Source organism: Paraburkholderia sp. CHISQ3, from assembly GCF_030464945.1.
GTDB classification, from domain to species: domain Bacteria; phylum Pseudomonadota; class Gammaproteobacteria; order Burkholderiales; family Burkholderiaceae; genus Paraburkholderia; species Paraburkholderia megapolitana.
Map to the genome: position 1 here is coordinate 1 of NZ_JALPRG010000009.1, position 115343 is coordinate 115343.

Sequence of the window (115343 nt, forward strand, 5' to 3'; positions counted from 1 at the left end):
GGGGTGGGTCAGATTTAGATGAAATCGGTGGGTTAAGACTCGGTGGAAATCAACATGTGCGCCCCATTGAGCAAGCGACTCCTTCCCGCCCGGGCCTATCGGTGCCGACTGATAGTGCAGCACGCCGCGCTGGGCAGGCCATTTCGGGTTCGAGGTATCGGACTTGAGCCAGACCGTCACTACCGACTCTGAATCGAAGCTGCGGAAGTCCATGCTCAGCGTGTATCGCGGGACGATAAGCAGCAGTGCCTGGCCCGGCTGCAAGTCGTTGCGCAACTGAGCAAGCTTGTCGTTCGAGAAGGCGCGCGGCGTCGTAGTGAATTTACCCACCTTGATCGGATAGGTCGCCAGTCCACGCTCGATTGAATCGTCGAACTCCTTTCGATAGTCTACGTCCTCGATCGCGGCGTAGAAGGGCGCGAGCGCCTGCTGCGATTCGTTCACGCGGTGGTTCGTCACCTTGCTGTCGATGACGGCGCCGATAAGGCCACCACCGAGTGCGGCGCTCACATTGGACGGTTGCACGGCGGCGATCACTTCGTCCTGTACCACGACCACGTAAGCCGTGAGTTCCGTAATCTTGCCGCGCTGTTCTGGTGTGAGACTAGAACGCATCGGGGCGGCACAAGCGCCTAGCAACAGCGCAATGGAAAGTATTGCGCCGAGTCGCAGTTGGTACATAACAGGTTTTCCCCTCGCTGATGTATAAAAGTTCTTTGCTGCACGGTCTGTCGGACCATGTGATTAACATTGCCACCCGGTCCAGACAACCTACTGGTGTTCGTCGCGCGGTCTGACGCACTTCATTCGCAACGTCCCCAGCAATCGCATTGGCGGCAACTCCGTGCCAGTCGAAAGGCGTCACAGGTAGCCGACGGCCATGACCCGGGCGCGATATAGAGGGAACAGACTTTGATTGGAACAATCGCAGTCAGAACACGGAAGGAATGTCAGACCACGATCGGGTTGAATACTGCATAAGCTCACGCGAGATACTGACTAACCGGCCTATTGGCATCGTCAATCCCAAAACCGGCGTGCAGACAATAAAACCCGTCCAGAGCAGGTTGCTCATTATTCTTGACGCCAGATCGAGATGCATGGAATTCCCCGGGATCACGCAGTGTTTCTTTGATTGATTTCTTTTTATGACGAGCTCAGACGTGTGAATCGCTACACTCGTGCTCTCACTCACTATTGCGGCGGAGTCTAGCAGTAATATTTAATCCCAATCAAGAAGACATTATCAAAATGTGCTAAAGATGAAATAGAGAGCCAGCAAGCGGAGGCGCTTGAGATGAGTAGTGTGAAGGATGTGTTCGTGCAGGCTGGTGCGTGGGTGAACAACCGCGCGGAAAGCTGGTATCGGTGGAGCCCGGCGAAAATACAGTCCGCAGGCAAATCTCGTCTTTGCCGCTCTCACCTGTCGATAACCGGGCCGACACATTCGGACTGGTCATTCGTATCTGGCCATCGACGCTGATGCACGCCGGGCTGGGGGATGAGTCGCATCATCCCATCCAGCCATGACTCGTCAACCTAACCCGCTGTAGCGGCCACATTGGCCCGCGCCTTATGCAGTTTCCTGTAACTGTCGATCAGGCGGTGGTGCCTGTCGAGACCTTCCAGTTTCATACTCGTTGGCGTGAGCCCATAGAAACGCACGCTGCCGTCCACTGATCCCATTACCGCGTCCATCCGGGCATTGCCAAACATGCGACGGAAGTTGACCGCGTAGTCGTCCAGTTCCAGGTCGTCATCGAGCAGCACCTCTAGCACCACATTCAAGGCCTGGTAAAACAATCCGCGTTCGACCGAGTTGTCGTTGTACTGCAGGAAGGCACCCACCAGCTCTTGCGCCGCCTCGAATTGCTGCAAGGCGAGATGAATCAGTAGCTTCAACTCGAGAACGGTTAGCTGCCCCCAGTTGGTATTCTCGTCAAATTCGATGCCGATCAAAGTGGCGATATCGGAGTGCTCATCGAGGTCGCTGTTATCCAGTCGCTCAAGCAATGCTGCCAGACCTGCATCGTCGAGGCGATGCAGGTTCAAGATATCGGCGCGGAATAACAGCGCCTTGTTGGTGTTATCCCAGATCAAATCCTCTACCGGGTAAACTTCCGAATACCCGGGCACCAGAATCCGGCAGGCCGCGGTACCCAGTTGGTCATACACCGCCATGTACACTTCTTTACCCATGTCTTCGAGAATTCCGAACAACGTTGCGGCTTCCTCGGCATTGGAGTTTTCACCCTGGCCAGAAAAATCCCACTCGACAAACTCGTAATTCGCTTTGGCGCTGAAAAAACGCCACGACACCACACCGCTGGAATCAATGAAGTGCTCAACAAAGTTATTGGGTTCAGTCACGGCGTTACTGACAAAGGTCGGCTGAGGCAAATCGTTCAGGCCTTCAAAACTGCGCCCCTGTAGCAATTCCGTCAGGCTTCGTTCCAGCGCCACCTCGAAGCTTGGGTGAGCACCAAACGAGGCAAAGACACCGCCTGTCCGCGGGTTCATCAAGGTCACACACATCAGCGGATAAATCCCACCCAGCGACGCATCCTTCACCAGCACCGGAAAGCCCTGCTCTTCCAACCCGCGAATCCCGGCCAGAATGCCAGGGTATTTCGCCAGCACTTCGTGCGGCACATCAGGCAATGCGATTTCACCTTCCAGAATTTCACGCTTGACCGCCCGCTCAAAAATTTCGGACAGGCATTGCACCTGCGCTTCGGCCAGCGTATTACCCGCACTCATGCCATTGCTGACGAACAGATTCTCGATCAGGTTGGACGGGAAATACACGACTTCGCCGTCCGACTGCCGCACAAACGGTAGCGAACAGATACCACGCTGCGTATTGCCGGAGTTGGTGTCGTACAGATGCGAGCCACGCAACTCGCCATCGGGGTTATAAATTTCCAGGCTGTACGCATCCAGAATTTCGGCCGGCAGCGCATCCTTGCGGCCAGGCTTGAACCAGCGCTCGTCTGGGTAATGTACGAACGCCGCATTGGCAATGTCTTCGCCCCAGAACGCACCGCCATAGAAGTGATTGCAATTCAGGCGCTCGATAAACTCTCCCAGTGCCGAAGCCAACGCGCTTTCTTTGGTTGCCCCCTTGCCATTGGTAAAACACATCGGCGAATGCGCATCGCGGATATGCAGCGACCACACATTGGGTACGATATTGCGCCACGAAGCGATTTCAATCTTCATGCCGAGGTCGGCCAACTTGCCCGACATGTTGGCGATGGTTTGCTCCAACGGCAGATCCTTGCCCGCAATATAGGTGCTGACGTCGGAAGCCGGCTTCAACGTCAGCAAGGACTGAGCATCGGCATCGAGGCTCTCTACCTCTTCGATGACAAACTCGGGTCCGGCCTGCACCACTTTCTTCACCGTACAACGCTCGATGGAGCGCAAGATACCCCGGCGGTCTGCTTCCAGGATATCCGGCGGCAACTCAACCTGAATCTTGAAGATCTGTTGGTAGCGATTTTCCGGATCGACAATATTGTTCTGCGACAGGCGGATATTTTCGGTTGGAATATTGCGAGTTACGCAGTACAGCTTCACAAAGTAAGCTGCACACAAGGCCGATGAGGCCAGAAAATAATCGAAGGGCCCCGGCGCCGAGCCATCGCCCTTGTAGCGGATAGGCTGGTCGGCCACCACCGTGAAGTCATCGAACTTGGCTTCAAGACGTAGCTTGTCGAGAAAGTTGACTTTAATTTCCATGGTGGAGCCCTAAAAATGGTGCAGCCGCTATTATCCGTCGCCAGGTGCAGTTCCATCGGTTGTGTTGCGATAGAGCGGCCGGGGCGAGCAAGTCAATCTTGAGTGTGAGGAATTGTCCAACAGAAACCTGGGAGATTCAGACAGAACGTCTGGAATCGTGCTGGAACTGTGTGTGGTGGGCCGGGTGGGATTCGAACCCACGGTGTCATTTCTGAGGCGGATTATGAGTCCGCTGCCTGCAACCAGCACGGCGTCCGGCCCGAAACGAAAAGACCCGGTTGAGTCCGGGTCTGTGTTCATAGACTGCGCGACATCTTACATGAAAAAGGGACCTCCGTGGATCGCTCTGCTTGCGCAAAACGACCGGGAGGTCCCTGGTGCGTGGCGTTATCGCTGATAGACGCCGCGTACGATCAATTGCCTTCGAGGAACGACTTCAGCTTGTCCGAACGGCTCGGGTGACGCAGCTTGCGCAGCGCCTTCGCCTCGATCTGGCGAATCCGCTCACGTGTCACGTCGAACTGCTTGCCGACTTCTTCAAGCGTATGGTCGGTGCTCATTTCGATACCGAAACGCATCCGCAGAACCTTCGCTTCACGCGGCGTCAACGAATCGAGCACATCCTTCACGACATCGCGCATGCTTGCATGCAGCGCGGCATCGGCCGGTGCGACCGTGTTCGTATCCTCGATGAAATCGCCCAGATGCGAATCGTCGTCGTCACCGATCGGCGTTTCCATCGAGATCGGTTCCTTCGCGATCTTCATGATCTTGCGGATCTTGTCTTCCGGCATCTCCATCTTTTCAGCCAGCGTTGCCGGATCCGGCTCAAGACCGGTTTCCTGCAGGATCTGCCGCGAAATACGGTTCATCTTGTTGATCGTTTCGATCATGTGAACCGGAATCCGGATCGTGCGCGCCTGGTCCGCAATCGAACGCGTAATGGCCTGACGGATCCACCATGTCGCGTACGTCGAGAACTTGTAGCCGCGGCGATATTCGAACTTGTCCACCGCCTTCATCAGGCCGATATTGCCTTCCTGGATCAGGTCGAGGAACTGCAAGCCGCGGTTCGTGTACTTCTTCGCAATCGAGATCACGAGACGCAGGTTGGCCTCGGTCATCTCGCGCTTCGCCTGACGCGCCTTCAGTTCGCCGGCCGCCATCTGACGGTTGGTTTCCTTCAGGTCCTTCAGCGGCAGCACGACACGCGCCTGCAGATCCAGCAAACGTTGCTGCTGTTCGCGGATCGCGGGAATGTTCCGCGTGAGGATCGCGCTGTACGCATGTCCTTCGGCAACAATCTTTTCGGACCATTCGAGATCCGTTTCGCTACCGGGGAAACGCGCGATGAACTCGGCACGCGGCATGCCGCACTTATCGACGACCGTATGCAGGATCTGACGCTCGACCTGACGCACTTCGTCCACCTGTGCACGCAACGTGTCGCACAGACGCTCGACGGTACGCGCGGTGAAGCGGATGGTCATCAGTTCGTTCTGGATCGTTTCCTGCGCCTTCAGATACGCCTTCGACTTGTAGCCTTCTTTCTCGAACGCGCGACGCATCTTGTCGAACCATTCGCTGATCGACGCGAATTTTTCGAGCGAGGCACGCTTCAACGCTTCGAGCTGGGCCGCGTTGGCCGTAGCCTGCGCGGTGCCGTCGTCGTCTTCCTCTTCCTCTTCGCTGGCTTCCTCTTCTTCGACCTCGTTCTCGATTTCTTCCGCTTCCTGCGCGGAGAAACCATCCGCGTCTGCAGCGTTGTCATCGATGAGGCCGTCGACGAGTTCGTCGATGCGGATCTCTTCGTTCGCGACGCGCTCGGCATTCGCGAGGATTTCCGCGATTGTCGTCGGGCATGCGGAGATCGCCATGACCATGTGCTTCAGGCCATCTTCGATACGCTTCGCGATCTCGATTTCGCCTTCGCGCGTCAGCAGCTCGACCGTGCCCATTTCGCGCATGTACATGCGGACCGGGTCGGTCGTGCGGCCGAATTCGGAGTCGACGGTGGAGAGCGCGACTTCTGCTTCTTCCTCGACTTCGTCGTCGGACGATGCCGCCGGCGCGTTGTCGTTCAGCAGCAGTGTTTCGGCATCGGGCGCCTGTTCATAAACGGCCACGCCCATGTCGTTAAACGTACTGATGATGCCTTCGATCGCCTCGGTCTCGGCAAAATTATCCGGGAGGTGATCGTTGATTTCGGCGTACGTCAGGAAGCCGCGTTCCTTGCCGAGCTTGATCAGCGCGCGCAGTTTCGCGCGACGCTCTTCGAGTTCTTCGGCGGTGCCGGGTTGGGTGGACGCGAACGCATCCTTCAGCAGCGCTTTTTCCTTCGCGCGGCGGTCGCGTGCCTTGGCCTTTTCGACCTTGCCTGGAACCGCGGCGGGTTCCTCGGTTTGGGGTGCGTCATCGACGGATACTTCGTTCAGCTTTTTCGTCATGGAGTTCGCCGTACTGGCTATAGTCTCGACTCGCGGCTGCTGGACAACAGCCGGTTGAACCGTGGATACTGGAGTCTCGCGCGCTGCCGCATCGTCCTGCGCGGCAGCCGCTTCCCTTGCGCTTCTGGAACTCGGCCGCTTCGTAGCCGGTTGCGCGGCTTTCGCCGACGCTTTGGCCACCGGTTTCACAACGCTTTCCGGTGCCGCTCGCGCGGCAGAAGTGGTCGAGGGTTTCTTCCCCGCAGCAGGCGTAACGCTTGTGGCCGACGCTTTTTTCGCGGGAGTAGCGGGTCTGGCCGATGTGACCTTTCTGGTCGGCTCCTCAGAGCCTTTGCCTGTACCTGTCGCTGTCTTTCCGCCTGTAGTCTTTGCCATTGCAATTCGCCTTTTGCCTTGGAAAACAAACCGCTGAAAACCTTTTATTATAGCACCTCGGTTTCAGCCCCTCTCTGCTTACAGCCCGAGCTGACGTTTCATGTCAGCCCGTTTCTGATTCAATTCCGTCAGTTCCACGAATTCTTCGGGGGTATGTTTCGACTGCCGCGACAGCTGTTCGAGCCGGTCGCAGTACGCGTCGTAACGCATCTTCAGGATCGCCGCCTTCAGTTCCTCGCCCGCCAGCCGCTCGTGCTCGCGGCGCTCTTCAGCAACGTTGGTATCCTCCGGATCCTTTAGCAACAGATCCCGGACGTTTTCATCATAGTCCAGAATTTCGCGAAAGATTTCCTCGAAGGTGGGGGCGTTTTCCCCATTCCGCAACAGGTCCGAAAGCAACTGGAACTCAGCCGCTTCGCCCAGTGCGCGAGCATGTGTAGCCACTTCCTCGAACAACTCGCCGTGCCGGGTAATGGTCACCAGTGCGTGCTCAGTATCGTCATCGAGTGTCGCAACGATGCGCGGATGCATGACCAGATTGCGCAACGCCCGCTGCTCGATCCCGGTCACGCTGCGGCGGTCCTTACGGGCCGGCGCGCTGCGCGCTGCGGCGGCAATCCGCGCATCGACCTCGCACAGCGCCGCCACTTCGTCGAACGGCACATCGAGCCGGTCCGCGAACATATGCATGATCTGCGCCCGCAATGCGTTGGCCGGCAACGCCTGCAGCAACGGCTTAGCGTCGAAGAGCGCGCGTGCGCGGCCTTCCGGCTGGTCCAGCTCCTTGCCCGCCAGCACTTCGTTCAACATGAACTGCGACAGCGGCATCGCCCGTTCGACCTGCTCGGCAAAGCCCTCTGTGCCAAACTCGCGCACATAGCTGTCCGGATCGTGCTCGGATGGCAGGAACAGAAAGCGGATCGTACGGTTGTCCGCCGCGTGCGGCAAACACGCATCGAGCGCACGCCTTGCAGCGCGCCGCCCCGCCGAATCGCCGTCGAAGCTGAAAATCACCGTCTCGGTCTGGCGCATCAGTTTCTGCACATGAATCGGCGTGCAGGCCGTGCCGAGCGTCGCCACGGCGTTCTGGAAACCGAGCTGCGCAAGCGCCACCACATCCATGTAGCCTTCGACCACCAGCACATAATGCTGTTCGCGAATCGCAAGCCGCGCCTCGAACAGGCCGTACAGCTCGCTACCCTTGTTAAATAGCGGCGTTTCCGGCGAATTCAAATACTTGGGCTCACCGCCGTCCAGCACCCGGCCGCCGAAGCCGATCACCTGGCCCTTCACATTGCGGATCGGGAACATGATCCGCTCGCGGAACCGGTCGTAGCGGCGCGCCTCGCCTTGCGTATCAGCCTTTTCACTGACGATAACGAGCCCCGCTTCGACCAGCGCATCGTCCCGATAGTTGGGGAATGTCGCTTCGAGGCTCTGCCAGCCGTCGGGCGCATAGCCGAGCCCGAAACGGGCCGCGATTTCGCCGGTCAGGCCGCGCTTCTTGAGGTACTCGATTGCATTCGGCGCCCCGCGCAACTGCTTGCGGTAAAAGTCGCAGGCGACCTGCATTACGTCTGACAACGCCGTCGTCACCGCCTTCGATGCCGCCGGCGCATAGCCACCGTTACCGCGTGCCAGCGACTCCTCACGCGGCACCGTCAACCCGACCGACTGCGCGAGATCGTTGACCGCTTCGGGGAACGTCAGACCCGCATGCTCCATCAGAAAACCGATGGCCGTGCCATGCGCGCCGCACCCGAAGCAGTGATAGAACTGCTTAGTCGGACTAACGGTGAACGAAGGGCTCTTCTCGTTATGAAACGGGCACAGCCCCATGAAATTCGCCCCACCCTTTTTCAGCTGGACGTACTTGCCCACCACGTCGACGATATCGACGCGGTTGAGCAGGTCCTGCAGAAACGAGTGCGGAATCACGTTATACGACGATGCCCTGAAAACAGACAGGCCACGCGGCTCGCCTGAGTCGCATGGCCTGAAACCGGAAGTTACTTGCTGAGCGCGGCTTTAACCTGCGCGGAGACTGCCGTCATGTCAGTACGGCCCGCCAGCTTCGGCTTCAGCACACCCATTACCTTGCCCATGTCCTGCGGGCCGGCGGCACCGGTCTGCGCGACAGCAGCCTGCACCTCGGCAGCGACTTCGTCAGCGGACAGTTGCGCGGGCATATACGCCGACAGCACGACCAGTTCAGCGTTTTCCTTGGCGACGAGATCGTCGCGGCTGGCCGCTTCGAACTGGCTGATCGAATCTTTCCGCTGCTTGATCATCTTGTCGATCACAGCGGTCACGGCTGCGTCGTCGAGCGTGATGCGCTCGTCGACTTCACGCTGCTTGATCGCGGCCAGCAGCAGGCGGATCGTGCCGAGACGCTCGGTCTCGCGCGCCCGCATGGCCGCTTTCATGTCCTCAGTGATCTGTTCCTTGAGACTCATTGCTCACCTGATGCGTTGGAAGTTGCAAAAAACACGGAAAAGCACCGACAGACACGGAAAGCTTCATGCATCAACACAAAAACCCGCTTGGGAGTGTCCTCAAGCGGGTCGGCGCAATTGCGCGTAGTGGATGCGGCCTTACCATGACGGCCTCGCAGGCCTGGCTGTTCCGCTTGCGGCGCCGTGGGGTGCCGCCGGTTGCCGGTTGGTGGATCCGCCGCCGGAAGCCCGTGGGCTGCGGCAACGCCAGAATCAGTAAAACTTCTTTGGCAGCATCTGGCTGCGCAACCGCTTGAAATGACGCTTCACCGCTGCCGCCTTCTTGCGCTTACGTTCGGCCGTTGGCTTCTCGTAAAACTCGCGCGCCCGAAGTTCGGTCAACAAACCGTTCTTCTCGATCGTGCGCTTGAAACGACGCATCGCGACTTCGAAGGGTTCGTTCTCTTTTAAGCGGACAGTCGTCATTTTTCAATAACGGAGCTTGGCAAAGATTGACGATTATAGCAGACGTTCTGCACAAAGACACGGTCTCGTCAAGCCCCGCGAACCTGCTCCGCGGCGGCCTGGCCCGCTGCTACGCCGGAAGCCCACGCCCACTGGAAGTTGTAGCCGCCGAGCCAGCCCGTGACGTCGACGGCCTCGCCGATAAAGTACAGCCCGGGCACCCGGGCGCTCATCATCGTCGAGGACGACAGCTCCCGCGTATCGACGCCGCCTCGTGTGACTTCGGCCTTGCGGTAGCCTTCGGTGCCGTTCGGCGTGAGCGTCCAGCGCGACAGCGCCTCACCGATACCGCGCAAGGTGCGATCCGGTAGATCGGCCACTCGGGCGTCGGCGGCAACCCGATGGGTCTCCAGCCAGACATGGGCAAGCCGCGCCGGCACCCAGTCGGCCAGCAGGTTGGCGATCTGGCGCTTCGAGCCGGCCTTCGCCTCCAGCAGAGCAGTCTCGGCGTCATGCTCGGGCAGCAAATCCACGTGGATCGGCTCGCCCGGTTGCCAGAAGCTCGAAATCTGCAGCACGCCAGGGCCCGATAGCCCGCGGTGGGTGAGCAGCAGGTCCTCGACGAACTCACCGCCCGTCTTCTTCCCGCCGGTGCTGACCCGGACCTCAAGCGACACGCCCGACAACGCCGCAAACGGCGCCCAGTCGGTGGCCGAAAAGGTCAGCGGGACGAGCGCCGGGCGCGTATCGATCAGCTTGTGGCCAAACTGTTTTGCCAGACGATAGGCAAAGTCGGTGGCGCCGATCTTTGGGATCGAGAGACCACCGGTGGCGATTACCAGTGCGCGGGCGCCAATCTGGCCTGCACCAGTATCGAGCGTGAAGCCGTTGTCCGCGTTGCGCGTGACCTGTTCGACCGCAAGTGGCCGGCGCCATGTGATCCCACCCGCGTCGCACTCGTTTTTCAGCACGTCGATAACGGCGTCGCTCGACTGGTCGCAGAACAGCTGCCCTTTGTGCTTTTCATGCCATGTGACGCGATGGCGCTTGAGCAGCGCCATGAAATCGCGAGGCGTATAGCGGGCCAGCGCCGAGCGGCAAAAATGCGGGTTCGCGGACAGATAATTGGCCGGCCCCGCGTGCAGATTCGTGAAGTTGCAGCGACCGCCGCCTGAAATGCGGATTTTCTCCGCGAGGCGAGGCGCATGGTCGATCAACACGACGCGCCGCCCGAGCTGGCCGGCGACTGCCGCACACATCATGCCCGCCGCGCCTGCGCCGATGACCGCGATATCGAAAGATTCCATGGCGCGCATTGTACCTGCGGCCCTTTTCCCCCACTGCTATACTTTCAGGCTTCTTTCTGACCTTGTGGACGCCCGCTCCGGCGCCCTGCTCCACCCACCGACCATGCTCGTTCTCGGCATCGAAAGCTCCTGCGACGAAACCGGCCTTGCGCTCTACGACACCGAGCGCGGTCTGCTTGCGCACGCGTTGCATTCGCAGATAGCCATGCATCGGGAGTACGGCGGTGTAGTGCCGGAGCTTGCGTCGCGCGATCACATCCGGCGCGCACTGCCGCTGCTTGAAGAAGTGCTCGCGCAATCGGGCCGGGCGCGCAGCGACATCGATGCCATTGCCTATACGCAAGGACCGGGTCTTGCAGGCGCGCTGCTAGTAGGCGCCAGTATCGCCAACGCGCTCGCGATGGCATGGGACAAACCGACCGTCGGCATCCATCATCTCGAAGGGCACCTGCTGTCGCCGCTGCTCGTGGACGAACCGCCGCCGTTTCCGTTCGTGGCACTGCTGGTTTCCGGCGGACACACGCAGTTGATGCGCGTCACAGATGTCGGCGTTTACGAAACACTCGGCGAAACCCTCGACGACGCCGCCGGCGAAGCCTTCGACAAAACCGCCAAGCTACTCGGCCTCGGCTACCCAGGCGGCCCGGAAGTCTCGCGAATGGCGGAATTCGGCACGCCAGGCGCCGTCGTGCTGCCAAGGCCGATGCTGCATTCCGGCGATCTCGACTTCAGCTTCAGCGGCCTCAAGACCGCGGTACTCACTCACGTGAAGAAGCTCGGCACCAACGTCTGCGAACAGGACAAGGCCGATCTCGCGCGCGGTTTCGTCGACGCGGCCGTCGATGTGCTCGTAGCGAAATCGCTTGCAGCGCTCAAGCGCACGCAGCTCAAGCGGCTCGTCGTGGCGGGCGGTGTGGGTGCGAACCGGCAACTGCGCGATGCGTTGTCGGCGGCGGCGAAAAAGCGCGGCTTCGATGTCCACTACCCGGACCTGTCGCTGTGCACCGACAACGGCGCGATGATCGCGCTGGCAGGCGCGCTGCGGCTGCAGCGCTGGCCATCGCAGGCGGGCAAGGACTACGCGTTCACCGTGAAGCCGCGCTGGGATCTGGCGTCGCTCGCGCGATAAACGCCGCGCCGTAAACGAAAAAGCGGCCGCTATAACGGCCGCTCTTCCACTAAAACGAACGCTACGGTTAACGCACGCGCTTGTCGTGTTCGATCAGTGCATACGCGCTGTGGTTGTGGATCGACTCGAAATTCTCGGCTTCAAGTACATACGCAACGATGCGCGCATCCGCGTTCAACCGTTGCGCAACGTCACGCACCAGGTCTTCAACAAACTTCGGATTCTCATAGGCACGCTCGGTCACGAACTTCTCGTCCGGCCGCTTGAGCAGGCCCCACAGTTCGCACGACGCTTCCTCTTCGGCGATACGGATCAGTTCTTCCACTGCTACGTCGCCGGCAAGTTCCGCATCGATCGTCACGTGCGAGCGCTGGTTGTGCGCACCGTACTGCGAGATCTTCTTCGAGCACGGGCACAGGCTCGTCACGGGCACGAGGACCTTCAGGAACACGCGCGTCACGCCGTGGCGCGTTTCGCCGGTCAGCGTCACTTCGTAATCGAGCAGGCTCCGCACGCCCGACACGGGCGCCACCTTGCTGACGAAATACGGGAACGAAACTTCGATACGCCCCGCCTCAGCCTCGAGCTTTTCGAGCATCGAGGCGAGCATCGTGCGAAACGCCGTTGTATCGAGCGGCACGCGATTCTCTTCGAGCAGCGCGACGAAGCGCGACATATGCGTACCCTTCTGGTCGGCGGGCAGATGGACATCGAGGTTCCATGTACCGACAGTAGGCTGCGCTTCGCCCGTTTGCGTGCGGACGGTGACCGGATGTCGCACCGCCTTCACACCGACCCGTTGAATCGGAATCTGGCGCGTATCGAGCGTGCTCTGCACGTCGGGCATCACAAAGGCGGGATTCATCTGGTTCATCTTCATGTCCTCACGAGTCGCGCGGCTATGAACATATAACGGCGCGAACGCCGCTCTATTCCATTGCTCATGCAACGGCAAACGCCGGCACATGCCGGCGCTGCATGATGGGCTGCGCAGCCCATCGATTCAAGTTGGAGTTTGCTATGACCGGGATAGCGAGCGCGTCACGCGACGCGTTTCACCGACTGGCCTGCAACGGCCCCGGCCGCATGATCCTGAAAACGCTCACGGATCGATTTCGCGATACCTGCGCCGTCGAGGCCGCATTCGGCGAGCAACTTCGCAGGATCGCCGTGATCGATGAAGCGATCGGGGAGGCCCAATTGTAGTACGGGGCGGATAACCCCACTCGTCAGCAGGGCTTCCACGCAAGCCGAACCGGCACCGCCCATCACGCAGCCTTCTTCGACTGTGACGATGGCGTCGTGTGTTTCGGCGAGACGGCGAACCAGATCGGCATCGAGCGGCTTCACGAAGCGCATGTTCGCCACCGTCGCATCGAGCTGCTCTGCCGCTGCGAGCGCCGGCGCCACCATCGTGCCGAACGCGAGGATCGCGATGCGCTTGCCAACCGCCTGCGAGCTCTCGCGACGCACTTCACCCTTGCCGAGCGGAATCGCCGCCATCTGCTTGACGGTCGCCACTCCCGTACCAGCGCCACGCGGATAACGCACGGCACTCGGGTTCGGTTGCTGCAACGCCGTGTACAGCATCTGCCGGCATTCGTTCTCGTCCGATGCAGCCATCACCGTCATGTTCGGAATGCAGCGCAGGAACGCGAGATCGTACGCACCCGCGTGCGTCGCGCCATCCGCACCGACGAGACCCGCGCGATCGATCGCGAAGACCACCGGCAGGTTCTGCAATGCGACGTCGTGAATCAACTGGTCGTAGGCGCGCTGCAGGAACGTCGAATAGATTGCAACGACAGGCTTCATGCCGTCGGCGGCCAGACCGCCTGCAAACGTCACTGCGTGCTGCTCGGCAATGCCGACGTCGAAATAGCGATCCGGGAAACGCTTTTCGAATTCGACCATGCCCGAACCTTCGCGCATCGCGGGCGTAATGCCGACCACGCGTGCATCGAGTTCGGCGGCATCGCACAGCCATTCACCGAACACAGTTGTATAGGTCTTCTTGCTAGGCGCTGTCGAAGGCTTGATGCCTTCGGCCGGATTGAACTTGCCGGGACCGTGATACAGCACCGGATCGGCTTCGGCGAGCTTGTAGCCCTGGCCCTTCTTCGTCACGACGTGCAGGAACTGCGGACCGCGCAGTTCCTTGATGTTTTGCAGCGTCGGGATCAGCGAATCGAGATCGTGACCGTCAATCGGGCCGATGTAGTTGAAGCCGAACTCTTCAAACAGCGTAGCCGGCATCACCATGCCCTTCGCGTGTTCTTCGAGTTTGCGCGCGAGGTCGAGCATCGGCGGAGCGACGCGCAGCACACGTTCGACGCCGGCGCGCGCAGCCGCATAGAAGCGACCGGACATCAGACGCGCGAGATGGCGATTCAATGCGCCGACCGGCGGCGAGATCGACATGTCGTTGTCGTTGAGGATTACGAGCAGCGGTACATCGTCGGCGACGCCTGCGTTGTTCATGGCCTCGAAGGCCATGCCCGCGGTCATCGCGCCGTCGCCGATCACGGCAATCGCGTAGCGCTCGTCGTTTTGCAGCTTCGAGGCGATCGCCATACCGAGTGCGGCCGAGATCGACGTGCTCGAATGGGCGGTACCGAACGTGTCGTATTCCGACTCGGTACGACGCGGAAAGCCCGAAATGCCGCCTTGCTGGCGCAGCGAATGCATCTGCTCGCGACGGCCCGTCAGGATCTTGTGCGGATAGGTTTGATGGCCGACATCCCAGACGATCCGGTCGCGCGGCGTGTCGAACACGTAGTGCAACGCGATCGTCAGCTCGACCGTGCCGAGGTTGGACGACAGATGGCCGCCCGTCTGCGATACGCTGTCGAGCACGAAGGCGCGCAACTCGTCTGCAAGCGGTTGCAACTGGCGGCGATCGAGGCGGCGCAAGGCTGCCGGGTCGTCTATGGTTTTCAGCAAGTCGTACATCGTCGTTCCATTGTAGGAAAACTTGCGTGCCCGCACTTCATTCACGCACACCGTAGCGTGATGTGCGCGGCGGCGAGCTTTCGCGTTGATACTGCTTCAGCTCACCCGGTTTACAACCAGATCGGCAAGCTCGGCCAGACGCTGTGCGCGGGCGCCGAACGGCGCGAGCGCTGCATGGGCATCCGCGCGCAACTGCGCGGCCAGCGCACGCGACGCGTCGAGCCCAATGATCGATACGTAGGTCGGCTTGCCGTCCTTCGCATCCTTTCCTGCGGTCTTGCCGAGCGTCGCGGAATCGGTCGTGACGTCGAGAATGTCGTCGACCACCTGAAACGCGAGGCCGACTGCGGCCGCGTATGCATCGAGGGCGCTCATTGCCGCGGCGTCGGGCGCCGTGCCCGCGAGAGCGCCCATGCGGACTGCCGCGCGCAGCAGCGCGCCGGTTTTCTTGCGGTGCATCGTTTCCAGTTGCGGCCGCGTCAGCGTATGGCCGACGCTCGCCAGATCGATGGCCTGACCGCCCGCCATGCCGACCGAGCCGCTCGCGAGCGCCAGTTCGCGTACGAGCGCCGCCTGCTGCGCTGCCGTCAGCACGTCGGCCGTCAGCGCAACGAAAGCCTGCGACTGCAGTGCATCGCCGACCAGCAGTGCCGTCGCTTCGTCATATTTGACGTGTACCGTGGGCTTGCCGCGGCGCAGTGCGTCGTCGTCCATGCATGGCATGTCATCGTGCACGAGCGAGTACACATGGATCATTTCCAGTGCCGCCGATGCCGCTTCGACAGAGGCCGCCTGGGCACCGGTCAACTCGCCCGCTGCGTGGCACAGCAACGGACGCACGCGTTTGCCGCCGCCCATCACGGCGTAGCGCATCGCTTCGTGCAGTTGCGCCGGCTCGATACCCTGTGCCGGCAAATAGTGATCGAGCGCCGTCTCGACACGGTCGAGTACGGCACGCATCCATTCTTCAAAGGTCATAAATCGTCTCCGCTCTCGGCGGCGGTTGTTCCTGCGGGGTTCGTGGACAGCGGCTTCAGCGTCTCGCCATCGAGTACGCGCACTTGCTGTTCCACCTTCTCCAGTTGTTGCTGGCAAAACGCGACAAGCGTCGCGCCTCGCCGGTACGCGCTCAGCGACTCTTCGAGGCTCAGACTGCCGCCTTCCATACGCGCGACCAGTCCTTCCAGTTCCGCGAGCGCTGCCTCGTAATGCTCGGGCAGCGGTGTGCCGTCGACGCCCTGGACAGGCGGAGCAGCGGGGTCTTTCGTTGCGGTCTTCGCCATGAATCGTCGCAAATTTAAAACAAGTCGGACATTCTACGGCAAAAGCGACAATTCCGAGCCGCTCGGGGGCTCACGCCCATTCCACGGGGCTTGTGGAGCGGCGACATAACATCGGAAGAAAATTCTCCATAAGGGCCGGAAGACCGCGAACTTCCTCGATAATTTTGACCCAAATCAGGGACTTAAGTATCCCCAGGAGGGGGAAACAGGTATAATCGCGGGCTCCCTAAATCAATCGAATCTTCGATGGTTGGGTTGTTCACTGCTTTCACGTCTTCACGGGAGTGGGAATGTCCAATCTGAGCAATGCATTGCAGCTGAGATCTGTTCATAGTCAGTTGCCAGTCACGGCTTACTTTGACGAAGCGCTTCTCAAGCGCGAAATCGACACCCTTTTCAAAAAAGGTCCTCGCTACGTCGGGCACGAACTCATGGTGCCGGACGCGGGGAATTATTTTGCCTTGCCCAGCGAGAAAGAGGGCCGGGTGCTCGTACGCAACCAGCAGTCGCAGGTCGAACTGCTGTCGAACGTGTGCCGCCATCGCCAGGCCATCATGCTCAACGGCCGCGGCCAGACGGAGAATATCGTCTGTCCCCTGCATCGCTGGACGTACGATCTGAACGGCCAGCTCCTCGGCGCACCGCATTTCGCGGACAACCCTTGCCTGAATCTCGGCGCCACGCCGCTGCAGAACTGGCAGGGCCTGCTATTCGAGGCGCAGGGCCGCGATGTCGCCAAAGATCTGTCGCGTCTCGGCACGAAGCAGCATTTCGACTTCTCGAACTTCATGTTCGATCACGTCGAAGTCCACGAATGCAACTACAACTGGAAGACCTTCATCGAGGTCTATCTGGAGGATTACCACGTCGTCCCGTTCCATCCGGGTCTCGGCAGCTTCGTGTCGTGCGACGACCTGACCTGGGAATTCGGCGACTGGTATAGCGTGCAGACCGTTGGCGTGCATAACGAGCTCGCGCGTCCGGGTAGCCCGACGTATCGCAAGTGGCACGACGAAGTGTTGCGTTTCCGCGGCGGCGAGCCGCCCGAGTTCGGTGCGATCTGGATGGTGTACTACCCGGGCATCATGATCGAGTGGTATCCGCACGTGCTGGTCGTATCGTGGCTGATTCCGCGCGGGCCGCAACACACCACCAATGTGGTCGAGTTCTATTACCCCGAGGAAATCGCGCTGTTCGAACGCGAATTCGTCGAAGCCGAGCGCGCCGCCTATATGGAAACGGCCCGCGAAGACGACGAGATCGCCGAGCGGATGGACGCCGGCCGACGGGCGTTGATGGAGCGTGGCGAATCGCAGGTTGGTCCGTATCAGAGCCCGATGGAAGACGGTATGCAGCACTTCCACGAGTTTTTGCGGCGCGAACTCGGTGCGATCGCCTGAACCACGCGGCACGCAGACTGCATAGAACGACGGAAAGACGGGCTTCGGCCCGTCTTTTTTGTTTAGACTTGGAACAGGGTTCGGCTACGACCGAAACCGCCGTCTCCAGGAGCCGTCATGCCGCACACCCACTACACCACCCTGATCTCCGCAACGAATCTCGCCGAGCGGCTCGCCGCCGCGCCCGGCAGCGTCTTCGTTGCCGATTGCCGCTTCGATCTCGCCGCGCCGGATGCGGGCCAAGCCGCCTACGCCGCCGGTCATCTGCCCGGCGCGCATTATCTGCATCTCGATCGCGATCTTTCCGGGTCGAAAACCGGCGCGAACGGGCGCCATCCTTTGCCCGAGCGCGCGAAGCTCGTCGAAACGCTGGTTGCACAGGGACTGAAGCAGGGCCAGCAGGTTGTCGCTTACGACGCGCAAGGCGGGATGTACGCGGCGCGCCTGTGGTGGTTGCTGCGCTGGCTCGGGCATGACGCGGTCGCGCTGCTCGACGGCGGACTGCAAGCCTGGCAGGCCTCCAGCGAGCCGCTGATGCAGGACGCGCCGACTCTGGTCCGCGGCGACTTCAAGGCTGGCGCGCCGCTGGCGGTGACGATCGATGCGCAGGCGGTCGAGCGCAATCTCGGCACACGCGAGCGCATCCTCGTCGACGCGCGGGCCGCCGATCGTTACCGCGGAGAAAACGAAACAATCGATCCAGTGGGCGGCCATATTCCTGGCGCGCTGAACCGCTTCTTCAAGGACAACCTCACCGCGGACGGCCGCTTCAAGTCCGCACACACGCTACGCGAAGAATTCGGCGCGCTGCTGCCCGGCACCGCACCGGAGAAGGTCGTTCTGCAATGCGGCTCGGGCGTCACCGCCTGTCATAACGCGCTCGCCATGGAGATCGCCGGGCTGCACGGGGCCGCGCTTTATTCTGGATCGTGGAGCGAATGGGTCGCCGATACATCGCGGCCAGTTGCGACGGGCGCGGCGCCCTGAGACTACGAGGCCCGCAGATAGCCTTCGAGCTAGCCGAGCAAGCAATAGCGGCAGACGCGACCATCGCGTCATGCCGCTACACTCAACTCACAGCGCGCGTGCTCGCTCAAGCCACGCCGTGCTGTTTAAACCACGCTAGCGCGCGCCGCCAGCCGTCTTCGGCATCCGCCTTCTTGTAGCTCGGCCGATAGTCGGCGAAAAACGCGTGGCCCGCGTCGTCGTACACGACGAACTGCGAGCCGCGTCCTTCCCGCGGTCCTTCGGTGATGGCCTGCTTCATCTGCTCGAGTGTGTCCTGCGGAATGCTCGTATCCTGCCGGCCATAAAGGCCCAGCACCGGCGCGTGCAGATCGGCGACACGATCGATTGGATTGGCCGGCGTCATCGCAGTGTGATCTCCGGCCACGCGCCCGTACCATGCGACTGCCGCGCGCACGTTCGGATTGTGTTCCGCATACAGCCACGTAATTCTCCCGCCCCAGCAGAAACCGTTGACACCCACGCGCCGCAGATCGCCGCCGTGCTCACCGGCCCATGCAACGGTGGCGTCGAGATCGGCCAGCACCTGCGCATCGGGTACCTTGCTGACGAGTTGCTCGTTGAGCTGCTGAATGGTTGGATAGATCGACGCATCGCCTTCCCGCGTATACAGGTTCGGTGCAATCGCCAGATAACCCGCTTTCGCGAACCGGCGGCAGACGTCGGCGATGTGCTCATGCACGCCGAAAATCTCGTGGACCACGATGATCACGGGCAGATGCGTCTTGCCCTTCGGCTGCGCGCGATAGGCCGGCACGATGATGCCGCCCGAGGTCACGGCGACCTCGCCGGCTTCGAGTCCGTCGCTATCGGTGTGAATGGTCTGTGCCGACACCGGCAGCACGGCGGCGGCAAAACCGCTGCCGAGTGCGGCCTTGATGAAGGTGCGGCGATCGAATGGAACGTGTGGGACGAGGCTATCGACTTCGGGTTTCAGCATGTAGCGCTCCTTGGGTGGAAGGCAACGACGCAACAGCATACCCCTGGCGGCGAACGCGCGCCGTACAGACCACAGGCAGCGGGCAGCAGCGGCGCTGAACCCGCCACACGCCACGCTCAGTGCAGTTTGACCCGCGGCAACGTCGTGCGCCGCAACCAGTGCGCGACCGTATCGAGCACCATCCGCGCGTAGCCGTGCAGTGCGGCGATATGCAGCCGGTACAGCGACATGTACATGAAACGCGCGAACAGCCCCTCGATCAGCATGCTGCCGCCGATCACCCCGCCCATCAGATTGCCGACCGCGCTGAAGTGCCCAAGCGATACGAGCGAACCGAAATCGCGGTAAGCAAACTGCGGCAAGGCACCACCGTCGACACGAGCCGCGAGCACTTTCAATAGAAAACTCGCCTGCTGATGCGCGGCCTGTGCGCGCGGCGGCACGTTGCCGTCGGTACCCGCCCACGCGCACGCGGCGCAATCGCCGAGCGCGAAGATGTTGTCGTCGGTTTCGGTCTGCAGCGTATTGCGCACGATGAGCTGGCCCTGCCGGTTCACGGCCAGGCCGTCGAGCTGGCTTAGCACCGCTGGCGCCTTGATGCCCGCGGCCCAGACCGTCAGGTCGGCGCGCACGGTCTTGCCGCTCGCCGTACGCACGAGGCCCGGCGCGACTTCGGACACGGTCTCGCCGGTCATCAGCTTGACGCCGAGTTTGACGAGCAGTTCCGTCGTGGCAGTCGATACGCGTTCGGGCAGTGCCGGCAAAATCCGCGCGCCGGCTTCGATCAGCACGATGCCGATGTCGTGACGTGGATCGAGTTTATGCAAGCCGTACGCCGACAGCACCTGCGCGGTGTTGCGCAACTCGGCAGACAGTTCGACACCCGTCGCACCGCCACCGACAATCGCCACCTGAATGCGCGGCTCGCTCGAAGCCGATGCGTCCAGCCCCGACTCGACGGGTTCGTGCGCCTGGTATTCGGCGCGGATGCACGCGGCGATCAGGCGTTTGCGAAAGCGCTCAGCCTGGTGGACGGTATCGAGTGCAATCGAATACTCGGACGCACCCTGTACGCCGAAGAAATGCGTCGTGCTGCCGATCGCAACAACGAGCGTGTCGTATTCGAGTTCGCGTTGCGGCAACAATTCCGCGCCGTCTTCATCCGCGACCGACGAGAGCGTGATACGCCGCGCCGCGCGATCGAGCGCAGTCAGTTCGCCCTGCTGAAACTCGAAACCATGCCAGCGCGCCTGGGCCGCATATTCGAGTTCCTGCGTGAACGGATCCATGCTGCCCGCCGCGACCTCATGCAGCAGCGGCTTCCAGATATGCGTCGGATAGCGGTCGACCAGTGTGACCTGCGCACGTGCGTCGCCCTTGTTCTTCTTTGGAGCGTAGCGATCGCCTAAACGCGTCGCCAGTTCCAGTCCCCCCGCGCCCCCGCCAACGACGATAAAACGATGCATGCGATTCTCCGTATGTCGATCGGTTGTGGGTCGAGACGGCGTGATGCGTGGCTTATGCCGTCGTTATCGATTGTCGGCGACGCCTGCGGCTTCTTGCAAGCCGCAGGTCGGCATGTGTGACATACGCATGACTATATGCGTGCACAGGCGTCAATGTGCTTCTTCCCAGTTGTCGCCGGCGCCGACTTCTGCAACGAGCGGCACCTTCAGCGCAGCAACGCCGCACATCAGTTCGGGCAGCTTCTTGCGAACCTCGGCGAGTTCGCTGTCCGGCACTTCGAGTATCAGCTCATCGTGGACCTGCATGATCATCCGCGTACCAACCGGCGATGCGTCGAGCCAGCGCTGCACCGCGATCATCGACAGCTTGATCAGATCGGCGGCCGTGCCTTGCATCGGCGCGTTGATCGCCGCGCGCTCCGCGGCCTGGCGCCGCGGACCATTGCCACCGTTGATCTCGGGCAACCACAGCCGCCGGCCGAACACGGTCTCGACATAACCCTTCTCTTTCGCACTCGCGCGCGTGTCGTCCATGTATTTCGCCACGCCCGGATAGCGCGCGAAATACCGGTCGATATAGAGCTTTGCCGCATCGCGCGTAATGCCGAGATTCGATGCGAGGCCAAACGAACTCATCCCGTAGATCAAACCGAAGTTGATCACCTTCGCGATGCGTCGCTGGTCCGAATTCACTTCGAGCGGCGTCACGCCGAACACTTCGGCGGCTGTCGCGCGGTGGATGTCCTCGCCTTGGGCAAACGCACGCAGCAGCGATTCGTCGCCGGAGATGTGCGCCATGATGCGTAGTTCGATCTGCGAGTAGTCGGCGGAAACGAGCTTGTGGCCCGGCGTAGCGATAAAGGCTTCGCGAATGCGCCGGCCTTCTGCCGTGCGCACCGGAATGTTCTGCAGATTCGGATCGTTCGACGCGAGCCGCCCCGTTACCGCCACGGCCTGCGCGTAGTTCGTGTGCACGCGCCCCGTCTGCGCGTTCACCATGCGCGGCAGCTTGTCGGTGTAGGTCGATTTCAGCTTCGACAGGCCACGATGTTCGAGCAGCAGCTTCGGCAACGGATAGTCTTCGGCGAGTTTCTGCAGCACTTCTTCATCGGTGGAAGGTGCACCGCTTGGTGTCTTCTTCACGACCGGCAACTGCAGCTTCTCGAAGAAAATCTGGCCGATCTGCTTCGGCGAACCGAGATTGAATTCGCCGCCCGCCAGTTCGTACGCTTCGCCTTCGAGCTGCACGAGCCGTGTCGCGATCTCGTTGCTTTGCCGGCGCAGTTTCTCGGCATCGATCAGCACGCCGGCGCGTTCCATCTTGCGCAGCACACGCGACGTCGGGAGCTCGATCTCCCGGTACACGTATTCGAGACCTTTCTCTGCGGTGACCTGCGGGTACAGCGCGAGATGCAGACGCAGCGTGATGTCGGCGTCTTCCGCGGCGTATTCGGCGGCCTGATCGAGTGCGACTTCATCGAAGCCGATCTGCTGCGCGCCCTTGCCCGCTACTTCCTCATACTTGATCGTCTTGATGCCGAGATGACGCAGCGCCAGGCTGTCCATGTCGTGCGTGCGATGCGATTCGACCACGTACGACTCGAGCAGCGTGTCATGCTCGATGCCATCCATCTCGATGCCGTAGTTGGCAAGCACCTGTTCGTCGTACTTCAGATGCTGGCCGACTTTTTTCTTCACCGGACTCTCGAGCCATGGCTTCAGCTTCGCGAGCACTTCATCGCGCGGCAGTTGCACCGGTGCATCGGGTCCGCGATGTGCAACCGGAATATAGGCTGCATAACCTGGTTCCACGGACAACGACAGACCGACGAGTTGCGCGGTCATTGGATCGAGCGAAGTGGTTTCGGTATCGAATGCGGTGAGTTGCGCGGCGTCGATCTTCGCGAGCCACGCGTCGAACTGCTCCCACGTCTGTACGGTGTCGTAGTGACGTTCGACATCGACGGTTTGCGCAGGTGCCACGTCGATTTGCGGCCCTTCGACGACCTCGGCCGTCTCGACTTCACGCAACCATGTCTTGAAGCCGTGCCGCGCGAACACGTCGCGCAACTCGGTGCGCGCCTCGGGCCGCGAGGCGAGCGACGCTTCAATCGATGCGATGTGCTGCGTCAGATCGCAGGCGGTTTCGACAGTGACGAGCTTTCTCGCCATCGGCAGGAAATCGAGTGCGCGGCGCAGGTTGTCGCCGACTGCCCCCTTGATTTCATCCGCATGCGCGATGACGCCGTCGAGCGAGTCGTACTGCGCAAGCCACTTGAGTGCGGTTTTCGGTCCGCACTTGTCGACGCCCGGTACGTTGTCGACGGTGTCGCCGATCAGCGACAAGTAATCGACGATCCGCTCCGGTGGCACGCCGAACTTCGCGAGCACGCCCGCGCGATCAAGCGTTTCGTTCGTCATCGTGTTGATCAACGTGACGCTATCGGTAACGAGTTGCGCGAGGTCTTTGTCGCCGGTGGAGACGATCACCTTCATGCCGAGCTTTTCGGCCTGTGTGCTGAGCGTACCGATCACATCGTCGGCCTCAACGCGATCGATCATCAGCAGCGGCCAGCCCAGCGCGCGCACGGCGACATGGATCGGCTCGATCTGGCGCACCAGATCTTCGGGCATCGACGCGCGGTTGGCTTTGTAATCCGGGTACCAGTCGTCGCGAAACGTCTTGCCCTTCGCATCGAACACGCACGCGCTATACTCTGCAGTGACTTCCTTGCGCATGCGCCGCAGCATGTTGATGATGCCGTACAGCGCGCCGGTCGGTTCGCCGTCCGGTCCACGCAGATCGGGCAATGCGTGGTAGGCCCGGTAGAGATAGCTCGAACCGTCTACCAATAGCAGGGTCTTACCTTCCAGCTTCGCTTCCAGGTACTGTTCTTCAGGCATTATGACTAAGAGAAAAGTGATTCCGAGTCTGCGATCGCTCGCAGATCAAGAGCGCGCGACAGCCAAAAAGGCCCGCGCATCGTGGCAGATGTTCACGATTATGGCAGAGTTTATCGAGGCGACCGAGTACCTCTCGGAGATCCGCCCGGCTGTCAGCATCTACGGTTCAGCGCGACTGAAACCGGACTCGCCCTACTACAAACTCGCCACGCAGATCGCGCGCAAACTGTCCGACGCGGGCTTCGCGGTGATCTCCGGCGGCGGTCCCGGCATCATGGAAGCGGCGAACAAGGGCGCACATGCGGGCAAGGCCCCTTCGGTCGGTCTGAACATCGAGCTGCCACACGAGCAATCGGGCAACCAGTGGCAGGACATCTCGCTGCGCTTTCGCCATTTCTTCACGCGCAAGGTGACGTTCGTGAAGAACTCGGATGCCGTGATCGTGATGCCCGGCGGCTTCGGCACGCTCGACGAACTCGCGGAAGTGCTCACGCTGATCCAGACGAAGAAGTCGCGGCACGTACCGATCATTCTGGTCGGCGGCGAGTTCTGGCATGGCCTGCTCGGGTGGTTCAAGGATCAGCTGGTGCCGATGGGCCTGATCAATGCCAACGACATGGACCTGATGCAGGTCATCGACGATCCGGACCAGGTGCTCGAAGCGGTGCTCGCGTTCTACGAAGACCGCGAAGAGCATGAAGACGGCGATGTCCACCCGGGCAAGTCGGACGAAGACCGGATGTTCTACCTGTAACGCGTCTGGCTGGCAGGTCGGCGCTTACGCGGAATCGGCCTGCGCCTCGAGCCAGCGGCAGAACTGCACGACGAGTGGCGAATCGGCTACTTCGTGCCGCGCCACCCACCAGTAGCCACGCGCATCGAGTCGCGGTCCGGGTAGCGGCACGACGAGCCGTCCGGACGCGAGTTCGTCGGCCAGCATCGGCAGCGGTCCGAGTGCGACACCGAGTCCATCTATCGCTGCCTGCAATGCCAGATAGAAGTGGTCGAACGACTGCTTCTTGCGGCACTTCGCCTTCACCCCTGCTGCTGCCAGCCAGTTGCGCCACGCATCCGGCCGGGTATCCGAATGCAGCAACACGTGGCGCGCGAGGTCATCGGCCACGACGATCGGCGCGCGCTGCAACAGCGCGGGGCTGCATACCGGAATCTCGTGTTCCTCGAGAAAATGGCCGCTCGCGCAGTTCGGCCAGTGCGCGGGACCGCGCCTGACCGCCACATCGAAACCATCGATCGTCTCCACCGGTGCATCCGACGTCGACAGCCGTAGCTCGACATTGGGCGCCATCCGCTGAAACTGGCTCAAGCGCGGTAGCAGCCACTTCATTGCGAAAGTCGACAGGGCATTGACGCGCAGCACATGCACGACACCGGTATCGCGCAGTTGATCCGTCGCGAGCGCAATGCTGTCGAAAGCAGCCTGCACGCTCGCGAGATAGCGGCGCCCGTCGTCGGTGAGCCGGACCCGCTTGCCGCGACGATGAAACACCTGCACGCCGACCCATGCTTCGAAGGCAGCAACCTGCCGGCTGATTGCACCGTGGGTCACATGCAACTCGTCTGCGGCGGCCGTGAAGCTATCGCACCGGGCCGCGGCCTCGAAGGCACGGAGCGCAGAGAACGGAGGAAGATTGCGAGCCATGCTTGTGATTGTAGATCACAAGCGGATGCCCGAAAAATCGTTTTGCCCGACAACGCTTCGGCGCTACTCTCGACGGTCTGTACCGGACGAATATCACAATGAATCAGCAGCCCACTTCCCCTGACACATCGCTTACACATCGGCCTACGTTGCGCGAAATATTCGGCGGCTTTCTTGGCCTCGGCCTCATCTCGTTTGGTGGTGCGTTGCCGCTTGCGCGACGTGCGGTCGTCGAGCGGCGCCACTGGCTAACCGCCGCCGAATTCACCGATCTGCTCGGGTTGTGCCAGTTTCTGCCGGGCGGCAATGTCATCAACCTTTCGGTTGCGATCGGCATGCGTTTTCGTGGACTGCCTGGCGCGCTTGCGGGGTTGCTCGGGTTGATCGCGGGGCCGTCGCTCGTCGTGATCGGTCTCGGTGTGCTGTATGAGCACACGCAAAACGACCCGCATGTGAAGCACCTGTTCGCCGGGCTCGCGGCAGCCGCGGCCGGTCTGCTCGTCGCGATGGCGGTCAAGATACTGCTGCCGTTGCGGCACGATCCGGCAGCGGCGATCATCGCCGCGCTCGGGTTCGTCGCCATCGCAATCGTGCGTGCGCCGCTCCTGCCGACCATGCTCGTGCTCACACCGCTCAGCATGCTTGTCGCGGCACGCGCGCGGAAAATCGCCGAAGCCGGGAAGACAGCACCATGAACGACACACTCGTTTCGCTTGCAATTATCTTTAGCCAGTTGTCACTGCTCGCATTCGGCGGCGGCAATACGATCCTTCCGGAGATGCAGCGGCAGGTGGTGGACGTGCATCACTGGATGCCCGCCAGCGAATTCAGCGCGCTCTTCGCGCTTGCGCAGGCCGCGCCTGGACCGAACCTGATGATCGTGACGCTGGTCGGCTGGCACGTGGCTGGATGGGCCGGCATGCTGGTGACGTCGGTGGCGAAGTTCGGGCCATCGTCGATCGTGACGATTCTCGCGCTGCACGCGTGGGAACGCTTCAAGGACCGGCCGTGGAGAAGCATCGTGCAGAAGGCGCTCGTGCCGGTCACGGCGGGCCTCGTCGGCGCGAGCGCGGCGCTGATCGCGCAGGCTTCCGATACGACGGCGATCGCGTGGGCGATCACCGCCGTGTGCGCGGCACTTGCGCTGAAGACGCGGATTCATCCGCTGTGGTTGCTGGCTGCCGGGAGTTTGATTGGGTTGACGGGGTTTGGGCAGTTTTGAGGGGCGCTTACTGAAACGCCACTTCCGCAAAACTCCGCAACTTCCGGCTATGCAACCGATGCAACCCGTTCGTGCGCAAAATCTCCATCGCCTTCACCCCGATCTGCAGATGCTGATCGACCTGCGCGCGATAAAACTGATCGGCCATGCCAGGCAACTTCAGTTCACCGTGTAGCGGTTTGTCCGACACGCACAGCAACGTACCGTACGGCACACGGAAGCGGAACCCATTCGCCGCAATCGTCGCGCTTTCCATATCGAGCGCAACCGCGCGGCTTTGCGACAACCGCTGCACCGGCTCACGATGGTCGCGCAGTTCCCAGTTGCGGTTATCAACGCTCGCCACTGTCCCGGTGCGCATCACGCGCTTCAGTTCGACGCCTTCGAGCTGCGTCACCTGCGCGACCGCACCTTCCAGCGCGACCTGCACTTCGGCGAGCGCCGGAATCGGCACCCATAGCGGCAGATCATCGTCGAGTACGTGATCCTCGCGCACATAGCCGTGCGCAAGCACGTAATCGCCAAGACGCTGCGTATTGCGCAGCCCCGCGCAGTGACCCAGCATGATCCACGCATGCGGACGCAGCACGGCGATGTGATCGGTAATCGTCTTCGCGTTGGACGGCCCGACGCCGATGTTGACCATCGTGATGCCGCTGCCGTCCGCGCGCTTCAGGTGATAGGCAGGCATCTGCGGCAGACGCGGCGGCGGCGTGCCTTCGTCGTCCTGCTCGCCGAGATTCGCGTTGTACGTGATCACGTCGCCGGGTTCGACGAACGATGTGTATTCGCTGCGATAGGCACGCAGCTCCGCGTCGTCGGTATGGGCCATCATCTTGCGGCCGAGCGCGACGAACTCGTCGATATAGAACTGGTAGTTCGTGTACAGCACGTAGTTCTGGCAATGCGTCGGCGACGTCGCCGTGTAGTGCTTCAGTCGATGCAGCGAGAAATCCACGCGCGCGGCCGTGAACAGCGCAAGCGGATGCGGCTCGCCGGGCGGCGGTTCATAGGTACCGTTGACGATGCGATCGTCGAGCAGCGCAAGGTCGGGCGTATCGAAGATATCGCGCATCGCGAACAGCCGCTCGCGATCGAGATCGCCTTCCAGATGAATGCCCTCCGCAAACGCGAAATGAATCGGAATAGGCTGGTCTGACACACCGACTTCGATCGACACGTGATGATTCTTCGCCAGCAGTCGCAACTGTTCGCGATAGTAGTTGCCGAACAGATCGGGCCGCGTCACGGTGGTCTCGAACACGCCGGGGCCGGCGACAAAACCATATGAGCGGCGCGAATCGATGTGTGTGTTGACCTCGGTGCGCACCCGCACGAACGGGTAACACGCGCGCACGCGGCGCTCGAATGCCTCGTTGCGCCGGTAGCGGGCAAACGCGTCGCGCAGGTACGACGTATTCGCTTCGTAGATCGCGGAAAGCCGGGTGACGGCGTCGGCGGCGTCGGCGAACGCCTCAGTCGGGAAGGTGTCGGCGGGTGTCTGCACCGCGCGTGATTTGAGTGGATCGTTCATCTTCATTGGCCTCGGTTGATGCGACGACATTACCATGGAACACGCGCCGCGGATGCCCGCGGCAGACCGGACGGGGCACGGGCTGGTTCCGCGCAACCTGCGCGAAAGCGGCGCAAAATAACCCTTGGTAATCCGTGCCCGGAGCATGGATTTGCTAGAATCTGGGCACCCAATCGGAGAATCGCCATGAAGTCGTTCCTTACCGTCGCCGCGGCAGCCGTTGCAGCGACGCTCGCCTTCGGCGGCGTCGCACTGGCCGCCCAGCCCACCGACGACGCCACGGCTGCCACGAACGCTCAAGCTGCCGCTGCCGACGAAGCGCAATCCGCCAACGAACGCGCCGGCCTGCCGGACCTGAAGGCGATCAACCGTCCGGCAGCCGAAGTCAGCTCGAAGGTCGACATCGACGTGCCGCGCACGCCGAGCTTCTACGAACGCAGTGGCAGCGGCACCGAGATCACCGAATACCGCGATAAAGGCAAACCAGTCGAAATCGACGTGCGTTCGAACTTCGGCACGCGCTACCAGATGAGCGCACCGACCGACACATCGCCTACAGTGCGCGACAACGGCCGCGCAAGCACACGCCTGCCGTCGATCAACCTGCATTATTGATCCCGCATGATGTAACACGATGTCCGCGCGGGACGGCAACGTCGCGCCACAGCATCGCCGCAGTACTGCGATACCAGGACCTACCCAAACCGCACGATTTCGCCCGTGGCTCCCTACCCGGGCGGTCTCACCCGCCTGCCGCACTGGCCGCCTCGAGCCAGTCCGACCAACCCGATCCGACGCTTCCCGCATGGCTGTCTTCACTGCTGTCACTGAACTGCAACTCGCACAATGGATGCGCCACTACGATCTCGGCGATGTCGTCGGGTTTCGCGGCATTCCGTCGGGCATCGAGAACAGCAACTTCTTTCTGACCACGACGCGCGGCGAATACGTCCTCACGATCTTCGAGAAGCTGACGGCCGGGCAGTTGCCGTTCTATCTCGATCTGATGCGGCATCTGGCCGCACATCGCGTGCCGGTCCCCGATCCGGTTCCGCTCGACGACGGCAAGCTGTTCGGCATACTGCACGGCAAGCCGGCCGCGATCGTCAGCAAGCTCGAAGGTAGCCCTGAGCTGGCGCCGGGCGTCGAGCATTGCGTCGAGGTTGGCCAGATGCTTGCGCGCATGCATCTCGCGGGTCGCGATTTTGCGCAGCATCAGCCGAACCTGCGCAGCCTGCCGTGGTGGCAGGAAACCGTGCCCGCCGTGCTGCCGTTTCTGGCCGGCGCACAACGCGATCTGCTAACCGCCGAACTCGCGCATCAACAGGCATTCTTCGCCTCCGACGATTACGCCGCGCTGCCCGCAGGGCCGTGCCATTGCGATCTGTTCCGCGACAACGTGTTGTTCGCGCATGCGGCGCCTGACACCGGCCATGAAGTCCGGCTTGGCGGCTTCTTCGATTTTTATTTCGCCGGCACCGACAAGTGGCTGTTCGACGTCGCGGTTACGGTCAACGACTGGTGCGTCGATCTGGCTACGGGCCGGTTCGACGCGGCCCGCACCGACGCGCTGCTGCGCGCCTATCAAACCGTGCGCCCGTTCACCGCGGCGGAAATCCGGCACTGGGGCGATATGCTACGGGCCGGCGCGTACCGCTTCTGGGTTTCGCGCCTGTATGATTTCCATCTGCCGCGTGCGGCCGAACTGCTGAAACCGCACGACCCAGGCCATTTCGAACGCATTCTGCGCGAGCGCCTGTCCGGCGCTGTACTTCCTGGCATTCATACCTCATGCAACTGATCGAAGTCCCGGCGAAAACCGGCTATGTGTGGTTCCGCCAGGGCATCTGGCTGTTTCGCAAGAATCCGCTCGCTTTTCTCACGCTATGTTTTGCCTACACGCTGGTGATGACGTTGATTGCGCGCGTCCCGTATGTTGGCGGCCTGGTGTTTCTGATCCTCATTCCGGGTGTCTCGGTGGGTTTCATGGCAGGCTGCCGCGATACGATCGCTGGCAAACCAGTGTTTCCGACTATTCTCGTCGACGGCTTTCGTTCGTATGGCAATGCGGCCGCGAAACGCCTGCTCTTACTCGGTGCGCTATTCATTGCTGCGATGACGGCGGTGGCGACCGTTGCAACGTTCGTCGACAGCGGCATGCTGGCCCAACAGATCGCGAGCGCCGAAGACGTGCCCGTGAAAGGCATGCTGACATTCTTCGCGTTCTCCATACCGGTCGCGATGCTGTTCTGGTTCGCGCCGATTCTTTGCGCATGGCACGACATGCCTGTCGCGAAGGCATTTTTCGCCAGCTTCGTCAGTTGCTGGCGCAATCGCAGCGCATTCATCGTGTATGGCGTGCTGTGGATCGTGCTGTTGCTCGCAGTCGTGACTATCCTGGCAATCCTGGTTCAGCAGCTCGGCACAGACGAATCTCTAACGTTCGCGGTCGTGACGACGGTGTCGACGATCTTCACGGCGATGATCTATTGCTCGGTCTACGCGACGTATCGTGGTTGCTTCAGCGTCCCGGCTCCGGACGCGCCCGACCTCCCTTCGGCACCATCGGCCTGATCCACTACGTGCCGGCGCCCGGCACGCTCGTCGCCCTCGCGAAGTTACGGCACAATGGTTAGCGTGCAATTCATTTGCACGCTTTCCACCGACGAGACCCATCATGACCCAGCGCCCCACCCTGCCATTCACGCTCGACGAGCAACTCTGCTTCGCGCTTTATTCGACGTCGCTTGCGATGACGAAGGTGTATAAGCCGCTACTCGACAAGCTCGGGCTCACCTATCCGCAATATCTGGCGATGCTGGTGCTGTGGGAAAGCGATGACCTGACGGTGAAAGACATCGCTGGCCGGTTGAATCTCGATTCGGCCACGGTAACGCCGCTATTGAAGCGCCTCGAGGCCCAAGGCTATATCGAACGCGTGCGCGGCACCGAGGACGAACGCCTCGTCTATATCCGGCTCACCCGTTCCGGCACGACGCTCAAGCGCTCGGCACGCGAGGTGCCCGCAGAACTATTCTGCGCGGCCCAGCGCACACCCGACTTCCTGATGCGCCTGCGCGACGACCTGACCGCGCTGCGCGGCACATTGCACGAGTATCTCGACAAGTAACCCCGCGCGGATTCCACATTGCGGACGTGCCACAGAATTTAGTTTGCACACTAACAATTAGTGTACTATTCACTCGTTGCACACATTTTCGATGCCCGACGCGACAGTGGCAACCGCCGGTTATCGCAGCACTCATCCACGCCACGAAACAGGAGCAGCAACCATGAGCGTACTCTACAAGGCAACCGCCACCAGCACCGGCGGCCGCGACGGCCGGGCCGTTTCTTCCGACAAGGCACTCGACGTACAACTGGCCGCCCCGCGCGAACTCGGCGGTAACGGCGCAGCGGGCACGAACCCCGAGCAACTGTTCGCCGCCGGCTATTCGGCATGCTTCCTGAGCGCGATGAAGTTCGTCGCGGGTCAGCATAAGCAGGCGCTGCCGGCCGACACGACTGTCACTGCGGATGTCGGCGTCGGTCCGAACGATAAGGGCGGTTTTGCGCTGGATGTCGAACTGCGGGTATCGCTGCCGGGTCTCGACGAAGCTGCCGCGCGCGAACTAGTCGATACCGCGCACACGGTGTGCCCGTACTCGAACGCCACGCGCAACAACGTCGACGTACGCGTGCGGATCGTCTGAAGCGGCGACCGGCGGCGGGCGGTGTTATCTTCGGCGGCATCGACTGCCGCCTGCCGCGACCGGATGGGCGTGTCTTCTACGTCCATCCGCACACATGACTCGCACCCAACATCTACAGACTGACTTTGATACCGGCCTCGTCTGGTTTCGCCGCGATTTGCGCAGCAGCGATCACGCCGCGCTTTACTACGCGCTCAAGCATTGTCGTCGGGTCTGGTGCGTGTTCGTGTTCGATACGACGATCCTGCAGCCGCTCATCGAGGCATCGCGCAACACGTCCGAGGACCGTCGTGTCGAATTCATCCTGGCATCGCTTGCGGAACTGGACAGCTCACTGCGAGGATACGGTGGCGGTCTGATCGTTCTGCACGGCGATCCGCGAGCAGTCGTGCCGGCGCTAGCGGAGCAACTCGCCGTCAATGCGGTGTTCGCCAATCACGACTACGAGCCTGCCGCGATCGAACGCGATGAAGCCGTACGCGAGTCGCTTGCCGACGCACAGCGCGAACTGGTCACGTTCAAGGATCAGGTTATTTTCGAGCGCGACGAGATTCTGACAGGCCAGCAGAAGCCCTTTTCGGTCTTCACGCCTTACAAGAATGCGTGGCTCAAGAACCTCAGCGCATTCGACCTGAAACCCTATCCAGTCGACGCATACGCCGATCGTCTCGGCACGCCGCCGCCACGTCTCGATCACGGTCTACCGACGCTTGCACAACTAGGTTTCACACCCGGCAACTTCGCCGATCTGAAGTTGCCCGCCGGCATGAGCGGTGCCCAACAGCTCCTCGACGATTTCGTCACGCGTATCGACAGTTACGCGGAGTGGCGCGATTTTCCGGCAGCGAAAGGCCCGAGCTATCTGTCCGTCCATCTGCGCTTCGGCACAGTGTCGATCCGCACCCTGGCGCGGCTTGCGTACGAGCGGTCGCTACAACCAGACGGTGCGGGTGCCGCAACGTGGCTGTCGGAGCTTATCTGGCGGGAGTTTTACTTCATGGTGCTCGCGTACCATCCGCGCCTCGCGGCTGGTGCGTCGTTCAAGGAGGAGTACGCCGCGCTCCGCTGGGAACACGGGCCTGCAGCAGACGCGGCCTTTGCAGCATGGTGCGAGGGCCGCACGGGATATCCGTTGATCGACGCGGCGATGCTGCAACTCAATCAGACGGGCTATATGCATAACCGTCTGCGGATGGTGACGGCGAGTTTTCTGGTGAAGGATCTGGGTATCGACTGGCGGCGCGGAGAGCGCTATTTCGCCGAACGGCTCAACGATTTCGACTTCGCGGCAAACAACGGCGGCTGGCAATGGGCGGCATCGACAGGTTGCGACGCGCAGCCATGGTTCCGGATTTTCAATCCGGTCACACAGTCGGAGAAATTCGATCCGCAGGGCCGCTTCATCAAGCGCTACCTGCCGCAACTCAAGCACGTACCGCCAAAGCGGATACACGCGCCGTGGCAGGCCGATGCGGGACAGCTAGCGGAGTGGCATGTGGTGCTCGGAAAGCACTATCCACAACCGATTATCGATCACGCCGATGCGCGACAACGCACGCTCGAGCGTTTCGGCAAGTGATCGCTTTGCAACCAGTAGATTAGAACTGGTTCATCCACGACGGATGACGGCTCGACGCTTCACGGTCGAGCTTGCGCATACGGAATTCGAGATCGTAGAGATCGGTGGCTTCGGACAGGTAAGCATCCTGGCGCTCTTTAGCGGCCACATCGGACGACTTCGTCAGGAATAGAAACAGGCGGCTCAGCAGGTACATGATCAAACCTCAGGGAGTGACTAGGGTTATTACCTAGTTGATAACCCTGATTATAGGGAAAACCCTAGTCTTTGGCTAGCCCCTGCTTGGAGTGCGACCTCTATCTGCGCTTTTAGCGTCCCGCCGGCACGCTGGCCGCCGCGGCGTCGAGCTCGGCCGGCACGCCCGAGCGCCGCTGGTGCTTGAAGAATTCCCACAGCAGCGCGCTCGCATCGGGTCCTTTCGATGAATGGAACGGTACCGCGTCGTCGCCGCCGCTCCACGCGTGGGACAGCCCGGCCACGTGGCACAGGCGGATCACGCGGCGGCCGCCGCGCACGTAATCGCGTGTCACGACGCTGGCTTTGCGATCCTCGCGAATCTCGCCGGTTTTCCACGCGCCGTCCGCACCCACGAAGCCGTTCAACCGCGCAAACTGCAGCGCCATCTGATCCGCATTGACCGGCGCAACCACCTGGTCGGCGTCGCCATGCACGATGATTGCGGGCATGCCCGGATAGGCCGCGACGTCGACTGCCTGGTCGATCAGTTCGACCGGGTCCTGGCGTGTGCCGCGCCGCATGACATCCATACCGGCGATGCCGGAATGCGCCTCGCCGAGCGCCGGACCGGAATGCAGCGCCACGGCTGCGAAACGCCACGGGTAATGGATTGCGAGCAACGACGCGAGCCCCGCGCCCGCGGAGATGCCGGCCACATAAACCCGCTCGCCGTCGAATCCATGTTCGGCAACGAGTTCGTCCACCAGCGAAGCGACCGCGCGGATTTCCGCGCCGCCTGCGTGATCGCTGGTGTCGTACCAGTGCCAGCAGCGGTGCGCATGCACGTGTTTCGACTGTTCGGGATAGACGACGGCAAAGCCGAACCGGTCGGCCAGCAGGTTCATCCGCGTGCCTTCGGCGAATTCATCGATTGATTGCTGGCAGCCGTGCAGCATCACGACGAGCGGCATCGGCGCAAGCGCCCGGCCGGCCGGAATGTACAGGCCGTAGTGAAGGTGGTTGACGAGGCGCCCGGCAGCGGCCGGCGCCGAATGGAACGAGCGCGTCCATGCGCCGCCTGCCCACGCGGCTGCCCGCGGACGAACCCGCGACTCGCGCGCCGTGGCCGCCGGTTTCTCGCGCGTTTCCGCGGCTCGTGCCTTCACCGCCGGCCGGGCGACTGGTTTGGGCCGGGCTTGCCGCAGTGGCTTGCGCTTCTTCGAGGCGGACTCGACATACTCGGTCTGCACCGCCAGTAGCCGCTTCAGCCCGCCCAGCCAGAGTTTCGTCAGATTCTTTGCCATCGGGGGCCTCGCAAAAAAGGGCCGATACCCATAGGTTCGCGCCGGGTAATCGACGCCATTGTGCAATGCACAATAACATCAATTTCGCCGCGATGCTGGCATCCTGAAAATGGCGGTTTATGCTCTGTTTCGCGTGGCGGCACACAGTTGGCCGCCCCGCCGAACCAGCAGCCCCGTTTATACTGGCAGGCAGAAAAGATGTTCGACGTGTTGTCTGCCTGACTATGCGGCTCGCGCGTTAATCCTGTATCCGGATCCTTCGACCCGATTCTACGCGGCCTGTGTCGCATCGCTCCCATGCCTGATTTGCCCACCCATCTGTGGTATTCGATCACCAGTCTCGGCGGTGCCGGTCTGACTCTGCCGCTCGCGATCGCCATCGCGCTCTGGCTCGCCGTCGGCTATACGTGGCGGATGGCAGCCGGCTGGCTGCTGCTGCTTGGCGTCGCCGTCGTCCTCGTGACGGGCACGAAGCTGGCGTTCCTCGGCTGGGGTGTGGGCGTACGCGTCTGGGACTTCACCGGCCTGAGCGGCCACGCGATGCTGTCGACAGCCGTCTATCCGGTCGCGCTATTCCTGATGCTGTTGCCTACGCGGCCAGCCGTACGGGTGATCGGCGTGGTGATCGGTCTCGCTGCGGGCGTCGCGGTCGCGCTGTCGCGCGTGGTACTCGATGCGCACTCGCCTTCTGAAGCGATTACCGGTTGCCTCGTTGGGGCGCTGACCGCGCTGGTATTCATCCGCTGGTCCTGGCATGCGGCGCCAGGCAGGCTGTCGGCGGCAGCGGTGGCGCTGAGCCTCGCCATTCTCACGTTCGCGCTGCACGACGTCCGCCTGCCGACCCACCGCTGGGTCACGCATCTCGCACTGAAAGTGTCCGGCCACGACCGGCCGTTCGTGCGCGCCCGCTGGAAGGCCGGCCATGACAGCCTGCCGGCCGGCACACCAATCTCGCAGACCCGCAACGGCCTGTCGCCGCTCGCTCCCACGAAAGCCTGAACACCCGCCCCATGCGGGTGCCGCTATGCCGATCATCGATGGATCGGAGCGACCGTTGTATCGCCCGCTATATTACGATGGCGCTTTCCACCCACCGACCGGTCCGCCCGGCCTCCGCATCATGTCCCTGTCCCGCCGTCGTCTTCTGCAGCATGCGCTCCTCGCCGTCAGCGCCGTATCGCTCCTTATCAGCGCCAATGCGCGTGCCGACGATCTCGTCGTGTCCGCAGCGGCCAGCCTCACCAATGCGTTCAAGGCGGTGAGCGATGCGTTCGAGCAACAGCATCCCGGCACGAAGGTACTGCTGAATTTCGGCGCATCCGACGTACTGATGCAGCAGATCGCCAAAGGCGCACCCGCCGATGTCTTCGCCTCCGCTGATCAAAAGGCGATGGACAAGGCCGCCGCCGAAAAAGTCATCGTGCCCGCCACGCGCAAGGATTTCGCGGCCAATTCACTGGTCCTGATCGTGCCGTCGGATAGCCATTTCGCGCCCGCTTCGCTTAACGAACTGACCGCGGCAAGCGTGAAACGCGTCGCCTATGGCGATCCAGCGTCGGTACCGGTCGGCCGGTATACGGAAGGCGCGCTGAAAGCGGCGGGCGCGTGGGATGCAGTCAGTGCGAAGGGTGTGCTCGCGGCCAATGTGCGGCAGAGCCTCGACTACGTGTCGCGCGGCGAAGTCGATGCAGGCTTCGTGTTCGGTACCGATGCGGCCGTCATGCCGGATCGCGTGAAAGTCGCGTTGACGGTGCCGACGCAGACGCCGATCACTTACCCGATCGCGCAAGTTGAAGGCAGCAAGCACGCGGCGGACGCGCAGGCGTTCATTGCGTTCGTGCTGTCGCCGGAGGGCCAGGCGGTGCTCGGCAAGTACGGCTTCAAGCCGGCTCACTAGACCCCGCCCGTCGCGCTCTGCCATGCAACAGGCCTGGGTTCCGCTGCTGCTGTCGCTGAAGGTTGCCGGCTGGGCGACCGCGCTCAATCTCGTGTTCGGTGTCGCCGCGGGCTTCGGGCTCGCGCGCTGGCGCTCGGGCGCGCGCGATCTCGTCGATTCGCTGCTGACGCTGCCGCTCGTGATGCCGCCTACCGTACTCGGCTATTACCTGCTCGTGCTGCTCGGCCGGCGCGGCGTGTTTGGTGCGTGGCTCGACCGGCTCGGTATCCAGTTGGTGTTCACGTGGCAGGGGGCGGTGATCGCGTCGATGGTGGTCGCGTTTCCGCTCGTGCTGAAATCTGCGCGCGCCGCCTTCGAAGCGGTCGATCCGCAACTCGAGCGCGCCGCGCGCACGCTTGGCATTACGGAAGCCGGCATCTTCTTTCGCGTGACGCTGCCGCTCGCGGCGCGCGGCATTCTCGCCGGCACGCTGCTCGCATTTGCGCGCGCGCTCGGCGAGTTCGGCGCGACGCTGATGATTGCCGGCAATCTGCCGGGGCGTACGCAGACGCTGTCGGTTGCGGTCTATGCAGCGGTTCAGGCCGGCGACGATGCCACCGCCAATTTCCTCGTGCTCGTCACCTCGGTCACGTGCGTGGTGATTCTCGTGCTGGCGGGTCGGCTCGTGCCGCAACACTCGCTGCTCACGTCCCGCTGATATGCCGCTCGCCGTCGACATCCGCAAAACCCTCGCAAGTGCCGGGCATCGCTTCACGCTCGACATCTCGTTCGCCGCGACCGAACAGCGCGTCGTGCTGTTCGGTCCGTCGGGCGCGGGCAAGAGCCTGACGCTGCAGGCGATCGCCGGTCTGCTGCGACCCGATGAAGGATCGATTGTGTTGAACGACGCAGCGCTCTTCGACAGTGCACGCGGCATCGATCTGAAACCTCAGCAGCGCAAGGTCGCGTATCTGTTTCAGGACTACGCGCTGTTTCCGCATTTGAACGTGCGGCAGAACATCGGTTTTGGTCTGCAGCCGGGTTGGCTGAACCCGCGCGCGCGGTTCGATCATCCGGATGTCGATTACTGGGTGAATGCGCTCGATCTGCGGAGCGTTGCGCGCAATCATCCGGCGCAGTTGTCGGGTGGGCAGAAACAGCGTGTTGCGCTGGCGCGGGCGCTCGTCGCGCGGCCGCAACTGCTGCTGCTCGACGAACCCTTCTCCGCACTCGATTACGCGCTGCGCGAACGCATGCGACGCGAACTGTCGGATCTGCAGGCGCGCCTCGATATTCCGATGCTGCTGATCACGCACGATCCCGACGATGTCGCCGCGTTCGGCGATCAGGTCGTGCAGGTGGGCGACGGACGGGTGCGGCCGAATCGACCGTTCGCGGGGTATGCGCGTAGTAGCGCGTGATGTAAGCCTCGTGCGGGGCCATACGTGGTCAGTTGCACCGGGTCGATCGCATCGGGAATCGCGCTCGCAGTCCTGAACGCGGCACATGCTGCGCAACTGACTACGCACCGACAAGCTGGATCATCGGCCGTCGCGAAGCTTCGGCTTGCCTAGGGTGCGCAACAAACGCTCGCCTTCCTTCGCCGTATAGCGCTTCACCGCTTCGCACCAGCCGCGCGCAAAACCCAGTTGATACGCGTCGACTTCAAGCTGTTCCAGGTAACCTAGCGCAACGACAGCATCGTTGCCGTCGCCCAGCACGCCCTGCATGCGCGATAGCGTTTTTACTACCTCGCCGCGCGTCTGTTTCGTCGTGAGCGATTCGATGAATTCAAGCATGTAGCGCAGGCGCTTCGCGCGAATGCGTTCTTGATGGCGCGACGCGTCGTCGAGCGTGGTGAGCTTCGGGGTCGCCATCAGTTGCTTGAATGCCTTGCGCACACGCTTGCCGGCGTGCGTGTTCAGCGAATCTGCAGCGACATCGCCTGCGGCCGCGCGACGATCGTCGTGTAGCAGTTCGCCCTGCCATTCGAGCCACGCAAGTGTGAGTTGCGCGTAGCGCGACGAATGCATCGCATGCTGGATACGTTCGCGCATCGCGAGCCGCTGCACATTGGCTGCGTCGAACGTAGCGCTCCAGCGTGCGGCGTCGGTATCGGCGGCGACTAGCGCGGGCAACGTCGAATCGATGAACACGTCCCAGTCGCGCGCATCGCCGAGCAGCTCGCCGAGCCACTTGAGCCCGGGCGCGATCTGCGTCGTCCACGCATCGTCCTGCCAGTGCCTGAAAAGGCGCATCGCAGTTTTCAGGCGGCGCTGCGCGACGCGCATCTGATGGACCGATTCGACGTTCGCCGCATCGCGCACGCTGGCTTCGTTGCCGAACCAGTGTCGCGCAAGATTGCCGCCAATCGCGATCAGTGCATCGCGTTGGGTTGCGGTGCCGGCCAGATCGATCGGTTGGGCGTAAACCGGTTCGAGTTGAGTTTGAAAATTGTCGCGGTATGCGCGGTCGACCGCGCTGTCGAGAACCGCAAATGCGGGCAGCGCGGCAACGATTTCACGAGCGATGGCGAAGAGTGCGCGACGCGCGGCGTGAGGGGCTTCCGCTGCGTCGTGTACGTCATGTACATCGGATACGCCGGGTATGTTCGCTATATCGGCGACAGGAACCGTCAAATGGATTTCGCGAACCGGCGGCGCGCCATCGAAACCCGACGAGTCCAGCACATCGATACGCTCGAACACGACATCGACCGGCAAGCCAGCCTCTGTCGACAAGGGCCGCCACCGCGTCCGGCTGCATTCGAAAGAAACGGTCGGCTCGATCCGGTTGGGATCGGGCAACGCCTTTCTGAACGCTTCAGGCGCGCCATCGAACGATACCTCGTGCAACTCCTGTGCATCGAGTGGTGCCTGAAATGCGGCGTTGCGAATCGTGATACCGGGCGAATGTGCTTCGCCATGAACCGCGATCACGCGCCGCCCGGCGCCGGACGCCTCGACTGCGAGCCGCCATCCCGCATCGCCGAGGGCTCTCTTCGCATCGAAGTCGCGCACTGCGATGTGTGCAACGCTGCGCCGCCTGCCCGCGATGCCAGGCAGCGCGGCCAGCGCTTTGACAAGAAGCGCGTCGGTTTGTGCAGCGGCTATATCACCATCCGCGTCACCATCCGCACCATCCGCCGACGCGCGCCCAGCGCACCATTCGCGCGCCGCAGCGCCGGGAATCTCGAGCACGAGTTCGAAAACGCGAGTCATGAACGCTCCGTGTACGACCGTCAAGCGAGCACGCAAACCGCGCACCCGCTATCCGCAAGACAGCCTGTTTATCGTACACGAACCGCCATACACGGCTCTTTCGTTCCTGCAAACCTGCGTAAGGTAGAAAAACCGTTCGCCCTCACGCGCGCGCCGCCGCGCAACCACCGCTTACGTCGCGTACTGCGCGATGCCGTTACCGAACGACCAGTTCTCCGTCTGCACTTCGACCAGGTTGATGAACACGTCCTCTTTTCGCACGCCCGGGCTCTCCGCGAGTTCGTCGGCGATACGGCGGTACAGCGCCTTTTTCTGTTCGACGGTGCGGGTATTGCTCACAGTCAACTGGATCAGCACGAGGTTGTCGCTGTGCTCGATACCGAGGTAGCTCGGCTTGAAGAAGAAGCTGTTTTCGTCGTGTTCGCTGACGACCATGAAGATGTCGTCCTCGGGCACGTTGAAGGTGGCGACCAGCGCGCGCTGAATGCCTTCCGACAAAGCCGCCTTGTAGGCAGCGGATTGGCCAGCGCGTATTGCGATACGAGTGAACGGCATGATGACCTCCTTGGGTCAGAACGATTTCTGGTACCCAGAATAAGCCGTATCATCCATAATTAAAAGATATGACTACCTATTTCAATTATTTTCATTGGAAATGATCATGCTCGATCTCGATGCAGTGCGCGCGTTCGTTCTGGTCGCCGATCTGCACAGCTTCACACGCGCGGCGGATGCGCTCGACACTACGCAATCGGCGGTCAGTCTGAAGCTCAAGCGGCTGGAGACACACCTCGGCAAGCAACTGGTCGAGCGCACGCCGCGCCTCGTCCGGCTGACCGGCGACGGCGATACGTTCCTCGTTGCCGCGCGCGATTTGCTGAGTGCCCACGAACGTGCGCTCGGTGCACTCGCCGTCGAACGACGCCGGCTGTCGCTCGGGCTCAGCGAGCACGTCACCGGAGCGGGTCTACCGGCGCTGCTCGCGAAGCTCAACGCATACGATCCCGGTCTGTTGATCGAGCTTCATATGGGTCCTTCGGCTGCGCTGCGGACGCAGTTCGACGAGCGGCGGCTCGATGCGGCGATCGTGCGCCATGAGCCCGACGATGTGCTGCGTGACGACGCGCAACTGCTGTTCGGCGAAGCGCTCGGCTGGCTTGCCAGTCCGGACTGGTCGCCGCGCCCCGGCGAACCGCTTCCGCTCGCGCTGCTGGCACCGCCCTGCAACGTGCGCGCGGTGGCGCTAAAGACACTGGACGACGCCGGGATCGGATGGCGTGAAGTGTTCATCGGCGGTGGCATGGTCGCGGTTGGCGCAGCGGTCGCAGCCGGTCTCGCGATCTCGCCGCTCGCACGACGTGTGGCGCCGCGCGGCCTGATCGATGTCGGTGCGCGTCTCGGCTTGCCGACGCTGCCGGAATCGCGCGTGACGCTCTACACGCGGATCCGCGACCCGCGCTCGATCGAAACGCTGAGGCTGGTGGCGAACAGTCTCGCCGTGCAATGAACTGCGCGTACGGCCCGCTGATTCGAGGTGCGCACAGAGAAAGCGTGCGCCCCAGACCGCGACAGTGTGCGGTTAGCTCAATCGTTCGTTTCGAGCGGAATGACTAGAGGCTAGAGAATCGGCGGCTCGGTGCCCGCACGTCCCGCGGCATTCGTTGCCGGTTGCCGGCTCGCAGTCTGCGATGTGTTGCGCTTCATTGGCGCCGCAGCGATTTTTTTCGCTCGCCCCGTGGCGCGCGACGTTGCGCTCGTCGAGGCAACGGACTGTTTTGTCTTGTGGCTCGCGTGCACCGTTGCCGGCGGCACCGGCGCTTTAGCGGTTCGAACAGCTGGCTTCGGACGCGGCGCTGCGTGTGACGCTACATGTACCGCCCCACGACGTTTCGTCGTGCCTGTCGCCGTTGTCTTGGGTTTGGCGATCTTGCGCGCCGCACCGCTGGTCCGCTTTGCTGTCTTCGCCGTTTTGGTTGTTTTCACCGCCTCCGGCGGATTCCATACCTCGGCGTACTGCTGCGCCGCCATCGTCACACAGGAAAAACATCCCACCATGACGGCTACCACTACTGCGCGTACCTGCATCTCCTGCCACTCCTGCGTTCGATTTGTTTTGCGGGTCGCGATTATACCCAGCGCCACAAATCCAAACGTCAAGAAATGTCTCGCCGTGGCCAGCGTTCGCCGCGTACGACCGAGTTGAACACGAGCGCGATCAGCAGCAGCGACAGCACGCCGGCCAGCACCGGAAACAACAGGAAGGTGCCCGACGCGCCGCCGCCCAGCATGATGACGAGCGGATCGGCGCCCGCGGGCGGATGAACCGTACGCGTGAGTTGCATCAACGCGATGGCCGCGCCCACGGCGAACGCCATCTGCCACAGGCCCACACCGACGAGCCAGAACACCGCCAGACCAACCGTCGATGCAATCAGATGCCCCCACACCAGATTGCGCGGCTGGGCGAACGCGCTGTCGGGCGCGGCAAACAATAGAACGCTCGATGCGCCGAAAGGCGCGATCAGCAGCGGCGCATCGACCAGTCTGCCGAGCAGGCCGGTCAGGCTGATAGCAAGCGCACCGCCGACAAATCCACAGACTGCCTGCAACACCGGCGTGCGGGATACGGAACGCGTGAGGCGTCCCGTCGCTTCGGAAGAATTCTTCATGTTTTGAATGGGCAGGAGCAGACACGCCGCAGGTTTGCGGCGTGCCTGTATCAGGTGTTAGCGGGAAGAAATCGCGACCTCGAATTGAAAGATCGCGATGAAATTGCAAATCGCTTAAGCCGCCTCAAGCAGGCTCAGGCAGTCTTGAACCGCGCCGCTTCTTCAGAACCCGACGTCGCATTACCGGCCGAATACGAGTGCGCACCAACACCGGCCAGCTGCCCGCCATCGACGATCAGATACTCGTCGCGAATCGGCTTGCCGCCGAACCAGCACTCCAGAATCTCGCGCGTACCGGCCGCGTAGCGCGTCTGCGCGGACAGCGTCGTGCCCGACGTATGCGGTGTCATGCCCTGATGCGGCATCGTGCGCCACGGATGATCGCGCGGCGCCGGCTGCGGGAACCACACATCGCCCGCATAGCCGGCGAGCTGCCCGCTTTCTAGCGCACGCACGATCGCGTCACGGTCGACGATCTTGCCGCGCGCCGTATTGATGATGTAAGCGCCGCGCTTCATCTTCGAGATCATCCGTTCATCGAACAGATGCTCCGTTTCCGGATGCAGCGGACAGTTGATCGTCACCACATCGCACACCTTCGCCATCGATTCGACATCCGGATGCCACGTTGCACCGAGCTCGCGTTCGACCTGCTCCGGCAAACGGTGGCGGTCCGTGTAATGCAGCTTCACGTCGAACGGCTTGAGGCGGCGCAACACCGCCGCACCGATCCGTCCAGCGGCGACCGTACCCACATGCATGCCTTCGAGGTCATACGCGCGCTCGACGCAATCCGCGATATTCCAGCCGCCCTTCTTGACCCATTCGTGCGACGGCAGATAATTTCTGACCTGCGACAGGATCATCATCACGACGTGTTCGGCCACGCTGATGCTGTTGCAGTACGTCACTTCGGCGACCGTGATCTTGCGCTCGATCGCAGCCGCCAGATCGACGTGATCGGAGCCGATGCCGGCTGTCAGCGCGAGCTTGAGCTTCGGCGCTTTTGCGATGCGCTCGGCGGTCAGGTAAGCCGGCCAGAACGGCTGCGAGATCACCACTTCAGCATCGGCGAGTTCGCGCTCGAAGATCGAGTTCGGACCATCCTTGTCGGAGGTGACGACCAGTGTGTGGCCGTGCGATTCGAGAAACGCGCGCAGGCCGAGTTCGCCAGACACGCTGCCGAGCAGCTCGCCCGGTTTGAAATCGATAGCTTCCGGCGTGGGTGCCGTCTGACCGTCGTGATAACGGTTGATCGTCGGGATGTCGTCGCGTGCGTATTTTTTCGGCATGCCACCGACAGGATCGTCATACAGAACACAAAGAACTTTTGCCACGATGTTTCACTCCGCTCTGACTCAGTCGAGATGCGGCATGTGCTCATGCCGGCCGGTCATCCGACTGCAGAAGAACCGACAGATTCAGTGTCGGTGCGGGAGGCAGCGTGGGTCCAATCGTTTGGACGGATCGGTTGATAACTGCGCCTTATCAAACTCGCCGGACGAACGGCTTCGTTGATTTCGCTATGCGTGCGGTAGCAGTGAATCGAATGTGTGTTGCAGGTCGAGTTGTGCAGCCGCGCGCCACATCGCGGCGGCAAGCGCGGGCATCGACGGCTGGTTGCGCGCGATCAGGCCGATCTCGCGGGTCAGTTCGGGAAGCAGCAGCGCCGCGTTCACGCCGTCGTGCGCATCGAGCACGCTGAGCAGGCTGTGCGGCAACACGCTGTGCAACCCCGCGTGCTGGACGTGCGAATACAGCGCGAGCAGCGAGTCTGCTTCGAGCACGACGGATGGTTGCACGCCGCCGCGCCGGAACGCAGCGTTGATCACCTGACGGTTCTGCATCGCATTGCTGAGCAGACACAACGGCAATGCGCCGACCGCGTCCCAACGATTCACGCCGGCGCACACACCCTCGCTCGATCCGGCCGGCGACAACAGCACATAACGCTCGTGATACAGCGGCAACACATCGAAACCGGCCTGCACGCGATCGTCGAGGTACGTAAAACCGATATCGAGTTCGTAGTCGTCGAGCTGACGCAGGATCGCATCGGAGCTGAGCGAGCGCAGCGAATAGCGCATCGCCGGATGCGCGTCGCGACACGCGCCGAGCAGCAGGCTCACCACAGGCATCGTGGTCGGTATCACGCCGATGCGCAGCGTGCCGGTCAGACGAACCTGCGCCGCCGACGCGTCCTGGCGCATGTGATCGAGCGCGGCAAGCGTCTGACGCGCCCACCCGAGCACGCGCTCGCCGTCTTCGGTGAAGCCGAGAAAGCGCCGGCCGCGCCGCACGATCACGAGCCCCAGTTCGGCTTCGAGATTGCGTATCGCCGACGACAGCGCCGGCTGCGACACGTGACACAGTTCGGCGGCGCGCGCGAAATGCTGCTCGCGCGCGAGCGTCACCAGATAGTCGAGCTGACGGATGAACATGGCGCGCTCCGAAGTGCCGCGATCAGACGAGGGTTAAACGCAGGTCTTCACGCGAGCAGGTCTTCGTAGAACGAGCCGAACGGGCGAGTCGGATGGGCGAGCTGGATTTCGAGTATCCACAGGCCTGCCGACGGACACGCTTCGAAATCACCGAGGTTGCCGGCCTTGTAGATGGCATGCGGAAAATCGCTGATGCGGTGCCCCTTGATGTCGACGTTGAGCCGCCATCCATGCGCTTCAGCGCGCTGCGCCGCATAGCGGTACAGCTCTTTGCCGCCAGCGCCGGTGGTACGCCAGTGATGCGCGACTTCGTCGAAGACGACCTTCGCGGCGTCCGCACAGGCCCGCATCTCCGCATCGTCGCCAGTGACGAACGTCGCACCGGCATCGCCTTCATGACGATCCCAGACTGCACCGAGATCGACGAAGAAAATATCGTCCTCGCCGAGTTGCGGATCGACGGTGGATGCCTGCTTGAACGTCTTCAGCGTGTTCTCGCCGAAGCGGATCAGGATCGGATGCCAGATGCGGTCCATCCCAAGCTCATTCAATACTTCCTTGCACCGTGCGACGGCTTCCGATTCGCGCATGCCGGGCCGGATTTCACGCGCGACGGCTTCGACTGCTTGCCACGTCATATCGCTCGCATGGCGCATCGATGCCACGGAAAATCCGTCACCGACGGCCTGCTTCGATGCACTGATTGCATCTTGCTGATTCATTGCTTCGCTCACTGCCATGCTCTCCTGCGGCCCATGCCGCGTTGTGCGTTGAGTCTGAATCGTGTCATGAAAACGGCGCTCGCGTGTGGCTCGACGCCTGTGCATTCGCAGACCACCGCTAGGGTCATCGTTATATTCTGTCGTATATTACGCTGTGTGTTTCGATGCAGCAGTGCCAGGGGAAGAGATGTCCAACGACCAGAGCCGTCGTTCAGGCGGATTCGCGGGAAAAATCATGCCGTTGCGGCCGACGGGCGACCGTCGCCGGGCCGACTCGATCCGCGATGTCGTCGATGCGTTCACCCGGCTGCGCGGCAGCGTTGCGCGTTTCGTGGAGACACTCGCGCGCAGCCGCGGCGTCGAACTGTTCGTGGACATCAAGGGCTCGCAGCCTTTCCCGGTGTTGCTCTCTTCGCTCAGAAGTCAGGCTGAACAGGCAGACTTTCCGCGTCTGTCCGATCTGAACGCGTTCATCGAACGCGCCGCGCTTGCCGAAGCGTTGCGCGACGTCATCTTCCAGTCCCCCGCCGTCGATCAGTCCGCGCTGCGTGAGGCCGCTGCCGCCCTCGACCGGCTCGACGCCGCGTTCATTGCGCTGTGCATCGGGCACGTGCTCGAGCGCTACGCGCAAAGCGGCGCACCGGCTGCCTCGATGGTCTGAAGCGGCCACCAAGCCCCTTTGTTTTGCCTGAAGCACGCCCGGTCACCGGGCGGGAACCCGCGCGGGCGGGAATTTCATGACCAATCGGTATACAGACCTTGCATTAATCCACAAATGGACTAATATCACATGGAAGTTCAATTAAGGACTAAATCATGTCATCTGCCGCCCATGCTTCCGCTTCGCGAGAGCCGCAACGCCGGGCTGTCGCGGAACCGTCCGTCGCGGACATGTCCGCTGCGGGCCTGCGCGCGTTTTTCAACATCGCCCGCGACTGGGATCTGAGCGCCGAAGAACAAATCGTGTTGCTCGGTTCGCCGGGCCGGTCGACGTTCTTCAAATGGAAAGCCGTGCCGGAAACCGCGCGGCTCGGCCGCGACACGCTCGAGCGGCTGTCGCTGATGCTCGGCATCTACAAGGCACTGCAAATCCTGCTGCCGCAGCCGCACGCGGCCGATGCCTGGGTCAAGCGTCCCAACAGTGCGCCGCCATTCGGCGGCCGCCGCGCGCTCGACCGCATGCTGGCCGGCAACCTCAGCGACCTGGTCGCGGTGCGCCAGTACCTCGACGCAATGCGAGGCGGCTGGGCGTGACTGAACCGCACTGGCAGGACCGCTGGCGCACGTCGCCGCTCGCATGGTCGCCCGCGTATCGCGTGATCCCGACGCGCTTCCCGGCAGTGAACCTGTTCGACCGCGTCGCCTCGCCCGAAGACTTCGAAGCGCTCTACAAGCTCGAAGAGATGACCAACGACCGCCTGCGCACCGAAGTCGGCGATCTCGATCTGGTGCCGCGCGAGGAACGCCGTTTCGGCAAGGGCTGGGGGCCGATCATGGCCGCCTTGACTCATTTGAATCCGGGCGGCAGCCGCTTTTCGGACGGCACCTACGGGGTGTTCTACTGCGCGCGCTCAAAAGCCACCGCGATTGCGGAAACGCGCTATCACACGGGCCTGTTTCTCTCCGCGACGCAAGAACCGCCGCTGCGGCAGCAAATGCGCCTCTACACCGTGAGCGCGCACGGCAATGTGGTCGATCTGCGCGACGACCCATCGCTCGATCCCGGCGTGCTATCGCCGGTCGACTATCTGCCCGGCCAGGCGCTCGGTCGCGCGGTGCGCATGGCCGGCGCACCGGGCATTGCTTATCCGTCGGTGCGCGATCCCGGCGGCGAATGTCTCGCGGCGTTCCGCACGGCGGTGCTGCGGGACTGTCATCACGCCGCGTACCTCGAATACAACTGGAACGGCAGTGCCGTCGACGTGGTGTTCGAGCTGAATCAGGTGGGATAAAGAGGAAGTAAGCCGTCAGGGCAGCGCCAGCGCAGCCGCGCCATCCGCACGCGCGGCTTCAACGGAGACCGACCAGCGATGCGGCTTGCGCGCCTCGACAACGGTCAGCTTGCCGCCTGGCCCGAACGCGCCGGTATCGATGAACACCTGCGCGCCGATCTGCTGCAGTTCGCGCATCGGCGTATGGCCGCAATAGGTCAGCGACAGCCCGGGCTGGCCATGCGTGTCGCGATTGCCCGTCGCGAGTGCGCGGCCCCATAACAATTGATGGCGCTGCTCGTCGGAAAAGTGTTCGGCATCGAGTTGTGCATCCGTGCCGAAAAACTCCGCATGCAGCACATTGAAGCGCGTCGCGCCGCTGCCCACCACGCGCACGAGCGGCAGCGTCCTCAGCCTGCGCGCGTGCTGCCGCAGGCGCTCCTCCGGCACCGCGGCCGCCCACTCGCCGCCTATGCCATACCACCACTGGCGCTTCAACCGTCCTTCGGCAACCGCGCACAACGTGTCCTCGTGATTGCCGAGCACCGCGTGGAACCACGGCTTGTCGAGCAGCGCGAGCGCTTCCTCTGATTGCGTGCCGCGGTCGACCAGGTCGCCGACCGAGAACAACCGGTCGCATGCGGGATCGAAAGCGATTTCGCGCAGCAGGTAGCGCAGCGCATCCACACAACCATGCAGATCGCCGACGACGTAATCGCGGCCCTGCGCATTGGCCGGGTGGTGCTGAACGACGGGCGCAACTGAAATGGCGGAAGGAGTGTGCATAGCAACATCATAGTGCGCCGCAAATCGCCCGTATGCGCGCTCGCCATCTTTTCTGCGCCGGGCAGGTTCTTGTAAGCGCTTGCAAGCCTGCGGGCGGCGCATCCGGCAATCGCTACCGGGTACACGCCGCCTGCGGGGTCATTGTTGCTGTGCGCGCAGCTTCGCGATCTGATCGACGGTCACGGTCGACTGTGGATTGCCGAACTGCCTGGTCACGTAGTTGGTGATCGCGGCCACCTGGTCGTCGGTTAGCTGATCGCCGAATGCCGGCATCAGCACGTCGGCCTGTTTCGTCGTGCGGTTCACGCCGTGCAGGATCACCATCGCGAGATTGTTTGCGTCGCTGGCGCCTGCCACGCTGTTATGAACCAGCGATGGGTACGCGCCCGGTGCGCTCGCGCCGACGCCCTGCCCGGTCCAGTTGTGGCAGGTCGCGCAGTTCGCGATAAACAGCTGTGCGCCGTTCACGCTCGTGATGGTCTGGCCGCGCAATGCGGTGACATCGTCGGCGGGCTTGCCCCACTGGTCGCGCGGCCGCGCTTCGCCGCCGCTCACCGGCGGCACGCTGCGCAGGTACGCAACAATTGCGTGCAGGTCTTCGTCGTTCAGATACTGCGTGCTGTCCGCCACCACCTCGGCCATCGGGCCCGCCGCATTGGCACGGCCCGGTGCGACGCCGGTCGACAGATAGCTGACCAGTTCGTCGTCGCTCCAGTTGCCGATGCCGCTGTTCTTGTCCGGCGTGATATTGAACGCGTGCCAGCCGGCCTGCACCGCTCCCGAGAGGCGGTCGCTCGACTTCAGCCCCTGCATGAAATTACGCGGCGTATGACATTCCTCGCAGTGCGCGAGCCCCAGCACCAGATACGCCCCGCGATTCAATTCCGCGCTCTGCTTCGGATCCGGCACGAAGCGCCCTTCGGTGAAATTGACGAGATTCCAGAACGTCATCAACCAGCGCTGATTGAACGGAAATTTCAGGTCGTTGCGCGGCGGCGTGTAATGCACGGGTGCAAGCGTATTCAGATACGCGCGAATTGCGAGCACGTCCTGATCGGTAACCCGCGTGTACTCGACATACGGGAACGCCGGGTACAACCGCTCGCCGCTCTTGCCGATGCCCTCGTGCATCGCGCGCAGGAACTCCGCGTCGCTCCACTGGCCGATGCCGGTATCGGGATCGGGGGTGATGTTCGGCGTATAGATCGTGCCGAACGGCGTGGCGATCGGCAGGCCGCCCGCGTATGGGCGGCTCTTGTCCGCGGTGTGGCACGCGACGCAGTCGCCCGCGCGCGCGAGGTACTCGCCGCGCTTCACGAGGTCGGGGCCGGCCACCGCGACCGCCTGGTCGGACGACGCATCCTGCGCGATCGCCTGGGTGATCGGCAGTTCGTCCTGATGTTGCGATTGAGGGTCGTGCCACGCATGCCAGGCGAGGTACAACGCGAACAGCGAGAAGCCCGCTGCCAGCGTCGCGATCCGCAGGCGGCGGCGTTTTACCTGCATCAGCGCGGCGACGTCGCCGGCCGGATGCACGCGAGACGTGGATTTCGTCATGGTGGCTCTCCGTCGGGTCCGGTCAGATTTCACGCTTGAGCTTGTCGGCCAGCTTGAGCGCCAGCGCGCCGATCGTCAGCGTGCAGTTCACCGAAGCGGCCGTCGGCATCACGCTGCTGCTCGCGATGAACAGGTTCGAATGATCGTGCGTACGGCAATCGCTATCGACCACCGAATCGGCCGCGTCACTGCCCATGATCGTCGTGCCCATGATGTGATTGTTCGGCGCGAAGGTATCGTCAAAGGCCACCTCGGTACCGCCGAACAGCCCCGCGATCTGCGCATACAGTTCGTGCGTGTTGGCGGCGCTCTTTTTCACGTAGTCGTTGATCGAGTAGTAGATCTCGGGCTGCGGAATACCGAGCGCATCCTTGTGATCGGACGAAGGAATGATGCGATTTTGCGGCTCCGCGAGATGCTCGTGAAAACTGTTGATGTTCAACGTGCGCGCGGTGCGGTCGCGGATCTGCCGGTCGAGCTCGCCACCCGTCACGCCGTTTTTCAGCAGCGCGGCCGTGACGCTCATGGTCGGCACACCGTTCGACAAATGCAGTTTCTTCGCCGCGTAGTCGGAGCGGAACGCGCCGTCGCGGAAATTGACGATCGATGTCATTTCCATCGGCCCGCGTCCGGGCCATAGCGGCTCGTTGGCGAGGAACGTCACGCCGGTGCCCGGATGATCCATCAGGTTGCGACCGACCTGGTCGGAACTGTTGCCGATGCCGTGCGGAAATTTGTCGGAGGTCGACATCAGCATCAGCTTCGGCGTTTCGATGCCGTTTGCGGCGAGCACGAACAGCTTGCCGGTCACACGCGTGCTGTTGCCGTTCGGGTCCTTGTAGTGGACCGCGGTGATGAGCCCTTTGTTGTCTGCCTCGACCTTGTAGACGACCGCTTCGGCGATCAGCTTCGCACCCGCCTGTTCCGCTTTCTCCGCGTGTACGACGCCGTTGTACATCGCGGCAATCGGACAGATCGGCATGCAGTTGTTGTTGCCGCAGCAGGTCGGTCGCGCATCGTACGGCCGGCTGTTGCGCGCGACCGGCTCGGGCACGACCTTGAAGCCCTGCGGGTTCAGCACGTCCATGAAGCGCTGATCCATGTACGACAGCGGCAACGCATTCATCGGGTACGGTTTCGAGCGCGGCGAGCCGAGGTCCACCTTCGCATCGGGACCGGACACGCCGAGTTGAACTTCGGCCGCGTAGTACCACGGCTCGAGCGTCTCATACGGATACGGCCAGTCGCGGCCCACGCCGTATAGCTTCTTCAACTGGAAATCGGACGGCAGCAGGCGCCAGGTCGCCGCGGCCCAGTGCCATGTCGTGCCTCCAACGAGCCGCACGTACTGCGAGTTGTACGGATACTCGCCCTTCTGGATCAGATAGTTGTTCTCCGGCGAATACTCGGGATGCGGCGCGTACGGTGTCGACGGATACGGCGTCGCGAAGTCGGACTTCGCGGGCGAGTTGCGGAAGTTCTCGACGATCTGCCAGCGCGGAATGCGCGGCCCCGCTTCGAGCACGATCACCGACGCGCCGGCCAGCGCCATCTGATGCGCGACGAGACCGCCCGCCACGCCCGAACCGACGACGACGACGTCGGCGGAAGTTGAATTTGCCATTGTTGCCCTCTCCTGCTGGCTTATCGTTGCTTGCTGAGGTACACCGTCACGTTCGCCACGGGCGGCGCACGGCGTGCGAGAGACCGGTGCCATTCAGACACTGGCGGGCTTCTGGGTCCAGTAGAACGGCACGTCGCGGCAATACGACGGGATCGTGAGGACATCCTTCACGGGCTCGAACATCAGGGCTCGCTCATAGGCGACCACCTGCACGTGCGGCATGTCGCCGACGAGTCCGAGGTACCACGCGCGCATGATCGCGCCGATGGTTTTTGCGAGCGCCGGCTGGTCGGTCTGCAAGGCCTGCGTCACGGTATCGGACGGCACACCCGCATGGCCCTGCAGCCAGGTATTGAGCGACCCGACGTTCTGCGTGAACTGGCTGTCGGATTTCGCAAGGGCATCGTAGATGCGTTTGCTGAGTACGGGATCGAACGTGGTGTGGCCGGTGAGCCGCTGCGACAACGCGAGGAATGCGTCGAGGCCGCCGCCCGCGGGCGCATCGGCGAATGCGGGGGAGATGCCGAAGAAGCCGGCTCCGACCTGCATGCCGGGGCGGCCGGCAACCGCGAAAGCGAGCGCCGCGCCTGTCGCGCACGCGCCGAGCATCCATGCCCTGCGGCTGGCGGAATGCGTCGCCACGTGGCGCGCATCGTTCTCTCTAGCATCTGTCATGGGGGCTCCAGATGATGTTGTATTGTGTCGACCGGTGCTGCACTCACGGCATGCCGCCATGAAAACCGCACCGGCGGTCCGCCCCAAACCAGGTCTTGCTGTGCCGCTATCGCGGTCTCTGTTATATCGTTGCTGCGTACCCACGCCAGCCGGTGTTGCCCAGGCCTTCGAAAGCTCCATGCAAGGCGGCGTGCAAAAAACTATAGCCTCCGCGCGAGGTTTCCACAAATCGCCCGGACCCCGCGAGTAGAATCGCCGCAGCCGGTCCCGCAGCTTTCCTTTCTATCACATGCCCATGAACCTCTATCCGCAAGTGCTCCGCAACCGGCCGCGCATGATGATCGCACTGGCCGTCGGCATCGTCGCTGCGCTGCTCGTGCCGTCGTCGCTGAAACCGATGGTGCGCGTGCTGATCGCGTGGGATGTCACAGTATGGACGTATCTGGTGCTCATGTGGATTCACATGGCCGGTGCGCATCACGACCAGGTGCGCGAATTCGCCATGCGCGACGACGAGAACGCGGGCGTGGTGCTGGTCGTGATCTGCGTCGCGACGGTGGCAAGCATTGCGGCGATCATCCTCGAGCTTTCGGCCGCGAAGGGTAGCAGCAGCGCTTCGAGCGTGCTGCACTCGCTGCTCACCGGTCTCACGCTGATCGGCGCGTGGTTCCTGATCCCGACCATCTTCACGATGCACTACGCGCGGCTCTACTACAGCTCGGGCACGAACGAAACCGCGTTGCAGTTCCCCGATAGCGCGCTCGAGCCGAACTACTGGGACTTCCTGTACTACTCGTTCACGATCGCGGTTGCGTCGCAAACATCGGATGTCGTCCTGCGCTCGCGCACGATCCGGCGCGCTACGCTCGCTCAATCGATCCTGTCGTTCTATTTCAATGTCGCGGTGCTCGGTCTGTGCGTCAACATCGCTGCGGGGCTGCTCGGTTCGTGAAGGCCGGGTGAAGGCCACATGAAGCCCACATGACAGCCGCAACCCGCGGCCTGTAAAACGCGCCCGCGCCGTGCCGGTTTTACCCACCTCGCTCATCGCCCCCCCGGGCGACCATCGTGTTACCCGGCCGCAACCGCTGGCACAGGGTTTGCTGCGGTGCATCCATCCACCGCTCGGGCATTGCGCGGAACATCCTCGCTATCGCACTGCCCGCTGCGGACGAGATCGCACGTCGCCGGATACCTTCGCACACGACAGCGTGTCGATCTTTGCGCTACATTGACTAACAGGTGCTCGCGCTCGCCGCGCGCCCCACGTCATCCGGCTCTGGAAGCCCAATGGGCGGCTGTGATCGCACCTCGCGTGCATCCACGCCGCAGCAGGACGAATCTGGAAACGATCGATGGAAGCTGCTCACGCGTATGCGCCACGGATCTACTTTGTCCACGCTCCCCTCATCGGGCCGCTTGCTGCGTGGCCCGCGCAGTTCGCCCACGCGGCGGCGCTCGGGTTCGATCATCTGCTGATCGGCGGGCTGTTCCAGCCGGGCCGCTCCGGACATGCGTTCGTTACTGCCGATCACGCGCGGCTGCACCCCGTATTTGCCACCGAGCGCCCAGCCGCCGAAGTTCTACGCACACTCGCCGCCGAGGCTCGCGCCCACGGCCTGACGCTGCTCGCCGATCTCGCCGTCGACCGCGTCGCCGTTGATAGCGCACTGTACGCAGCGCATCCCGACTGGTTCCAGCCGCTCGACAGCGAGGCAGCGCGCCTCGATCCGCGCCACGCGCATCGCGATGACAGCGTCGCGTTGTTCGACTTCACGCGCGACTTCACGCGCAATGATCTGAACGAAGCGCCGCTCATCGACTGGTGGACCCAGACGCTGCTCGCGCTTGCCGACGCAGGTCTGGGCGGTTTCCGTTTCGATTCGCCGCATCGCGTGCCGCGTGCGGTCTGGCAACGGCTGCGCGCCGCAGTCCGCGCGCGGTACCCGGCGCTGCGCTTTCTCGCTGCCACGCCCGGTCTCACACGTACCGATCTCGCCGCGCTCGAAGGTGCGGGCTTCGACAGCGTGTTTTCGTCGGTGCGTTGGTGGGACTTCCGCGCTGCATGGATGACCGACGAGCACGCGGCACTGGTGCCGCTCGGCGGGCCCATCGCCTTCCCCGAAGCGCCATACGACACGCGGCTCGCAGCGGAATTCGCCGGCCGCGATGACGTGGCGCTCGTCGAGCGTGCATATCGTCGGGCACTCAATGTCGCCATCGCCACCGGCACCGGCTGGCTCATGCCGATGGGCTTCGAATACGGTATCGACGAGCCGCTGTCGCTGACCGCGCCCGCGTCACCTGGACATGCGGCGCAGTACGTGACGCATGCGCGCTTCGATCTGTGCAAGACGATCGCCACGGTCAACGCATTGCAACGCGACACCTGGCCGCTCAATGCGTCCGGCGAACTGCGCGTGCTGAGCGGCCCAGGCGCCCCTGTCGCGGCGCTGCTGCGCGGCGACACACGCGATCTGCGCAGCGCTAGCGACGCCGTCCTCGTCATCGTCAATCCCGATCTCACCACCTCGGTGCATGTCGAGCCCGCTCGTTTTCTCGATGGCGTGCCAGGCAATTTCACGCGCTTCCAGTCCATCGATACCCCGGCGCGCCACGCACCGTTGCCGCTCGGTGCGTTCACGCTCGCGCCGGGCACCTGCCGGCTGTTCGCTGCGATCGCCGAGGCGCCGGTGCAGATCGCACCGGCGGTCGACACAGGACGCGGCAAGGACAGCGGCAAGAAAACCGTGAACGATGCGCTGACAGCGCCGCGCGTCGTGATCGAAAGCGTGTCGCCCGCGGTGGATGGCGGGCGTTTCCCGGTGAAGCGGGTGGTTGGCGAACGCGTCGAAATCCGCGCGGCGATTTTCGCCGAAGGCCACGACAAGATTGCCGCAGCAGTGCACTGGCGCGCCGGCGGCGAAACCGGCTGGTACGTGGAGCCGATGACAGTCGCGCCGCCCGCCGGCATGGACATGTGGCACGCGCACATCCCACTCGAGCGGCTCGGGCGGCACGAATTCAGAGTAGTTGCATGGCGCGACGACTTCGCTTCGCTAGTCGACCATGTGCAAAAGAAACTCAACGTGGGCCAGCCAGTCGATCTCGAACTCGATGAAGCGAAGCAGTTGTTCGAACGGGTACTCGCGTATCGGGAAACACTGCTGACCGCCTCGTTCAGAGGACCGGCCACCGCACAGTACGCCCCCTTCGTCGCACAGTTCGCGCAGGCCGACACGGCCAGACGCCTGGAGATCCTGTTCGCGCCCGAGACGGCCCGTCTGATCGCCACTTCCGGCTACCAGCCGTTTCTCAGCCACGACCCCGTCGTCTACCCGCTCGACGCCGAACGCACCGCCGCCCGCTTTGCCAGCTGGTACGAAATCTTCCCGCGCTCGATGAGCGACGACGAGCAGCGTCACGGCACATTCGCCGACGTGATCGCCAAGTTGCCGCGCATCCGCGACATGGGCTTCGACGTGCTGTATTTCCCGCCGATCCACCCGATCGGTATGGCGAACCGCAAAGGCCGCAACAACACGCTGACCGCGCAACCGGGCGACGTCGGCAGCCCGTATGCGATCGGCGGAGCCGAAGGCGGGCATACGGCCGTGCATCAGGAACTCGGCACGCTCGCCGACTTCCATGCGCTGCTCGGCGCCGCGCGCGAGCACGGCCTCGAAATCGCGCTCGACTTCGCGATCCAGTGTTCGCCCGATCATCCGTGGCTGAAAGAGCATCCGACGTGGTTCGCATGGCGCCCCGACGGCACGCTGCGCTATGCGGAGAACCCGCCGAAGAAGTATCAGGACATCGTCAACCCCGACTTCTACGCCGACGATGCCAAACCCGATCTATGGCTCGCGTTGCGCGACGTGATCCTGTTCTGGATCGAAGCGGGCGTGCGCATCTTCCGCGTCGACAACCCGCATACGAAGCCGCTGCCGTTCTGGGAGTGGATGATCGCCGACGTGCGCGGGCGCTATCCGGACACGATCTTCCTCGCGGAAGCGTTCACGCGACCGCGCATGATGTACCGCCTCGCGAAGCTCGGTTTCTCGCAGTCGTACACCTACTTCACGTGGCGCGAATCGAAACGCGATTTCGTCGAATACCTGAGCGAACTCACGCAGACCGAGCCGCGCGACTTCTACCGCCCGAACTTCTTCGTCAATACGCCGGACATCAACCCACGGCATCTGCAGTCGTCGGGGCGGGCGGGTTTTCAGATCCGCGCGGCGCTGGCCGCCACGTTATCGGGACTGTGGGGCGTGTATAGCGGCTTCGAGTTGTGCGAAGCCGCCGCACTACCCAACAGCGAGGAATATCTCGACTCCGAGAAGTACCAGCTGCGTGCGTGGGACTGGAACCGGCCCGGCAATATCGTCGCCGACATCACAGCGCTGAACCGCATCCGTCGTGCGAACCCCGCCCTCCATTCGCATCTCGGCGTCACGTTCCTGCCTGCGCATAACGATCACATCCTGTTCTTCGAGAAAGCCACCGAAGCGCGCGACAACGTGCTCGTCGTCGCGATCAATCTCGATCCGTTCAATGAGCAAGGCGCGGACATCGAGCTATCGCAGACAACGTTCGAGCGCTGGCACCTGCACGATCACGCCGCGCTCGAGGTCACCGACGAAATCAGCGGCGCGCGTTTCGAGTGGCATGGCCGCTGGCAACACGTGCGGCTCGACCCGGGCGCGCGACCGTTTGCGATCTGGCGCATCGCGCCCGCAGGCGGACTGCCGCCTGCAGAACCCGATGATTCAGGTGCACCCAACCGCCCGCATGCCGCGGACTTCGACTCTCCGAACGAAGGTGCGCAATGACCCGCGAACCACGCGACGATCTTTCCGTCGGGCTGCCCGATGACGACAGCGACATTGGCAGCGCCGTCGGCACGGCAACCCACGGCAGCACAGCCGGCGGCAACGCAAAGCCACGCACCGCGCGCCGCGGCAAGCCCTCGCCGCTGCCCGACGATCCGCTCTGGTACAAGGACGCGATCATCTACCAGGTCCACGTAAAGTCGTTCTTCGATGCGAACAACGACGGCGTCGGCGACTTCCCCGGCCTGCTCGCGAAGCTCGACTACATCGCGGAACTGGGCGTCAACGTGGTCTGGCTGCTGCCGTTCTATCCATCGCCGCGCCGCGACGACGGCTACGACATCGCCGACTATCGCGGCGTGCATCCGGACTACGGCCAGCTCGCCGACGTGCGCCACTTCATCCAGGAAGCGCATGCGCGCGGCATCCGCGTGATCACCGAGCTGGTCATCAACCATACGTCGGACCAGCACCCGTGGTTCCAGCGCGCGCGCCGCGCCAAACCCGGCTCGAATTACCGCAACTACTACGTGTGGTCCGATACCGACAAGAAGTACGAAGAGACCCGCATCATCTTCATCGATACCGAGCCGTCGAACTGGACCTACGACCCGGTAGCAGGCGCGTACTACTGGCATCGCTTCTATTCGCACCAGCCCGATCTGAACTTCGACAACCCCGCCGTGCTGCGCGAAGTGCTGCAGGTGATGCGCTTTTGGCTCGATATGGGTATCGACGGGTTGCGGCTCGACGCGGTGCCGTATCTGGTCGAACGCGAAGGCACGAACAACGAGAACCTGCCGGAAACGCACGCGGTGCTGAAAAAGATCCGCGCGACGATCGATGCCGAATATCCGAACCGCATGCTGCTCGCCGAAGCGAACCAGTGGCCGGAGGACGTGCAGGAGTATTTCGGCAACGAAGACGAATGCCACATGGCGTTCCACTTCCCGCTGATGCCGCGCATCTACATGGCGATCGCGAGCGAGGACCGTTTCCCGATCATCGACATCATGAAGCAGACGCCGGATCTGCTACCCACCTGTCAGTGGGCGATCTTCCTGCGCAATCACGATGAACTGACGCTCGAAATGGTCACCGATTCCGAGCGCGACTACCTGTGGAACACCTATGCAAGCGACCGCCGCGCGCGCCTGAATCTCGGCATCCGCCGCCGGCTCGCCCCGCTGATGGAGCGCGACCGCCGCCGCATCGAGCTGATCAACTCGCTGCTGCTGTCGATGCCCGGCACACCGGTCATCTACTACGGCGACGAGCTTGGGATGGGCGACAACATCCACCTAGGCGATCGCGACGGCGTGCGCACACCGATGCAGTGGTCGTCGGATCGCAACGGCGGCTTCTCGCGCGCCGATCCCGAGCAGCTCGTGTTGCCGCCGGTGATGGGCGCGCTGTACGGCTTCGATGCCGTCAACGTCGAAGCGCAGAGTCGCGATCCGCATTCGCTGCTGAACTGGACCCGGCGCATGCTCGCCACGCGCCGCGCAAAACATGCGTTCGGGCGCGGCAGCATCCGCTTCCTGCGACCGGACAATCGCAAGATTCTCGCGTATCTGCGCGAAATGCCCGGTGAAGCGCCGATCCTCTGTGTCGCCAATCTGTCGCGCGCGCCGCAGGCGGTCGAACTCGACCTGTCCGAATTCGCCGGCGCGGTGCCGATCGAGATGACCGCAGATTCCGTGTTCCCCGCGATCGGCCAGCTCACCTATCTGCTGACGTTCCCGCCGTACGGCTTCCTGTGGTTCCTGCTCTGCGAAGGCGGCGCGCGGCCCACGTGGAGCCAGCCGGCCTCCGAGCCGCTGCCCGAATTCGTCACTATCGTGATCCGCGAAGGCCAGGCCGGACCGACACCGGAAAACGTGCGACTGCTCGAATCGGAGGTACTGCCTTCGTGGTTGAGCCGGCGCCGCTGGTTTGCATCGAAAGACCAGAAGCTGAACGCCGTGCGGCTCGCCGCGCTCACGACCATTCCGAACGGCGGCTTCGCGTTCACCGAGATCGAAGCGGACGTCGGCGATCACACCGAGCGCTATGTCGTGCCGATCGCGATCTCGTGGGGCGCCGATACTACGACACCGCTCTTCATGCAGCTCGCGCTTGCTCGCGTGCGCCGCAACCGTACGATTGGTCACCTGACCGATGCGTTCTCGCTGCCGCTGTTCGCGCATGGCGTGCTGCGCAAATTGCGCGAGCGCGCGGTTGTGCCGACCGTGCAGAAAAGCGAAATCTGCTTTGTACCGACCGACCGCTTCGACGAACTCACGCTCGAAGAACGCCCCGAGATTCGCTGGCTCGCGGCCGAGCAGAGCAACAGCTCGCTCGTAATCGCCGACGTCGCCGTGCTGAAGCTCGTGCGGCGGCTGCTGGACGGTGTGCATCCCGAAGCGGAGATGAGCCGCTATCTAACCCAGCTCGGCTACGCGAACACCGCGCCGCTCTACGGCGAAGTGGTACGCGTCGATCCGGCCGGTGTACCGCACACGCTTGCCATCCTGCAAGGCTTCATCGATAACCAGGGCGATGCGTGGAACTGGGCGCTCGACTATCTGCGCCGCGCGATCGACGAACTCGCGCACGTCGGCGATTCGCACGACCAGGCGCCGGATCGCACCCAAGACGAAGAGGACGCGACAGCCGGCTACAGTGCATTGGCCGGCATCATCGGCAAACGGCTCGGCGAACTGCACGTGGCACTCGCGTCGCCGTGCGACGACCTCGCGTTCGCGCCCGAACCCGCGGATGCCGCGCAGATCCGCGCGTGGATCGACGGTACACAGTCGATGCTCGCTTCGGCGCTCGACGTGCTCGCAAGACAGCTCAACCACCTGAACGACGACACGCTCGATCTCGCGCGCGCCCTGCTCGATCGCCGTGCCGCACTGAGCGAAGCGCTCGAGCATCTGGTGAGCGCCGATGCGGGCGCGTTACGCACACGCATCCATGGCGACTTTCATCTGGGCCAGGTGCTGGTCGCGCAGGGCGATGCGTTCCTGATCGACTTCGAAGGCGAGCCGGCCCGCACGCTTGCCGAGCGGCGTATGAAGTCGAGCCCGTTGCGCGACGTTGCCGGGCTGTTGCGCTCGCTGTCGTATGCAAGCGCCGCCGCGCAATCGACCACGGAAAGCGCGCCGCAACAGACCGCCGAGCGCAAGCGCGCGCTGTTCGAGCGCTTCCGCGCCAGTGCTGCCGAACGTTTTCTCGATGAATACCGCATCGCGGTCGCACCAGCGGCGCAGCCGCTGGTCGCCGCAACAAGCGAGCAGGCGCTGCTCGATCTGTTCCTGATCGAGAAAGCGGCCTACGAAATCCGCTACGAAGCGGCCAACCGGCCGACCTGGATCGGCTTACCGGTGCGCGGACTCGCGGCACTGGCAAGCCGCCTGCTCGGCGAGCCCCTGCATGCACCCGATGCGGCACCACCCGTGTCCGAAGGCGACCATGACTGACCATAACGATCGACAGACCGCCGCCGGTCTGCCTGCCATCGACATCGACGCACTCGTCGAAGCGTGCCACCCCGATCCGTTTGCACAGCTCGGGCCGCATCGCACGGAGGCGGGCACTGTCGTAGTGCGCGCGTTGCTGCCGAACGCGGCAGGTGTGAGCGTAATCGCGCGCGACGACGGCAAACTGCTCGGCGAGTTGCAGTCGCTGCATCCTGGCGGTCTCTTTGCCGGCGTGATCGAAAGCGATGTGCCGTACCGGTTGCGCATCGACTGGCATGGCACGGTGCAGGAGGTCGAAGACGCTTATGCATTTCCGCCGGTGCTGCCTGACGAACCGTTGCGGCGTGTCGCACAGGGCGATCCGTATGCGGTGCTCGAATGCCTTGGTTCGCGACCGCTCGTTGTCGACGGTGTGCCCGGCGTGCGCTTCGCGGTATGGGCACCGAATGCGCGACGTGTGTCGGTGGTGGGCGACTTCAACGCCTGGGACGGACGACGTCATCCGATGCGCGTTCGTCACGAGGCCGGTGTGTGGGAACTGTTCGTGCCGCGCATCGGTGCGGGTGCGCGCTACAAGTACGAGATCCTCGCGCGCGACGGTCATGCGCTACCGCTGAAGGCCGACCCGTGCGCGATGCAGACCGAACGGCCACCGGCGACTGCATCGGTGGTGGCGGATGTCGATGCGATCGAACGTTTCGCGTGGACCGACAGCGTGTGGATGCAATCGCGTGGCGAGCGCCAGACCGAACATCAACCGCTGTCGATCTACGAAGTCCACGCGGAGTCGTGGCTACGTGTCGATGAAGGCGGCCAGCGCAATCTCGACTGGGACGAACTCGCGGACCGGCTGATTCCCTATGTGAAGGAAATGGGTTTCACCCATGTCGAGTTCATGCCGATCGCCGAGCATCCGTTCGGCGGTTCGTGGGGTTATCAGCCGCTGTCGCAGTTCGCGCCGTCCGCGCGTTTCGGCGCGCCGCAGCGCTTCGCGCATTTTGTCGATCGCGCGCACGAAGCGGGGCTCGGCGTGATCCTCGACTGGGTGCCCGCGCATTTTCCCAACGATGCGCACGGTCTGGTCGAGTTCGACGGTACGCCGCTTTACGAGCATACCGATCCGCGCGAGGGTTATCACCCGGACTGGAACACGATGATCTACAACCTCGGCCGCAACGAGGTGAGCGCATTTCTGATCGCTTCGGCGTTGGCGTGGCTGAAGCGCTATCACGTCGATGGACTGCGTGTCGACGCGGTGGCCTCGATGCTGTATCGCGACTATTCACGTGCGGCCGGCGAGTGGGTGCCGAATATCTACGGCGGCCGCGAGAATCTCGAATCGATTGCGTTCCTCAAGCGGTTGAACCATGAAGTCGCTTACGTGCCGGAGGTGCGCGGTGCGATCACGATCGCCGAGGAATCGACTGCCTGGCCCGGCGTGACGGCGCGTATCGAGGACGGGGGCCTCGGCTTCCAGTTCAAGTGGAACATGGGCTGGATGCACGACACGCTGCACTACCTGCACGAAGATCCGATCCATCGCCGCTACCATCATCACAACATGACGTTCGGCATGGTGTACGCGTATTCCGAACGCTTCGTGTTGCCGCTTTCACACGACGAAGTCGTACACGGCAAAGGCTCGCTGCTCGGCAAGATGCCCGGCGACCGCTGGCAGCGCTTCGCGAATCTGCGTGCGTATTTCGGGTTCATGTGGGCGCATCCGGGCAAGAAGCTGATGTTCATGGGCGGCGAATTCGCCCAGATGGCGGAGTTCGATCACGACGCCTCGCCGCACTGGCATCTGCTTGACGATCCGCTCCATCACGGTGTGCAGAAACTCGTGCGCGACCTGAACCGGCTATATGCGGAAGAACCGGCACTGCATGCGCTCGATAGCGATCCCGCCGGCTTCGGCTGGCTGATCGGCGACGACGCCGACAACAGCGTGTTCGCGTTTCGTCGCACCGACGGGCTTGGGCGCGAAGTCATCGCGATCAGCAACTTCACACCGGTGCCACGCATCGGCTATCGGCTCGGCATGCCGCGCGCGGGACGTTGGGTCGAGGTGCTGAACACCGATGCGAGCTTCTACGGCGGCTCGAACGTCGGCAATGGCGGGTTGATTCACACGGAGGACATTGCAAGTCACGGCAGGCCGCAATCGGCTGCACTGGTCTTGCCGCCGCTCGCGACTATTGTGCTTCGGGCCGATTGAACGATTGAAGAACAACGCGCTGCGTCGCAGGTCGCAGCGCGTGAATGACAACAGGGCGAACAGAACAACTGATGAGAAAAACCGGAACGGGATTCATGTCGCACGTTTTGCCCGATCGACTTGCGCCGGGCGTACCTTATCCACTCGGCGCGAGTTGGGACGGCCTCGGCGTGAACTTCGCCGTGTTCTCCGCGAACGCCGAGAAGATCGAGTTGTGCCTGTTCGACCCGACCGGCCGCAAGGAGCTCGCGCGACTCGCGCTGCCCGAGTGCACCGACGAGGTCTGGCACGGCTATCTGCCGAACGCGCATCCGGGCACCGTCTACGGCTTTCGCGCTCACGGCCCGTATCAACCGCAGCACGGGCATCGCTTCAATCCGCACAAGCTGCTGCTCGACCCGTACGCACGCAAGCTGGTCGGCCAGTTCCGCTGGTCCGACGCGCTGTTCGGTTACCGCATGCATTCGAACCGGCTCGATCTGTCGATCGACCGGCGCGATTCGGCGCCGGCGATGCCAAAGTGCGTCGTCGTCGACGAAGCGTTCGACTGGTCGCACGACACACGCCCGAACGTGCCGTGGGGCGAAACCGTGATCTACGAAACGCATGTGCGCGGCACGTCGATGCGGCGGCACGATCTGCGCGCCCATGAACGCGGCACGTTCTCGGCGCTCTCGTCGCCGGACTTCATCGATCATCTGCGCAAGCTCGGCGTCACCGCGGTCGAACTGCTGCCCGTGCACGCGTTCCTGAACGACCGCTTTCTGGTCGAGCGCGACCTGCGCAACTACTGGGGCTACAACACGGCAGCGTTCTTCGCGCCGGAACCGTCGTACCTGTCGACGCACCGTCTCGACGAAATGCGCATCGCCATACGTCAGTTGCACGCGGCCGGCATCGAAGTGATTCTCGACGTCGTGTACAACCACACGTGCGAAGGCGGCGAAATGGGACCGACCATCTCGTGGCGCGGCCTCGACAACGCGAGCTACTACCGGCTGATACCCGGCGACGAGCGACACCACATCAACGATACCGGCTGCGGCAATACGTTGAACGTGCCGCATCCACGCGTGCTGCAGATGATCACCGACTCGCTGCGTTACTGGGCCACGGCGTTCAACATCGACGGTTTCCGTTTCGATCTCGGTGTGACGCTTGGTCGCGAGCACACGGGTTTCGATCCGGGTTCGGGTTTCTTCGACGCGTTACGCCAGGACCCTGTGCTCGCACAACGCAAGCTGATCTCCGAGCCGTGGGACATCGGCCCTGGCGGCTATCAACTCGGCAACCATCCGCCAGGCTTCGGCGAATGGAACGATCGCTATCGCGACACCGTGCGACGCTTCTGGCGCGGCGACGCGGGGCTGCGGCCCGATCTGGCGGCTCGTCTGACCGGGTCCGCGGATCTGTTCAACCGGCGTCATCGCAAGCCATGGGCGTCCGTGAATTACGTCGCCTCGCACGACGGCTACACGCTCGCCGATCTCGTATCGTACGAGCAGAAGCACAACGAGATCAACGGCGAGAACAACAACGACGGCCACAACGAGAATTGCAGTTCGAACTGGGGCGCCGAAGGTCCGAGCGACGATCCGGCCATCGTCGCCACGCGTGCCCGTGTCGCGCGTTCGCTGCTGGCCACGCTGTTCGTCTCACTCGGCACGCCCATGCTGCTGGCCGGTGACGAAAGCGGTCGCACGCAGCAAGGCAACAACAACGCGTACTGCCAGGATAACGATATTTCGTGGATCGACTGGGAGCGCGCAGCGACCGACGACGGGCGACGCATGACTGCCTTCGTCGCGCGGCTGATCGCATTGCGCAAGCAACATCCGCTGCTGCGCGAGACGCGCTTCCTGTTCGGCGACCGCGAGGTGCTGCCGGGAGTACATGACATCGGCTGGTTCGACGAACGCGGCGAACCGCTCTCCACCGAAGCGTGGCAGGACCCCGAAGGACGCGCGCTGACATTGCGCCGCGCCGGTCCGGGACGCGATGGAGAAACGGAAGTGTTGTTGATGATGTTGAACGCGTCGGCCAATGCGCTGCAGTTCACGCCGCCTGCGCCGCAGCTGGAATGGCACGTGCTGCTCGATACAGCGCAGTCCGAAGTGGCACCGTATGCGCTCGCCGCGCCGCAGCTGTCTATTGAAGCGCATGGTTTCGCGCTGCTGGCCGCGCAACCGACAGGCACCGCGGACTGGTTCGCCGCATGGCGCGCCGCCGAACGCGTGCTGGCAACGCCGCCTGCCGAGGAGCCGACTGTCGAACCGGCCGGAATCGTAGACAGTGCAACACTGGATGAAGCCAGCGGAATCGACGAAGTTGACGAAAGCGACGAAGATCCGCCGCAAGCTTGACGATGCGGCGGCATTCAACCGAAGGGTTACGAATCATGTCCGACCATCCGATCGATCCTCACGCGCATCATCATGCGCATTGCCTGCCGTTCGGCGCACAACTGGTCGGCGCGGCGAGTGCGAAGCCGCGCACGCGGTTTCGCTTCTGGGCGCCGTCGTGCAACGCCGTGCAGGTGACGATCGAAAGCGGTCCGCAGCAGGGCGCGCTCGACATGACGCCGACCGGTAACGGCTGGTTCGAGGCCGAAGCCGCCTGCGGCGCGGGCACGCTGTACCGGTACCAGCTCGATAGCGGTCTCGCGGTGCCCGACCCCGCGTCGCGCTTCCAGCCGCAGGACGTGCATGGCCCGAGCGAAGTGATCGATCCGCGCGCGTACGTGTGGCAGCACACACGCTGGCATGGCAGGCCGTGGGAAGAGGCGGTGCTGTATGAACTGCATGTGGGCGCGCTCGGCGGTTATGCGGGCGTGATGAAACGGTTGCCCGCGCTCGTGGAACTCGGCGTCACCGCCATCGAACTGATGCCTCTCAACGACTTTCCGGGCGCGCACAACTGGGGCTACGACGGCGTACTGCCGTATGCGCCCGACTCCGCTTACGGCCGCCCCGACGAACTGAAAGCGTTGATCGACACCGCGCATGGCCTCGGCCTCGCGGTATTGCTCGACGTCGTGTACAACCACTTCGGCCCGGACGGCAACTATCTGAACCAGTATGCGAAGCCGTTCTTTCGCGACGGCACGCACACGCCGTGGGGTCAGGCCATCGATTTTTCGCGGACCGAAGTGCGCGAGTTCTTCTTTGACAACGCGCTCTACTGGCTCAACGAATATCGCTTCGACGGTTTGCGTATCGATGCGGTTCATGCGATCGCCAACGACGACTGGTTGCGCGAACTATCAGAGCACATCCGCGCGAGGATGCAGCACGGCCGGCACATCTACCTCGTGCTCGAGAACGAGCGCAACACGGCGAGCCTGCTCGACGCCGATTTCGACGCACAGTGGAACGACGATGCGCACAACTCGCTGCACGTGCTGCTGACGGGCGAACACGACGGCTACTATCGCGCGTATGCCGAGCAGCCGATTCGCAAGCTCGCGCGCGTACTCGGCGAGGGGTTTGCGTATCAGGGCGAAGGCTCGCCGATTCACGACGGCGCACCGCGCGGCGAACCGAGCGCGCACCTGCCGTCCACTTCGTTTGTAATGTTTCTGCAAAACCACGATCAGATCGGCAACCGCGCGTTCGGCGAACGGTTGCGCACGCTGTGCTCCGACGATGCGCTGCGCGCGGCCACCGCGCTGTTGCTGCTGTCGCCGCAAATCCCGATGCTCTTTATGGATGAAGAGTACGGTTCGCAGCAGCCGTTCCTGTTTTTCACCGACTACACCGGCGACCTCGCCGAAGCGGTGCGTGAAGGACGTCGTCGCGAGTTCGCGCGCTTCCCCGCGTTCAGCGACGAAAGCCGCCGCGCACAGATTCCCGATCCGAACGATCCGCGCACGTTTGCTGCATCGTCACCGCACGATACGCCCGACGTAGACGAACGGCGTAGCTGGATGCACTTCTATAAATCGGCGCTAACGGTGCGCGCAAAACTGATTGCGCCGCGACTCGCGCATGCGCGCGCACTGGGCGCACGCGTGCTCGCTGCAAAGGACGGCACCGACGCTAATGCATTGGTCGCGCGCTGGCGGCTCGGCGATGGGCAAACGCTGTCGATTGCGTTGAACCTCGCGCAAGACGCCGTGCTGCTACCGGTAGACGCCAAACCCGACGGCAAGGTCATCTTCGAAACGCCGGCCCGCGCACGCGAGCGCGCCGACGCGCACGAACTGCCGGCGTACGCGTGCGTCGCGTGGCTGACCGGCGACGTCGGCGAATACGCGTTGCGTCACGACGCGCGCAAGTTCGCGCATCCGGAGCAACACGCATGACCGCCACCCGACGCCCTACCGATACGATCGACAGTCTCGCGGCACGCGCGGGCTTCGAGGTCGAATGGTTCGATGCGCACGGAACGACGCAGCGCGTGCCCGACGCAACGCTCGCGTTGCTGCTTGAATGCCTCGGTCTGTCGTGCGGCACCGCCGCGCAGATGCGGCACAGCACGGCGTTGATCGACAGCGAACAGTCCGGCCGCAGGCTGCCGCCGCTGCTGACCGCCGAATGCGAGCGCGGCATCGCGTTGCCCGCATCGTCGATTCGCTCGGGCAGCCGCTATCGGATCGAGCTGGAAAGCGGCGCGGTGATCGATGGTCGCTTTACTGCGCCGAAGGGTGAGATTGCGCTGTTGTCGCCAATCGGTGAAGCCGGCTATCACACGCTCGTCATCAACGAACAACGCATCACGCTGGCCGTTGCGCCGCCGCGCTGCTACACCGTCGCCGATGCGTGGCAGACGCTGCATGGCGCGGATTCGCAGCCGCCGCCGTTGTGGGGCATCGGCGCGCAGTTATATGGATTGCGGCGCAGCGGCGATGGTGGCATCGGCGACTATTCGGCGCTGGCCTCCGTTGCGATCGATAGTGCGAAACATGGTGCGCATGCTCTTGCGGTCAGCCCGACGCATGCGATGTTCAGCGCGGCGCCGCAGAACTTTAGTCCGTATTCGCCGTCGTCGCGGCTCTGGGTGAACGTTGCACACATCGATCCCGCTGCAGTGTTCGGCGCCGATCTCGCACGCGCGGCGCTCGAGTCCACGCACGCCGCCGACGCGTGGCAGACACTCGAACAGCTACCGTTGATCGACTGGCCGCAGGCGGTGCCGCTCAAGCTCAAGGTATTGCGCGCGCTGTTCGAGCGTTTCTGTGAACACGAGCGCACGCCGCCGAGTCCACGCGCGCTCGAATTTCATGGCTTCTGCGAACGCGGCGGCCGCGCGCTCGAAGATCACGCGCGCTTCGAAGCGCTGCATGCGCATCAACTGGCGCAGGAAAACGGCTCGGGCTACTGGCGCGACTGGCCCGACGCGCTACAGGACCCACGCAGTGCAGAGGTGGAGGCATTCGCGCAGGCGCATCGCCACGAAGTCGAGTTTCATCTATTCCTGCAATGGCTCGCGGCCAAAGGGTTGTCGCATGCGCAGCACGCCGCGCGCGATGCCGGCATGGCAGTCGGCTTGATTGCCGATCTCGCCGTCGGTTGCGATAGCGGCGGTAGCCACGCATGGTCGTATCGCGACGACATGCTGCAACGCGTGTCGGTTGGCGCGCCGCCTGATCTGTTCAACCAGGCCGGCCAGGCATGGGGCCTGACAACGTTTTCGCCGCGCGCGATGCGCAACCAGGGCTTCACCGCGTTCATCGACATGCTGCGCGCCGCGTTCGCGCATGCCGGCGGCATTCGCATCGATCACATCCTCGGCTTGCGACGACTGTGGCTCGTGCCCGAAGGTGCGCATGCAAAAGACGGCGCCTATCTACGCTATCCGCTCGACGACCTGCTGCGTCTGATCGCGCTCGAATCGTGGCGGCATCGCGCGATCGTGATCGGCGAGGATCTCGGCACGGTACCGTCGGGCTTTCGCGAACGGCTCACCGATCACGGCCTCGCCGGCATCCGCGTGATGTGGTTCGAATGCACCGACGGGGGCGCCGGCTTCAAGGCGCCGCGCACGTGGGACGCAAACGCGATCGCGACGACGACGACGCATGATCTGCCAACCGTTACCGGCTGGTGGCGCGGCGAAGATATCGCGTGGCGCAATCGCATCGGTCAGACGCTGCCGCGCGCGGACGGCCGCGACCCGGTGCAGCTCGCGCTCGACGAACGCGCAGCCCAGCGCGATGCGTTGTGGCGCGCGTTCCAGCAAGCCGGCGTCGCCGCGCACGATGTGCCCGCGCCATCGCAGGACAACGCACCCGTCGACGAAGCGCTTGCGTTCGTCGCAGCCACGCCTGCGCCGCTCGTCGCGTATCCACTCGAAGATCTGCTGGCACTGACCGATCAACCGAACCTGCCAGGTTCGATCGACGAGCATCCGAACTGGCGTCGCCGTCTGGTATTGCCGGTCGACGAACTCTTCACGGACCCGACATTCTGCGACCGGCTGCTGGCGGTCGATCGCGCGCGTCGCGCTTCCTCGCCGGCTTCCGCTCCCGCGCAGTCCGACACGCCATGACTGCCCCACGCTCCACACTCAGGCTCCAGTTCCACCGGGACTTCACGTTCGGCGACGCGCTCGCTCAGCTCGATTATTTCGCCATGCTCGGTGTGAGCCACCTGTACGCGTCGCCCATCACGACTGCGCAACCTGGCTCGCTGCATGGCTACGACACCATCGACTACAGCCGGGTCAGCGAGGAATGCGGCGGCGAAGCGGCGCTCAAGCGGCTCGCCGACGCACTGCATGCCCGCGGCATGGGACTGATCGTCGACGTCGTGCCGAATCATATGGGCGTGGGCGGCGCACACAACGCATGGTGGCTCGATATTCTCGAATGGGGACGGCACAGCGCGTATGCGCGGCATTTCGATGTCGACTGGCACTCGCCCGATCCTGCGCTGCGCGGCAAGGTGCTGATGCCGTTTCTCGGCGGGTCGTATGGCGACGAACTGAATGCGGGCAACATCGTGCTGCGCTTTGCCGCGGACAGTGGGCGATTTGTCATCGGCTACGGCGAACATATTTGCCCCGTGTGCCCAGTCGATTACCCGTCGATCCTCCAGGCCGCGAATCATGCGGACTTGAATGCGCTGGCCGAACGCTTCGCTGGGCTCACCACGCAACCCGCCGATCATCCACGCGCCGCCGCGGCACGCGATGCATTGCGCGAATACGCGGCGCAACACGGCACGGCAGCGATCGATGCAGCATTGCAAACGTACGCTCCGGCTAGCGGAGAAGCCGCCGACTCCCCCAACGCACTGGCAGCGCACGACCGTCTGCATCGTCTGCTCGAACGTCAACATTTCCGGCTCGCGTGGTGGCGCACCGCATCCGACGAGGTGAACTGGCGGCGCTTCTTCGATATTGGTGCGCTTGGCGGGTTGCGCGTCGAGCGATCCGAAGTATTCGAGGCGGTGCATGCGCTGATATTCCGGCTGTACGCGGAAGGCACGATCGACGGTGTGCGGATCGATCACATCGACGGGCTCGCCGAACCGCGCGAGTATTGTCAGCGGCTGCGTCAGCGGCTCATGGAACTGCGTAGCGACGCGCCTTACCTCGTGGTCGAAAAGATTCTCGCGCGCGACGAAACGCTACGCGAGGACTGGCCCGTCGATGGCACGACCGGCTACGACTTCATGAACGACGTGGGTGCGCTGCTGCACAATCCCGTCGGCGCCGAACCGCTTGCGGCAACGTGGGCCGAACTGAGCGGGCGCAGCGCGGTATTCGCCGACGAAGCGCTTGCCGCGCGACGCAAGATTCTCGTGGAGAACCTCTCGGCGGAACTGGATCGAGCTGCCCGCGCGTTGCACCGCATCGCGCGCGAAAGCACGACCACGCGCGACTTCACGTTCACCGCGATCCGGCGCGTAGTCGCGGAACTGGTCGCGCATTTTCCGGTGTACCGGATCTATCCGCAGAACGGTGTGCGTAGCGAAACCGACAACGTATGGTTCGATGCGGCGCTCGATGCAGCGAAGCGCGTGCTGCCGCTGGCCGATCACGCGGTGCTCGAGCATGTCGATACATGGCTTGGTCGAACCGCTCTGGATGGCGATGACAATGGCGCCACGCAGAACAGTCATGCGATCATCTCGCGCCGCACGGCCCAGACAGTGTTCGCGCAACTCACCGCGCCCGTCGCAGCTAAAGCAATCGAAGATACCGCGGGCTACCGCTATGGCCGTCTGCTGTCGCGCAACGAGGTCGGCTCCGATCCCGGCGAATTCGCACTGACGGTCGAGCAGTTTCATGCGGCCAACCTCGCACGTGCGCGGCGCTTTCCGCACGCGCTGCTGGCTACCGCGACGCACGATCACAAGCGCGGTGAAGACCTGCGCGCGCGGCTCGCGGTGTTAAGCGAGATCGCACACGACTGGAGCGCGACGCTGCGGCGCTGGTCGACGCTGAATGCGCCGCATCGGCGGATGCCGGATGCGCATATCGCGTCGGGTAACGAGGGCGACTACTGGGCACCGGGTCCTGCTGCGGAAGCGGTGCTTTACCAAACACTGGTGGGCTCCTGGCCGCTCGATCTCGCACCCGACGACGTAGCCGGCGTCGAGGCGCTTGCGCAACGCGTCGCCCAATGGCAACTGAAGGCGCTGCGCGAAGCCAAGCTGCGCACCGGATGGCGCATGCAGGATGGCGCATATGAGAACGCCTGCCGCGACTTTCTGTTCGACATCCTCGCGCCGCAGCGGCGCGACGGATTCCTGCGTGAGTTGTCGGAGCTCGTCGTGCGCGTGGCGCGCGCGGGGGCGATCAATAGCTTGCAACAGACCGTGCTGCGGCTGACATCGCCAGGCGTGCCCGATCTGTATCAGGGCACCGAACTGTGGGACTTCAGCCTCGTCGATCCGGACAACCGCAGGCCGGTCGATTTCGCACAACGTCATGCGTGGCTCGCCGAATCGGTCGATGCGCCGCCCTCGGCGCATCTCGCCGACTGGCGCAGCGGTCGCGTGAAACTCGCGGTCGTGCAGCGTGGCCTTGCGTTGCGCACTCATCTGCCCGCGTTGTTGAGCGACGGTACCTATCTGCCGCTCGATGTGCAAGGCGCGCATGCCGAGCATGCAATCGCGTTCGCGCGGCGGCACGGCAATGCGTGGGCTGTTGTCGTCGCGACACGGCTCGCCATGTCACTGCTCGATTCCGCTGACGATACGCCGTGGGTCGACAGTAACGCATGGGGTGACACCGCGGTGGTGTTGCCTCGCGATCTCGCCTCGCGCGCGTTGTTCGATTGTCTGAGCCCCGCTGCGCCAAAAGCCGACGACACGGGTCTGTTGTATCTGCGCGATGTGCTTGCGGCGATGCCGGTGGCTATACTCGTCGAAGATGGTGTGCCGCGTACGTAGCGCCGCTGTCGCCTCTTCGGAAACTGACAATGACGAAAGAAACGATGCCGCCGGACTGGCAGGCGTTGGGCAGCGGCGCGGCCGACGCGTTCGATGGCACCACCATCGAACTGTCCGGATGGATGCTACCGCTCGATGTTGCGACCGAGGCCGACTACTTTCTATTGACGCGCGATGCGCCGTGCTGCGGCGGCTGCGTCCCCGCCGATCCGCGTGCGTGCGTCGAGGTGTTCGCTACGCAACCGATACCGGTGCGGGCGCAGGCCGTCGCGATACGTGGCCACCTGCGGGTTCTGACCGACGATCCCGCAGGCTGGCGTTATCAGCTTGTCGATGCCGCGCCGGCCGCCATTGCGACCACCGCCGCCACGCTGAGCCGTCGCGCGTTTCTTGCGTCGGGTGCCGCGCTCGGACTCGCGGCATGCGCGCCCGGCCGCTTTGCGAGCTACACCGACGCTACCGACCATACCGCCGAACCCGCCAGCGCACCTGCCGACGACACCTCAAATGCCTGGCGCACCGTGTCGACGCTGACCATCGACATGCACAGCCACGCCGGCCACGTCACCGTCTCACGCGACCCCGCGATCGGCGTGAATCGCCCGTTCTTGCCGGTCGCCGCGCCGATGCGCGCAGGCGGCATGAACGTCATCTGCCTCGCGATCGTCGCCGATACCACGGCCACCCGCATCTCCGCCGACCGGCGCCGCTTCGAAGCATGGCGCGAACCGCAACCCGGCGAGCTGTATGCACTTGGACAAGCTTCATTCAAGCGCGTCGACGAACTGATCGAGCGGGAACAGTTGCAGGTCGTGACCGACACGGCTTCGCTTGCCGCGCTCGGCAAGACGGGGCCGTGTGTGATCGTTGCCGCCGAAGGCGCGGATTTTCTCGAGGGACGTGTGGAACGGGTCGATGAGATGTACAGCGCGCACCGGTTGCGCCATCTACAGCTCACGCACTACCGGGTCAACGAACTCGGCGACATCCAGACTGCGCCACCCGTACACGGCGGACTGACTGATTTTGGCGCGGATGTCGTGCGACGTTGCAACGCGCTTGGCATTGTGGTCGACGTGGCGCACGGGACCTACGATCTCGTCAAACGCGCGGCGACGACAACGACCAAGCCTCTAGTGTTGTCGCACACCGCGCTGTTGACGCATCCCTCGACCTACAGCCGGTCGATTTCACCCGACCATGCGCGGGCGATTGCCGACACCGGAGGTGTGATCGGCGTCTGGCCGAGTTCGGGTAGCTTCCACGATTTGCAGGGCATGGCGGAAGGCATGAAACGAATGGCCGACGTTGTCGGCGTCGAGCATGTCGGGCTCGGCACCGACCTGTACGGCTTTATCTCGCCGCCGGTGTTCCGGCGCTACCAGCAGTTGCCCGTGCTGGCCAACGCGTTGATCGGCACGGGCTTCAGCGCCGGCGAGGTCGGGATGATACTGGGTGGGAATTATCGGCGGGTGTTTGAGGCGAGTGTGGGGTAGGTGTGCCGCTACTGGTATCGCGATGAACAGGGTCACCGCACCGTGCGTACGGCACTACCGCCCCGCCGCCCACAACAACGACAACCCCGACGACAGCATCAACCCATCGACCACGAGCCGGAACGTCTTCGGACTCATCCGCAGCACGATGTGCCGCGCCGCAAACGACCCCGCCATCAACGCGGAGCCAATGATCAAACCGCTGAACACAACGCTCGGTGGCAACGCGCCAAAGTGCCGGAAAACAGCAACCTTGGCGACATACACAGCGACCGAACCCGCGGCCTCGGTGGCGAGAAACGCGCCTTTAACAAGACCGTACGACATGAACACGGGCACGGTAATCGGCCCCGTCGACACAACGATGCCCGTCAGAAAACCCACCACACCGCCAATCAACGCCAGTTGCGGCAGCGTGAAACGAATCTCGCGGCGCGCGAGCCAGCGCCGTGTCGGCACCATCGCGACGAAAAACACGCCAAGCGCAAGTTCCACCGCATGCGGCGGCAGCGCGAGCAACGTGCGGACTCCGAGCGCGGCGCCCGGTACCGCAGTCGCGCAATAAGCCCCGCAGGCGCGCCAGTCGATCTCGCGCCACCACGCGAGCACCTTGCCGAGATTGCCCATGATCGCGGCGATCGCCATGATCGGCACCGCTTGCTGCGGGCCGAAGGACATGACGAGGACGGGCATCAGCAGCATCGACGAGCCGGTGCCGATCACACCGCTCAACACGCCGGCGACGAGACCGACGCTGAGTACGAGGAGGTATTCCATGTCGTCCCTGAAGATCCTCACAAACCATTGAACTAGCGCCTGAGTTCAGACCAGATCCACAATTCCGCAATGAAGGCGCAGGCGATGCCCGCGAAAGTATTCCCGATTCCCGGCGAGTTGTCATCGAACGTGCAAACTGCAAACGCGCAGAGCCCAAGAAGCTCGGCATCCATGTGCACGCGCTTCAAGGCAACCTGGCAATCTATCCGCAAGGAAACTCCTGCAGAATCGCAAGCATCGCGCGAGGAGCATCCATGAACGCAGTCGAAGCACAAGCCTCATCCATCCCTTCCATTCAGTCCGGCTCCTATCCGCTGCGCACCGGAAACCTGCTGCGACCATTGGTCGATAGCGGACCCACCTTCCGCAGACTGTGCGAGGCAATCGATCTCGCGCAACACAGCGTCTGGCTCGCCGTGACCTTCATCGACCCTGAATTCCAGATGCCGGACAACCGCGGCACGATATTCGATGTGCTCAATCGCGCTGCGGCACGCGGACTCGATGTGCGGGTGATTTTCTGGCGCCCACTCGAGCAGAGCAGTCGATACGGCAAAACATTCGCCGGAACACCGGAGGATCACGCGCGACTGCGTGCAAGAAACATCCGCTTCAAGGCGCGATGGGACTGCGCAACCGACCGTTTCGTCCAGCATCAGAAGTTCTGGTTGATGGACGCAGGCGCAGAATCGGAGACAGCGTTTATCGGCGGTATCAACCCGACGTTCGGATGCTTCGAACCGGGCCACGACGGCGCGGGCCATCGCCACGACTTCTATGTCGAAGTCACGGGGCCGTGCTGCAGCGACGTACATCACAACTTCGTGCAGCGCTGGAACGGAGCGAGCGAGCGCCACAAGGCCGATGGATGCTGGAACAACGATGACGGCGACAGGTTGCCCTTTCCCGTGCGTATCTCCGCATCGCGCGGTGAAAGCGTCGTGCAGATTCAGCGGAACATGCATGCAGGTCTTTACGACGAAAGGACGCCGACGCCCGACGGCTTCGCCTACGATCTGTCGAAAGGCGAGCGCTCGATCACCGATCAATATCTGCTGGCCATCGCTGCGGCTCGCCATTCGATCTACATCGAGAACCAGGCGCTGCCGGTTCCCGACATAGCCCGCCCACTCGAGCAGGCGCTAAAACGCGGTGTGGAAATCGTCATGCTGGTTCCCGCGGAACCGGAGGACCCATACGGCCAATGGCGGCGCGACCCGACAAAGCAAGGACTCTTCGATCACATCGATGCACTCGGGCAATACGCAAACTTCACGCTGGCTGGAATCGCAGGACGCACTGCGGAAGGCACGCGCAGCAGCGTCTACGTCCATTCGAAGATCATGCTCATCGATGACGAATGGGCGACGCTCGGGTCCTGCAATCTACATTCGAATTCGCTGTTCGGTCATGGCGAACTGAACGCGACGGTCTGGGACAGGAACATGGTTCGCGCTCTGCGCTGCCGGTTGTTGTCCGAGCATCTGGCCGAGGACACCGCCCAGCTTGAGGGCAAGGCCGCATTGCGCCTCTTCAGGCGCATCGCTCAGGAAAATACCGCACAGCTGAAGCTCGGCCGATACGACTGGCAGGGCCTCGCCATATCGCTCGATCCCACCACGTATGGAAGCACGCGCACGCTGTGATCGCGATTCGGCAAGGCAAGGCAAACCGAAACGATGCCCGCCTAACCGCCCTCGTCGTCGAACTGCTTCGGATACACACGCACGAGCACGATCCGCGGGCCGCGCATCTTCTTGACGACGACATCGAAGCGATCGAACGAGACACGCTGGCCTTCTTCCGGCAGATCGTTGAGCGCCTGAATGACGAGACCACCAACGGATTCCGCGCGACCTTCGTCGATATCGATGCCGAGCGCGCGCTCCAGCGACACCACCGGCAAGCTGCCCTTGCCCATCAGCGTGCCGTCGTCCATGCGAGTCCAGTCGGCGTCGCCTTGACGGAACTCGTCGTGAATCTGACCGACCAGTGCGCCAAGCAGATTGTCGAGCGTCAGGAAGCCGATCGGCTGCGCATTCTTGTGACCGACCAGCGCAAAGTGCGGTGCGCCCTTGCGAAAACGCCGGAACAGTTCGAGTGCGGGCATCGTCGGCTTCACGTACTGAACCGGCCGCGCGTACTGAGCGAGGTCTTCGAGCGTGCTGCCCGCGTGTCGTGCAAGCAGCAGGTCCTTCAGGTGGATCATGCCGTCCACGCGCACGCCGGACGCATCGTCGAACAGCGGATAACGGCTGAAACGATGCTGCGCGACCACCTGCATGTTGTCGCGCAACGGCAGATCGCGGCGCAGGCCGACCATCTCGTGGGCAGGCCGCATCAGATCGGAGACGGTCATGCGCGAAAAATCGAGTGAGTGCGCGATCGTGTTCCATTCGTCCTGGCTATAGGCACCTTCGCCAAGCACGTTGTCAGGATGACCGTCCTTCTGTTGCTCGACGCCGGCGCGCCGGCCGCGCAGGATCAGCTTCAGTTCGTCGTTCGAGTAGTGCACGTCGTCACCGTGCCCCGACGAAAGCCCTGCGATACGCAACACCGCGTTCGCACTGCCGTTGAGCAACCAGATAGCCGGATACATCGCCCAGTAGAAACCGTACAGCGGCATCGCGGTCCACAGCGAGATGCGCTCGGCCTGGCGGATCGCGAGCGACTTCGGCGCCAGCTCTCCGACCACGATGTGCAGAAACGAAATGCAGGTGAACGCGAAGAACAGCGAGATTGCATGCGTGAGCGGCAGCGAATGGATACCGAGCACTTCGAACAGCGGCGACAGCAGTTGGGCGAATGCGGGCTCGCCGATCCAGCCGAGGCCGAGCGATGCAAGCGTGATGCCGAGCTGGCAGGCGGACAGATACGCGTCGAGACGGCCGTGAACCTTGGCCAGCAGGCGGCCGCGCAGGCCGTGTTTTTTCGCGAGCGCCCGCACGCGGGTTTGCCGCAGTTTGACGAGACCGAATTCGGCCGCGACGAAGAAGCCGTTGAGCGCAACGAGCAATAACGCGCCGATGATGGCGACAACCTGGATCAAGAGGGGAGGCTCCGGAAGCAAAAGTTGTCAGTATAGAGGGTGCAAGCCAGCTGAAAGCCGATCCGGTCAAAAACCGGCGGTTACGGGCTTGCGGCTTTTTGCCGTAGCGCACGCTGCGAGTATTCATGACGCAACCCGCTGCTGGCTACGGTCTAGGGTCTACGCCCCGGCCCCGGCCAGCGGCACCCGTAGCGCAAGCGTCGCGGCGCCACCGGACTGCGCTGCATCGTTCTGCTCGAACGTGCCGCCGTGCGCCTCGGCCACGCGCCTGCACAGCGCCAGCACCCACGCAATACGACCCGCTTCGCACGGCGCCTGGGCTTGCCTGCGCGCAAAGGCTTCGAGCAGGTGAGGCGCATCGGCGGCATCGAATGCGGCGGGCGTCGGGTGGAACGTGACGGTGCTGTGCCACGCGGTTCCATCGACGGCCGTCGCGAGCGTCACCTGCGACGCCGCAGCGCTCGCTTCGACCGCAAACGTCAGCATCAGCCACAGCGCTGCGGAAAGCCGGTCGCGGTCGCCGCTCAACTGGTCGGTGGATAGCTGCGTATCGACTTCGATCGACACCTCGCGCGGCCCGGCCAGCGTCGTGCGGACCTCGCCGAGCGTTTCGTCGACGAGCGGCCATAGCGCGAACGGCGCATGGTCGAGTGCGAGCGTGCGAGTCTCGGCGCGCGTCGTATCGACGATCTCTTCGAGCAGTTTCACCTGCTGTTCGACACCGGTGCGGATGCCGCCTAGCGCGCGTTGCCCGGCGCTATCGGCAGCATCGAGCTTGCGCTCCAGCACGTAAGCCCAGCTATGAATCGCGTTCAATGGGCCGCGCAGATCGTGCGATACCAGCGACAACACATGGTCGCGCATGAAGAGCGCAGTTTCGACGCGCCGGCGGGCGGTGCGTTCGTAGGCGGCGGAATCGGGGCGGCCGGGCTGTGCAGCGCCAGGCCCAGCAGAAGACGTGCTCACGTTTGAAGCCCTCTCGGTGCAGGGATGGTCGTCATGACGGTCATTATGGCAGGCCGTTCCGGCGCCCTGGATCGCCGGTCGATCGGAATCGGGGTAGCACGTAGCGGGCCCGGTCGGCCAGGAACCCGCGCACGGCAGGAAGCAGCCGACCAACCTCGCCTACAATACCGGTTCTCAACGATTTGTCTGAAGGAGTGTGTCATGTCTAGCGTCACCACCACCGAGTCCGGCCTGAAATACGAAGATCTGACTGAAGGCAGCGGCGCTGAAGCCGTTGCGGGCAAGACCGTCAGCGTGCATTACACGGGCTGGCTGACCGACGGCCAGAAGTTCGATTCGAGCAAGGATCGCAACGATCCGTTCGACTTCGTGCTGGGCGGCGGGATGGTCATCAAGGGTTGGGATGAAGGCGTACAGGGCATGAAAGTCGGTGGCGTGCGCCGCCTGACGATCCCGCCGCAACTCGGCTACGGCCCGCGCGGCGCAGGCGGCGTGATTCCGCCGAATGCAACGCTCGTGTTCGAAGTCGAACTGCTCGGCGTCTGAGCGGCGCTCACCGTCGTTAGCCCATGCTGCCGATACCCCTCGCACCGAGCGTTTCGTTGCGCCGTTTCGGCGCCATCGAGGCGTCGGATGTACACGACTTCCATCAGGTCGTGCTGGGGCTCGACGGCTCGATGGTGATGGCCGTGGATGGCGTCGGCGAGCAGATCGCCAGCGGCTCCGCGTGGCTGGTTCCGGCCGGCTCGCGGCACGACTACTCGGGGCTTGGCGAAAACTGCCAGCTCGTGCTCGATTTACCTGCTGCTTCGCTGGCCGTGCCCGAGCGTCTGTTCGACCGGGCGCGCGCTGTGAGTGTCGATCCGTACATGACTCAGCTCGTGCGCCAGATCGCTGCGGGCGCCACAGTCGGCATACCCGCCGAACCCACCACGCTGGCGCCGTACCTACGGCGCTTCAACTGGGATGCGGCCACGCGCCTGTGCGCCGCAATCCTCTCGAACACCGGCGCTGTGCCGGCAAGCCGCGCCGGACTGTCCGGCCCCGGTCTCGATTTCGCGCGCATCGATCGCTGGCTGCGCGCGCACCTCGCGGAGCCGCTGCGCATCGCCGATCTCGCCGCGCATTGCGGCTTCGGTATGCGGCGCTTTCATCAGTTGTTCATCGACGCGTTCGGCGAGACGCCGCATCGCTATCTGCAGCGGTTAAGGCTCGATACTTCAGTGACGCTACTCGCCGATCCGCGCCGCTCGCTGACCGATATCGCATTCGACATCGGCTTCGCCGACCAGAGCGCGTTTACGCACGCGTTCACGCGGCGCTTCGGTCTCGCTCCAGGGCAATGGCGTGCGCTGCGTCACTGAACGAAGCGCCACGCCGCCCGGGCAATAAAACGCGTACTCAGACTAGCGTGGCGGTTAGAACAGGACTGCTGGCAAGCGGCTCATAGAGACGGGTGAACAGCGAGTCCTGCATGCAATACGTCGCGTCTCCAGGCGGCGTGATCACCCAGTCGCCCGGCTTCACGTCGCGCCATCCCTCGGGTGTGGCAATCGACCACACGCCATCGTGTTGTTCAACGGCGGGATGATCGCCTGGCGAAAACCATCGAGTGGCTTCGACAATGCAATTGCGTTTGGCAAATTTCAACCCGGCCTCCTGATCGGGGTGGGCGCACCGGCACTGATCCGGATGTGCAGTTCACGTGTCTCGGTTTCGCGTTCACGCCGGGAACGGCATCGGACGGAAGTACAAGAGTTGCCGCAGCGATCCCGGCGTAACAAAGGGCGGCCGAGAAGGGGCGAGCGTCATACTGACATCGCGAACCCGTTTGTACTGTTCAGTTTTGTTCGGGTTTTGTCCGGTTTTGTGCGGCTGGCCAGTTTTGCTCGTCTAATGGCGGACAGCGCTGTCGATGCCATTAGTTCTGCCCCCCATGACCAGCCTGCTTCCTTCCGGCCATGGGGTTCTCATTCCGGCCCGGCTACGCCAGACCGCGTGCGAGATCGGCGCGAATATCGCCGGCGTTTTCGAGCCCGACTGCAAGCCGGATCAAGCCCTCTGTAATCCCTGCTGCTGCCCGTGCTTCAGGTGTGATGCGGCCGTGCGTGGTCGTCGCCGGATGCGTGATGGTCGTGCGCGTATCGCCAAGGTTGGCGGTAATCGAACAGACCTTCGTGCTGTCGATCACGCGCCACGCATTCGCGCGTTGCGCCTCGGGCGTGTCTCCCTTCAGCTCGAACGAAACGATCGCGCCACCGGCCTTCTGCTGACGCTTCGCGATCTCGTACTGCGGATGCGATTCGAGTCCCGGGTAAAACACCCGCTTCACGGCCGGATGACTCTCGAGCCAGCCCGCAATTTCCAGCGCATTCGCCGACTGCTTCTCGACGCGCAACGACAGCGTCTCCATACCCTTCAGCAGCACCCATGCGTTGAACGCGGACAGCGTCGGACCGGCGCTGCGCACGAACGGAAACACTTTCTCCATGATGAACTGCCGCGAACCAACCAGCGCGCCACCAAGCACGCGACCCTGGCCATCGAGAAACTTGGTCGCCGAGTGCATCACGACATCCGCGCCGAGCTTCAGCGGTTGCTGCAGCGCCGGGCTGCAAAAGCAGTTATCGACGACGAACAACGCATTCACCGCCTTCGCAATCTTGCCGATCGCTTCGATGTCGGCGATTTCAGTCAGCGGGTTCGACGGCGTTTCGAGGAAGAACATCTTCGTCTCGGGGCGCACGGCGTTTTTCCACGCATCGAGATCGGTCGGATCGACGAACGTGGTCGTGATGCCGAAGCGCGTGAAGATCTGCGAGAACATGCCGAGCGTCGAACCGAACAGGCTCTGCGAACTGACCAGGTGGTCGCCCGACTGCAACGCCGACATCACCACCGACAGGATCGCGCTCATTCCCGACGCCGTCGCCATGCACGCCTCGCCGCCTTCGAGCGCGGCCAGGCGGTCCTGGAACATCGAGACGGTGGGGTTGGTGAAGCGCGAGTAGGTGTAATAGTCCTCGGAATGCTTGAAGCGGTCGGCGGCTTCGGCTGCGTTCGCAAAGCAGAAGCTCGACGTCAGGAAGATCGCTTCCGAGTGCTCGTTGAACTCGCTGCGCACCGTACCGGCCCGCACGGAGAGGGTGTCGAAATTGAGGGAGTCGTCCATGGTGATTCGGTTCCGTTATTCAGTCGGCGCAGCCTTGGTCGAAACCGCGCCGGCAACAAAAAAGCCCGCTTTGCGTCGGCATAAGCGGGCTTCATGTGCGGGGAAAGCTGGAGCGCTGGCGGCATAGGCAAATCCCACCATTCGCTTTAGCTGTTTTGGGTTGCCCCGCGTCCGCAAGCTGATATCAAATCGACGCAAGTCCCGATGCTAGCACATACGCGCATCGAAGAGGCGGCGAGGCCGCCTCCTGCTGCGCATTACCGTGTTACTCCACCGACAGCTGCAGATGCAGTTGCGAACGCGCCGCGCCGCCGTCGATCGCATCGCTTGCCGCGTCGCGGTCCGACAACGCGGACGGTGCGAGACGCGCGAGTTCGACGCCATCGAGGTACGCGCTCGTGATATCGCCGGTGATGTACTTACCGTCGAAGCACGACGCGTCGAACTCCTTCAGCGCCGGGTTGATATCGCGAATCGCCTGCTTCAGTGCATCGACATCCTGATACACGAGATGATCCGCGCCGATCATGCGCGCGACTTCCTCGTCGGTGTGGCCGTGCGCGACCAGTTCGCCGCGCGTCGGCATGTCGATGCCATAGACGTTCGGGAATTTCACCGGCGGCGCCGCCGAAGCGAAGATCACCTTGGCTGCGCCAGCGTTGCGCGCCATCTGCACGATTTCATGCGACGTGGTGCCACGCACGATCGAATCGTCGACGATCAGGATGTTTTTGCCCTTGAACTCGATACCCATCGCGTTCAGCTTCTGGCGCACCGATTTTTTGCGCACCGCCTGGCCGGGCATGATGAACGTGCGGCCGACATAACGGTTCTTGAAGAAACCTTCGCGATACTCAACGCCGAGCTTTAACGCGACCTGCATCGCCGCGGGACGCGACGAATCGGGAATCGGCATCACGACGTCGATTTTCACGTCGGGCAGCACACGCTTGATCTTTTCCGCGAGGTAGTCGCCCATCCGCAGACGCGCGTTGTACACCGGCACGCCGTCGAGCACCGAGTCGGGCCGCGCGAGATACACGAGTTCGAAGATGCAGGGGTTCAGGCTCGGGTTGGTCGCGCACTGCTGCGCATGCAGATTGCCGTCGAGGTCGATGAAGATCGCTTCACCCGGCGCCACGTCGCGCACGAATTCGAAACCGATACCTTCGATCGCCACCGATTCCGACGCCACGATCCATTCGACACCTTCCGAGGTCTCCAGCTTGCCGAGGCACAGCGGACGAATCCCGAACGGATCGCGGAACGCGAGCAGCCCGTAGCCGGCGATCAGCGACACGATCGCATACGAGCCCTTCACCCGATGATGCACACCGGCGACTGCCTTGAAGACCGCGGCCGGGTCGAGCTGCAAGCCGGAGCTGGACAGTTGCAGTTCGTGCGCGAGCACGTTGAGCAGCACTTCGGTATCGGAATTCGTATTGATGTGGCGCCGGTCGACGCGGAACATCTCTTCTTTCAGCTGCGGCCAGTTGGTCAGGTTGCCGTTGTGCGCGAGGATGATGCCGAACGGCGCGTTGACGTAGAACGGCTGGGCCTCCTCCTCGCTCGAAGCGGAACCTGCCGTCGGGTAACGCACCTGGCCGATGCCGGTCGTGCCTGGCAGACTGCGCATGTTGCGCGTGCGGAACACGTCGCGCACCATGCCGTTGGCTTTGTGCATGTGGAAATTACTGCCGTTGGCCGTCGCGATGCCGGCTGCGTCCTGACCGCGATGCTGCAGGAGCAGCAGGCTGTCATAAAGCAGCTGGTTGACGGGGGAACGGGAAACTACGCCTACGATGCCGCACATGGCATGTCCTTCAAAGGTACGAAATTCGTAACGGCGGCCGGTGCCAGGGCGGCATCCGGGTCGCGCCGGTGTCCTGCATGCTTCGCCGGTGGGCTGCCTCCGCCTGGTCCTGGTGCGCCTGATTCTCCTGAGGAGAAATCAAACGCGGACGTAGGCGGCGAGCATCGCGGGAAGCAGCGGTTTCAGTTCGCGCACACCCTGTTCGGCGTAGGGCCGCAACAGCGCATCGCGCCAGAATTCCTGCTGGGGCAGCTGGGTCAAGCCTGCAAGGGCGACCAGCAGCAGCACCAGCACGACCCCGCGGACGAGGCCGAACAGCAGGCCCAGCGAGCGGTCCACACCGCTCAGGCCGCTCGCCTGGACGAGGCGGCTTAATAGCGCATTCGCCACGCCGGCCACCAGCACCACGCCGACGACGATCACGAGAAACGCGATCAGCCACTGGGTCAGCGCGCCGCCCGGCCATGTAGCCGGAATCCACGGTAAGACGTTGCCGACGAAGCGGCAGGCGACCACGAAAGCCACGACCCAGCCGATCAGCGCAAATACCTCGGACAGAAAACCGCGCCACGTGCCCCGTAGCGCCGATAAACCGATCACTGCCATTACAGCGTAGTCGAAGGCGGTGAACATCGCCTGGTTACTGTGTGCTGCCGTTCGCGCCCGCCGTCAGACCGGCGTCGCGCACCTTCGCAATGGCCGCCGATGCCGCCGCCCGATCCGCAAACGGACCAGCGCGCAGCAGCGTGCGGGTCGAACCGTCAGGCTGCTTGCGACGTTCGGTATATGCGGGCACACCGGCCGCTTTCAATTTGGTCGCCCAGGTTTTGGCACTGATTTCGTCCGGGAACGAGCCGAGCTGTACCGCGAAACGGCTGCCGGGAGGCGACGCGGGCGTGCCTGAATCGGCGTCTGCGGCGGCGGCGGGCGGCGGGTTGTCCGCGGTCTGCTGCGTGGCTGGCGCCTGGCGGGGCGGCTTTGCCGCGTTTGCCGGTGCGTTGTGCGTTGTCGTGGCTGTCGTCGCCGGGGTCGGCTTCGCAGCCGGTTTCGTCGCGGTCGAGGTTGCTGCCGTTGCCGTTGCTGCCGTCCCCGGCGCCGTATTCGCAGCGGCCAGCCCGGAAGCCGCAAGCGTTGCGTCGGGTGCGGGACTATCGGGAGCGACACCGGCCTGCGTGTCGTCAGGCGCGGTACTGGCCTTCGGTACAGGGCGGTTCGGAATGTCGATCGAAATATCGTCGGTGACGGGCTTCGGGTGCGAATCGAGCACCATCGGCAGGATCACGACCGCCGCGATAACCAGCGCAATTGCGCCGACGAGGCGTCGTCGCGCCCGCTGTTTCTCGGGCAGGGTTGGGTCGAGCAGCATTGCGTCGGCGTCGCCGGCCCGGTCCGTGCGGCGGCTGCGCCGCTCGACACGCGCCCCGAAGGCGGTCCCCTTGGACTCGATATGGGTGCCCCGGCTGGAGCCGGATGGTGCGCCGCGCCGGGTAGACGCGTCGTCTTTCTTGCCGAACGAGAAAATTCCCATGAATGGCTTGGTTCGAGCTTCCGCGCGGTCAGTGTTGCTGCGATTTACGATAGGACATAACGCCGGCTACCGTATAGAAACTTCCGAAAACCACGATTCTATCATTGTCGGACGCTCGTTTTAGCGCGTCCTGGAACGCTTCTGCAGGCGACGCATGACGTGTGACGCTGGTATCCGGCCCATCGGCCACGCCGGCTTCGCGCAGCGCCCCCTCGATAGCTTCCGCGGAAGCCGCGCGCGGCGTCGGTAGCGCGGTGACGCACCAGTGGTCGATCTCGCCCTTCACGTGCTCCAGCACCCCGGCGATATCCTTGTCGCCCATCGCGCCAAATACCGCGTACGTGTAGGGAAAAAAGCCCATATTGCCGAGATTCTGCGCGAGCACGGCGGCCGCGTGCGGGTTGTGACCGACGTCGAGCACGACTGCGGGCTTGCCCGGCAATACCTGGAAACGCCCCGCCAGTTCGACGTTTGCGAGCCCGAGGCGAATGTCCTGCGCGGACACGGGCAGACGGTCGCGCAGCGCTTCGAGTCCGGCCAGCGCGGCTGTCGTGTTGATCAGCTGGTTGGCGCCGCGCAACGCCGGATAAGCGAGCGCGGAGCGGCGCATTGTTGGGCCGATGTAGCTCCACTGCTGACGCTCGCTGCCCGCCTGCCCTTCATAGCGGAAATCGCGGCCGAACAGCCACAGTTCGGCGCCGATCTGCGCGGCATGATCGATCAACGTCTGCGGCGGTACCGGGTCGGCGCAAATCGCGGGTTTGCCCGGCCGGAAAATACCGGCTTTCTCGAAGGCGATTTTCTCGCGCGTATCGCCGAGGTACTCGGTGTGATCGATATCGATACTGGTGACGATCGCGCAATCGGTATCGAGGATATTCACTGCGTCGAGCCGGCCGCCGAGACCCACTTCGAAAATCACCGCGTCGAGCCCGCGCGAGGCGAACAGATGCATGATCGCGAGCGTCGTGAACTCGAAATACGTGAGCGAGACGGGTTCTGCGAGACTCAGGCGAGCAGCTTCGACGGCGGCGAAGTGCGGTAGCAGTTCGGCATCGGTGGCGACCTCGCCGTTGACGCGCGCACGCTCGTTGAACACCAGCAGATGCGGCGACGTGTGGCAGCCAACGGTATAGCCGGCTCGCAGCAGAATCGATTCGAGGATCGCGCAGGTCGAGCCTTTGCCGTTCGTGCCGCCCACCGTGATGATCGGGCAGGCGAACTGCAGGTTCAGCGCGTCACGTACGAGGCTGATGCGCGTGAGACCCATGTCGATGCCGACCGGATGCGCGGATTCGAGGTGCGTCAGCCACGCGTCAAGGCTGGGGAAGGGGTAGCTCATCGGATGGATCGCTTAAGACGGGGATAAACCGGTACCGCGGAACGGCATTATCCCGGAAACGGCAGCGTACCGCATTGTTTGCGGTGTGGTGGATGCGGTTTTCGATCGCCGGCGCTGGCGATGCAGCCTGCGCCGATAGCGCTCTAGCCAACGGATGCTGGGGCATTTACGCCGTTGCTGGGACTGCTGCTCCTCGCTCCCTCATCGATGGCGTCCCCGTGATTGGGTGCGCCGTGTGGCTAGAGCATGTCAGTGACGTGGCAAAGTCCAGCGTGCTGGGTATCGACCGGGACATGCAGGAAGATCGGCTTTTTGCGTAACGTGTCCTGGTCGATCCTGGTGAGGTCGGCGGTACAGCGTGATCCTATGCCCTGGTCGAAGAAGACGATCTCATAGTCCATGCCACGCTCGGGAACGAAGGAGATCGCGCTTGCGCAACGGTAGATGTTGCCGCCCTGCGGGGAGCCGTCGCTAATGAAGTTCAGTGTGATCGGTTGGTCTGCGGCGATGCGAAGTTCGGTGCTGCGTTCGCTGCTGATCACCGAGTACACCCTGCGGGATAAGTCCTTCGGACTGTAGTAGACCTTCTGGGGCATGCCCAGGTCGCGGTCGTTGAGATTGGCGAAGCCCTTGCGGTGCGCCAGCATGACCCCGGCTCCGGGCGTTCGCCAATCCACGCAGGTTTTGCCCGGTACGGCGCGCACCATGCCATTGGACCGAACGCGCAGCCGCGCCAGGTCGCCGGTGGTGGGTTCGACGTAGGCGGTGGAAAAGGAACGGACCGTGGCAATAGTGCCGCAGCCTGCCAACGCGATGATGGGGGCGATAAGCACCACAAAGATGGATCGAATGTGCATGTTCGTTACCGGCAACGGTATGGGCTTTCGCCTTTCAGTTCCTGGCCGGTTTCCAGGTCGGTGATGATGATGGTGGCCTTGGGATAGTTCGAACAGAGAGCGTTGCGCGCCGTGTAAATGTGGCGCCCCTGTGCCATCATTTTCAGGCCTTTGCCGAGTTCGTTGCCGTTGGCGTCGACTGCCTTGACGTTGTAGCTGCCGCTCATGGTTAGGCAACCGGACAGCGGTACGAGTGCGGCGACAAGTAGAAGATTTCGTAGGTGCATGGTGAAGCTCTGTGGTTAAGACAAAGGTGATGGCCTAGGTCAAGGTAGGCATTCGGGCGGCGGGTTGTTGAAATCCATCGTCTCGCAGGCTGCGGGGTTGATGGCGGTCTGCTTGCAGAAAGCGTAACTTCGCTTTCGTTCGCAATATCCACTACTGAGTCGACGGTTGATATCCGGGAGCGGCACCGACGCGTCTGGGCGGCACTCCGGCAAATTGAGGCTCGGCTGGGCGGCACAAATCATTCGGGATGTGCCGTACTTGTATGCGTACCCCGCGTCTAGCATGCAGCGTCCGAAGGCAGCTGATTCGTTGGGAGTTAACGGGCTAAGTCCATCCCCATTGGGATGAGGGAGGCCGCACTCCAACAGCGCTTTCTGCACCTCGAGCATCGATTTCCCCTCCTTGGACCAAGTCAGAAACGTTGGAGGTAGTGGCTGGAAAGGTGCCGACATGCACGCCGATATCGGCATAGTCAGGATCAGTAAGCCCACGACTCGCACAACCATTTCTTCCCCCTCGTCTGGATGGCCGCTCCCGGAAAATGCAGAAGGCACAGCTGACCCTCGCGATCGCCATGGTGTTGCGTCGCATAGTGGCCTGCCATCGTCTCATCGTTAATGAGGTCGTTCATGACCCCACACACTTTGGCGTTGTGCTGCGAGGCGTAACGCACCGCAGCCGATGCTTTGTTGAAGATGCCGCTGGTACCGACACGCACGGTACCGTCCTTATCAGGCCGGAGGTTTAGTTTTTCCTCCATGGAAAGTGATCGCATTTCCATAGCCTGCAGTCAGGGCAGACATTCGGGAGGCGGGTTGTCGAAATCCATCGACTCGCAGGCCGCAGGATTGATGGCGTTTTTTTTGCAGAAGGCGTAGCTTCGCTTTCGCTCGCAATATCCACTATTGAGTCGTCGGTTGATATCTGGGAGCGGCACCGGAGCGTCCGAGCGGCACTCCGGTAGATTGAGGCTCGGCTGGGTAGCGCAGATCAACCGAGATGTGCCGTATTTGTAGGTGTAACCGGCTCCCAGCATGCAGCGTCCGTAGCTGGCCGACTCGTTTGGTGTCATTGGTCTATTGCCCGAACCCGCAGGGTGAGGTAGGCCACATTCCAGCAGTGCTTTCTTTACATCCAGGTAGCTCTTTCCCTCCTGCGTCCAGAGAAAATCTGTCGGCGGAACCGGCTGGAACGGAGTCCAACCGCATGACGACGTTGTCATCGTCACAATCAGTGGTGTCAGGATTCGTGTATTCATTTTGAGGTCACCGTGTTCGTCGCGTGCGATTTCACCGTCGTCATCTCTCTCGACGATGAACGTCGCTTCATAGGCATCGTCGCTAAACTTAAGCGCCCGTTGAGTGGTCGCGTTCTCATCATGAATTCAAGGCAGACACTCGGGCGACGGGTCGCTAAAATTCATCGTCTCGCAAGCCGCAGGATTGATGGCATTTTTTTGCAGAAGGCGTAACTTCGCTTTCGCTCGCAGTATTCACTATTGAGTCGACGCTCCGCGGTCGGGCCGGGTATGACGGCGTCAGGAGCACAACTCGGGAGATTCCATTCCGGGTGGTTAGTACACCATCCAACAGGTTCATCTATGTGGCGATAACCCGCTTTTTCCATACAAAGAGATGCCTTCGCTTGATCATCGTAGCTCCTCCCTGATCGAAATCCAGAAGGCGAGTCATGGCCACATTCCAAGAGCGCTTTTTTAATTTCAAGCCTGTCTACTCCCGACTTGATCCAAGCCAAGAAAGACGGAGGCGGTGGCTGGAATATATTGCTTGAACAACCCGCATTCGTTGTCGTAAGAAGCCCAATCATCGAACCAAGAACAAGCTTCATTTCTGCTCCTTTTAAATAAGCTGGGTGGTTCGTGCATCGCCGTAGCGAAAAAGGCATGCTGACGCTGCGCTCCCATAGCAGCTATGGACGGTACGGGGGTTAGAGAACATGCGGATCCATTCGCCAACTTTGCTACGTCACGCTCCCTCGCTGGGACGATGGAGATGCCTCGGTCAGGGCAGGCATTCGGGCGGCGGTTTGTCAAAATCCCTCGTCTCGCATGCTGCGGGATTAACAGCCGTCTGCTTGCAAAACGCGTAGCCGCGCTTTGCCTTGCAGTAATTGCTGTTGAGGCGACGATCGATGTCCGGAAGGGGAACGGGAGCATCCGGGCGACACGTGGGAAGATCGGCATCGGACCTAATTGAGCAAGCCAACTCGTCGCTTCCATACTTAAGCGTGTAACCCGATCCATGCATGCAACGATCCACGGCAGCGATTTCGTTCAGGCTCATTCGGTTCTTCCCTTCGAAGTTGCCAAATGGAGTCGTAAGGCCGCATTCCAACAACGTCTTCTTCACATCGAGGACGCTCCTGCCCGCCATCGCCCACTCCATAAACGCGGGCGGGGGCGGTTGGAACGGAGCCCAACCGCATGACGAAGTTGTCATTGTCAGAATCATCGGTGCCAGGATTCGCGCATTCATTTTTGATGTCATCGTGTTCGTCGCGTGCGATTTCTCCGTCGTCATTTCTCTCGACGATGAACGTCGTCTTATAGGCGTCGTCGCTAAACATAAACGCCCGTTGAGTCGCTGCGTTCTTCATGGTCTGTGTATCTCTGCCTGTGCTTGCCGCGCGCTCACGTCCGTCATCACATGGCTTCAAGGCAGACACTCGGGCGGCGGGTTGTCGAAATCCATCGACTCGCAGGCCGCAGGATTGATGGCGTTTTTTTTGCAGAAGGCGTAGCTTCGCTTTCGCTCGCAGTATTCACTATTGAGCCGACGACTATTATCTGGACGCGGCACCGGAGCGTCCGAGCGGCACTCCGGTAAATTGAGGCTCGGCTGGGTGGCGCAGATCAACCGAGATGTGCCGTACTTGTATATGTACCCCTCACCCAGCATGCAGCGGTCGAAGGCGGCTAATTGGTTTTCGGTCATTTCGCGAATGGCTCGCCCCATTCCGGTGACATTCGGGAGGCCACATCCCAATAGCGCCTTCCGCACATCGAGAAGCGTCTTCCCTTCCTGCGACCATAGAAAATCCTCAGGCGGTACTGGCTGGAACGGTGTCCAGCTACACGACGTGGTTGCCACTGCGAGCAGCGTGACGATCAGGAAGGGTGGTCGTTTCATGGACACGTTTTCACGGCCCGCCGTCAGGGCAAACACTCGGGCGGCGGGTTGTTGAAATCCATCGTCTCGCAGACCGCGGGAAGGATGGCGGTTTTCTTGCAGAAGGCGTAGCTTCGCTTTCGTTCGCAATATCCACTATTGAGTCGACGGGTGATATCTGGGCGCGGCACCGGCGCGTCCGGGCGGCACTCCGGTAGATTTAGGCTCGGCTGTGATGTGCAGATCGTGTGAGAACTGCCGTACTTGTAGGTATAGCCGGCTCCTAACATGCATTTGTCGAACGCGGCTGACTCGTTTGGTGTCATAGGCCTGTTTCCATCCCCTGAAGGGTGGGGAGCCCCGCATTCCAATACAGCCTTCCTAACATCAAGGAGGGTTTTTCCATCCTTGGTCCAGAGTAAATCCTCAGGTGGAACTGGCTGAAACGGTGTCCAGTTGCACGACGACGTCGCGAACGAAATTGTTAACGTCACTAGGAGTCCTGCTCTCATTTGCTTCCTTTTGCCTTGATAGGCATAGTCGCAGGCTGTCCATAGTCCTTCTGACACGCTTTGTCGCTCTCGCCATAGCAGCCATGCACAGTCGGGCTCGACATGAACATGTTGAGCCACTCTTTGATTTTGTAGCTTCCTTCCGGTCGTTTTTCGTACGTGTAAGGATTCCTGCCGATCAACGACCCCACAAAATCGTCACGATGGTTTTGCAGATAGACAGTGTCTTGCGCTCCACCGCTCAAGTCATAGAGCAAATCTGCCGCCTTCTGCGCGTTGTAGGCCGGTCCATAGAAGTAGATCTGCGTAGCGCTCAGAGACCCGACCGCGCCCCTGCGCTGTCGCGACTCCATAGAGTTGCCGAGGGTCATCGCGGCGCGGCTATGGGTGTACAGCACCAGTCCCGTCGCGCCGTAAATCGTCTGTAGGTTGTCTGCGTCGCGTCCGGAATTGGTCAGCCCAAAGAAGTCGTTCTCCAGGAAGTTCTGGTAGCCCGCCACCATCAGTTCGGACAGGCCGTTACCCGCTCTTGGGAAGTGAAGAAAGTGCAGCGGACCTTCGCGATCGCCATGGTGTTGCGCCGCATAGTTGCCTGCCGCGGCCTCGTCGTTAAAGATGCCGTTCATGGCCACGTACACGTTACCTGCGCCATCGGGTTGAAGGTTCTTTACTTCCTCCGACGTTAGTCGGTGATGCTTTACGTCACCGTGTTCGTCGCGTGCGATTTTTCCGTCCTCATCTCTCTCTACGATGAACATCGGATGTTCATCGACAAACATCGTCTTATAAGCATCGTCACTAAACTTAAACACCTGCTGCACCGTCGCGTTCTTGATGGTTTGCGCCGCCTCTGCCTGCGCTTCCAGGGCGCTCACATCGAGCCTGCTTGCGGCCTGATGGGCATGAAGCGTGTCGCGATTCAAGGCAGCAACGGCATCATCTGCATCGAGACCGGTCAACTCGCGCTGCCTGACCGCATCGGTGATCTGCACAGTGCCCGCACTGACAGCACTGCGGGTAACGCCGCCCGATGCATCGCCGGCCCCGCCGTTATTGAGCGCGTTACCGATGGCCGCCTTGGCGAGGCCGTACTTACCCTGCGTGAACATGTCGGTGGACAGGCCGATGCCGCTGCTGCCGGCACTGACCTCGGCGCGGTTCTCCAGATCGCTGGTGGTCAACGTGGCGGTGACGAGACGATTGCGCTGCGCATCGACGGCGGCCTGGCTGCTGGCGATCAGGCCGCCCTTGAGATCGGTATTACCCTTCACGCGCATATCGAAGCCGCCATCGCCGGCGATGATGCCCGCCTGCTCGTTAACGCTGTCGTAGCGATTGCTCGCCCTGGATCTGGCGATGTTGACACTGCCCTTGACGGGCGTGCCAGTGCAGATAGGCGGGACGCACACGCTGATGCCGGCGCCTGCGCTCGATTGCCAGCTGGCATAGCGGCTGGTGTCCTGCAGGCTCTCAATATTGAGTTCACCTGCCACATCGGCGACGACGGTATGGCCGGCGACCTGAGCGCCACGCAGGTTCGTGTCGCCGCCGCTGACAAGCGTGGCGGTGTTGCCGGCCCGTACGCGGCTGTCGGTGTGCCATCGGTCTTCGCCATCGGACGAACCGCGCCCCCTCGACGCAGCAGCGGTAATAGCCACGCCGTTCTGGTCACCGCCGAAGTTAATCCCGACGCCGACGCTGCCCGAGCTGTTGCGCTGGGCGCTGCGCTGTTCGGACCGATTCTCGGCGGCGAGCAGGTCGATGCGATTGTCGGCCATCAAGGTGGCGTTGTGGCCCGCAGTGATCTCGCTACCCCGGACGCGGATGTTGCTGTCCTCGCCGGCACCGGTCGCCATCAGGGTAACGTTGCCGCCGGCGCTGACGGATGAGCCGCGCGCGGTGTCACTGGCGGTAGTGCTGCGGCTGGTACTTTCCGCTTTGCCGAGTGCCACGTTGATGCCGATGCCCGGCTGGGTCGGCTTGCCATCCGCGTCCTTGGGCGGGTCGACGACTTCCCTGGTCGCGTCATAGGCATCCTTGGCGTTGAGTGCTGCCATGGCGGCTCCCAGCGCCTTCATGCGACCGCCGTCGGCTTTACCGACCGCACCCATCAGATCACGCGTGGACTGGACGTAACCGATAACAGGTGATGAGAGGCTCACGGAAAGTCCGCTTTGCTTGAAGCGGGTTTCTTCGTCGGCACGCAGCGATTCCCGCGCCTCTTCGATGACGATATTTCTGGCGAGAACGCTGACATCGCCCTCAGGCGCGAGCACGTCGCTGCCGACCTGGCGATACTGGTTGCCTGCCAGCAGCGTGACGTTTCCCGCTACGCTGGCAACGGTGCTGCCGGCGGCGAACGTCTGCGTGGTTTTCTGATCGTTGCTCAGCATCTGCGTGCCGATGGTGAAGCCGACCCCGCCGCCACTTAGCAGGCCGCTCTTGTCCGTACGCTTGAAATGGCTTTCGCTAATGGCTTCGGTGGCCGCCCCGATAGTCAGATCGTTACTGGCGACCATGGCGGTACCGGCATCGGAGACAACGTTACTACCGGCGACGGTAACGTTACGACCCTGTACGGCGACGGTATTGCCGCTGAAGGTGCTGGCGACCGCGCGGTTTTCTTCCAGGCTGTCGCGGGTGGTTTTAGTGGTGGCGCCGAGCAGGCCACGCGAGGTGTGCTTGCGGCCTTCGCTCCAATTGCTGCTGGCTTCGCCGGCCAGGATGTTCACGTCACCCGCGGCCATGGCGGTGAGCGCGCCCTGCTCGCTGGTGACACTGGCCGCACGTGCGTTGATGTTGCCACCGGCTTGCAGGCGCACGTCGCCCCGCGTCTGAACGGTGGTGCCGATGTCCCGCATATGCCCCTGCTTGAGGTAGTTGCTGGCATTGCGGACGTTGTTCTCCTGCTCGGCGAGGATGACCGTACCAAGGTTCAGGTCGCGGCCGGCCACGAGGGCGCTCTGGCCGTCCTCGCCTGCGTTGATGACCTGGGCGGCCAGCAGGTTGGCATCGCGCCCGGCCATGGCGACCAGCGTCCCGCCTGGGTTGGTCACGTAGAGCCCCGCCACGCGGTCCATGTTCGTGCGCGAAAAGTCGCTCAGCCCGGCCTGTCGGACGTCGCTGCGGGTGGTGCTGGTCACGTTGAGGTCGCGACCGGCCTTGAGGATCATGGCACTGCTGGCATCGAGTATGCCGCCGATCGTATCGATATCGGTACGCGCGTTCAGTGCGAGTGCATCGCCGGTGATGTGGCCGCCCAGGTTGCGCAGATTGTCGCCGGTGAGCTTGACGACGGTGCGACCCGCCACGGTGCCGGTGTTGATCAGGTCGCCCTTGAACTGGAGCTCGACACTATCGGCAGCTATCAGTGTGCCGTTGCCGTCGAGGTCGCCCGGCTTCACACGCACATAGACTTGCGGTACCAGCGCGCGGCTAGCAGTTCCGTCGGCCAGGGTCACGTCGCGCTCCACCAGCCAGACGATGTCGCTAGTGAGCTGTGCCATCTGCTCCATGCTCAGAGCCACACCGGGACGCAGGTCCCAGGCCCGAGCGTAGCTGGCGCCCGCGTCCAGCAGCGCGCGGTACTGCGCCTCGTCGCTAGCGTAGTTGCCGAGGAAGCGGCGGCCAGTGAGCTGGGTGATCTGGTCGCGGACCAGCCGTTGCTCATAAAAGCCGTCGCCGAGGCGCTTGTGTACGCTGGTCGGGTCGTAACCAAGCAGCGTCAGCATGTAATCGGAACTGAGCCAGAGGCGATAGCTAGTGAAGCGCGGGTCTGTTTCGACGAGGTAGTTGCGGGCCGCGGGGCTGGCACGAAACAGACTGTTGACCGGGATGTCGGTGACAACCTGCATGGTGCGGATGCGGGTGGGCGTGTTGCCCGCAACGTGATCGACGATGCTGCTCTCCGCCGCGCCGGGGCCGCTGGCCAGGGCATCGTCCGTAACCGCCGCGGCTGCCTGTGAGCCGAAGGCGGAGCTGCTGTCTACGTTGGCCGGCACTTCGACGATGGGCCGTGAAGCCCCATCGCTGCTGGCCCGCTGGTTGCCCGCCACCATGCCGCTGAGCTTGCCGGGCGAGCGCCCGTCAATGGCGACCCCGTTGCCTGCGCCGGCCGCATGCGACTCGACCCTGGCGACGTTGAGGTCGATGGTCCGCACGGTGTCGGCCGGCGTGTAGGCGATCTTGTTGTCCCATTTGCGCTCGTGGTAGCGCTTGAAGCCTCCGCGCCACTTACTGAAGGTGAACTGGCTAGTACCGCTCTCGCGAGTCAGGTGTTCGCCAAACGCGGCCTCGTTCTTCAGGTGGTCCAGATCGCCTAGCAGCGCGCCGCCAGCGATGATCTGACTCTTGTCGTTGACGAACCCGTCACCATGCAGGGTGATGTCGCCGCCAGCGCGGATCAGCGCCGGCGCGCTGGTGGCGACCTGGCTTTCATATTCGGCGCGAGTAACCTGGTATTGGGTCCACTTGCGTGCTTCCTTGCCGGTCTCTTTGTGACGATAGCGGCCGGCACGGCTCCAGTTTTCCCAGCGGTAGTCGCTGGCGTCGTGCCTGTTCGGATCGCCCTCGGGTTGGAGGTACAGGTGCGTCGTGGGCGTGCCGACCTGGGCGACGGCAGTGCTGAAGTGCAGGTTGCGGTTGAGAAGGCGGCTGGTGTCGATCGTGAGACCGCCAAGCGATTCGATGGTGGCGCTATCGTTGAGCACCTCGTCGGCACGGCCGTCTGCGTGATGGTTGGCATCGAGGTCGCCGCCGATGTTCAAGGCGCCGGGCCCGCTGCCGGCACTGAAGATCAATGCCTGTTCCCGGTTGTGGATAGCGCTGGCGCCGATGTCCAGGCGCTCACGGGCTGCGATGACAGCGGCATGGCCGCTCTCGTCGCGGTTTTCAACGGTTTCAGCACGAACGGCCAGGTGGTCGCCGTAAAGGCGGCCGGTGCCGGTGTTGTCGAGGACACTCGCGTCGAGGTAGGTCTGACTGCCGTCGATGAGGCCGCGGTTGGTCAGCGCGTGGCTGGCAACAACAGTCGTACGTCCACCACTGATCTGGCCAGTGGCGGTGTTGTCGATGTCGGTACCGCGAACGTCGAGATCGCCTGCCTGGAGCAAGCTGCGGTTGGTCAGCCGGCCGGCGGTGTGGATAGCAGCCCGGCGGTTTGCGGTGACCTCACCATCGTGGGTGAAGTCCTGCTGCAGCGCGAGCGTGAGGTCGCCGTGCGAGAGCACGCGACCATCGCCGCTGAGGTGATCGGCAGTGAGGGCCAGGGACTGGCCTGCGAGCAACGTGCCGGCAGGGTTGAGCACGCGGTTGGCGGCAACTTCGATGGTGTCGCCGGAGGAAACGCTACCGCCTGTGTTGTCCAGCACGCTTTCCGCACCAACGCCGTGGATGCCGATGTGACGGTCGGCGGCGACGGTACCGGCAGTGTTGTCTACGTGCCGGGCGCTGAGCATGACGCTTTCGCCGTGCAGGCCGAGCGCCTCGCCGGCGTGGGTACCGAGGGTGTCGCGGTTGAGTATCTGGCCGGCAGTGACCGCCAGTGCGTTGCCGGCAACCATGAGCCCGCCGCTGTTGCTGGCAGTACCGCTGGCACCGATGATGAGGTTATGACCGGCCTGCAGCTGGCCGCTCCCATTGCGCAGGGCGGCAGCGTCAAGGTGAATATGGGTACGACCGCCGAACTGGCCGGCAGTGTTGTCCAGCATGCCGGTGCGCGCTGTGATGTCGGCCTGGCCGTGAATCACGCCGGCGTGGTTGTCCAGGTCGCCGGTGTCGAGGGTCAAGGTAGTACCGCTAACTATGCCGCCGGTGACGCCGGAGTGGGTATTGACCAGCGCGTGGCCGTGGGTGTTCACGCGCAGCGCGGTGGCCGATTGCAACAGGCCGCTGCTGTTGTTCAACGTACTGCTGTCTACCACCAGGGTACCCGTGGTGCTGGCAAGAGTGCCGCCGTTATTGTCCAGCGAAGCGTGCCGGGTATCGACCGAGACGTTGGCGCCCTGCACGATGCCGCCGGCATTGCCCAGGCCAGCGCTGGCGATACTGACATCGCCGTTGCCCTGCAGGGTGCCGCCTGCGTTGTCGGTACGGCCTCGGGTATCGACGATGAGCCGGCCATCGGTGGAAAACAGCTGGCCGGCAGCGTTGTCGAGCGTGTCGGCACGGACACGCATGTCGCCAGCACTGACGAGTCGGCCGTCGCGGTTGTCCAGCGACTGCGCCAAAGTCACGCTGAGTTTTCCGGCAGCGTTCACGGTCCCGCCGCGGTTGTCGAAGGTCTGCGCGACCAGATCGACCTGTTTCGCAGTGAGCGTCGCCTTGCGGTGATCGGTAGCACCCATGCGAAGCATAGCCTCGCCAGCGGTGACCATCTCCCCACCTTCCCCGCTGAACACGCCAGTGTTGACAGCGAAACCGCCCTCGCCGGCGTGGATCAGCTGGCCGCTGATGTTGACCATCTGCCCGGCATCCACGGTCAACCAATTGGCGTTGCTGGCCAGGGTCCCGCCGCTGTTGTCCAGGCTACCCTGGATCTGCAACTGGGTGTCCTGCAGGTCGCTGTGCCGGAAGGTGCCAGCGCGGTTGGAAAGGTCGTGCGCGTTCAGGATCAGCTTTCCGCCCAGCTGCATCTGGCCTGCATCGTTGGTCAGTTGGCCGGTCTGGATGCGGGCGTGGCCCGACACCTTCAGCTCGCCTTTGCGGTTGCCCAGATCGCCACCGCTGACGTCGAGCTGGCGTACGCCCAGGTGGCCGCCATCGTTGTCCAGGCCGGCCGCGGCAGTCACGTCGATAGCGCCACCGCCGAGGATGCGCCCGCCGTCGTTGTTCAACGTGCTCGTGATGTTGAGTGTGCCAGAGGCAAGCGGCGCAACGCTGGAGCCGATGGTCATCCCCGTACCACCGTTGCCGTCACCCTCACCCGCTGGATTTTCTGCAGCGTTGTTGCCACCCCTGCCTGGCCGATCACCGCCGCCCGGTTGGACGCCGGCGTCGATCGCCGCAAGTCCGATGCGACCGCCGTCCCGGTTAACGAGGTGCGCAGTGCGCAACGCCAGATCCTGTGTGCCTGTTTGTTCGATGGCACCGCCGCGGTTGACCAGCGACTGCGCGTTGACCTCCAGACGGCGGCCGTTGATCGTGCCCTTGCTGTTGTCGATATCGTTCGGCGTGCTGACGGTAAGCTCGCGCCCGGCACTGAGCGTGCCGGCGTTCGCGACGCCACCGGTGGCCACTAAGTGAGTATCGGTGCTGGCCTGCATGGCACCGGCGTTTTCCAGCCGGCCGTCGATGGTGACAGCCAGTTGGCCGGCCTGGGCACCGAGATGACCTGCGTTGCGCACGCCGACACCGTGCTCGGTGCCCAGCATGACGATCTTTTGCGCGTACATGCCACCCAGTGCACCGACATCGAGGGCGAAGGCTGGTGCATTGCCGTTGGCCTGCCTTTGCTGGACGTTGTCAGGGTCGACGCCGACCTCGTTGGTACCGGTCGTCACCTGCAGTTGCTGTGCCCATAGACCCGCGTTGACCTCGACGGACCGTGCGATCAGAGCGGTGTAGTCGGTGCTACCGGCGTTCAGCCCCTCGCTCTGAATCTGGATCGCCCCGCCGTGCACGCGATAGCCTTGAAGGGCACCGTCAGTGATGATCGGCGTGCCAGTGGTGAGGGTCGCCCGGTTGGCGTTGATAAAGCCGCAGCCATCGCAGGCAATGCCGGCCGGGTTGGCGATGACCAGTTGAGCGCGCTCGCCCGCCACTTCAACGAAACCGTTCAGGCGACTTGGGTTGCTGGCGTTGACTTCGTTGAGAATGATCCGGGCTGGGCCTTTGGCAAGCCAGGGGTTGCCTTGTACCCAACCACCCTGTTGGGTCTGGATGTTGGTGCGCGCGTTATTGAGGATGGCACCCTGCGAATCGACGTCGAATTGCTGATAAGTGTTGCGCGAGACACCCGCTGCGCCTGGTGTCTGGATGTTCACCAGCGGCACACCGTTGGCCGCTTCAAGCACAGTCGGGCGTTGATGACCCGGCGCGTGGGGATCAGCAACGATCTGCGCACCGGCCAACGGCGTGATGACGGCCTGGCCCCCTACCAGGAAGAGTGCGACGTAGACGGAGCGCAGGGTGGCAATGAGGCGGCGGCCAGCGGCCTTGGGACCGACGACCGCCCTGCTGCCGCGTGTGGGCACGATGTCGGCAACCTCCTGGAACAGGCCCAGCGCGCGATTGAAAACGATACGGTAGAGGTACCTGCTCATCTCATCACTTCCTATAAATGCAATGTGGCCGCGCGACTCAGTAGGTCCAGTTCAGGCTGAAGCCGGTGGTGAACGAAGCGGCCTGGAAACCAGCGGGCTTGCTTAGCGGCGTACCAGCAAACAGATCCCAATAGACGCCGTATGTGCCGCCACGCAAACCAGCGACGGCACCGGCCAGATGTCGGCCGCTTAGCCACTGCGTGGAAGAGCCGTCGACACGGCCGAGGTCGGCACCGACGTACAGCTCCTGACCCGCGCCGAGCAGCAGACCTAACTCGTTGCGCCAGACCCAGCCCCGCTCGCCGATCAATGTCAGCTCGCCATCGAAGCCACGCACGGTGTAGCGGTTGCCGATGGAAAACCGGTCTTGCGGTACCAGAGGCGTGCGATTCCACTGCCCGCGCCAGCTACCGGTGTAGCGAGCGGACTGCGCGCCGACCGGGAACGGCACCATGACCTGCGCATCGGCGGTGATGACCTTCATGCGTGAGGTGCCCTCGCCAAAGCCCTCTTCGGGAGCAGCAAGCGAACCGAAGCCGCCCGTACCCCTTCGATACGCCACGGTGGCATCGAGCCTGCTTGCGCCAAAGTGCTCGCTGTGCGTCAGCCCCAACTCCCAACCACCGGTGCGGCGACGCTGCACTTCGATTTCGGTGTCGTCGATGGCATTGCTGGATTGGCGCGCCCAACCGCGGACATAGGCGGTCGTTTTGCGCGCGGCGTCGCGATGCAGCAGGCGCGACAGGCGCACTTCGGCGTTGTCGCTGCTGCCCTTGTAGACGTAGTTCTGGCTCAAGCCGGCGACGGTCTGGCGATAGCTGTAGCCGCTGACGGTAGCGCCTAGTGCCCAGTAGCCGTAAGGCACGCTGTAATGCAGGGTATAGCCGCGCGTACCCTTACCATTGCCGTTGAAAACGTCACGGTTGACGTTGGCGTAGAACAGGTCTTGCAACGTCAACACGTCATCGAGCGAGAGCGTGAGGGCGCCCTGATACTTTCCGGTGGCCTTGCTGCCTGCGTCATCCAGCGAAACGCTGATGCGTATGGGGAGCGAGCGCTGCCGCCACGCGATCACCAGATCGCTCTCGCCGGGTCGGGCGTCGTCGCCCTCGGCGGGGATGATCTGAATGTCAGCATCTACGGTGGGCACACGCTTGAAGTTCTCCAACGCCTGCTCGATGTCACGCAGGTTGAGCAGGTCGCCGCGCCTCGCCGGCACCGCACTCCAGGTCGTGGCGCGCGTGCTGGTGCCCTCGGCAAAGCGGATATCACGGATACGCCCAGGCACGACGGTGAGCGTTAGCATGCCGTGCTTGAGATCCTGAGGTGCGGCGAGAACACGGGTGGTGACGTAACCGCGCGCAATCACAGCGTTCTGCACGCGGGTCATGACGGTATGGATACCGGCTGTGCCAAGGCACCGGCCTGTCGCCGGATCAGCCGATGGGTCGGCGGCTTTGAGCGCCCAACCAAACCGGGCGGCATCCTCGCCGGTCAACGCGATCCGATCGATGGTGAAACAGGGGACTTCATGCTCGGGCAGGCGCTCAGATGTGACAATAACCGGGGACGGCATGCGTACATCGGGCGCCACCTCCTGCCGCTCGCGCAATACCCTCTCTCGCTCCTGCTGCCGCAGCAGCTCTTGTGCCGCCGATTCGGCGGTTTGAGCCAGTAAATGCAAAGGCAACAGCAGCAAGCCACTGGCAACGCTCCACGAGCGCCTGGACGATAATCGGCACTTCCGATGCGGCATACGATCCCCGAATTACCCGTCTTTGTATTTGCTTTTCGCGGCGCCATTCGTTCGGCGCCGAGCGCACCCGCCGCACATTGCGAGTGATATCCCATGCAGTGAAGCATCGAGGACGGCGTCTGTTTTTTTGAGCCCGCTGCCGTCTCGCCCTACCGGGTCGCGGCGTATCGAGGGACAGCGCTCGCCAGTGAGCAACCTCGAACGTCCACGCTGATACATGGACCATGGCGGAAGGCCATGGCATGCAACGGCCTCCATGGTGGACGCAACTGTTTCGAGGGGTCTATGAGAGAAATCTGAAATTTACGGCTGCAGGGCGCGTTTGGCGTTTATCCCGACAAGGGCCGCTGACTACGCGTCGTATGAAACCATCTGCATCGCGATCTATGCCGTGCCCCGGGGCGAGCTGCCGCGCAAAGTTATTGAATTTCTGTGTCGTGCCCGTGGGAAGCGTCGGCGCGCGCCCCATCAGTCCGGAGACTCACGGCAAGCTATCCAGACATTAGAAGTGCTAAGTTGAATGGTGCCGGTCACATTGAGGTCGCAACCGACCTTGAGGATCATGGCGCTGCCCGCATCGAGCGGGCCGCCAATCGTGTTGATATCGCTGTGCGCGTTAAGCGCGGGCGCATCGCCGATGAGGCGCTCGCCCAAGTTGCGTAAGTTTCTCGCCGGTGAGTTGGGCGACAGTGCCGTTGGCCAGGGTCCCGGCGAGAACGCCAGCTGTCGCTCAGGCGACCGCGTCCACCGGCTGGCGCGTCAACAGCGCCATCAAACGCGCGATCTCTTCGCGCAGCTTGCGACGGTCGACGATCATATCGATCGCGCCTTTCTGCATCAGGAATTCGGAACGCTGGAAGCCTTCGGGCAACTTCTCGCGAACCGTCTGCTCGATCACGCGCGGCCCGGCAAAGCCGATCAGCGCCTTCGGTTCGGCGATCACGACATCGCCGAGGAATGCAAAACTCGCCGACACACCACCCATGGTCGGATCGGTCAGCACCGAGATAAACGGCAGCTTCGCTTCGGCCAGCTTCGTGAGCATCGCGGTGGTCTTGGCCATCTGCATCAGCGACAGCAAGCTTTCCTGCATCCGCGCGCCACCCGAAGCGGTAAAGCAGATAAACGGCACCTGCTGCTCGAGCGCGTTCTGTGCCGCGCGCGCAAAACGCTCGCCGACCACGGACCCCATCGAGCCGCCCATGAACGAGAACTCGAAGCACGCGACCACCACCGGCAGCGTGTGAATCGCGCCGCCCATGACGACCATTGCGTCGGTTTCGTCGGTTTCGTCCATCGCCTCTTTCAGGCGATCCGGATACTTGCGGCTGTCCTTGAACTTGAGCGCATCGACCGGGAGGATTTCCTGGCCGATTTCATAGCGGCCTTCCGGATCGAGCAGACCATCGAGCCGCTCGCGCGCACCGATCCGCATGTGGTGGTCGCACTTCGGACACACATGCAGATTGGCCTCGACGTCGTTGCGGTACAGCACCGCTTCGCACGACGGGCATTTGATCCACAAGCCTTCCGGAATGCCCTTGCGGTTCTTCGGGTCGGTTTGCTTGATTTTCGGCGGCAGCAGTTTGTCGAGCCAGCTCATGATGTTTCCTTCCTGAATCGCGACACGGGCGGCAGCGGGAACCCCAGCTGCCGCCCGAAGCGACAAATTAAGACGACAAGATAACGGTTAGCGGGTCGCCGCCCCGATGCTATCCACCGCCTGACGCACTTCCGCGATGAAGCGCGTCAGCGTGTCTGCAGCAGTGTCCGGAGCGGCGGTTTCCAGCAATTGCACGATACGACTACCGATCACGACGGCATCGGACACTTCGGCCACCGCACGCGCAGTCTGCGCGTCACGGATGCCAAAACCGACACCTACCGGCAGTGGAACGCGCGACTTAATGGCCGGGATTTTACCCGCGATACTGTAAACGTCCAGATTTGCCGCACCTGTCACCCCTTTCAGTGACACATAGTAGACATAGCCGCTAGCAATCTTGCCGACTTCGGCAATGCGCTCATCGGTCGAGGTGGGGGCCAGCAGGAAGATCGGATCGATGCCCGAAGATCGCATCTTTTCGGCGAAATTAACGGATTCTTCTGGTGGGTAGTCGACAACCAGCACACCATCGACGCCTGCGTCCTGGGCCGCTGCGGCGAACGCATCGGCGCCCATCCGTTCGATCGGATTCGCGTAGCCCATCAACACTACCGGCGTCTTCTGGTTGCTCTCGCGAAAGCGCTTCACATCGGCCAGCACATGACGCAACGACACGCCGCGTGCGAGCGCGCGCTCCGACGACTGCTGGATCACCGGGCCGTCGGCCATCGGGTCTGAAAACGGCACGCCGAGTTCGATGACATCCGCCCCGCCGGCGGCGAGTGCATGCATGAATTCGACGGTGCGTTCAGGATCGGGGTCGCCCGCCGTCATGAACGGGATCAGCCCTTTCCTGCCTTGTGCGGCCAGTGCCGCGAACGTGCTTTTGATACGGGACATGAATTTTCTCTCGAGTGAGACTGCGCGCCGACGGTTTTACGTCGTCGCCGTGGTCGGGGCCGGCACGGAATCGTCCGGCTCGACCGTCACGGGCACTGCGATCGCGTTGACGCGTTCGCGCGCTATCGCGCAGTAACTTGCATTGATTTCATAGCCAACGAATTCGCGCTGCTGACGGGCACAGGCAACGGCGGTGGTGCCGCTTCCCATGAACGGGTCGAGCACGCGGCCGCCCGGCGGGCAGCTCGCGAGCACCATCCGCTCGACGATTTCCAGAGGCTTCTGGGTCGGATGGTCGACGCGCTCGGCATGTTGCCGGTGCAGTCGCGACACGGACCAGACGTCCTTCGGGTTATAGCCGAGCTCCAGCCATTTACTGCCCTCGAACAGCTTGCGCGAACGGGCCTTCTTGGTCGCAGCGTCGTACGGGATGCGGATGGGATCGAGATCGAAGTAGTAGTCCTTCGATACCGCGAAGAAACCGATGTTGTCGTGCACCGACGTAAAGCGGCGCGTCGTGCCGCCCATGCTCGGCACGCGCCGGTCCCAGATGATCTCGTTGACCATCGTGAGTCGGGTCTTCAGGAAACTGAAGATTTCCGGCGCGTATTGCCAGGTGCAGAACACGTACAGCGAGCCAGTCGGCTTGAGCTTCGGAATAGCCAGCTCGAGCCAGCCACGCGTCCAGGCGATAAAGTCCTCGCCCGAGCGCATGTCCGAATCGTTGCCGTAGTCCTTGCCGAGCCCGTACGGCGGGTCGGCGAGGATCAGGTCGATCGACGCATCCGGAAGGTTCGCTACCTCGGTCAGGAAATCGCGGTTCCAAAGTTCGATGCCGGGAGGCAGCGGCAGCTCGGCCGCGGGACGTACAACAACTGACGCGTCTGCTTCCTCTGCTGTTGCCTCGGCCAGCACGGCCGTCCCCGCAGGCACCGTCGTTTCGGCGGTGTCTGCCGGTTGCGGCTCGTCGAACTCGTCGCGCATCGTCGCGGCGCTCAGAACGTAATGCCCGATCGCTCGGCGACCGTATGCATGTCCTTGTCGCCGCGGCCCGACAGGTTGACCAGCAGGTTCTTGCCCTTCGGCAAGGTCGGCGCGAGTTTGGTGGCATACGCGAGCGCGTGACTCGATTCGAGGGCCGGGATGATGCCCTCGATCCGGCAGCAGTCGTGGAACGCCTGGAGCGCTTCTTCGTCGGTGACGGAGACGTATTGCGCGCGGCCGTTGTCCTTCAGCCATGCATGCTCGGGACCGACGCCAGGATAATCGAGGCCTGCCGAGACCGAATGCGTCTCGATGATCTGGCCGTTCTCGTCCTGTAGCAGATACGTGCGGTTGCCGTGCAGCACGCCAGGGCTGCCGCCCGTCAGCGAGGCCGCGTGACGACCGGTTTCGATACCATCGCCGGCGGCTTCGACACCGATCAACTGCACGGAAGTGTCGTCGATATACGGGTAAAAGATCCCCATCGCGTTCGATCCACCACCGATACACGCAATCACCGAATCCGGCTGCCGGCCGGTCAGTTCGGGCATCTGCACCTTGCATTCGTCGCCGATCACACGCTGGAAATCGCGCACCATCATCGGATACGGATGCGGGCCCGCCACCGTACCGATGATGTAGAAGGTGTTTTCGACATTGGTGACCCAGTCGCGCATCGCCTCGTTGAGTGCGTCCTTCAGCGTGCGCGAACCGGACTGGACCGGTACGACGGTCGCGCCGAGCAGCTTCATCCGGTAGACGTTGGCGGCCTGGCGGTGGATATCTTCGGCGCCCATGTAGACGACGCATTCCATGCCGAACCGGGCCGCGATCGTCGCGGTCGCGACGCCATGCTGACCGGCGCCGGTTTCCGCGATCACGCGCGGCTTACCCATGCGTTTGGCGAGCAGCGCCTGGCCGATCACGTTGTTTATCTTGTGGGCGCCCGTGTGGTTCAGGTCCTCGCGCTTGAGGAAGATCTGCGCGCCGCCGAGCGTCTCGCTCCAGCGCTGCGCGTGATAGATGGGAGACGGACGACCGACGAAATGCTTCAGTTCGCGCTCATATTCGGCGACGAAGTCGGGATCCTGTTGATATTTGGCGTAGGCCGCACGCAGCTCGTCGAGTGCGTGAACCAGGGTTTCGGCGACGAAGATGCCGCCATATTGGCCGAAATGACCTCTTTCGTCTGGCAAGTTGTACATTGTGTCACTCTTCTCAGTGGGCGGCGCCGCTGCCCCGGACGGGGAGCTGCACCACCGGAATCATCCGGCGTCTGCGTCGCGCACCGCGCGCACAAACGCCGCCATCAGGGCGTGATCTTTCACACCCCTGGCACCCGCCACCTCGATGCCGCTCGAGACATCGACCGCGTACGGGCGCACGCGATGAATCGCATCACTGACGTTTTGCGCGCTCAACCCACCACTCAAAACGGCCCGACGCGCGAGCTCTGCTGGAATAAGTGACCAATCGAAGACCTTCCCGCCACCGCCATAGCCTTCGACATGTGTGTCGAGCAGAAGGCCACTGGCAGCTGAATAGTTAAGTGCCGATTCTACCAAATCGGCCGGCTGAGTATCCGCCGCAACACGCAACGCACGCAACCAAGGCAAACCCGCAACGCTGGCGAGCGACTCGCACTGCACCGGCGTTTCGTCGCCGTGGAACTGCAGCAGCGTCAGCGGGACGTTCGATGTCACCTCGGTGATCCAGTCCGGCGACGCATTGACGAACAATCCGACCACCGACAGGAACGGCGGAATCTCGCGCGTCATGTCGAGCGCCTGCACGACGCTGACCGAACGCGGGCTCGGCGGATAGAACACGAGGCCGATCGCGTCGGCACCGAGATCGATTGCGTGGGCGACATTGGCGGGCGTCGACAGGCCGCACAGCTTGATGCGCGTTCTATGCGGTACGGCGACGGACGGCGAGTTCTGGTCTGCGGTCATGTTCTGGTTTCGGTCAATCGGTCCAAACGGTGCTCCATGGCACGCTGCCGGACTGCGCGGGCGGCACCGCGAATGCCTCAGGATAGCCCACCTGCGCGAGATACAGGCCGTCCGGCATGAAGGTCGGCGCGGCGCGGCTGCGGTCCTTGCCCGCCAGTACTTCAGCCAGCCATTCAGCCTTGTGACGACCGCGTCCGATCGCCACAAGGCAGCCCATCAGGTTGCGCACCATGTGATGCAGAAACGCATTGGCACGAAAGCGGAAGTGGATGAAGTCGCCCTGCGGCCGCACGTCGATCTGATGCAGATGCTTGACCGGCGTCTTCGCCTGGCATTCCGATGAGCGGAACGCCGAAAAGTCGTGCTCACCGATCAGATACGCGGCTGCGGCGCGCATTGCGTCGACATCGAGCGGCGTATGGATCCAGCCCGCCCGGCCCGTCAGCATCGGCGAGCGAACCGGATGCACATACAGCGCGTAGTGATAGGTTCGCTCGAACGCGGAAAACCGCGCGTGAAACGTGTCCGGCATCGGCTTCGCCCACTGCACGGCGACGCTCGGCGGCAGGAACGCATTGGTGCCGCGTACCCACGAGAAATCGTCGCGTGTCAGTTCGGTGTCGAAATGGACCACCTGTCCGAGCCCATGGACGCCCGTATCCGTGCGCCCCGCCACCACGGTCGGCAGGGGCGTCTGGGCAAACTCGCGCAAGGCGCGTTCGAGCTCATCCTGAACCGTCTTGCCGTGCGGCTGCGACTGCCAGCCGCAAAACGCCGAACCGTCGTACTGGACGCCGAGCGCGACGCGCATCACGACAGCGGCGCGAGCGTCGACAGCAACGCGTGCGCTTCGGAGTGCGTGCCGGCGTCGTTGGCTTCGATCACTTCGTTGATCAGCGTTCGCGCGCCCGTCAGATCGCCCAGCTGGATGTACTCCCTCGCGAGATCGAGCTTGTTGCGGGCGATGCGTGCCAGTTCGTCCGGGGTGAACGCGGGGATCGGCTGTGCGGGGCTCGGCGGCAATTCGAGGTCGAAGTCGAGGTTCAAGGCGCCGAAATGGGCGGCGCCGAGGCCCGCGACTGACGCTGCGCCGGCGGTACCGGCGGCGATGTCGGCGGCGACGGGGGTGGGTGCGGCAGGTTCAGCGGTCGTGTAGCCGGTGGTGGGTTCGTGTTGTGTGTTCTGCTGCGCGAATGGCGCGGGTTCGGCGGGCACGTGGGCTTGCGGTGCGTCGTGTGCGGGCGGTTCGTTCGATTCGTGCGGTACGTTCTGCTGCACGAATGGCGCGGGTTCGGAGGGCACATAGGCGTGCGGTGCTTCATGCCCAGCCGGTTCGTTCGATTCGTACTGTACGTTTTGCTGTACGACTTGCGCAGGCTCGATGGGCACGTAGGCTTGCGGTGCGTCGTGTCCGGCCGGTTCGTTCGATGCCGGTTCGAAGGTTGCAGCCGGTTGTTGCGGCTCAACGCCGTCGTGCGTAGCAGGTGGCGGTGTGGCTTCCACGCGCGGCGGCAGCGATAGATCGAGGCTGCCGAGCGCCGCGATTGCCTCAGCAGGGAACGGCAGTGCGACAGGTGCCGGCCGGGTGGCTGCGGCGGACGCTGCAGGTTGAGCGGCGGTAGATGCGGCGGGTGGTTCCGTGTCGGCGTGATCGCCGTGATCGCCGTGGTCGGCGGCCGGCTGGATCGGCACCAATGGCAACGCTTCGGCGCCCAGCTCTTCAGCCGCTGCGCGACTCGCCGTGGTCGTCGCACTATCAAGCGAAGCGGGCCGTGCATTTGTCGAAATGTCGTCGTTGGCAGTTGCTCCAGCGACACCTGCCGCATCCGCGACGTGATGAGCGGCCGCGCCCGCCTCTGGCGCAGCACTTTCCGCCGATGCCGGAGAAAGCGCATTCATTCGCGCAAGGTAAGCCGCGGTGTCCTTCTCCAGTTGCGTCGGCGGTCGTACAGGAGCGGTGGCCGGCGACGCGGCACGCGCTTTGGCCGCCCTGCGGCGACGCATCGACAGCCCGGTCAGCAACACGACCAGCGCCGCGCCGATGGCTGCGGCGATACTGAGTTGCGTTTGCGAGAAGCCGAACTGGCCGTCGGTAGCCGATGACGTGGATGCGCCAGGACCCGTCGATGCATTCGAGGCAACACCGCCACTGCCCGCGGACGCCTGGGTAGCCGCCGACTGCTGTGTACCGGGCGCCTCGCCCGCGTTGCCGCTGCCCGCGCCGCCCGCCGATGAGCCGATGCCGTGCTTCTGCAACGCCATCAACACGCGATTTTTCAGCGCCAGCAGTTGCTGGAGACTCGAAACCTGCTCATGCGGCTGCGAGGCGGCCGAATCGGTCGATGCTGTATCCGCTGTCGTATTGCCTGCCGCGCTACCTTCCGGTGCGCTCGCGGATGGGCGGATCGCCCCCGCCCAGACGTGGGCGCCGCTCGCATGCTCGTCCTGCTGCGTGTCCGAAGCTGTGTCTGTCTGTGTCGCGTCGGCGGCCGAGGCCGATGGCGATGTGGCCGCAGCGGCGGTTGGCGTGCTGGCGGACACCGCCGCACCAATGCCTGCCGCCGATGCGCCATTTGCCGAAACACTCGCCGCCGACGCCGTGGCGTCAGAAGCCGCCGAAGACCCCGAAGGCGCCCCCGATGCATCGAGTGTCGGCACATCCAGCACTGCACCGAGCTTCAGCCGGCTCGGGTCATGTCCCATGAACGCGTTGGGATTCGCGTCGAACAGTGCACGTGCCGCGCGCGCGAGCGTCGCGCGGTCATGCGACTGCGTGATCTCCATCGCGATGTCGTTAAGCGACTGCCCCGGACGAATGGTGTACTGCGCGGCAGGCAGGCCGATCGCCGACACGGCCTGCTCGGAGGCCGGTATTGGCGTGGCGGGAGCATTGGCGGTGGTGGAGGCGCTGGTGGCGGCCGATCTTGCGGCGGTGGCGCCGGCAGTATTGCTAGCGCCGGCGTCAGCGCTTGTAGCCTTGGCGCGGTTGCTAGCACCGGCGGTTGCGCTTGTGACCTTGGCGCTGCTACCCACGCCAGCGGCTGCGCTCGCAGCCGTGGCACTGCTGCTACCGTCGGCTGCAACGCTCGCAGCATCGGCAGTCGCCGCACTCGCAGCCGGAACAAATGCAACTTGCGCGACACTCGTGCCGGCAACGAGACATGCCGCCGCAGCGAGTACCGTCATTGCGCACACCCGGTTGCGCGAGGCCACTCGAAAACCATTCAGTCGTACTGTCATCGGGACTCCTGGCGCGTCGTCGCGCGGCCCTTGTTGGCGATGGATTGAAGACAAGATTCGGAGCACACAATGAAAAAAGCGCCGCGTGAAACGCGACGCTTTCGGACTTCTTACGCGTCGTAACCGCGTAGTTTACTTTACTTGTCGAGCAGAATGCGCAGCATGCGGCGCAGCGGTTCGGCGGCGCCCCACAGCAGCTGATCGCCGACCGTGAAGGCCGACAGATATTCGCCGCCCATTGCCAGCTTGCGCAGACGGCCGACCGGCACGGTCAGCGTACCCGTCACGACGGCCGGCGACAGCTCGAGCATCGACGCTTCGCGCTGGTTCGGCACGACCTTCACCCAGTCGTTCGCGGACGCGAGGATGCCGTCGATTTCGTCGAGCGGCACATCCTTCTTCAGCTTGATGGTGAGCGCCTGCGAGTGGCAGCGCATTGCACCGATCCGCACGCACAGCCCGTCGACCGGAATCGAACCCGGCTCGCCCACCGCCGGCTTGCCGAGGATCTTGTTGGTTTCGGCACCGCCCTTCCACTCTTCCTTCGACATACCGTTGCCGAGATCCTTGTCGATCCACGGAATCAGCGCGCCGGCGAGCGGCACACCGAAGTGCTCGGTGGGCATGCGATCGCTGTTCAGCGCGGCCTGCACGCGGCGGTCGATGTCGAGAATAGCCGACGACGGATCGGCGAGGTCTTCCTTCGCCGCGCCGTACAGCGTGCCCATCTGTTGCAGCAGCTCGCGCATGTTCTGCGCGCCCGCGCCCGATGCAGCCTGATACGTCATGGCCGTCATCCAGTCGACGAGATTTTCGCGGAACAGTCCGCCCAGCGCCATCAGCATCAGGCTTACCGTGCAGTTGCCGCCAATGAAATTCTTCGTGCCGCTGACGAGCGCGCTCTTGATCACGTCGAGGTTGACCGGATCGAGAATGATGACCGCATCGTCCTTCATGCGCAGCGACGATGCCGCGTCGATCCAGTAGCCATTCCAGCCGGCTGCGCGCAGCTTCGGGAAGACTTCGTTGGTGTAGTCGCCGCCCTGGCAGGTGATGACGATGTCGCACTTCTTCAGATCGTCGATGCTGGCTGCGTCTTTGAGCTTCGTCTCGTTTTTGGCGAACGACGGCGCGTTGCCGCCCACATTGCTGGTGCTGAAAAACACCGGTTCGATGAGGTCGAAATCGCCTTCCTGCTGCATCCGTTGCATCAGGACGCTGCCGACCATGCCGCGCCAACCTACGAGACCTACGTTCATGACACTTACCCTTGGAGTGGAGCCTTCCCCGCATCTTTGCCCGCAGTGACCGCGCGGGGAAGACAGGCGGGCACGACGGACGATCAGCGAATCGTGATCGTTTTCGGGGTAATCGTTTTGATCAGCGTTTGGCTGACGATGGCGAGTTCAACCGCACGGGCTGTGTTGCCGTGCTGGTTCGAAATCGAGGAGATTTGTGGAATCTTCGCCATCGCGCCAGTCTACACGAAACCTGAAATGAGCGGTGTAAGCCGCCGATACACGTCGTTTTTGCATAAACAGGCCGGTATAGCGGCCTGTTTATGCGCTTATTGCCTGTTTACTTACGCTTACACCGGCATCTCAGAGCGCCGCGAGCACCGCATCACCCATCGCTGCCGTGCCGACCTGCTGGCAACCCGGCGTGAGGATATCGCCGGTGCGGAAGCCCTGCTCCAGCACCTTTTTCACCGCACTTTCGATGCGGTCAGCCTGCTCGACCTTATTCAACGAATAGCGCAGCATCATCGCCGCCGACAGGATCGTAGCCAGCGGATTCGCCACGCCCTTACCGGCGATGTCCGGTGCGGAACCGTGCGACGGTTCGTAGAGCCCCTTGTTGTCCTTATCGAGCGAGGCCGACGGCAGCATGCCGATCGAGCCGGTCAGCATCGCCGCTTCGTCGGACAGGATGTCGCCGAACATGTTGCCCGTGACGATCACGTCGAATGATTTCGGTGCCTTGACGAGCTGCATCGCCGCGTTGTCGACGTACATGTGCGACAGCTCGACGTCGGTATATTCCTTCGCGACGTCGATCATTACGTCCTTCCAGAACTGCGACGTTTCGAGCACGTTCGCCTTGTCGACCGAAGTCAGCTTGCGGCTGCGCTTGCGCGCCGCCTGGAACGCGACGTGCGAAATGCGGCGCACTTCGGTCTCCGAATAGCGCATCGTGTCGAAGCCTTCCTTCGCGCCGGCGAACAGGCCGTCCGGCGCTTCGCGCACACCGCGCGGCGAACCGAAATAGATGTCGCCGTTCAGCTCGCGCACGATCAGGATGTCGAGACCCGACACGATTTCTTCCTTCAACGAAGACGCGCCGGTCAACTGCGGATAGCAGATCGCCGGACGAAAATTCGCGAACAGCTGCAGATGCTTGCGCAGCCCGAGAATGGCTTGCTCCGGCCGCAACGCGCGTTCGAGCGAATCGTACTTCCAGTCGCCAACGGCGCCGAACAGGATCGCATCGGCTTCCTTCGCGAGCGCGAGCGTCGAGTCGGGCAGCGGATGCCCCTTCGCCTCGTAACCTGCGCCGCCGACGGGCGCCTCTTCGAGTTCGAACTTTTCGCCAAGTGCGTTCAGCACTTTCACGGCTTCTTTAACGATCTCAGGACCGATGCCGTCGCCCGGCAGTACAGCGATCTTCATGCGAAATTCCTTGCTGGGTGTTTGATAGAAGTTGTGCCTGACTGATGCCTGCAGCCTAGCCGACGATGCGGTGATTCAGCCACGGCTGCTTCGCCAGCCGCTCCGCTTCGTACTGGCGAATCTTGTCCGCGTGACGCAACGTGAGGCCGATATCGTCGAAGCCGTTCAGCAGGCAGTATTTGCGGAAACCTGCAACCTCGAACGGATATTCGGCACTGCCGTCTGCGGTACGCACAACTTGCGCTTCGAGATCGACGGTCAGCTTGAAGCCGTTGAACGCATAGGTCTCGTTGAACAGATGGTCGACCTGTTGCTCGGTCAGCACGATCGGCAGCAGACCGTTCTTGAAGCAGTTGTTATAGAAGATGTCTGCGAAGCTCGGTGCGATCAGTGCGCGAAAACCATACTGCTGCAGCGCCCACGGTGCATGTTCGCGCGAGCTGCCGCAACCGAAGTTCTTGCGCGCGAGCAGCACGGAAGCGCCCTGATAACGCGGCTGGTTCAGCACGAAATCCGGATTCAACGGACGGCGCGAGTTGTCCTGACCCGGTTCGCCGTGATCGAGATAACGCCATTCGTCGAATGCGTTGGGGCCGAAGCCGCTGCGCTTGATCGACTTGAGAAACTGCTTCGGAATGATCGCGTCGGTGTCGACGTTCTCGCGATCGAGCGGCGCCACGACGCCCGTATGTACGATGAATTTATCCATGGTTCATCACCCGCCAGAGTTGAGACCCGCACGCGCGATATCTGATCGCGCGTGCCGGTGTAATCGAAAAGCGCCGTGCCCGGGCGACGCGCACGCGTCGTGTGACACGGCAGCGCTGCATTAGTCGGCTGCTTTCTTGATTGCGTGTCCGGCGTCGTCCATGTCCTGGCCAAAGCCCGCGACCGTATTGCAACCCGCCAGTCCCAGCAGCATGCCGGTCAACGCCAGCAGCACGGTACGACGCCAGAGTGTCGATGTATTCATGGCAGTCACCCCAGCTTGCGAATATCGACGAAGTGTCCTTCGATGGCCGCCGCCGCTGCCATCGCCGGGCTGACCAGATGAGTACGACCACCCGCGCCCTGGCGCCCTTCGAAGTTACGGTTCGATGTCGACGCGCAGCGCTCGCCCGGTTCGAGCCGGTCGGCGTTCATCGCGAGACACATCGAGCAACCGGGCTCGCGCCATTCGAAACCGGCGTCGGTGAAGATCTTGTCGAGCCCTTCGCGTTCGGCCTGCGCCTTCACGAGACCCGAGCCCGGCACCACCATCGCGAGCCGGATGCTCGGTGCGACGCGCCGGCCCAGTTTCTTCACGACGTACGCAGCGGCACGCAGATCTTCGATGCGCGCATTCGTGCACGAGCCGATAAAGATCTTGTCCGGCTTGATCGATTCGATCGGCAGGTTCGGCTCGAGCGCCATGTATTGCAGTGCACGTTCGATTGCACCGCGCTTCACCGGATCTTTCTCGCGTTCGGGGTCCGGCACGCGACCGTCGATCGGCGTGACCATTTCCGGCGACGTGCCCCACGTGACCTGCGGCACGATCTCGGCCGCATTCAGTTCGACCACGCGATCGAACTGCGCGCCCTCATCGGTCTTGAACTGCTTCCAGTATTCGACGGCCTGGTTCCACTCGACGCCTTGCGGCGAGAACGGACGGCCCTTCAGGTAGTCGATCGTCGTGTCGTCGACGGCGACCATGCCGGCGCGTGCGCCGGCTTCGATCGCCATGTTGCACACGGTCATGCGGCCTTCCATGCTCAGCGCGCGAATCGTCGAGCCGCCGAACTCGATCGCATAACCGGTGCCGCCCGCGGTGCCGATCTTGCCGATGATCGCGAGCACAATGTCTTTCGCGGTGCAGCCGCGCGGCAGCGGCCCTTCGACCTTCACGAGCAGATTCTTGCTCTTCTTCTGCAGCAGCGTTTGCGTGGCAAGCACGTGCTCGACTTCCGAGGTGCCGATGCCGTGCGCAAGCGCGCCGAACGCGCCGTGCGTCGATGTATGCGAATCGCCGCAGACGATCGTCATACCAGGCAACGTCGCGCCCTGCTCCGGTCCGATGATATGCACGATGCCCTGACGCAGGTCGTTCATCTTGAACTGCGTAATGCCGTACGCGTCGCAATTCGAATCGAGCGTATCGACCTGCAGCTTCGAGACGGGATCGGCGATGCCGTGTGAGCGGTCGGTAGTGGGGACGTTGTGATCGGAGACCGCGAGATTCGCGCTGATGCGCCATACCGGACGCTCGGCCAGTTTCAGCCCTTCGAACGCCTGCGGGCTCGTGACTTCATGCAGCAGGTGACGGTCGATGTAGAGAATCGTCGTGCCATCGTCTTCCGTGTGGACCACATGGGTGTTCCACAATTTGTCGTAGAGGGTCTGTGCCATGGTATGCGGGTAGTAATGACGTCACTGCGGACTTCGCATGCAGATTTCGCTGGAAATTGCCTGCTGTCCGTGTCGGTCGATTATGCCACGCAGCCTTTCTGTTTTGCTGACCCGTCAAGCGAAAAACCGATAAAAAACAGTGGGTTGGGTAGTAGTGCCGATACCTGTATCGGCGTTACCCGTCACTGCGCGATGACTCTGCCGGTGCGTTGTTCTTGTCTGCTCTCGTCAGTCGAGGCCGAGTTGCGCTCG

The 115343-nt window shown here is 63.0% G+C and carries 92 protein-coding genes and 1 tRNA gene (1 of these 93 running past the window's edge); 32 read left to right on the plus strand and 61 right to left on the minus strand.

Annotation, left to right across the window (positions count from 1 at the left end; all coding sequences use genetic code 11):
- The 8 genes from M0D65_RS21235 to M0D65_RS21270 form a co-directional block, all read right to left on the minus strand.
- The coding region (locus M0D65_RS21235) for a hypothetical protein (RefSeq protein ID WP_266254441.1) at positions 1–681 on the minus strand (681 nt) is incomplete at its 3' end.
- A gap of 858 nt (positions 682–1539) precedes the next feature.
- Positions 1540–3744: an OsmC domain/YcaO domain-containing protein gene (locus M0D65_RS21240; protein ID WP_266254442.1), complete on the minus strand. Its 2205-nt coding sequence runs from the start codon at positions 3742–3744 to the stop codon at positions 1540–1542.
- A 173-nt stretch (positions 3745–3917) separates the two neighbouring features.
- A tRNA-Ile gene (locus tag M0D65_RS21245) sits at positions 3918–4005 on the minus strand.
- A 152-nt stretch (positions 4006–4157) separates the two neighbouring features.
- On the minus strand, positions 4158–6566 hold the full coding sequence (gene rpoD / locus M0D65_RS21250) for an RNA polymerase sigma factor RpoD (protein WP_091012696.1): 2409 nt from the start codon (positions 6564–6566) through the stop codon (positions 4158–4160).
- Between the two features lie 78 nt (positions 6567–6644).
- Positions 6645–8504 (minus strand): DNA primase, encoded by a 1860-nt coding sequence (gene dnaG, locus M0D65_RS21255; protein ID WP_266254443.1) that lies wholly within the window; start codon positions 8502–8504, stop codon positions 6645–6647.
- A gap of 71 nt (positions 8505–8575) precedes the next feature.
- Complete coding sequence (locus M0D65_RS21260; RefSeq protein ID WP_266254444.1) at positions 8576–9022, minus strand: GatB/YqeY domain-containing protein; 447 nt, start codon at positions 9020–9022, stop codon at positions 8576–8578.
- Positions 9023–9274: 252 nt separating this feature from the next.
- Positions 9275–9487, minus strand: a complete 213-nt coding sequence (gene rpsU / locus M0D65_RS21265; protein WP_091012690.1) for a 30S ribosomal protein S21 — start codon at positions 9485–9487, stop codon at positions 9275–9277.
- A 68-nt stretch (positions 9488–9555) separates the two neighbouring features.
- Positions 9556–10773: an NAD(P)/FAD-dependent oxidoreductase gene (locus M0D65_RS21270; RefSeq protein WP_266254445.1), complete on the minus strand. Its 1218-nt coding sequence runs from the start codon at positions 10771–10773 to the stop codon at positions 9556–9558.
- A gap of 103 nt (positions 10774–10876) precedes the next feature.
- Between M0D65_RS21270 and tsaD the strand changes: the two genes are divergently transcribed.
- Positions 10877–11902 (plus strand): tRNA (adenosine(37)-N6)-threonylcarbamoyltransferase complex transferase subunit TsaD, encoded by a 1026-nt coding sequence (tsaD, locus tag M0D65_RS21275; protein WP_266254446.1) that lies wholly within the window; start codon positions 10877–10879, stop codon positions 11900–11902.
- Between the two features lie 67 nt (positions 11903–11969).
- Here tsaD and folE2 read toward each other — a convergent pair whose 3' ends face one another.
- The 4 genes from folE2 to M0D65_RS21295 all read right to left on the minus strand — a co-directional run bounded on the left by folE2 (position 11970) and on the right by M0D65_RS21295 (position 16137).
- Positions 11970–12776 carry a GTP cyclohydrolase FolE2 gene (gene folE2 / locus M0D65_RS21280; protein ID WP_266254447.1) on the minus strand — a complete coding sequence of 269 codons (807 nt, stop codon included), beginning with the start codon at positions 12774–12776 and terminating at the stop codon, positions 11970–11972.
- Positions 12777–12943: 167 nt separating this feature from the next.
- Positions 12944–14854: a 1-deoxy-D-xylulose-5-phosphate synthase gene (gene dxs / locus M0D65_RS21285; protein ID WP_266254448.1), complete on the minus strand. Its 1911-nt coding sequence runs from the start codon at positions 14852–14854 to the stop codon at positions 12944–12946.
- A 96-nt stretch (positions 14855–14950) separates the two neighbouring features.
- Positions 14951–15832: a polyprenyl synthetase family protein gene (locus M0D65_RS21290; RefSeq protein WP_266254449.1), complete on the minus strand. Its 882-nt coding sequence runs from the start codon at positions 15830–15832 to the stop codon at positions 14951–14953.
- The gene (locus tag M0D65_RS21295) at positions 15829–16137 is read right to left on the minus strand and encodes an exodeoxyribonuclease VII small subunit (RefSeq protein ID WP_091012678.1); all 309 of its coding nucleotides are present in this window, start codon (positions 16135–16137) and stop codon (positions 15829–15831) included. Before M0D65_RS21295 ends, M0D65_RS21290 begins: the two co-directional genes overlap by 4 nt.
- A 290-nt stretch (positions 16138–16427) precedes the next feature.
- On the opposite strand from M0D65_RS21295, the gene M0D65_RS21300 reads away from it, so the two are divergent.
- Together M0D65_RS21300 and M0D65_RS21305 are read left to right on the plus strand one after the other, a co-directional pair.
- Positions 16428–17537, plus strand: a complete 1110-nt coding sequence (locus M0D65_RS21300) for an aromatic ring-hydroxylating dioxygenase subunit alpha (RefSeq protein WP_266254450.1) — start codon at positions 16428–16430, stop codon at positions 17535–17537.
- A 117-nt stretch (positions 17538–17654) separates the two neighbouring features.
- Complete coding sequence (locus M0D65_RS21305; protein ID WP_266254451.1) at positions 17655–18524, plus strand: sulfurtransferase; 870 nt, start codon at positions 17655–17657, stop codon at positions 18522–18524.
- A gap of 106 nt (positions 18525–18630) precedes the next feature.
- Here the strand turns inward: M0D65_RS21305 and M0D65_RS21310 are convergent, their stop codons facing one another.
- The 3 genes from M0D65_RS21310 to polA all read right to left on the minus strand — a co-directional run bounded on the left by M0D65_RS21310 (position 18631) and on the right by polA (position 23873).
- Positions 18631–19503, minus strand: coding sequence for a dienelactone hydrolase family protein (locus M0D65_RS21310; protein WP_266254452.1), 873 nt, complete (start codon positions 19501–19503; stop codon positions 18631–18633).
- A 116-nt stretch (positions 19504–19619) separates the two neighbouring features.
- A complete protein-coding gene (locus M0D65_RS21315) occupies positions 19620–20969 on the minus strand; it encodes an NAD(P)/FAD-dependent oxidoreductase (protein ID WP_266254453.1) in 1350 nt (449 codons plus the stop codon).
- Positions 20970–21119: 150 nt separating this feature from the next.
- On the minus strand, positions 21120–23873 hold the full coding sequence (gene polA, locus M0D65_RS21320; protein WP_266254454.1) for a DNA polymerase I: 2754 nt from the start codon (positions 23871–23873) through the stop codon (positions 21120–21122).
- Between the two features lies 1 nt (position 23874).
- Between polA and M0D65_RS21325 the strand changes: the two genes are divergently transcribed.
- Positions 23875–24627 carry a TIGR00730 family Rossman fold protein gene (locus M0D65_RS21325; protein ID WP_091012665.1) on the plus strand — a complete coding sequence of 251 codons (753 nt, stop codon included), beginning with the start codon at positions 23875–23877 and terminating at the stop codon, positions 24625–24627.
- Between the two features lie 24 nt (positions 24628–24651).
- On the opposite strand, the gene M0D65_RS21330 is transcribed toward M0D65_RS21325, so the two are convergent.
- Positions 24652–25533: a transcriptional regulator GcvA gene (locus tag M0D65_RS21330; RefSeq protein ID WP_266254455.1), complete on the minus strand. Its 882-nt coding sequence runs from the start codon at positions 25531–25533 to the stop codon at positions 24652–24654.
- 98 nt (positions 25534–25631) lie between these two features.
- On the opposite strand from M0D65_RS21330, the gene M0D65_RS21335 reads away from it, so the two are divergent.
- Both M0D65_RS21335 and M0D65_RS21340 read left to right on the plus strand, forming a co-directional pair.
- Entirely contained in the window at positions 25632–26228 is a 597-nt protein-coding gene (locus tag M0D65_RS21335; protein ID WP_266254456.1) for a chromate transporter, read from the plus strand.
- Positions 26225–26755, plus strand: coding sequence for a chromate transporter (locus M0D65_RS21340; protein WP_091012658.1), 531 nt, complete (start codon positions 26225–26227; stop codon positions 26753–26755). Before M0D65_RS21335 ends, M0D65_RS21340 begins: the two co-directional genes overlap by 4 nt.
- Before the next feature lie 7 nt (positions 26756–26762).
- Here M0D65_RS21340 and M0D65_RS21345 read toward each other — a convergent pair whose 3' ends face one another.
- Entirely contained in the window at positions 26763–28295 is a 1533-nt protein-coding gene (locus M0D65_RS21345; RefSeq protein ID WP_091012656.1) for an AMP nucleosidase, read from the minus strand.
- A 180-nt stretch (positions 28296–28475) separates the two neighbouring features.
- Here M0D65_RS21345 and M0D65_RS21350 point away from each other — a divergent pair, with 180 nt between their 5' ends.
- The 6 genes from M0D65_RS21350 to M0D65_RS21375 all read left to right on the plus strand — a co-directional run bounded on the left by M0D65_RS21350 (position 28476) and on the right by M0D65_RS21375 (position 33581).
- Positions 28476–28904 (plus strand): hypothetical protein, encoded by a 429-nt coding sequence (locus M0D65_RS21350; protein WP_266254457.1) that lies wholly within the window; start codon positions 28476–28478, stop codon positions 28902–28904.
- Between the two features lie 190 nt (positions 28905–29094).
- Positions 29095–30090 carry a homoserine kinase gene (locus M0D65_RS21355; RefSeq protein WP_091012649.1) on the plus strand — a complete coding sequence of 332 codons (996 nt, stop codon included), beginning with the start codon at positions 29095–29097 and terminating at the stop codon, positions 30088–30090.
- On the plus strand, positions 30081–30863 hold the full coding sequence (locus M0D65_RS21360) for a BPSS1780 family membrane protein (protein ID WP_091012647.1): 783 nt from the start codon (positions 30081–30083) through the stop codon (positions 30861–30863). Before M0D65_RS21355 ends, M0D65_RS21360 begins: the two co-directional genes overlap by 10 nt.
- Positions 30864–30966: 103 nt before the next feature.
- Positions 30967–31419, plus strand: coding sequence for a MarR family winged helix-turn-helix transcriptional regulator (locus M0D65_RS21365; RefSeq protein ID WP_266254458.1), 453 nt, complete (start codon positions 30967–30969; stop codon positions 31417–31419).
- A gap of 163 nt (positions 31420–31582) precedes the next feature.
- Positions 31583–32002: an organic hydroperoxide resistance protein gene (locus tag M0D65_RS21370; protein WP_091012642.1), complete on the plus strand. Its 420-nt coding sequence runs from the start codon at positions 31583–31585 to the stop codon at positions 32000–32002.
- A gap of 94 nt (positions 32003–32096) precedes the next feature.
- A complete protein-coding gene (locus tag M0D65_RS21375; RefSeq protein ID WP_266254459.1) occupies positions 32097–33581 on the plus strand; it encodes a deoxyribodipyrimidine photo-lyase in 1485 nt (494 codons plus the stop codon).
- 19 nt (positions 33582–33600) lie between these two features.
- Here the strand turns inward: M0D65_RS21375 and M0D65_RS21380 are convergent, their stop codons facing one another.
- Both M0D65_RS21380 and M0D65_RS21385 read right to left on the minus strand, forming a co-directional pair.
- Entirely contained in the window at positions 33601–33777 is a 177-nt protein-coding gene (locus M0D65_RS21380; RefSeq protein WP_091012638.1) for a DUF3563 family protein, read from the minus strand.
- Positions 33778–33889: 112 nt separating this feature from the next.
- On the minus strand, positions 33890–35062 hold the full coding sequence (locus tag M0D65_RS21385) for a PHB depolymerase family esterase (RefSeq protein WP_266254460.1): 1173 nt from the start codon (positions 35060–35062) through the stop codon (positions 33890–33892).
- Positions 35063–35359: 297 nt separating this feature from the next.
- Between M0D65_RS21385 and M0D65_RS21390 the strand changes: the two genes are divergently transcribed.
- The 4 genes from M0D65_RS21390 to M0D65_RS21405 all read left to right on the plus strand — a co-directional run bounded on the left by M0D65_RS21390 (position 35360) and on the right by M0D65_RS21405 (position 38359).
- Entirely contained in the window at positions 35360–36061 is a 702-nt protein-coding gene (locus M0D65_RS21390; protein WP_266254461.1) for a phosphatase PAP2 family protein, read from the plus strand.
- Positions 36062–36182: 121 nt separating this feature from the next.
- A complete protein-coding gene (gene modA / locus M0D65_RS21395; RefSeq protein ID WP_266254462.1) occupies positions 36183–36959 on the plus strand; it encodes a molybdate ABC transporter substrate-binding protein in 777 nt (258 codons plus the stop codon).
- A gap of 22 nt (positions 36960–36981) precedes the next feature.
- Positions 36982–37656, plus strand: coding sequence for a molybdate ABC transporter permease subunit (gene modB, locus M0D65_RS21400; protein WP_096725575.1), 675 nt, complete (start codon positions 36982–36984; stop codon positions 37654–37656).
- 1 nt (position 37657) lies between these two features.
- Positions 37658–38359: an ATP-binding cassette domain-containing protein gene (locus M0D65_RS21405; protein ID WP_266254463.1), complete on the plus strand. Its 702-nt coding sequence runs from the start codon at positions 37658–37660 to the stop codon at positions 38357–38359.
- A gap of 120 nt (positions 38360–38479) precedes the next feature.
- On the opposite strand, the gene M0D65_RS21410 is transcribed toward M0D65_RS21405, so the two are convergent.
- Both M0D65_RS21410 and M0D65_RS21415 read right to left on the minus strand, forming a co-directional pair.
- The gene (locus tag M0D65_RS21410; RefSeq protein WP_266254464.1) at positions 38480–40159 is read right to left on the minus strand and encodes a CHAD domain-containing protein; all 1680 of its coding nucleotides are present in this window, start codon (positions 40157–40159) and stop codon (positions 38480–38482) included.
- Between the two features lie 171 nt (positions 40160–40330).
- A complete protein-coding gene (locus tag M0D65_RS21415; protein WP_266254465.1) occupies positions 40331–40714 on the minus strand; it encodes a tautomerase family protein in 384 nt (127 codons plus the stop codon).
- A gap of 100 nt (positions 40715–40814) precedes the next feature.
- Here M0D65_RS21415 and M0D65_RS21420 point away from each other — a divergent pair, with 100 nt between their 5' ends.
- Positions 40815–41666, plus strand: coding sequence for a LysR family transcriptional regulator (locus M0D65_RS21420; RefSeq protein ID WP_266254466.1), 852 nt, complete (start codon positions 40815–40817; stop codon positions 41664–41666).
- A gap of 646 nt (positions 41667–42312) precedes the next feature.
- Here M0D65_RS21420 and M0D65_RS21425 read toward each other — a convergent pair.
- From M0D65_RS21425 to M0D65_RS21440, 4 genes are all read right to left on the minus strand, one after another.
- Positions 42313–42828 carry an HPP family protein gene (locus M0D65_RS21425; protein WP_266254467.1) on the minus strand — a complete coding sequence of 172 codons (516 nt, stop codon included), beginning with the start codon at positions 42826–42828 and terminating at the stop codon, positions 42313–42315.
- Between the two features lie 134 nt (positions 42829–42962).
- Positions 42963–44165 (minus strand): NAD-dependent formate dehydrogenase, encoded by a 1203-nt coding sequence (locus tag M0D65_RS21430; protein ID WP_266254468.1) that lies wholly within the window; start codon positions 44163–44165, stop codon positions 42963–42965.
- Between the two features lie 186 nt (positions 44166–44351).
- On the minus strand, positions 44352–45269 hold the full coding sequence (locus tag M0D65_RS21435) for a LysR family transcriptional regulator (RefSeq protein ID WP_266254469.1): 918 nt from the start codon (positions 45267–45269) through the stop codon (positions 44352–44354).
- A gap of 47 nt (positions 45270–45316) precedes the next feature.
- Complete coding sequence (locus tag M0D65_RS21440; RefSeq protein ID WP_266254470.1) at positions 45317–45991, minus strand: M24 family metallopeptidase; 675 nt, start codon at positions 45989–45991, stop codon at positions 45317–45319.
- 187 nt (positions 45992–46178) lie between these two features.
- On the opposite strand from M0D65_RS21440, the gene M0D65_RS21445 reads away from it, so the two are divergent.
- The 3 genes from M0D65_RS21445 to M0D65_RS21455 all read left to right on the plus strand — a co-directional run bounded on the left by M0D65_RS21445 (position 46179) and on the right by M0D65_RS21455 (position 47943).
- On the plus strand, positions 46179–46652 hold the full coding sequence (locus M0D65_RS21445) for a hypothetical protein (RefSeq protein WP_266254471.1): 474 nt from the start codon (positions 46179–46181) through the stop codon (positions 46650–46652).
- Between the two features lie 155 nt (positions 46653–46807).
- Positions 46808–47245 carry an MbcA/ParS/Xre antitoxin family protein gene (locus tag M0D65_RS21450; RefSeq protein ID WP_266254472.1) on the plus strand — a complete coding sequence of 146 codons (438 nt, stop codon included), beginning with the start codon at positions 46808–46810 and terminating at the stop codon, positions 47243–47245.
- On the plus strand, positions 47242–47943 hold the full coding sequence (locus M0D65_RS21455) for an RES family NAD+ phosphorylase (RefSeq protein ID WP_266254473.1): 702 nt from the start codon (positions 47242–47244) through the stop codon (positions 47941–47943). Before M0D65_RS21450 ends, M0D65_RS21455 begins: the two co-directional genes overlap by 4 nt.
- A gap of 15 nt (positions 47944–47958) precedes the next feature.
- Here M0D65_RS21455 and M0D65_RS21460 read toward each other — a convergent pair whose 3' ends face one another.
- The 4 genes from M0D65_RS21460 to M0D65_RS21475 form a co-directional block, all read right to left on the minus strand.
- Positions 47959–48690: a metallophosphoesterase gene (locus M0D65_RS21460; protein WP_367619337.1), complete on the minus strand. Its 732-nt coding sequence runs from the start codon at positions 48688–48690 to the stop codon at positions 47959–47961.
- Between the two features lie 156 nt (positions 48691–48846).
- The gene (locus M0D65_RS21465) at positions 48847–50265 is read right to left on the minus strand and encodes a cytochrome c (RefSeq protein WP_266254475.1); all 1419 of its coding nucleotides are present in this window, start codon (positions 50263–50265) and stop codon (positions 48847–48849) included.
- Between the two features lie 22 nt (positions 50266–50287).
- Positions 50288–51889 (minus strand): GMC family oxidoreductase, encoded by a 1602-nt coding sequence (locus tag M0D65_RS21470; RefSeq protein ID WP_266254476.1) that lies wholly within the window; start codon positions 51887–51889, stop codon positions 50288–50290.
- A gap of 93 nt (positions 51890–51982) precedes the next feature.
- Entirely contained in the window at positions 51983–52564 is a 582-nt protein-coding gene (locus M0D65_RS21475; RefSeq protein WP_266254477.1) for a sugar dehydrogenase complex small subunit, read from the minus strand.
- A 289-nt stretch (positions 52565–52853) separates the two neighbouring features.
- Here M0D65_RS21475 and M0D65_RS21480 point away from each other — a divergent pair, with 289 nt between their 5' ends.
- From M0D65_RS21480 to M0D65_RS21520, 9 genes are all read left to right on the plus strand, one after another.
- Positions 52854–53516: a DUF1345 domain-containing protein gene (locus M0D65_RS21480; RefSeq protein ID WP_266254478.1), complete on the plus strand. Its 663-nt coding sequence runs from the start codon at positions 52854–52856 to the stop codon at positions 53514–53516.
- Positions 53517–53919: 403 nt separating this feature from the next.
- Positions 53920–57399, plus strand: a complete 3480-nt coding sequence (locus tag M0D65_RS21485) for a maltotransferase domain-containing protein (RefSeq protein ID WP_266254479.1) — start codon at positions 53920–53922, stop codon at positions 57397–57399.
- Positions 57396–60866, plus strand: a complete 3471-nt coding sequence (gene treS, locus M0D65_RS21490) for a maltose alpha-D-glucosyltransferase (protein WP_266254480.1) — start codon at positions 57396–57398, stop codon at positions 60864–60866. Before M0D65_RS21485 ends, treS begins: the two co-directional genes overlap by 4 nt.
- Complete coding sequence (gene glgB, locus M0D65_RS21495; protein WP_266254481.1) at positions 60859–63084, plus strand: 1,4-alpha-glucan branching protein GlgB; 2226 nt, start codon at positions 60859–60861, stop codon at positions 63082–63084. The genes treS and glgB overlap by 8 nt, the downstream gene beginning before the upstream one ends.
- Positions 63085–63179: 95 nt before the next feature.
- Positions 63180–65447: a glycogen debranching protein GlgX gene (gene glgX / locus M0D65_RS21500; protein WP_266254482.1), complete on the plus strand. Its 2268-nt coding sequence runs from the start codon at positions 63180–63182 to the stop codon at positions 65445–65447.
- A gap of 35 nt (positions 65448–65482) precedes the next feature.
- Positions 65483–67387 (plus strand): malto-oligosyltrehalose trehalohydrolase, encoded by a 1905-nt coding sequence (gene treZ / locus M0D65_RS21505; protein WP_266254483.1) that lies wholly within the window; start codon positions 65483–65485, stop codon positions 67385–67387.
- A complete protein-coding gene (gene malQ / locus M0D65_RS21510) occupies positions 67384–69573 on the plus strand; it encodes a 4-alpha-glucanotransferase (RefSeq protein ID WP_266254484.1) in 2190 nt (729 codons plus the stop codon). The genes treZ and malQ overlap by 4 nt, the downstream gene beginning before the upstream one ends.
- Positions 69570–72425, plus strand: coding sequence for a malto-oligosyltrehalose synthase (gene treY, locus M0D65_RS21515; RefSeq protein WP_266254485.1), 2856 nt, complete (start codon positions 69570–69572; stop codon positions 72423–72425). The genes malQ and treY overlap by 4 nt, the downstream gene beginning before the upstream one ends.
- A gap of 29 nt (positions 72426–72454) precedes the next feature.
- The gene (locus tag M0D65_RS21520; RefSeq protein WP_266254486.1) at positions 72455–73921 is read left to right on the plus strand and encodes a dipeptidase; all 1467 of its coding nucleotides are present in this window, start codon (positions 72455–72457) and stop codon (positions 73919–73921) included.
- Positions 73922–73975: 54 nt separating this feature from the next.
- Here M0D65_RS21520 and M0D65_RS21525 read toward each other — a convergent pair whose 3' ends face one another.
- The gene (locus tag M0D65_RS21525; RefSeq protein ID WP_266254487.1) at positions 73976–74698 is read right to left on the minus strand and encodes a sulfite exporter TauE/SafE family protein; all 723 of its coding nucleotides are present in this window, start codon (positions 74696–74698) and stop codon (positions 73976–73978) included.
- Positions 74699–74952: 254 nt separating this feature from the next.
- Here M0D65_RS21525 and M0D65_RS21530 point away from each other — a divergent pair, with 254 nt between their 5' ends.
- On the plus strand, positions 74953–76344 hold the full coding sequence (locus M0D65_RS21530; RefSeq protein ID WP_266254488.1) for a phosphatidylserine/phosphatidylglycerophosphate/cardiolipin synthase family protein: 1392 nt from the start codon (positions 74953–74955) through the stop codon (positions 76342–76344).
- A gap of 41 nt (positions 76345–76385) precedes the next feature.
- On the opposite strand, the gene M0D65_RS21535 is transcribed toward M0D65_RS21530, so the two are convergent.
- Positions 76386–77747: a hemolysin family protein gene (locus tag M0D65_RS21535; protein WP_266254489.1), complete on the minus strand. Its 1362-nt coding sequence runs from the start codon at positions 77745–77747 to the stop codon at positions 76386–76388.
- A 159-nt stretch (positions 77748–77906) separates the two neighbouring features.
- Positions 77907–78713 carry a sensor histidine kinase KdpD gene (locus tag M0D65_RS21540; RefSeq protein WP_266254490.1) on the minus strand — a complete coding sequence of 269 codons (807 nt, stop codon included), beginning with the start codon at positions 78711–78713 and terminating at the stop codon, positions 77907–77909.
- 201 nt (positions 78714–78914) lie between these two features.
- Between M0D65_RS21540 and M0D65_RS21545 the strand changes: the two genes are divergently transcribed.
- Entirely contained in the window at positions 78915–79259 is a 345-nt protein-coding gene (locus M0D65_RS21545; protein ID WP_266254491.1) for an FKBP-type peptidyl-prolyl cis-trans isomerase, read from the plus strand.
- A gap of 23 nt (positions 79260–79282) precedes the next feature.
- Entirely contained in the window at positions 79283–80077 is a 795-nt protein-coding gene (locus M0D65_RS21550; protein ID WP_266254492.1) for an AraC family transcriptional regulator, read from the plus strand.
- Positions 80078–80114: 37 nt separating this feature from the next.
- Here M0D65_RS21550 and M0D65_RS21555 read toward each other — a convergent pair whose 3' ends face one another.
- From M0D65_RS21555 to M0D65_RS21695, 29 genes are all read right to left on the minus strand, one after another.
- On the minus strand, positions 80115–80363 hold the full coding sequence (locus tag M0D65_RS21555; RefSeq protein WP_266254493.1) for a hypothetical protein: 249 nt from the start codon (positions 80361–80363) through the stop codon (positions 80115–80117).
- Positions 80364–80697: 334 nt separating this feature from the next.
- A complete protein-coding gene (locus M0D65_RS21560) occupies positions 80698–81885 on the minus strand; it encodes an O-succinylhomoserine sulfhydrylase (protein ID WP_266254494.1) in 1188 nt (395 codons plus the stop codon).
- A gap of 265 nt (positions 81886–82150) precedes the next feature.
- A complete protein-coding gene (purF, locus tag M0D65_RS21565) occupies positions 82151–83698 on the minus strand; it encodes an amidophosphoribosyltransferase (RefSeq protein ID WP_266254495.1) in 1548 nt (515 codons plus the stop codon).
- 138 nt (positions 83699–83836) lie between these two features.
- Positions 83837–84331, minus strand: a complete 495-nt coding sequence (locus M0D65_RS21570) for a CvpA family protein (RefSeq protein WP_091012557.1) — start codon at positions 84329–84331, stop codon at positions 83837–83839.
- Positions 84332–84338: 7 nt separating this feature from the next.
- Positions 84339–85226: an SPOR domain-containing protein gene (locus M0D65_RS21575; protein ID WP_266254496.1), complete on the minus strand. Its 888-nt coding sequence runs from the start codon at positions 85224–85226 to the stop codon at positions 84339–84341.
- 28 nt (positions 85227–85254) lie between these two features.
- Positions 85255–86568 (minus strand): bifunctional tetrahydrofolate synthase/dihydrofolate synthase, encoded by a 1314-nt coding sequence (gene folC / locus M0D65_RS21580; RefSeq protein WP_266254497.1) that lies wholly within the window; start codon positions 86566–86568, stop codon positions 85255–85257.
- A gap of 239 nt (positions 86569–86807) precedes the next feature.
- Positions 86808–87425 carry a hypothetical protein gene (locus M0D65_RS21585; RefSeq protein ID WP_266254498.1) on the minus strand — a complete coding sequence of 206 codons (618 nt, stop codon included), beginning with the start codon at positions 87423–87425 and terminating at the stop codon, positions 86808–86810.
- Positions 87426–87430: 5 nt separating this feature from the next.
- Positions 87431–87631: a hypothetical protein gene (locus M0D65_RS21590; protein ID WP_211367892.1), complete on the minus strand. Its 201-nt coding sequence runs from the start codon at positions 87629–87631 to the stop codon at positions 87431–87433.
- Positions 87632–88170: 539 nt separating this feature from the next.
- Positions 88171–88467: a hypothetical protein gene (locus M0D65_RS21595; RefSeq protein ID WP_266254499.1), complete on the minus strand. Its 297-nt coding sequence runs from the start codon at positions 88465–88467 to the stop codon at positions 88171–88173.
- Between the two features lie 15 nt (positions 88468–88482).
- The gene (locus tag M0D65_RS21600) at positions 88483–88950 is read right to left on the minus strand and encodes a hypothetical protein (RefSeq protein ID WP_266254500.1); all 468 of its coding nucleotides are present in this window, start codon (positions 88948–88950) and stop codon (positions 88483–88485) included.
- A gap of 983 nt (positions 88951–89933) precedes the next feature.
- A complete protein-coding gene (locus tag M0D65_RS21605; RefSeq protein ID WP_266254501.1) occupies positions 89934–90308 on the minus strand; it encodes a hypothetical protein in 375 nt (124 codons plus the stop codon).
- A gap of 56 nt (positions 90309–90364) precedes the next feature.
- Positions 90365–90841: a hypothetical protein gene (locus M0D65_RS21610; protein ID WP_143098080.1), complete on the minus strand. Its 477-nt coding sequence runs from the start codon at positions 90839–90841 to the stop codon at positions 90365–90367.
- A gap of 487 nt (positions 90842–91328) precedes the next feature.
- On the minus strand, positions 91329–99593 hold the full coding sequence (locus tag M0D65_RS21615; protein ID WP_266254502.1) for a hemagglutinin repeat-containing protein: 8265 nt from the start codon (positions 99591–99593) through the stop codon (positions 91329–91331).
- Between the two features lie 37 nt (positions 99594–99630).
- Entirely contained in the window at positions 99631–101349 is a 1719-nt protein-coding gene (locus M0D65_RS21620; protein ID WP_091012537.1) for a ShlB/FhaC/HecB family hemolysin secretion/activation protein, read from the minus strand.
- 468 nt (positions 101350–101817) lie between these two features.
- A complete protein-coding gene (locus M0D65_RS21625; RefSeq protein WP_143098079.1) occupies positions 101818–102003 on the minus strand; it encodes a hypothetical protein in 186 nt (61 codons plus the stop codon).
- Between the two features lie 76 nt (positions 102004–102079).
- Positions 102080–102952 (minus strand): acetyl-CoA carboxylase, carboxyltransferase subunit beta, encoded by an 873-nt coding sequence (gene accD / locus M0D65_RS21630; RefSeq protein ID WP_091012534.1) that lies wholly within the window; start codon positions 102950–102952, stop codon positions 102080–102082.
- Positions 102953–103039: 87 nt separating this feature from the next.
- Positions 103040–103855 carry a tryptophan synthase subunit alpha gene (gene trpA / locus M0D65_RS21635; protein ID WP_091012531.1) on the minus strand — a complete coding sequence of 272 codons (816 nt, stop codon included), beginning with the start codon at positions 103853–103855 and terminating at the stop codon, positions 103040–103042.
- 36 nt (positions 103856–103891) lie between these two features.
- Positions 103892–104839, minus strand: a complete 948-nt coding sequence (locus tag M0D65_RS21640; protein ID WP_091012529.1) for a site-specific DNA-methyltransferase — start codon at positions 104837–104839, stop codon at positions 103892–103894.
- A gap of 11 nt (positions 104840–104850) precedes the next feature.
- Positions 104851–106044, minus strand: a complete 1194-nt coding sequence (gene trpB, locus M0D65_RS21645) for a tryptophan synthase subunit beta (RefSeq protein ID WP_091012526.1) — start codon at positions 106042–106044, stop codon at positions 104851–104853.
- Between the two features lie 60 nt (positions 106045–106104).
- Positions 106105–106794 carry a phosphoribosylanthranilate isomerase gene (locus tag M0D65_RS21650; RefSeq protein WP_091012524.1) on the minus strand — a complete coding sequence of 230 codons (690 nt, stop codon included), beginning with the start codon at positions 106792–106794 and terminating at the stop codon, positions 106105–106107.
- A 13-nt stretch (positions 106795–106807) separates the two neighbouring features.
- Positions 106808–107605 (minus strand): tRNA pseudouridine(38-40) synthase TruA, encoded by a 798-nt coding sequence (truA, locus tag M0D65_RS21655; RefSeq protein ID WP_091012521.1) that lies wholly within the window; start codon positions 107603–107605, stop codon positions 106808–106810.
- A complete protein-coding gene (locus M0D65_RS21660) occupies positions 107605–110034 on the minus strand; it encodes a FimV/HubP family polar landmark protein (RefSeq protein ID WP_091012518.1) in 2430 nt (809 codons plus the stop codon). The genes truA and M0D65_RS21660 overlap by 1 nt, the downstream gene beginning before the upstream one ends.
- A gap of 137 nt (positions 110035–110171) precedes the next feature.
- Positions 110172–111293 carry an aspartate-semialdehyde dehydrogenase gene (gene asd / locus M0D65_RS21665; RefSeq protein ID WP_266254503.1) on the minus strand — a complete coding sequence of 374 codons (1122 nt, stop codon included), beginning with the start codon at positions 111291–111293 and terminating at the stop codon, positions 110172–110174.
- Between the two features lie 83 nt (positions 111294–111376).
- Positions 111377–111505 (minus strand): hypothetical protein, encoded by a 129-nt coding sequence (locus tag M0D65_RS21670; protein ID WP_266254504.1) that lies wholly within the window; start codon positions 111503–111505, stop codon positions 111377–111379.
- Positions 111506–111635: 130 nt separating this feature from the next.
- Complete coding sequence (leuB, locus tag M0D65_RS21675) at positions 111636–112703, minus strand: 3-isopropylmalate dehydrogenase (RefSeq protein WP_266254505.1); 1068 nt, start codon at positions 112701–112703, stop codon at positions 111636–111638.
- Positions 112704–112758: 55 nt separating this feature from the next.
- Positions 112759–113412, minus strand: coding sequence for a 3-isopropylmalate dehydratase small subunit (gene leuD / locus M0D65_RS21680; protein WP_091012511.1), 654 nt, complete (start codon positions 113410–113412; stop codon positions 112759–112761).
- A 120-nt stretch (positions 113413–113532) separates the two neighbouring features.
- Positions 113533–113676 (minus strand): entericidin A/B family lipoprotein, encoded by a 144-nt coding sequence (locus M0D65_RS21685; protein ID WP_266254506.1) that lies wholly within the window; start codon positions 113674–113676, stop codon positions 113533–113535.
- 5 nt (positions 113677–113681) lie between these two features.
- Positions 113682–115091, minus strand: a complete 1410-nt coding sequence (leuC, locus tag M0D65_RS21690) for a 3-isopropylmalate dehydratase large subunit (protein ID WP_091012507.1) — start codon at positions 115089–115091, stop codon at positions 113682–113684.
- 228 nt (positions 115092–115319) lie between these two features.
- Positions 115320–115343, minus strand: partial view of a DUF1479 domain-containing protein gene (locus M0D65_RS21695; RefSeq protein ID WP_266254507.1) — the end only. It continues 1218 nt past the right edge of the window; 24 of the gene's 1242 nt are visible here — the last part of the coding sequence; its start codon lies off the right edge, out of view; its stop codon occupies positions 115320–115322.

Bases quoted from the DNA above. Each gene is read 5' to 3' on its own strand.
- M0D65_RS21240 (WP_266254442.1), bottom strand. From the start codon at position 3,744: ATGGAAATTAAAGTCAACTTTCTCGACAAGCTACGTCTTGAAGCCAAG.
- rpoD (WP_091012696.1), bottom strand. From the start codon at position 6,566: ATGGCAAAGACTACAGGCGGAAAGACAGCGACAGGTACAGGCAAAGGC.
- M0D65_RS21260 (WP_266254444.1), bottom strand. From the start codon at position 9,022: ATGAGTCTCAAGGAACAGATCACTGAGGACATGAAAGCGGCCATGCGG.
- rpsU (WP_091012690.1), bottom strand. From the start codon at position 9,487: ATGACGACTGTCCGCTTAAAAGAGAACGAACCCTTCGAAGTCGCGATG.
- M0D65_RS21270 (WP_266254445.1), bottom strand. From the start codon at position 10,773: ATGGAATCTTTCGATATCGCGGTCATCGGCGCAGGCGCGGCGGGCATG.
- tsaD (WP_266254446.1), top strand. From the start codon at position 10,877: ATGCTCGTTCTCGGCATCGAAAGCTCCTGCGACGAAACCGGCCTTGCG.
- folE2 (WP_266254447.1), bottom strand. From the start codon at position 12,776: ATGAACCAGATGAATCCCGCCTTTGTGATGCCCGACGTGCAGAGCACG.
- dxs (WP_266254448.1), bottom strand. From the start codon at position 14,854: ATGTACGACTTGCTGAAAACCATAGACGACCCGGCAGCCTTGCGCCGC.
- M0D65_RS21290 (WP_266254449.1), bottom strand. From the start codon at position 15,832: ATGACCTTTGAAGAATGGATGCGTGCCGTACTCGACCGTGTCGAGACG.
- M0D65_RS21295 (WP_091012678.1), bottom strand. From the start codon at position 16,137: ATGGCGAAGACCGCAACGAAAGACCCCGCTGCTCCGCCTGTCCAGGGC.
- M0D65_RS21300 (WP_266254450.1), top strand. From the start codon at position 16,428: ATGTCCAATCTGAGCAATGCATTGCAGCTGAGATCTGTTCATAGTCAG.
- M0D65_RS21305 (WP_266254451.1), top strand. From the start codon at position 17,655: ATGCCGCACACCCACTACACCACCCTGATCTCCGCAACGAATCTCGCC.
- M0D65_RS21310 (WP_266254452.1), bottom strand. From the start codon at position 19,503: ATGCTGAAACCCGAAGTCGATAGCCTCGTCCCACACGTTCCATTCGAT.
- M0D65_RS21315 (WP_266254453.1), bottom strand. From the start codon at position 20,969: ATGCATCGTTTTATCGTCGTTGGCGGGGGCGCGGGGGGACTGGAACTG.
- polA (WP_266254454.1), bottom strand. From the start codon at position 23,873: ATGCCTGAAGAACAGTACCTGGAAGCGAAGCTGGAAGGTAAGACCCTG.
- M0D65_RS21325 (WP_091012665.1), top strand. From the start codon at position 23,875: ATGACTAAGAGAAAAGTGATTCCGAGTCTGCGATCGCTCGCAGATCAA.
- M0D65_RS21330 (WP_266254455.1), bottom strand. From the start codon at position 25,533: ATGGCTCGCAATCTTCCTCCGTTCTCTGCGCTCCGTGCCTTCGAGGCC.
- M0D65_RS21335 (WP_266254456.1), top strand. From the start codon at position 25,632: ATGAATCAGCAGCCCACTTCCCCTGACACATCGCTTACACATCGGCCT.
- M0D65_RS21340 (WP_091012658.1), top strand. From the start codon at position 26,225: ATGAACGACACACTCGTTTCGCTTGCAATTATCTTTAGCCAGTTGTCA.
- M0D65_RS21345 (WP_091012656.1), bottom strand. From the start codon at position 28,295: ATGAAGATGAACGATCCACTCAAATCACGCGCGGTGCAGACACCCGCC.
- M0D65_RS21350 (WP_266254457.1), top strand. From the start codon at position 28,476: ATGAAGTCGTTCCTTACCGTCGCCGCGGCAGCCGTTGCAGCGACGCTC.
- M0D65_RS21355 (WP_091012649.1), top strand. From the start codon at position 29,095: ATGGCTGTCTTCACTGCTGTCACTGAACTGCAACTCGCACAATGGATG.
- M0D65_RS21360 (WP_091012647.1), top strand. From the start codon at position 30,081: ATGCAACTGATCGAAGTCCCGGCGAAAACCGGCTATGTGTGGTTCCGC.
- M0D65_RS21365 (WP_266254458.1), top strand. From the start codon at position 30,967: ATGACCCAGCGCCCCACCCTGCCATTCACGCTCGACGAGCAACTCTGC.
- M0D65_RS21370 (WP_091012642.1), top strand. From the start codon at position 31,583: ATGAGCGTACTCTACAAGGCAACCGCCACCAGCACCGGCGGCCGCGAC.
- M0D65_RS21375 (WP_266254459.1), top strand. From the start codon at position 32,097: ATGACTCGCACCCAACATCTACAGACTGACTTTGATACCGGCCTCGTC.
- M0D65_RS21380 (WP_091012638.1), bottom strand. From the start codon at position 33,777: ATGTACCTGCTGAGCCGCCTGTTTCTATTCCTGACGAAGTCGTCCGAT.
- M0D65_RS21385 (WP_266254460.1), bottom strand. From the start codon at position 35,062: ATGGCAAAGAATCTGACGAAACTCTGGCTGGGCGGGCTGAAGCGGCTA.
- M0D65_RS21390 (WP_266254461.1), top strand. From the start codon at position 35,360: ATGCCTGATTTGCCCACCCATCTGTGGTATTCGATCACCAGTCTCGGC.
- modA (WP_266254462.1), top strand. From the start codon at position 36,183: ATGTCCCTGTCCCGCCGTCGTCTTCTGCAGCATGCGCTCCTCGCCGTC.
- modB (WP_096725575.1), top strand. From the start codon at position 36,982: ATGCAACAGGCCTGGGTTCCGCTGCTGCTGTCGCTGAAGGTTGCCGGC.
- M0D65_RS21405 (WP_266254463.1), top strand. From the start codon at position 37,658: ATGCCGCTCGCCGTCGACATCCGCAAAACCCTCGCAAGTGCCGGGCAT.
- M0D65_RS21410 (WP_266254464.1), bottom strand. From the start codon at position 40,159: ATGACTCGCGTTTTCGAACTCGTGCTCGAGATTCCCGGCGCTGCGGCG.
- M0D65_RS21415 (WP_266254465.1), bottom strand. From the start codon at position 40,714: ATGCCGTTCACTCGTATCGCAATACGCGCTGGCCAATCCGCTGCCTAC.
- M0D65_RS21420 (WP_266254466.1), top strand. From the start codon at position 40,815: ATGATCATGCTCGATCTCGATGCAGTGCGCGCGTTCGTTCTGGTCGCC.
- M0D65_RS21425 (WP_266254467.1), bottom strand. From the start codon at position 42,828: ATGAAGAATTCTTCCGAAGCGACGGGACGCCTCACGCGTTCCGTATCC.
- M0D65_RS21435 (WP_266254469.1), bottom strand. From the start codon at position 45,269: ATGTTCATCCGTCAGCTCGACTATCTGGTGACGCTCGCGCGCGAGCAG.
- M0D65_RS21440 (WP_266254470.1), bottom strand. From the start codon at position 45,991: ATGAATCAGCAAGATGCAATCAGTGCATCGAAGCAGGCCGTCGGTGAC.
- M0D65_RS21445 (WP_266254471.1), top strand. From the start codon at position 46,179: ATGTCCAACGACCAGAGCCGTCGTTCAGGCGGATTCGCGGGAAAAATC.
- M0D65_RS21450 (WP_266254472.1), top strand. From the start codon at position 46,808: ATGTCATCTGCCGCCCATGCTTCCGCTTCGCGAGAGCCGCAACGCCGG.
- M0D65_RS21465 (WP_266254475.1), bottom strand. From the start codon at position 50,265: ATGACGAAATCCACGTCTCGCGTGCATCCGGCCGGCGACGTCGCCGCG.
- M0D65_RS21470 (WP_266254476.1), bottom strand. From the start codon at position 51,889: ATGGCAAATTCAACTTCCGCCGACGTCGTCGTCGTCGGTTCGGGCGTG.
- M0D65_RS21475 (WP_266254477.1), bottom strand. From the start codon at position 52,564: ATGACAGATGCTAGAGAGAACGATGCGCGCCACGTGGCGACGCATTCC.
- M0D65_RS21480 (WP_266254478.1), top strand. From the start codon at position 52,854: ATGCCCATGAACCTCTATCCGCAAGTGCTCCGCAACCGGCCGCGCATG.
- M0D65_RS21485 (WP_266254479.1), top strand. From the start codon at position 53,920: ATGGAAGCTGCTCACGCGTATGCGCCACGGATCTACTTTGTCCACGCT.
- treS (WP_266254480.1), top strand. From the start codon at position 57,396: ATGACCCGCGAACCACGCGACGATCTTTCCGTCGGGCTGCCCGATGAC.
- glgB (WP_266254481.1), top strand. From the start codon at position 60,859: ATGACTGACCATAACGATCGACAGACCGCCGCCGGTCTGCCTGCCATC.
- glgX (WP_266254482.1), top strand. From the start codon at position 63,180: ATGTCGCACGTTTTGCCCGATCGACTTGCGCCGGGCGTACCTTATCCA.
- treZ (WP_266254483.1), top strand. From the start codon at position 65,483: ATGTCCGACCATCCGATCGATCCTCACGCGCATCATCATGCGCATTGC.
- malQ (WP_266254484.1), top strand. From the start codon at position 67,384: ATGACCGCCACCCGACGCCCTACCGATACGATCGACAGTCTCGCGGCA.
- treY (WP_266254485.1), top strand. From the start codon at position 69,570: ATGACTGCCCCACGCTCCACACTCAGGCTCCAGTTCCACCGGGACTTC.
- M0D65_RS21520 (WP_266254486.1), top strand. From the start codon at position 72,455: ATGACGAAAGAAACGATGCCGCCGGACTGGCAGGCGTTGGGCAGCGGC.
- M0D65_RS21525 (WP_266254487.1), bottom strand. From the start codon at position 74,698: ATGGAATACCTCCTCGTACTCAGCGTCGGTCTCGTCGCCGGCGTGTTG.
- M0D65_RS21530 (WP_266254488.1), top strand. From the start codon at position 74,953: ATGAACGCAGTCGAAGCACAAGCCTCATCCATCCCTTCCATTCAGTCC.
- M0D65_RS21545 (WP_266254491.1), top strand. From the start codon at position 78,915: ATGTCTAGCGTCACCACCACCGAGTCCGGCCTGAAATACGAAGATCTG.
- M0D65_RS21550 (WP_266254492.1), top strand. From the start codon at position 79,283: ATGCTGCCGATACCCCTCGCACCGAGCGTTTCGTTGCGCCGTTTCGGC.
- M0D65_RS21560 (WP_266254494.1), bottom strand. From the start codon at position 81,885: ATGGACGACTCCCTCAATTTCGACACCCTCTCCGTGCGGGCCGGTACG.
- purF (WP_266254495.1), bottom strand. From the start codon at position 83,698: ATGTGCGGCATCGTAGGCGTAGTTTCCCGTTCCCCCGTCAACCAGCTG.
- M0D65_RS21570 (WP_091012557.1), bottom strand. From the start codon at position 84,331: ATGTTCACCGCCTTCGACTACGCTGTAATGGCAGTGATCGGTTTATCG.
- M0D65_RS21575 (WP_266254496.1), bottom strand. From the start codon at position 85,226: ATGGGAATTTTCTCGTTCGGCAAGAAAGACGACGCGTCTACCCGGCGC.
- folC (WP_266254497.1), bottom strand. From the start codon at position 86,568: ATGAGCTACCCCTTCCCCAGCCTTGACGCGTGGCTGACGCACCTCGAA.
- M0D65_RS21585 (WP_266254498.1), bottom strand. From the start codon at position 87,425: ATGCACATTCGATCCATCTTTGTGGTGCTTATCGCCCCCATCATCGCG.
- M0D65_RS21590 (WP_211367892.1), bottom strand. From the start codon at position 87,631: ATGAGCGGCAGCTACAACGTCAAGGCAGTCGACGCCAACGGCAACGAA.
- M0D65_RS21595 (WP_266254499.1), bottom strand. From the start codon at position 88,467: ATGCGATCACTTTCCATGGAGGAAAAACTAAACCTCCGGCCTGATAAG.
- M0D65_RS21600 (WP_266254500.1), bottom strand. From the start codon at position 88,950: ATGAATACACGAATCCTGACACCACTGATTGTGACGATGACAACGTCG.
- M0D65_RS21605 (WP_266254501.1), bottom strand. From the start codon at position 90,308: ATGAAGAACGCAGCGACTCAACGGGCGTTTATGTTTAGCGACGACGCC.
- M0D65_RS21610 (WP_143098080.1), bottom strand. From the start codon at position 90,841: ATGAAACGACCACCCTTCCTGATCGTCACGCTGCTCGCAGTGGCAACC.
- M0D65_RS21615 (WP_266254502.1), bottom strand. From the start codon at position 99,593: ATGAGCAGGTACCTCTACCGTATCGTTTTCAATCGCGCGCTGGGCCTG.
- M0D65_RS21620 (WP_091012537.1), bottom strand. From the start codon at position 101,349: ATGCCGCATCGGAAGTGCCGATTATCGTCCAGGCGCTCGTGGAGCGTT.
- accD (WP_091012534.1), bottom strand. From the start codon at position 102,952: ATGAGCTGGCTCGACAAACTGCTGCCGCCGAAAATCAAGCAAACCGAC.
- trpA (WP_091012531.1), bottom strand. From the start codon at position 103,855: ATGTCCCGTATCAAAAGCACGTTCGCGGCACTGGCCGCACAAGGCAGG.
- M0D65_RS21640 (WP_091012529.1), bottom strand. From the start codon at position 104,839: ATGCGCGACGAGTTCGACGAGCCGCAACCGGCAGACACCGCCGAAACG.
- trpB (WP_091012526.1), bottom strand. From the start codon at position 106,044: ATGTACAACTTGCCAGACGAAAGAGGTCATTTCGGCCAATATGGCGGC.
- M0D65_RS21650 (WP_091012524.1), bottom strand. From the start codon at position 106,794: ATGACCGCAGACCAGAACTCGCCGTCCGTCGCCGTACCGCATAGAACG.
- truA (WP_091012521.1), bottom strand. From the start codon at position 107,605: ATGCGCGTCGCGCTCGGCGTCCAGTACGACGGTTCGGCGTTTTGCGGC.
- M0D65_RS21660 (WP_091012518.1), bottom strand. From the start codon at position 110,034: ATGACAGTACGACTGAATGGTTTTCGAGTGGCCTCGCGCAACCGGGTG.
- asd (WP_266254503.1), bottom strand. From the start codon at position 111,293: ATGAACGTAGGTCTCGTAGGTTGGCGCGGCATGGTCGGCAGCGTCCTG.
- M0D65_RS21670 (WP_266254504.1), bottom strand. From the start codon at position 111,505: ATGGCGAAGATTCCACAAATCTCCTCGATTTCGAACCAGCACGGCAAC.
- leuB (WP_266254505.1), bottom strand. From the start codon at position 112,703: ATGAAGATCGCTGTACTGCCGGGCGACGGCATCGGTCCTGAGATCGTT.
- leuD (WP_091012511.1), bottom strand. From the start codon at position 113,412: ATGGATAAATTCATCGTACATACGGGCGTCGTGGCGCCGCTCGATCGC.
- M0D65_RS21685 (WP_266254506.1), bottom strand. From the start codon at position 113,676: ATGAATACATCGACACTCTGGCGTCGTACCGTGCTGCTGGCGTTGACC.
- leuC (WP_091012507.1), bottom strand. From the start codon at position 115,091: ATGGCACAGACCCTCTACGACAAATTGTGGAACACCCATGTGGTCCAC.